The organism is Rickettsia endosymbiont of Orchestes rusci (assembly GCF_964030945.1).
Taxonomy (GTDB): domain Bacteria; phylum Pseudomonadota; class Alphaproteobacteria; order Rickettsiales; family Rickettsiaceae; genus Rickettsia.
On the sequence record NZ_CAXIQG010000001.1, the window covers coordinates 115344 to 230686 of the forward strand.

A 115343-nucleotide genomic window follows, 5' to 3' on the forward strand; every position below is an offset into this window, starting at 1 on the left:
TCATATACTATTTTACTAATAGATTTAGCATTTCTCCCTTCCACATAATTATCTCCTACAAATATCACACGGTGATATTTATCCTCATAATTAATCGCTTCTCTCCGAATTAAACTGATTGCCTTATTAATCTCTCCAAAAAACATCCTGCCCGCAGGATCTTGGCTCTGTTCAAGTCTTGCTTTTTCTAAATCCATTATCTCACTGCGTGATACATATAATATTTGCATTTTATCTTGGTAATTAGAGAGCATTTGCGATCCAAGATGTCCACAACAACACCCAATTAGAAATATTAACAATATTATCATAAGTCTTGTCACATTCACTTGATGCTTATTTACTGTAATATTATTTACAGCCTCCACCTGAAGTGATGTCTTAGACTCGTTATTTGATATCTGATTCTGATTCATATTAGAATTATCTCCTCTCTGCCGCTTTTTGGCTCTATACTTTTATGATCCACTTTAAATGCCGGTAGTTTCTTGCCCTTTCTTTTGATAAGCTCTCTAATTGCCGTATCCTTATCTATTCCATTATTCTTGCATTGATGCAAAAAGCCATAATCCTCACTCTCCGTCGAATACAAGCACTCGCTATACGGATCTACCACTAATCTTCCTACAACACGTAAGTTACTGCCCATGATCATAATCTCAGAATATTTATTTTCCGGATCTTTGGTAATAGTCTCGATTAATGCCGCACAGTTCTTAAATTTCTCAGAATGTCTCATCTGACCAATCCCAGCTGGTTCTTGACGCAGCACTGCCGTCCAGCTACTGTTATTTAAAATTGCTTGATGCTTCGGTCCGTTATCTAAATCTTTGTACTCTTGTACGCAGGTGATTAAACTCCCACCGTATTTTCTGACAGTTCTTGCAAATGCTTCTAAAAAACCTACGCTATGATCTATAATTCTCCATGCTTCATCAACAATTAATACAAATCTCTTATACTTCTATCCCCACATAAAAATTGCATTGTTATTTGCATTAATATTATGCCCAAAATGACTGACAAGAATACCTCATCACCTTTAACTTCTTCAAATTCAAATACAGTTAAAGGTGAATTGAATTTAGCATTCTTTCCTTGCCTAAAATACCTGCCATGAACTCCACTCGATGTATATGGATATAGAGATATTGCAAGATCTCTTCCCATACCATTTTCCATCTCTTCTAGAACCCCCGCATATTTATCTAAGTTTAGCGTATCCCCGTATTGCTTTATCCCTTCATTTAATCCCTTTTCAATTATAGCTTCTTTTGTGTTATCTCCGCTCACACCGCACATTGTAGCTATAGTAGTTTTTGCATAAATAATCGCATCCTTGGTTACAAAATGCTCTCCAATCTTTAAAACCTCAATAGTCTCATTCTCGGCGACCTCTTTTGCCTTATTATTTTCCAAGAATAATATTTCTAATCCTTCAGCAGTTAAACCGGTACGCTGCATAATCTCATCTTTGCTTTTACCTTCTCGCTTTAGCTTCTGAGCTTCTAAATAAACAGCTCCGCTACCTATAATCCCATGAAACGGATTAAGTGATAGATCATTTAATGCATTAAATCTTAAGAACTCACTATTATCCATAGCCTCAGCAATATTTTGGTAAGACGATCCTATATCTAGCACAAATACTTGTACATTTTGCGACACTAAACTAGTAGCGAGTTCCTGCAAAAAAATGACTTCCCACTGCCTGACGGTGCCATCACGCATACATTATAGTTACCGGCACCTCCTACCCTATAAAATGGATTCCAGTTAAACATCTCACCTTTGCGACCAAGTAGTAATACACCGCTTCTATTAATACCTTTCCATTCTCCATGAATAGGTAATTTAGCAACTACCTCACTTGCAGGAACGTTTTTTACTAATTGAAAGAATTTTAAAGACTTCCAAAAAACTGCTTGCTGCATTGGCAGTATTGATAATAAACCAACAAGATGCAATTTATCGTTTCTAGCTAGTTGAAAATCTAAACTATTATAATGGCTCAGCAGTTTCTCTTCTGCTATTTCCACTCCATTTTTTGTAGTTGTGATAAATATTTGCAAATTCTCAGTTAAAAATCTCTCACCATTCTTATTGCGATCAATTAATACTTTCCACCACTTCGCTTCATTCTGTAAACTAATGTCATCGGACTGTTGAAAAAGTGCTTTATACCTAATCCTTTCTATGTAATAACTTAAAATTTTACTAAATAAACGCATTTTAGCGTAAACTAAGAGTTTATATTTTGTAATATATTTAAATCATTGTAGACTTTTTCAACAGCCCGTATTAATATTATTATGTTAGTTACTTTAGTGATGAATGCAATCTATAATGGTACCCAAAAACTAGACAAGAAAATAGAGAAAAGTAGGTATAATATCTCCTAGGAAAAGGAGCAAAAAATGAAAAAACAAGTTAAAAAATATAGCGCAGAAGAAAAAGCAAAAATAGCAATTGAAGCAATATCTGGAGAAATGACTATAGCTCAAATTACCAGCAAATATGGTGTTCACGCTAATCAGATTTATAAATGGAAGAAAGAAGCTTTAGATTTTATGGTTTCTGGATTTAAATCGAAATCTAAACAACAAGATACCGGCCAAGAAGATTTAATTAAATCATTATTTGAGCAAATAGGCCAGTTAACAGTTGAAAGAGACTGGCTCAAAAAAAAATCTAGTATCTTTGGATTTAGAGGTTAGGAAAAAAATGATAAGTTATGCTTCAAAATTAACCATAGCAAGACAATGCGAACTTTTAGATTTAAACCGCTCAAGTTACTATTACCGAGCTAGGAATACCTTAGATGATAAGGAGTATAGAGTACTGAACAGAATTGATGAGATTTTTACAGAGCATCCCTATTATGGTACTAGAAGAATGTCTCATGTCCTAAAATCGGAAGGGTTAAATGTTAGTCGTAAGATGATAAGAAAATATTATAAAATACTTGGTATTGAAGCAGTATACCCAAAAATTAATTTAAGCCGTAGGAATCAGGCTCATAAAGTATACCCATATCTATTAAATAATATAGAGGTGGTTTGCTCCAATCAAGTTTACTGTGCAGATATTACTTACATAAGATTAAAGCAAGGTTTTGTATATTTGGTTGCTATAATGGATTGGTATAGTCGTTATATTTTGAGTTGGCGGGTGTCGATTAGTTTAGAAAATGATTTTTGTATTGAAGCTCTAAATGAAGCAATATCTATACATGGCAAGCCTGACATTTTTAATACGGATCAGGGAGTACAGTTTACATCAAAAGATTTTACTCAAATACTTGAGCAACAAGGCATAGCTATTAGTATGGACGGCAAAGGCAGAGCCTTAGATAATGTATTTATTGAACGTTTTTGGAGATCTTTGAAACAAGAGAAGATTTATCGTTTTGATCTTGAAACGGTACGTGAAGCAAAGATAGCTATCAGAGATTATATAGAATTTTATAATAAGCAAAGACCTCATCAATCGCTTGAATATAAGACACCTAAAATGATACATTTTGCAGAAAAACTAGAAAATTACCAAGAGGCTATATGACATAGAAAATGCAAACTTTACTTTGAAAAACCAATACATTAATAAAGGAGAATTACACCTCTAAAATTTAAAAAATTTGTCTAGACAAAGGGTACCACCTCAATCAGTTCTTACTCTGCTACTATGGAGGATAGTTATAATAGTGCCAGACAGTATGAACACAGTATTAAGCTTGGTAATCCTAATCAAATGGGCAATAAGATAATATTTGATAAAGACGTAAATATATCAAATTTAAGTAAAATGAATGATCAAGACTTAACAAATCAAGGTAGTGTTATGCTAAATAACTCTGCACAAGGGCAATTACTGCAACAAAGTGAGCTGAAGAAAATAAATGCAATGCAAGAATATGACCTTAATCCTGACAATCCCTTAATTAGTAATTCAGCTAAGATTGAGGCAGATCCATTAAAGCATACAGAAGGGACTGCACTTAATGTTAGTGAAAAAGTATTCAAAACCAAAATTAATAAGAGTTGCTGTGAAGGGGCAGAATTTGAAATAGATATTATCAGGAATCTTATACTAGATGCTGAATTAATAGATAAATGGGGCGATTGGCAAGATAAAGCAATAGCATTTTCAGGTTCTGAGATAAGTAACAGTTATCGTCACTGGCTTTATCCTGTCTTTTGGAAAAAGAAAAGACATTTCGGTAAGCGTAAAACAATATACAGCATGCATATGCATAATAATCAAGCAATAATGCTTGATGTAAGAGCAGCAATTGCCGGTAAGTTAAATGTTTCTCTTGATCATATTGATACATATATTGGCATTTCTTCTCAAGGAGAAGGAGCGTTAACTGAAGGCTGGGATAGAGATATAGTAAAATGGGATAGATATGTTTTTACTTATAAATATCGTGATAAAATCAAGGAATTTAGAGAAAAAGGTGAATATTTCCAAATAGTAAATAAATCTTTAGAAGCTTTGCTTGAAGAACATGAATGCCATGAAATAAATCGCATATGTCTTGAAGCTGGTGATAAATTATTTTTTAATCAATATAATGTTAATCGTCCATGCTGGAGTGAGCAAATTAAATATCAATGTAGTAGTGAGCCAAAATATGGGTGTGATCATTTAAAGAAGCAAGCTTGTGAACTTGCAAGGAGCAATTGCGTTAAGCAAGCTGCTAGTATTTGTTTGCAATGGCACAAAGATTACATATGTATAGCCCAGAAAAAAGAGTTTAGCTCCTCTATAGCAGGATCAAAAATGTTTTGTTTAGGAGGGAATTGTCATACTGCAACTATTGTGCCAAAGAATGATATTGCAAGTATTGGGCACCTTGCCATGCTAAATGAAATGAAAAAAGATATGCAGACAAATCCGATTTCAGTATTTAAAGGGCATGCCAGCAGTTGCCGCAAAGTAAATATTGGTAATTTTCTTAATTGTTGTTCTGGGTTTAAAGGCTGGGGCAAAGATTTAGGATTAAGTAGGTGTAATGCAGAAGAAAAAGCCTTAGCCTTAAAAAAAGCAAAAGGTCAGTGCTACTATGTTGGGACATATTGTGCTAAGAAAGATAAAATATTTAAGACATGTATTACTAAAAAATCTACTTATTGTTGTTTTAATTCAAAACTTGCAAGAGTATTTCAAGAACAAGGCAAAAAACAATTAGCTATTGGTTTTGGCACAGCACAATATGCTAATTGTAGGGGATTTACAGTAGAAGAGCTGCAAAGAATAGATTTTTCTAAGTTTGATTTAGAGGAGCTATTTAGTGATTTACTTGATCATGCTAAAAGTAAAATGAGTAAGAGTTTTCCACAGCAACTAAAAAACCAGATGCCTATAATGCAACAACAAAGGTCTAATAATAATTGTACTGATTCAAATTTATCTTATTAAAATAATGAAGTGGTTAGTAAACACAATAACTAAATCATCACTAGCTATTACATTACTAGTAATTAATTTATGGTTATTAATCAATGATTGGTCAAATCATGCATTTGCTGGTACTATGGAGTTAGATAGTAGTAATAAAAATGAAATGATCAGGTTTAATGTAAATAATCAATTTTGGCAACAACCTCAAGGGTTTTTATGGTATAATGAGGATCATGTTTACAAGCCAGAAATATTAAAATTTTCTCAAGATAAAAAAAAGCAAGAGCCAGAACTTGAGCCTTATGATGAAATGAAATAATAGAATGGACCTACCCTATATACAGAATGAGAAGCAGATGCTAATCTTCTAGGATAGGAAATGAATCCTAAACAACAATAAGGAGGCCCATATGGAAGTTACCACAATTGGTATAGATATTGCAAAAAAAAATTTTCAAATTCACGGTGTAGATAAAAATGGTAAGACAATATTAAAGAAAAAATTAATTAGAGAGCAGGTTCTAACTTTTATGTCTAACTTACCAAAATGTCTAGTAGGCATGGAAGCTTGCGGTGGTTCTAGCTATTGGGCGAGAGAATTAACAAAATTAGGTCATAATGTAAAACTAATGGCTCCACAATTTGTTAAGCCTTATGTTAAAACTAATAAAAATGATCAAGCCGATGCAGAAGCAATATGCGAGGCAGTAGCAAGACCTAATATGAGGTTTGTGCCTATCAAAACTGTAGAGCAACAAGATATTTTATTTATTCATAGGGTAAGGCAACGATTGGTAAAAAACCGTACAGCTCTTGCTAATGAGATCAGGGGATTATTACATGAATTTGGTTTTGTTATTCCGCAAGGAATCAATAAGATTATGACAAAATTAATTGAAATTTTAGATGAAGGGGATTTAAGTCAGTTAAGCTACCAAACGTTTAGAGAGTTAAAAGAAGAATTTCTAGAGAATGATAAGAAAATAAAAGAACTAGAACAAAGGTTAAAAATTATAGCTAGCCAGTATAGTAATCACCAACAACTAATGACGATACCAGGTATAGGGTTAATTACTGCCACAGCCTTAATAGCTTCAATAGGTAATGCTAGTTGTTTTGAAAATGGCAGGCAATTATCAGCATGGCTAGGATTAGTGCCAAGGCAACATTCTAGTGGTGGCAAAGATAAGTTACTAGGTATTAGTAAAAGAGGTGATATCTATTTACGCACTTTGTTAATTCAAGGAGCAAGAGCAGTACTGAATAGTAAGATAAGATTTACCACGAAAGAACAAAAATCTAAAAAAGATTATAGCAAGTTTACCGAGTGGATGTTTAATTTATCTGAACGGAATGGGCATAATAAAACAATTGTTGCAGTAGCTAATAAACTAGCAAGGGTGGTGTTTGCAGTACTTAGTTCAGGTAATGATTATACCGAGAGTAAAGTTTGTAGCTAAAGAATTGGTATAAATAATTGACAAGATGATATTATAGATAAATAGAAATTTAATAGATTCTAATCCGGAATATGCGAAAGAATGATAATATTGATGGTAAATAAGACGAACCTTAGCTTACAAAAAAACTGATTCTGTCAGGGGCTCGTTTAGAAGCCGATGAAATGATAAGTAATAAGTTTTGTAAGCCAGCGAATTCCATCAGGGCTATAGGGTAAATTTAAAGTGATTTATTAACTATAAGCCGGATACATGACTGCATTCAATTTTTTTGCTGTTATATATTATTTTTTTCTTGCATTATCGGGTAGGTCCATACATGACAGAGATTGATTTGCAGTCAGAACAACAATATCCGGGTAATTTTTAATGAATAATAAAATAATTAATCTGCTTTTGTTATTAATGTTAAGCTTTAGCGTTGCTAATTGTAAGTTGATGCCATATAGGAATGATTTTGATTGCCCGCTGCCCCAAGGACTAAAATGTAAATCATTATATGAAGTAAATAAAATGGCTGATTTTGATATGTTTAATCCAAATAATAATAATGATAAGCCTAATTTTAAATCGAGATGCTTTGCTAGATGCTCTGGAAGGTATAATAATGACATCAGGAATTGATAAAGATTTTGCTCGGGAAAGACTATCTAAACATTTTGTTTATGAATCATATGATGAGGAGAGTAGCTTTTTTTTTAATAGGGCTTCAGTAGGATTTGTCCTGCTTGGCTGGCCGCTGGTTGGAACAAGCTTGCAAGCTCAAGGAGAGATAGCTGAATTTTTAAAAAGTGATGAGAATTTACCGGCAGGCAGTAGTTTTCAAATATTGATGATTGGCTCTGATCATATAAGAGAATATCTAGATAACTGGCAATTACATAGAAAGGGCAGCATCTTTGCTGAGCTTAGCAGTAGAAGAGTAAAGTTTCTAGAGCAAAAAGCAAAGGAAGAGGGAAATATCAAAGATGTCGTTTTATTAATTTCAGTAACTATTCCGACGCTGACGATTGATATTAATGAGATGATACGAAGAAGAGAAGTATTGCAAGATACATTTAAATCAATTGGTCTTACTACTTATAATGTTGAGGCAACATTGCTATTAAAATTTGTCCGTTTAATATTTGGCTGGAGAGAAGAAGAGCATCCTGAACTTAATCCTTATGAAATATTATCTGAGCAGATTTTACCTGGTAATTTTTCTTTATATGAGAAGGAAGATTATGTAAGTCTTAATGATAATCAAATATTTATCGCTCTAGAGGCGGGAAAAAGACCTTCTGAGTGGCGTTTATCAGCCATGGATTTATTTTTAGGTAATGAGCTAAGACGAGATGAATATATTAGAGCAAATTTTTTAATTCATTTTGGTTTGCAGATTATACCAAATCAGTTAGTGGCTAAAACATCTGCTATTACCAAAAGAGAAGCTTTAGAGAGAAATATTAATGCTGGAATGGGTAAGTTTTTTCCTAACCTGCAGCTAGAGGCACAAGATTTAGCAGGAGCAGTAGCGTGCTTGCAAAACGGCGATAGAGTAGTAAATATCCATTTAAATGTCATTATGTGGGATAAGAAGAACAAAGCCAAAGGGTCAGCATCACAGTTTTGTTCACATATGCGAAGAAGTGGCTGGTATTTTGTCCCTTGTAAATATGATCATTTAGCAGTAGTGCTTGCTAGTTTGCCGATGCAGTTAGTTGAAGCAGCACCAAATTCTTTAGTGGGTAAGTTTAATAGATTCAATAATATATTTAACAAAAAGACTCGGGGAGTTGGCGTAGCATTATCAAATCTTGGTAGAGGCATAAGGACTATTGCCTCAGAAAGTAAGGTGTTACTGCCTATCATTGGTGAATGGAAAGGGGATTTAAGCTCTCCTGGAATGCTGCTTACCGGTAGAAGAGGACAGATAATGTATTGGTCTCCTTTTGGTTCAGCATTAATTGGTTCAAATTTATATAGCACAGCTGCAGCTCCAAATGAAAATTTTAATCTTTGTATAGCAGGAGTACCAGGATCTGGTAAATCAGTGTTTATGCAGGAGTTAATGCTATCAATTTTGGGTATAGGCGGCAAAGTATTTGTTCTTGATTATGGTAGATCATTTAAAAGAACTTGTTTGTTATTAGGTGGTAATTATATTGAATTTGATGTAAAAAATCCGATATCAATTAATCCATTCTCAGAAATTCCAGCAGGCGGCAGCGAAGACTCAATTGAAGCACAAGCAGATTTTCTAGCAAGTTTTCCATCAATTCTAGCAACCATGGCAGCTCCTCAGTATGGAACTAATGATTTGCAGCAACCAATGCTACAAAAGGCCTTAATAGCTGTCTGGCAAGCAAAAGGAGCAAGAGCTGAGATAACTGACATAGCAGATTGGCTGCTAAAAAGAGAAGAGTCTTACGCACAAGAACTTGGTAATATGTTATTTCCATTTACCCGTGATGGGCAATATGGCAAGTTTTTTAGTGGTAAGGCAAAATTATCCTTAAGCTCAGATATCGTGGTAATTGAAACTGATCATCTTCGTAGTAGCCCGGCACTACTTGCAGTAATTGTACAAATCATGATTGTTCATATTAACCAAGCAATGGTTAAAGGTGATAGGAAGCGTCCCTTTCTAATCATGATTGATGAAGCATGGAAATTACTATCTGGCAAGAGATCTGGAGAATTTATTGAAGAAGCAGGAAGAATAGCTAGAAAATACAACGGCTCAATAACGCTTGCTACTCAGCAATTAACTGATTACTTTAGGGAAGCAGGCTCAGCTGCTGAAAAAGTTTTTGAGAACTCATCACATAAAGTTATTCTCAAGCAAAATCCTGAGAGCTTTAAAGCAATGAGAGCAAACCCCAAACTTGCAGGTTTTGTTGATGAAGATTGGAAGTTAAATTTACTGCAATCAATTCATTCAAATCCACCGCATTATAGTGAAGCAGCAATTTATGGACCAAGTGTTCATGGAGTTGTGGCAAGATTAATGTTAGATCCATTTACTCTAATGCTGACCTCTACTAATGCTAGGGATTACCAAGCCATAGAGGATAGAATGATTGCGGGAATGAGCGTTACAGATGCCATCAATAATATACTGGAAGAGCAAGGCTTAGTTTAAAGTTTTATGGGAAAATATGAGAAGATATTTAGCTCTAAAAATTATTATTATAAGCTCCTTTGTTTTATTTGTGATTGTATTAAAGGTAAGTTATGTAAATGCACACAATAATAATTTAGACATAAGCATAGACAATAATTCTAAAATAGCAATTAGAGATTATGGAGTCAGGGGTCATGTATTTCCAATTATTGAAGAGTCTTTATTAGAGGTCATTATGGCGAGGCTCAAAATAGCAAAACAAAATGGCGTTTTAGAGAAAATGCAGGAAGAATTTAAAAATAAAGTACAGCAAAAAATCTCTAGACCAACTGCTATCTTAGCTTTAGCAAAAACAAGCATAAACCGAAATTGGCACTATGATCCGAGCTTTATACAAAAGACAGATATAAAAGATCAAGCGGGAAAGATCATAGTAAAAGCTGGAACAAGTGTGAATCCTTTAGAAAAAGTAAGTTGGGGGGAGCTATTGATATTTATTGATGGTGATGATGAGCAGCAGATTAAGTGGGTTAAATTACGAATAGGAAAATTAGTACTTACTAAAGGAAATCCTATTAAGCTGGCAAAAAAGTTAAATAAGCCGGTGTTTTTTGATCAAGGTGGAATGCTTACTACTCGTTTTAAGATAAAAGCTATTCCAGCTATAATAGAACAAGAAGGGATTTTATTAAAGATTAGTGAAATAAAGATTAATTGAAATGTTATAGTATTTGAGTAAAAATTAAGGTGTGAATAACAACTGATAAAATCCGGAGGTAATGTATGAAGAAGTGGCAATTACCAGAAGCAAAGAAAAATTTAGAAAAGATAATAGATCAGGTATTACAAGGTAGGGTGCAAGCAATAGTAAAATCTAGTGGAGAAGTAGTATATTTAATAGCAGGTGAGAAAAATAATATGATAGCAGAGCAAGCAAAGGTAGGTTGTCAAGCAAATACAGATTTAATAACTTCTGAAATATACAAGTAATAATGAAGTTAATAATGTTTATTATAATTATTTTGCTTGGTAATTATAGTTATGCATCAATTGGCTGCGTAGGCAGGTTTGTAAATCCAATCACTGATGTTTGCTGGAAATGTTTATTTCCAATTACTATCGGAGGAGTAAAAATTGTCTCAAGTTCTATGGCTGATACTAATAACCCAAGGCAAATTGTTTGTTTTTGTCCTAAGCCTTCGATTCCGATGCCGGTTCCTGGAATTCCAATTGGATTTTGGGAGCCAGTGAGATTGGTTGATGTGACTAAATCCCCGATGTGTATGGTAAGTCTTGGAGGCATTAATCTTGGGACTAGCATACAAAAAGGTGTTAAGGATGATATAGAGGGAAGTAGCTTTTATCATGTTCATTGGTATATATATCCAGTGATTTACTGGCTTGAGATATTACTTGATTTTGCCTGTTTAGAGATGTCACAAGTAGATATCGCATATTTAACTGAATTTGATCCATTATGGGGAGACGATAGCAAAGCTGCCATATTAAATCCTGAAAGTTTATTATTTGGAAGTATTGCAGCTGGGTCAGCTTGCATAGCTGATTGCATTAGCTCTAGTTCTGGTAATCTTGCTAACGATGCAATGTTTTGGTGCTGTGGCTGTCAAGGCTCTCTTTATCCCTTTACCGGTACAACTAGCTCTTATAATGGCGGAGTTGGAACTTCTGCATTAATAGTGGCTAAATTTATGGCTAAGTTACATAGGGAGTTGTTATTATGGGGATATATGGGGAGTAGCGGATTATGCGGTAAATATCCAATGCCAATAATCAAGAAGAGCCAATATAGACTGCAGATGACTTACCCTATACCAGAGGTGCATTCTTGTAAAAAGATTGGTGAGACTGAAACTACCTGGCAGGGTGCACGCGAATTCCCGGTTAAAGGTGAGGATTTTGGTTATTTAATCTGGAGAAAGAGATCATGCTGCCTCTTTTGATGTTATAAGTTTAGGAATATGTGTTTCAGCTTAAAAACAGTAAGTTTAATAATTTTATTACTGCTAAGTAGCAAGAGTATTGTGGCACAACAAGAAGGTTTAAAGCTGATACAGCCTAAAACTCAAATTTACATTTTTATCTCATTTTCAATGCCTGATTCAGCATTAAAGAGTTATTATGTTGAAGCAGAACGAGCAGGAGCAAAACTTGTAATGCGAGGTCTAAAAAATAATTCTTTTTTAGATACTAAAGCAAAAGCCGATGAAATTGGTATTAGTTTTGATATTGATCCCAATCTATTTGAGGAATATCAAATTACTTCTGTACCAGCAATAATAGTGAATAGTGAAGGCAAGGGAGTAAAAAGACTAACTGGTCACATGTCATTACATGATGCTTTAGAAATTATGAACAAAGAAAATTCATGAGGTTCACGTTTTTATCAATGATTATTGTATTGTTTAGTTTTAATGTGATTGCTAACATTCACGATAGTTATAATAGGGCTAAACAATATGAAAACAGTATCAGGCTTGGCAATCCTGATCAAATGGGCAATAAAGTAATATTTGATAAAGATGTAAATGTTTCAAATTTAAGTCAAATGAAAGATCAAGATTTAACGAAGCAAGGCACTCAAATGTTGAATAATGGTTTAGAGGGGCAATTACTGCAACAAAGTGAGATCAGGAAAATAGATGGACTACAAGAATATGAGCTTAATCCTAAAAACCCCTTAATTATTAATTCAGCTAAAATTGAGGCAGATCCTTTAAGACATACAGAAGGAGATAATTTTTCTAATAGTGAAACAATTATAAAAACAAAAATTGCAAAGAGTTGTATTGAAGGGGTAGATTTTACGGTTGATATAATGAGGGAGCTATATTTAGAAACAGAATTAATAGATAAATGGGAAGCATGGCAAGATAGAACTATTGATATATCTGGAGAGGAGATATGTAGGTTACATTACCATTTGCTATATCCGGTTCATTGGAAAAAGAAACGCAATGGTATGCATATGCGTAGCGATATTGGCACTCAAAATGAAGTAAGAAGTATTATTGCCCAAAAGCTAGGAGTAAATTTAGAACAAATTAGTGAAGAAATTGGTATTAATCCAAGGGGCAGCGGAAATTTAACTGAATGTAGAAGACATGAGGTAAAGTGGGATAAATATAATTTTAAATATAGATTTAGAGAAAAGGAAAAAGAATTTAAGGAAAAAGGAGAATATTGGCTTCTTTATCCAGAAGAATTAGAATCATTAATAGAGCATAATGAATGTCATGAGCTAGGTACGGTATGTTTAGAAAGAGGAGAGAAGATATTTTATGATCAATATCGGGTTAATCGTCCATGTTGGAGAGAGCACATTAAATATCAATGTAGTAGCGAGCCAAAATATGGCTGTCATCATTTAAAGAAGCAAGCTTGTGAACTTGCAAGCAGTAATTGCGTTAAACAATCTGCTAGTATCTGTGTGCAATGGAGTCGAAATTATAGTTGTTACATTGAGAAAAAAGAACTCAGCTCTTCTCTTGCCGGAGCTCAAATGTTTTGTTTAGGAGGGGATTGTCATACTGCAACTATTGTGCCAAATACTGATATGGGAAATGTTGGGTATCTTGCAATGTTAAATGAAATGAAAAAAGATATGCAGACAAATCCGATGATGGTTTTTAAAGGTACAAGCGATAGTTGTCGTAAAACAAATATCGGTAATTTTCTTAATTGTTGTTCCGGATTCAAAGGTTGGGGACGGGATCTAGGATTAAGGTGCAGTGCAGAAGAAAAAGCCTTAGCCTTAAAAAGGAAAAAAGGTCAGTGCTACTATGTTGGGACATATTGTGCTAAGAAAGATAAGGTATTTAAAACATGTATTACCAAGGAATCTACTTATTGTTGTTTTAATTCAAAACTTGCAAGAGTATTTCAGGAACAAGGAAAAAAACAATTATCTATTAGTTTTGGCACGGCACAACATGCTAATTGCAGGGGGTTTACAGTAGAAGAGCTGCAAAGAATAGATTTTTCTAAATTTGATTTAGAGGAGTTATTTAGTGATTTACTTGATCATGCTAAAAGTAAAATGCATAAGAATTTTCCGCAGCAACTAAAAAACCAGATGCCTATAATGCAACAACAAAGATTTAATAATAATCATACTGATTCAAATTTATCCTATTAAAATGATGAAGTGGCTGGTAAACATAGCAAATAAATCATTACTAGCCATTACATTACTAGTAATTAATTTATGGTTATTAATCAATGATTGGTCAAATCATGCATTTGCTGGTACTATGGAGTTAGATAGTAGTAATAAAAATGAAATGATCAGGTTAAATGTAAATAATCAGTTTTGGCAACAACCTCAAGGGTTTTTATGGTATAACGAGGATCATGCTTACAAGCCAGAAATATTAAAATTTTCTCAAGATAAAAAAAAGCAAGAGCCAGAACTTGAGCCTTATGGTCAAAGGATAGAAGCTTTAAAGAAGGAATTTAATAGAGCACAGCATAAAGCCTTAGATGATCCTACTCTTGAAAATGTCATTATTGCTCAAAGGTTACATAAACAAATCTTAGAAAAATCACATAAATTTGCCACCATGTGGCAACTAGCAACGATATTAGATTACAAGCTAGTAAACATGGATGAACCAGTAAATTCATTACATAAAAAATTATATGAAGTAAGGCAAGAAGAAGAAAACAGCAAAAAACTAAGATTTTTAGCTGAGAATTGGGGATTAATTATACAAGTAAATCAAGGATGTAATTACTGCCAGGCATTTACCCCTATTGTAAGAGAATTTGCAGATAAATATGGCTTTCAATTAATTTTTGTAAGTAATAGTGAAACTAGATTTCAAGGGATGCCAACCATTAAAGATACCGGTTTGTTACAAACACTAAATCCTGCAGAGCTTGTACCGGTATTATATTTAGTCGATAGCAGCGGCATACAAATATATCCAGTTGCAAGAGGAATTATTAGTGAAGATAAAATTGCTAAAAATATTTTATTGATAGTTCAGCACTATAATAGACTAAAGGTTAGTGATTATGATTGGTAACAATAAGTTTAGAAGAGTGATCTACATAAAACATGTGATGCATATTTTCATGATAGTTTTATTGTTACAAGCAACAACATCTTATGCTTGGGATTTACAGGATGTATTTGAAGGGATGAGTGTTAATGTAACGAAACCTGGTGCATATCAATCTCAAGCTGCCGGCTATTATGCGGCAGGAGGACTATCAATGCGGACAAATAAAACAGCTTTTAATCCGATCTCTATAACTCCGCCAACACTGACCATGAGCTGTAGTGGTATTGATTCTTACCTTGGCAGTTTTTCGATTATTTCAGGAGATGAGCTAGTACAGCTAATGAAAAATATTGGTACGCAAGCAAAAGCTTATGCATTTTCATTGGGCCTTAAGACCTTTGCTCCGCAAATAGAAAATGCCCTAAAAGATTTAAGAAATCTTGCTATGGAAATGAATCAATTTGCTAAGGGCGATTGTGAAATGACTAAAGCTATTTTCGCTTCCATTTTGCCTAAAGATTCAGCCATGAGAGAATCAGTTTGCAAGGATTTACAATCCAGCTCTGGCTTTGATTATTTTGCTGCCGGTAAAAAATGTCGTAGTGATTTAGAGCAGAAACAAGCTTTAGCGAACATCCAAAATAAAGATCCAGAGCTAATGCTAGATAATTATAATATTTTTATCAAGGCAGCAGAAAAAGCAGGGATTCCTGAAAATATGAGAAATGCCATTATGTCAATGATAGGAACTATTATAGTTCGAGATAATAATGTCTATTTTCTTGCGTCACTTGCTCAAGATGAAAAGAGCTGGATTGCTCATTTAAAAGGCGGAGAGTCTGCTTCAATTTATACTTGTAACAACAGTAATTGTTTAAATCCAGCAATAAGACGTAATATTAGTATTGCCCCAGATCAATCATATCAAGGCAAGGCTAAAACCAAGCTAGATGAATTAAAGAGTAAACTGGCAAGCAACAATGAGTTTAGTAATGCAGACATATCTTTCCTATCCTCAATAGGGGAAGCATTCCCAATTTATGACTATATTACTTTAGAAGCAATATCAGGAGTAACTATTTTAGATAGCTCTTCAGAGTTAGTTGCCAGCTACAGTTTATTGCAGCATTTAAAGGAGGTAATCTCAGAAGTACGTAAAGCAGTAACCATGCTAAAACCGAAACAAGTAGTAGATCATCATTTAACTGCTTACTTAAAAGCTTTAGATCGAGTGCAACTTTTTGCTCAAGAGAAATGGAGTAATATGCTAACAAGTAGTGATCAGATTGATAGAAGAGCAAGATTAATAGAACAACATTTAATAGCTAAAGAGAGGGCTTAAAAAATTAATTATAAATTAAAATTAGATGAGTAAGAAGATAAGCAGGTACAAAAATAAGCAAAGAAGATAAAAATATAAAAAGCATATGGCAGATTACGTAATACATACATTTGGTGGAGGAGATATATTATGGCAAATTTTTAATGGTATAGGAAGAGTCTTTGCCTCAAATAGTGAGTATTTTACACCAGTAGGTAAATTTGCTTTGACAATTGGTGGAATTTGGGCAGCAACTCGTGCTATTTTTAGAGGTAATATTGGTATTTTTGCCATGGAGTGGTTTTTTCCATCCTTATTTATTTTTATCTTTTTATTTGCTCCAAAAGCAAATGTATGGCTTAAGGATGAAATATCAATGCAGGCTCCTGTTAAGATCGACAATATCCCAATAGGTGTTGCTTTTTTTGCCTCTATATCATCAAAAATAAGTTATTCCTTATCAGAAATGCTAGAAAAACATTTACTACCACCTGATGAAGGGTTATCAAGCAGGAAGAATGGGATTATGTTTGGGGCAAAAGCTATTGGTAAAATCAAAGATATTCAAATAGAGGATCCAGTAACTTTAAGCAACACAAAAGAATTCTTAAGACAATGTTTTATGAAACCTTACATCATCGGCAATATTTTAGGTAAAAAAGCAGAAGCACAAAGAGCCAGTGATATAATTGCTTTTATCGAACAAAATATGCCTAATAATTTTGGCATTTACTATAAAGATCCAAGTAATTCTGCTATTTCTTTTAAAACCTGCAAGCAGGTAACTCCTTTAATTAAGGCAGCTATTAATAAAGAATTAAATGATGGCTTGTTGACTCAATTTGCAAATATCATAGGGATTAGCTCGGGTAAGCAGGAGATGTTAGCAAGAAGGCTAAAAGTGATGACTTCTGATACTTTAAAATATCTTAAAAAAGAACAAACAGATATTCATCAGTGGATGAGACAAGCAATGCTGCTTAATGCTAATCGTGAAGCTTATGATGACTTGCGAGAAAAATTCTCACTTGCTAGAATATATCCTCAGTTAGTTAGTATGAATGTGACCCGCGGGTTATTTCAGCAATCATTTTCTTACCTGGTTGCAGGAGAAATGGCAGCAAATATCATGCCCATCTTACAGTCAGTATTTTTTGCCTTGGTGATTTGTCTCATTTTCGTAGTATTTCCAATGTCGATGCTGCCGGGCGGTTATACTATCTTTAAGACCTGGATAACCTTGATTATTTGGGTAACTAGCTGGCCAGTATTTTTTATCGTGATTCATTGTTTAGGGATGATTAGCCTAGCCGGTAAAGGCGTGAGTCACTTTACCGGTTTAAATATCTTATCGCAGGGGAGTTTTTCAGAAATGGTGTTACATGAGTTTGCAACGTTTCAGATACTAGCAGCTTCAGTGCCGATGTTATCCTGGGCAGTATTAAAGGCTTGTGCTCATGCAACTACCACTTTGGCCAATCAATTTTCTCCGGTACCGGTTGCAAGTAATATTGGTGCTAACATTGCTGATAATAACCTCGCTATGGATAATTATAGCATCGGTAATAGAACAATTGCCCAGCAAAATCTTACCCCCACTTTGCAATTGGCAGGAGGAATTATTGATGATGGTGGAATGAGAGTCACCAGTACTGATAGTGGTCGGCAGGTACTTACTCAGGCAGTTGACTCGCTGATTAACAATTACCGCTCCTCTAAATTATTGCAAGATAGTTATCAAAGTCAGTTCATGAGTTCACAAAGTTATCTTGACTCATTAAATGATCGATATAGTGATTTAACTACTACAGGAAATTCTATAGCAACTGAAATAGGCAAGAGATTAAGCTATGAAGAGGCAAAATCTATCGGTATTACTGATAGCCAGTATCTAGCCTTGCAGCAGATGAATTCAGATAGCATCGCTGCTACTGATCATACAGGTAGTAGTAATAAGAAAGGTACTGGTACTAGTGCCGATATAGGTTTAAACGTTCCTAGTGTAGGAGGAGTAAAAGTTGGATCAAGTAATGACAAAGTACAAGATCAAGGTAAGTCAGTTAATCAACAACAATCATATAATGAAGCATTATCTAAAATTAAGAGTGCTACTAAAGATGGCAGATTAGGTCACACAAATAGTGATCTGCATTCACTTAGTAATAATCTAAATAATAATTTTTCTGAGCAACAATCTGTAGGGCAAGAAATAGCACAAACTAAACAAAATATGCAGCAGCTAAGCTATAATATGAATTATATAACACAAAACTCTGCTTCTATTGATCGTAATTTAAATGAACCGGTATTAAATAGCATCATTGCCAAAAATATTCCTGGCGTAAGTAGTAAAGAGCAAGCTGCTACCTGGGCTAATAATCATAGACAAGAAGCAGAGCAAATAGCTTTAGACATAGCTAAAATTAATAATACTATACCGCAAAACTTAAATTCTGAAAGTAATATCAATATCCCATCTAAAGAAAGCTTGCGATCAAGTTTTGATAAAAAAACTAAACAGTTAAATGATCAAGCGGCTATTAGTAGTATTGATGATAGAAAAAATGATATTTATGATAAAAATGTAGAACAAATGCTTATTCAAAATGCAGATAATAATGAAGCAGAAAAAGTAAAGCTTCTTGATCAGTTATCTGCTAAAGTAAAAGATAAGAGGGAACAAATTGAAGATGAATTTAATAAAACTCCTGAATCAACGATTGTCAGAACTGGTCAGCAAGTAGCAGATAATATTGGTATAAGTGATGAGGCAATTAAGAAAAGAAATATTAAATTACTAGGCTATAAAAATGAAAATAATTGATAAGCAATTTATGCAAAATATAAAAAAATTAGCGATTTTATCTATCTTGCCATTAATACTTTTTAACATTGTTTTAGCAGAAGGCTCAAATAACTATGTTAATGAAAAACTACAACCAATAGATCCACAAAGCAAGATTCAAGATCCAAATATTTTAGCAGAAGAGTATTTTAATATTGGAAAATCACTTTATAAATTAGGTGAATATCAGGAAGCTATCGAAAACTATGATTTAGCTATTAAATATAAGCCTTACTATGCTATAGCTTATAATGGCAAAGGAATAATTTTCAATAAGTTAGGAAAATATCAAGAGGCCATTAAAAATTACGATTTATCCATTAAATATAACCCTCACTGTGCAGAAGCATACAATAATAAAGGAAATGTTCTAAATACAATAGGACAGTATCAGGAAGCTATAACTTTATATGACATAGCTATTAAATATAATGCTAGTTTTGCAGAAGCATATAATAATAAGGGGAATTCTTTAAACAATTTAGGAAAGTATCAAGAAGCAATTGAAAATTTTGACCTTGCTTTAAAATATAATTCAAGATATCCAGAAGCTTATTATAATAAAGGTATATCTTTAATAAACTTAGGGCAGTATCAGGAAGCAATAGAAAACTGTAATCTAGCAATTAAATATAAACCAGATTATGCAAACGCCTATTATAATAAAGCCACATCTTTAATGCAGCTAGGAAAGTATCATGAAGCCATTAAAAGTTTTGATTCAGTTATCAAATATCAATGTGACAATGAAGACACATATAATTTAAAAGGATGTATATTCAGTATATTAGGTAAACAGCAAGAAGCTATAAAAAATTTTGACTTAGCTATTAAATACAAACCAAATTTTGCGGCAGCATATTGTAATAAAGGTGCATCTTTTAGAAAATTAGGACAATATGAAGAAGCAATTAAAAACTATAATTTAGCAATTAAGTATCAAGCTGATTATGCTGAAAGTTACTTAGAAAAAGGCATTACATTGATTAGCATGGGAAAACAAAAAGCAGCTAAAGATAATTTTAATTTAGCTCTTAAATACAAACCTAATCTTATAGAGGAATATGAAAAAATAATTAAAGGTTTAAGAAAACTAGGTAATAGTAGTATGGCCGATTATTTGGAAGAAAAATTACAAATGCTAAAGAATAATTTATAAATTTAAATTAGGTAAGATTATTAGAAGATAATTGTAGTAATCTTAACAACAGAGTGACCTATGAGCTACCAAAATCAAAATAATTTTACTCGTGGTTCACAAATCTTTGCTCATCAGCTACGAATGTTTAGTCAAGGAAGTATCAATGCTTTAACAGTTGGGTTGGTATTTACTGTATCTTGGCTAATATGGCGAGTATTTCAGAAATTATCTTTGATGAGTCTATATTATTTTGTCATAGAACGATACACACAATTAAAACTTGCTATAGGAGAACATTTTTATCCTATAGATCAAATAGGTATTAAATTCTATTATTTAGAGCAAAAAGCTTGGGTTTACCGTAATGCTGAAGAATTTGTTCATAAATTTTGGCATGTTACACCGCATTCACATAATATCAATCAATTTGGGCAATTTTTATTGCATTCAGCTTGGCAAGAAGGTATTATTACTTTTACTATTGGTCTGTTTACTGCTATCATCTTTTTTATGTATCGAGGTAAAAAAGCTGTTATCCAAGATAAGATTAGGGGAGCAGATTTTGTCGAAGCAAGTATTTTAGCAAAAATGCTTTATAAAAACAAACAAGCTGCTAATATTTGCTTTTCTGGATTACCATTGGTTAAAGATAGTGAGAGAAGACATATTCTTATTACCGGTACTACAGGTAGCGGTAAAACTAATATGTTAAATGAGCTATTACCTCAGATTAGAAAAGAGAGAGGTAGAGCAATTATTGTTGATTTAACAGGTAGCTTTACTGATAGATTTTTTGATCCAAAATGTGATAAGATACTTAATCCTTTGCAAGAGAATAGTTCAGCATGGCTACCATGGAATGATTGTCATGAAATTTGGGATTATAATGATATGGCAAGTAACTTTAGTAATTATAATCCAAAATTAGATGATTTTTTTGCTAAAAGTGCTGAGCTAGTATTAGCTGAAGGATTAAGATTATATCAGGATAGTAAAGACATCAAAAAGCTAATAAATACTATTCTTTATGCAAATAATAAGGAATTTGTTAGGATCTTTAAAAATAGTACAGTAGCCGGTATAATTAGCAGTAGTGCCCCTGAGACTTCTTCAGGTATTCAAGCAACTATTAGTAAAAATATTGAAGCTCTGCAACATTTAAAGCCTGATGGTAGTTTTAGTATTAGAAAGTGGTTTACTGCGGACAAAGGTTGGTTATTTATAACTAGTACTCCTAATCAACGAGTAATGCTACGACCACTTATTGCTGCATGGATTAGCATAGCGATAAAAGCATTAATGAATAGGAACATCAATAATACTCATAGTAATATGTGGTTTGTGATTGATGAGCTGCCAGCTTTACAAAAGATATCTTCACTCCCTATAGCTTTAGCTGAAAGCCGGAAATATGGTGGCTGCATTGTTGCAGGCATGCAGAATATTCATCAATTAGAGGAAATATATGGTCATGCAGGAGCAGCTTCAATGCTTGATTTATTTGGCAGTAAATTTATTTTTCGAGTGAGTGATCAGCAGACAGCACATAAATCAGCTTTAATGCTTGGTGAGCAAGAAATAATCGAGACTCAAGAGAATCTCTCTTATGGTGCTAACTCTATGCGTGATGGAGTAAATATGCACAGCTTAGAAAAAAGGAAGTTATTAGTAATGCCATCTGAAATTATGAACCTAGAAGATCTTACCTGCTATGTAAAACTTGTGGGTAATTTCCCTATTACTAAATTACAAATGAATTTACAAACTTGATTTAAATCCAAAGCCATTTTAATGGTATTTTTAAAAGATTTTAATTGTTTGATAGAGATATACCTTATAAAGAAAAATCCTATTATAATGCCCCTTTAAATCGCTAATTTAGTATTACGAGTTTTAGAGGTAAGCTGCGTATAAAAAACTTTTCTGTTATTTCAGAATTTTTATAAATGATTTTTCAAACAGCAGAGTAAATTTTACAAGAAATATGTTTACTCTAAAGAACTAATAAAAGCTTCATCAAGACCGGTTACACTAGAAATTAAAGCAATATTGCAACCTTGAGCTAACATTTTCTTTGCTACCTCTACTGCTTTATTATATTCCCCTTCAGCTTTTCCTTCAGCTTTTCCAATTTGGATACCTTGAGCTTCACCAACTTGTAAGCCTTCAAGAATACCTAATTCTTTTCCTTCTTGTTGCCAATGCTCTGCTAAACTTCTCATAAGCCTTGTTCCTATTTCTGGATTCAACTTTGTTGATAATAAATTCTCTAGTTTTATTTTATCATCTTGCTCTATCTTCGTCAATGTATAATATAATATCATTTCTAGATAATCATAACCTATCGTTATTTTGGTTAATTCCGGTAATATATCTGATATTTCTTGCCATCTTTTTAATAATTCCCTCTCATGTATATGCTTGAGAAAAAATTCTAATATCCCTGACCATATCCTTTGTTTAAACTCTTCATCAGGAATTTCATGGACATTCACTAACTGGTAATCACTAATCCATAATTCTCTTGCTAATTTGTTATTGGCAAATAAATCCCACAAATTCCTTGCAACATTATATTTCTCCTGACCATTGAAAAATATCATTGGGTATATTAATGGTAAAGTCTTAGCTTGAGGATTTTGTATTAAATATCGCTCACAAATATTAATCATATATTTAAATAGCCTAAAAGCCATAAAATGATCTGCTTTTGATTGATGCTCGACAAGTAAAAATAAATATCCGTCTTGTTTATCAAATTTGCATGAGAATAAAACATCAGAGATAGAATCTTTTAAAGAGCTTTCTACAAATGTGGTATTTTCCATTGCTAAACTAGGAAAATCTATTAAACTTTTAATATTTGGGGGCAAATGTGCATTAAAGAACTCATGGGCAACTAGAGGATTCTCCAGTGCCTTACGAAATATCTTATCATGCTTAGCTTTCTTCGTGCCTTTATCTGGATCACCCAGCAAGTTTCCTTGTTCACTCATATATTTACATTTTTTGAATTGGTAAAATATTATTACACTACACTCTAAACTCTTATTCCTTGACTAAGCTTGTGCTCAGATACTTGCTTTACCGCACTTCTTATTTCTTTAGCTATTTCTGAGCTGGGACTTATATACTGCATTACTTGTTTATCCCTTCCTATAGCATTTAAGTAATCTTCAGGCACTAAATGGCTTTTGCCTTGAAAATCATATATCACTATATCAGAAAATTTTTTATCACCAAGATTATAATTAGGATCAAATTTATTCTGCATAATTTGTAAATCTTTCTGTATCTTCTTCTCTATTGCTGCTATGCAAATCTTGTTACTATAGAGCATACAAGAATCTATACCTTTTTCTCTGTAGATTTGTAAAGCAGTATCGATATTTTCTGCTGTGCCAAACTTTGCTAGAGCTTTTATTTGCTGTTGCTGCAAATTATTTAGTCCGTTATTATCGTTATTTGCAAATTTTGAAAATAATAATTCTATAGACTGAAATTGTGATTTTCTATCATCACTTGCTTTTAAGGATGATTTAAGTCCTATTGCATTGCTAGCTACTGTTAATTTTGCTATTTCAGGCTCTAGAAGATTTCTAATAGATTCTGCTCCTTGAGATTTTAGCACATCATTAAAATCTCCTGTCTCGAGTGGTCGTATTATTGCTACCGCTGCTCCTTTACTAATTAATTCTTCCTGAGCCTTAATTATAGTATTAACTGATACTGCGTCTTTGCCATCATTATCAGCAGCAATTATTATTCTCTCACCTTTGATAGGTTCATAGTTCCTGATGTTACTTACACCTAAACTACAAAGAATTTTGCCTTTAATACCAGCTTCTACAATGCTTAAAGCCGTCTCTACCCCTTCTGCTATAACCGTTACATTACTTGCTGAATTGTTGCCATCTTTACTGTTTGGTATGTTCTGCTGTTCATTATTTTTACTAATCTCAACAAAAGAACCTCTGATTCTGCCAAAAGAACGTTTATTAACCTCAATATCAGCTTTATTATTTGTGTCTTTGTTTAAATAAATTGATTGTCCACCGGTAATATTACCATCTTTATTTCTAGCAAAAGCAATTAATGCAGGATAATATTCTTTGCTATGAGTGTCCCACATCATTTTGGTTCTAAGATCAAAGCTTAGTTGGTATCTTGTTAATACTTCTTTAATTCCACGATGTTCTGATAAATATCTTTTTGCTACATGACCTGGCATAACATATTTTAAAGAATCTGATTTTTCATATAATCCTATAGCTCTCTTAATTTTTACTATTTCATCATCTTGACCTGTTGGGGTTTTAATTTGTTGATTTTTGTTTGCTGCTAAATTTGCTGCTAGATCTTTACTATTTGTTGACACACCAACCATATTTTGTAAATATTTCTTAGCTTCTATAAAATCACAATTTTTTTCTCTTTGTACTAAGGTAAATAAATCTCCTCCCTCTCCTTTACTAAAATCATACCATCTGCCGGCTTTACTGCCATTTATCTTCATCGCTATCTTACCATCTTTCTCCCAGCGTAACACTTGACTATTTGATAAATGCTTGTTTGGACTGTCTAGCAAATTTCTACCTATTTCTTCCGCTTTAAATGATAATCGTTGCTTTAATTCTACTGCTTTTTGTTTATTAATAGTATTATAATCTATTTTATTCTTTGCCATAATATCCTCTTGTAACTTAACACTTATTGTTGTATCTTGTTTATTACAATTCGTAAGGTTATAAGAAGAGCTTTTCCGCTCTTCTTGGGCTTTATGGCTTGTGGCAAAATTTGTGCTAGTGCTTCTTAGGATTTCTGCTACTTTAGCAGGTGGTCTTGAGCTTATTCTTAAGTGGTAATAATTATCATTACTGTGTAATCTATCCTTAATATCTTCTACTACCCCTTTAAACCAATTACCTACTTTATCTATAATATTAGGACTCTTATTTTCTTGAATCGTTACCAACTCTTCTAAAGTTTTAAAATTAATGCTAGATAGCCTATTATCTATTTTGCTAAGTTGCGATATTAAACTGGTCCTATTCCTAGTAGCTTTCCTATTATAGTAAAGTTTTACCTCTTCTATATGTCTAGTCATGGCTACATAAGAATTTCTGCTATTTCCTGCTAGATTATGTAATACATAGACATCTTTAATTGAGGCTCCTTGTGCTTTATACACTGTAGAAGCATAGCCATGTTTAAAGCTTACATCTTGAGGATTAAATTCTATTTCTTTCCCGCTATCTGTTTTAGCTATCAATCTATCGTTACTTACTAAAGTTATCGTTGCAAATTCACCATTTTCTATTTGTAAATCTTTATTAGTACTTTTAAACAAAATACGATCTCCTGCCATATAATCTTCATACTTCTTAGGCGATGCATAGCGTCTATATTCTTTACCGGTAAGCAAGCCTTTAGCTTTTAGTAACTCCCTGATCCCTTGATTAATACTATCTACTTCAGCATTACGCATGGTAATTATTAAACGCTCATTTAGAGCAAATTTGCTGTTACTCCAATCATTAATTAATCTTGCCATTGATTCTTCTAGCATATGATCAATCTTTAAACATTTATGCTGCTCTAATAACTGCAGACCACCGGCAATATCTGATTTTGCAAAGCATGAAGCCATTTCTCTTGCCCATGCCTTGCTTTGTCTCCTAATGTTACTTAATTCATATGAGCCAAATTTACTAGCCAATACTGTAAACATTCCTCCTCGCTCAATTGAAGTTAGTTGTCTCTCATCTCCAGCCAGTATCAGATTACAATTGTTACTCCTTGCTACTTTCAGCAATTCTAAATAATCACTATTACCTACCATCCCTGCTTCATCTACCACTAGCGTAGTACTTCTTGGTAGCTCAGCTTTGCCATTATATAATTTAAATAAAAATCCTTTTACTGTATAACATTGCCGGTAACCTTTACTTTTAAGCTCTGATGCTGCTTTATGAGTAGGGCTAAGCCCTATAACATTTTGCCCATTATTGGTGGCAATTTTATAAGCTTCAGCAAGTACTTGTGACTTACCGGTGCCGGCTCTACCTTGCAAAATCCTAATCCCTTGACTATTAATTAAAATATGCTGCAGACTTTCTCTTTGTGCTTCATTAACACTTGCAAGATTATCGATAGCACTTTTAAGCTTAATAACGTTATTAAAATGAATCTGGCTATTTACCTTATCTGCTATTCTAACTATCCTTAATTCTTCATCCCGTATGTCTATAGTAGTATAGTATTTAGTATCCGTGCCATCTTCATTATATAGTTTTACCAGCCTATCTGAATTTAATACCTCCCTTATTAGTTTTTGCTTTTCTGCTTCTTCTGGAATCTCTTTTACTGCTTTTTCTATATCCAATTTAGTAAAAATAGCTTGATGACGAATAATACGATTTAATACTCCATCGCTATTCTTAACAATCTCAAGATGGGCTAGCTTACATATTTTATTTTGCTCTGCTATTTCATTGATAATACTTCGCATTCTAGTAGGGCCGACATGCTGCTGTGGCATAAAACTTATTGGATCTACTCGGATTTCTAAACCTAATTTAGCAAAATATTTATTGATTACTTCTTTAGCTCTCTCATGAATTATTTCCCCTTCTGGGATAATGAACGCTTTGCCCTGAACTTTGGCAAATTTAGGATTTAAATCTACTGCCTTAGCTCCTAATGTTTTTCCGTCTTTTGCAAATCTTCTGGTAGTAACAAGCACATGGGCATGCCAATTCTTTTCTCCATCATGTGGTTTATGAATATCAACCTGAACTCCAAGCCCATTCTTTACCCATCCCATCTCTTTGATGATTTCATGAGTAATGGCTATTCTATCATCTAAATCCAATTCCTTATCATCAGGCAGTGCTATAACTATATCTTTTAATAATTGACTATTTTTTCGCTTTTCTGTACGCTCCACTTCGTTCATTAAAACTCTTGGATTTTTGAATCTTTTATCTACATAATCTGGCAATAAAACAGCATGATAAACATTATCGCCTTTTTTGCTAAAATTATAAGTGATGTTAGTTCTCTCATCTTTAATAATCAGCCTGGCATTATAAGCAGCTTTCAAACAAGCATTTTTACCTTCACTCCTACTTACTATTTCTATTCTTGCAAACTGTATCGCCATGGTTTATTAATTCTAACAATGTTCAATCCATCATTGACATTACCATGCAATCTTAAAATCATCCACTGAAACCAGAACCACTTGAACCAGCAAGCAAAAATAAACCGTAAGGTTTATATATTGCGTGGTGCGACACGATGGCACTAAAATAAAGTCTGCAAATATATTGCGGCTAGGTTGCATTTAGACCTAATTACTATTATTGCGGTGCAAGGTTGGTAACGATCTTGTGCTAAGCGCAATAAGAAGCCTAACTAAATTACTAATCTGGATGGGAAATAGGGGCAAGGTAAAGTTAAAATTGGTTAAACGAAAGTGAATCTTTGTATGGAAAATATCGTAAATATAAAAGCAGATACTCCAGATAATATCTGTTATAGGGATGAAGCTGAAAAGCTTAACTGTAAGAAGGAAGACGCGACCTTCTTTAAAAATGCCAGTTCCCCGGTATACAGAAGGTAACCAACTTAACGCATCTTTAATTAGTGAAACGTGGTAAGCCTATTACTTGGCAACTGGTAGTAGGTAAGAGAGGTCTTAAAAAGCTAATGACACTAAGCTGAAAGGCTACAGGAATAAATAACTGGGTGTATAGGCACTATGTGCTAATCAGAAATGATGCTGACTTGAGACTGGTGATTTACCCTAAGTAAGTAAACAAGATTATGAATTATATTGGAAAAGTTAGATGCAAAACGCAAATGTAACAATTAAGACCGATAATAATAACTTTGAGAAAATTTATTGGCATGCAATAAATTGGCAAGAAGTTAATAAAAAGGTTAATAATCTTCGTAGACGTATCTATAGGGCATCTGCAAATGGTAACATGAAATTAGTACGTAGTTTACAGAAGTTGATGTTGAAATCAAGATCAAATAAATTACTTGCTATAAGACGTATTACCCAAATCAATCGAGGGCGAAGAAGCCCTGGTATTGATAAAATAGTTGTTAATACAGATAAAGAAAGAAATTTGTTAATGGAGAAGTTAGCAAATAATAATCTATCATCTGTTAAACCGATCAAGCGTGTGTATATTCCCAAACGAAAAGGCAAACTTAGACCTTTAGGTTTACCTATTATTTTGGATAGATGTATGCAAGCTGTTGTTAAATCAGCACTTGAACCATTTTGGGAAGCTAAGTTTGAAGGGAGTAGTTACGGCTTTAGACCTGGACGCAGCACCCACGATGCAATACAGAGAATTTCTGCTATTGTTTGCCCTGGCACAACCAGGGGATGGATACTGGATGCTGATATTAAAGGTGCATTTGATAATATTAATCATAATTTTCTTTTGAAAATTATAGGAAATTTTCCAGCACGAAATTGGATTAAAGCATGGCTTAAATCTGGCGTGATGGAAGAATATCAATTCACCAAAACAACAGTTGGAACTCCTCAAGGGGGAGTAATCAGTCCCTTACTTTTAAATACAGCTCTTCATGGAATGGAAGACATACTTAACATAACTTATGATAAATATGATCATCTCCATCCAAAATCTGAATATGCTTTAGTAAAATACGCTGATGATTTTATAGTTTGTGCAAAATCTGAAAGCTCTTGTATTAAAGCAAAGAAGATAATTAACGATTGGTTAAATATTAGAGGATTAGCATTATCAGAAGAAAAGACTAAGATACTTCATATTAAAGAAGGGTTTGATTTTCTGGGATTTAATATCCGGCAATATAATACCAAGAGTAGAAGAAGAGGTATAACACTACTAGTTAAACCATCCAAAGATACTATTAAATCATTTAAAAAGCGAATAATGATTGAATGGAAAAGAAGCTTCTCATGGGAAATTGACAGGATAATTGAAAACCTTAATCCTAGAATAATGGGATGGTGCAGTTATTTTAACAAAGTTATAGCCAAAAGAACTTTTATCCAACTAGATCGTTGGATGTGGATGCGACAAGCAAGATTTGCTTGTAGAAGACATCCTAATAAATACTGGTGGTGGCTTAAAGAGAAGTATTGGGGCAGAATCAAAGCTCGAAATGATAATTGGGTCTTTATGGATAAAAGTAAAGATCTATATCTATGGAAATTACAATGGACAGCAATCAAAAGGCATATTCTAGTTAAAGGCAAAGCATCTCCTGATAATCCAGAACTTAAGGAATACTGGCAAAAACGTCAAGCTAGTAAACCAAAGTACTTCTTTAAAACCAGACAGATTCTTTGGCGTAGACAAGAAGGTAAATGCTCTGTTTGTTTAGATTCAATAGATAATGGAGAAAAGGTGCAAGTCCATCATAAAAGACCTACAAGATGTGGCGGCACTGACCATATTAACAATTTGTGCTTATTGCATACAAACTGTCATAGGCAAGTACATAGCAAGCGAGGCCAACTAATTGCAGCTGTTAGTAAATTGCTTGAGCCGTATGCATAGCAATATGCTTGTACGGTTGTGTGTCCAGAGAAACTAGTATGTTCAGTAGGAGGTAACCCTACTAGATTAAAAGTTAGAGATCTATAGCTAGGATAGCAGCATGGCGAGAAATCAAGATGTTGGAACCTATCGACAAACTTACCTATAGGGTAAGAGCGAATTATCAGGCCGCAGCGAGAGCGAACACATAGGTGGCCCCGAAAGTGCGAAGCCCCGAAGGCCGAACTAGCAACCGTAGAGTGAAGGCAATATGTTCAATTGAAAACTAACTGATACAATTGGACACTTCGGCGGGGTGGGAGTGGCAGCATGATAATAAGGACATATTAAGTGACTGGAGAAGTCCTACTCATCCCAGGAAGAAAGCTCTTGGAGCAAGGTAAATTCTATAACTAGCAAAACTAGGAAATGAATTGAAGATGAGAGGATGGCGGATGGGTGTGTATTAGCAATGAAGCAGAGTAATGCCTGTGGAGCGAAGACACCCTACTGATAACATTATTCCAACAACAAGGGAGGTAAAGACGAATGATAAAAACGTCTATAGAATTACAAGACCTGAGAAGGAAAATATACATCAAAGCTAAAGCTGAAAAGCAATGGCGATTTTGGGGATTATATGTTCATGTATGTAAGATAGAAACACTAAGAGAAGCCTACAAGCTAGCTAAGCATAATAAGGGGGCGCCTGGAATAGATGGTGTTACCTTTGAAATGATAGAGTTAGCGGGGGTTGAACAATTTCTAGAAAACATACAAACAGAATTACAAGCCAGAACCTATTATCCTGAAAGGAAAAGGGTCAAGGTAATTCCTAAAGATAATGGTAATAAAGTGAGGAAGTTATCCATACCAACTATCAAAGATAGAGTGGTAGAAGGAGCACTAAAGCTCATTTTAGAACCAATATTTGAAGCTGACTTCCAACCTGGATCATATGGATATCGCCCTAAACGGACTGCAGCTGCGGCTATAGAAAAAGTTACAGTAGCAGCAATTAAGGAGAAGACAAGAGTAATAGATGTAGATTTACGCTCTTACTTTGACACGATTGCTCACCTTGAGCTATTTAACAAGATAGCAGAGCGTGTAAATGACAAAGATGTTATGAAGCTACTAAAATTGATAGTCAAAGCAGGTGGAAAAAGAGGTATATCTCAAGGCGGGCCACTATCACCGCATTTAAGCAATATTTACTTAAATGAAGTAGATAAAATGCTAGAAAGAGCAAAGGAAGTGAGTAAGCTAAGAGATGGCTATGACCATATAGAGTACGTTAGATGGGCTGATGATCTGATCATACTAATTGATGGCTATAGAAAATGGCAGTGGTTAGAGAGAGCGATCAATATAAGGCTAAGACAAGAATTGTTGAAAATAAAGGTTGAACTAAACGAAGAGAAGACAAAGACAGTTGATCTAAAGAATGGTGAAACATTTAGCTTTCTGGGATTTGATTTTAGACGAGCGAAAACTAAGCAAGGTAAAATTGGAATCCAGAAGACGCCTAGAATGAGAGCGCGAACTGCCCTGCTAGCAAAACTAAAAGAGATATTCCGCAAGTTTATATCGCAACCAGTTGATAGAGTAACATACCTTATCAACCCGATATTACGAGGTTGGATAAACTACTTTAGGATTGGTAACTCTAGCCGTTGTTTTGGATATGTAAGAGACTGGGTAGAGAAGAAAGTAAGACGCCATTTAATGAAATCACGAGGATTGAAAGGCTTCGGCTGGGAAAGGTGGAGTAGGAGAGATTTGTATGAGAAGATGGGATTATATAACGATTACCAAATTCGATATTACAGACCTTTGAAAGCAATAACAGCGGATAGGTCATAGGCAATGATAAGAAGTTATCAGGAAAGCGTAATACGGGAAATCTGTACGTTACGTTTGACGAGGCGGGTGATGGAAACGGGGATAACAAAAGCTACCGCGCCATTGCTCGACCCTACCTTTGGGAGGAAAGCACGCTAAGTGCCTACCTACCCGCTGTGCTTTGTTTTATCAAACAAAGACCAACCTCTATTTCTGCTAATTGTCAACGTAGTTTTATTAATGGCAACCATCTTTGCTCATTTCTGTTGATCTTAGTTTTACTGGTTTGGTTAGGTATGGGGATATTTGATTTTGAATGACTTGCTATTTCACCACTATGCCCGGACTTTGCAAGCTTAAAAGTTGTATCCAACATTGATCTATTCAAGAAAAAAATGCAGAATTTCTTAGCACTTATAATTATGAAGTTGAGTTCCATAATTTATTGATGATTCATGATGATTATAACAATCAAAAATAAAATTATCTCTATGGATAATGTCATAAAACGTAGATTACAATTAGAACAAAAAAAAGCTAAAATAGTTATGGTAGAGGCGAAAATGAAAATTCAAGAAAGAAAAGCTCGTACCCGTTATTTAATCGAAATGGGAGGATTAGTAGTTAAAGCCAAACTTGATGATTTACCAAGCAATAGCTTATTAGGAGGTTTAATTTCATTAAAAAATGAATTATCAAAATATCCTGATATTCAAATTCAATGGAGTAAAATTGGTGCAAATATTTTTAATCAAGAATCAAGAAATAGGACATAGTGATTTAATTTCAATAGTGGGACTAATGGTATGGACCTCCCGTATATACGAATCAACTTATGCTTTAAAAGCTGGCTAAACCTTAAACATCTTTTCAAGACATGCTATAGCTCTCAGGTGATATCTCTCCTGTTAAACTAGTATCATCATAATTAGTATAAGTTTTACATACGTAAACCCCGTATACTCGATTTATATTCATGATATCTACTGATTCGGAACATTTTTCCAGTATTTGTTTAGATTGATCTATGAAATGATAATTAATATAATCTATATTATTTTGAGTACATATATTAAAAAAACAATCCTCAAGTTGTAATATATCATATACTTCAATATGTGTAGTGATATGCTTCTGCAGCTTTATTATAAAATCTTTATCTATATATTGTTCATCAAGTTTACATATATAACTAAGGTTTGTAGTCAATTGTGGATCGTAGTAGGAATTTATTAATCGAATACTATGCTTCTGCAGCTTTATTATAAAATCTTTATCTATATATTGTTCATCAAGTTTACATATATAACTAAGGTTTGTAGTCAATTGTGGATCGTAGTAGGAATTTATTAATCGAATACTATGCTTCTGCAGCTTTATTATAAAATCTTTATCTATATATTGTTCATCAAGTTTACATATATAACTAAGGTTTGTAGTCAATTGTGGATCGTAGTGGTGGGAATTTATTAATCGAATACTATGCTTCTGCAGCTCTATTATAAAATCTTTATCTATATATTGTTCATCAAGTTTACATATATAACTAAAGTTTGTAGTCAATTGTGGATCGTAGTAGGAATTTATTAATCGAATACTATGCTTCTGCAGCTCTATTATAAAATCTTTATCTATATATTGTTCATCAAGTTTACATATATAACTAAGGTTTGTAGTCAATTGTGGATCGTAGTGGTGGGAATTTATTAATCGAATACTATGCTTCTGCAGCTCTATTATAAAATCTTTATCTATATATTGTTCATCAAGTTTACATATATAACTAAGGTTTGTAGTCAATTGTGGATCGTAGTGGTGGGAATTTATTAATCGAATACTATGCTTCTGCAGCTTTATTATAAAATCTCCGTTTATGTTTATAGATAAATTTGAATGATATAAATGGGCTTCAGCATAATTCATAAAAGTCAAAAACTGGATAATATTTTTAATATTAGATTGATCAATATAACTAGTAATAGTTTCTTGCAATTTGTCTATATAATCTAATAAATAACGATTATCAATCAAATATAATTGAGAGTAATAAATATCCTTAGAAATAAAATATTGTTCTAATTTAAACTCATCCATTAGTACTAATGTTTTATAATGCCATGGTTGGAAGGAGACTGCTAAAACTTCTACACTATTGTCAAAATAAAATTTCATAACAGTAACAAATTGTTGAGGATCACTAAATTGATTTATTATTTTTGATTGAGAAATATTGCATTTCCACGACTCTATAATGTCATCTTGTATACTAAATGGCTGTTTTAAAATATCGGTTAAGATAACAAGTTGTTGAATATCAAATTTATTCATTATATTAATAACTCTTTCTTCCCATGTTGTTAAAAAATTTTGTGTATTTTCATTACTGTATTCTGTATTAGATGTATTAGAAGAGTTATTATCCTGTAATATAGACAATGATTTAATTGCACTAATCAATTGCTTAGGATCAAATTGATCTATTATATCTATAGCTCTTTTTTGCCATTGTATTACAAAAGTTTGTATGTTTGTACTATTATCATCTCGATTGGAATATAAACAATTTTGTAGTTTGTCTAATGATTCAATAATTTCAGTAAGTTGTTGGGAATTAAACTGGTGTATAAAATCAATTGCTTTCATTTGCCACTCCTGAATAAGAGATGTAATACCTGTTTGTGCTATTTGCTCAATCATGTGAAGTATTCTGGTTATGTGAATAGCATTTAAGTTAGAATTCGATAATTTTTCAACAATATTAGATATTTGTGGTGCGAGAGCATTTAAAGTATTCAATAATCTTGGACTGAGACTGTCGGATGTTAAGAATGCTTGATTGCCCTGTTCAAGAGAATTAGATAGCATTGGTGTGGTAGAATTCTGTAAGCAATACGGAGGTTGAGGAATGTAGCTCATTATTACTTGATTGCCCTGTTCAAGAGAATTAGATAGCATTGGTGTGGTAGAATTCTGTAAGCAATACGGAGGTTGAGGAATGTAGCTCATTATTACTTGATTGCCCTGTTCAGAAGAATTAGATAGCATCGGTGTTGTAGAATTCTGTAAGCAATACGGAGGTTGAGGAATGTAGCTCATTATTACTTGATTGCCCTGTTCAGAAGAATTAGATAGCATCGGTGTTGTAGAATTCTGTAAGCAATACGGAGGTTGAGGAATGTAGCTCATTATTACTTGATTGCCCTGTTCAGAAGAATTAGATAGCATCGGTGTTGTAGAATTCTGTAAGCAATACGAAGGTTGAAGAATGTGGCTCATTATTACTTGATTGCCCTGTTCAGAAGAATTAGATAGCATCGGTGTTGTAGAATTCTGTAAGCAATACGGAGGTTGAAGAATGTAGTTTATTACTTGATTGTCCTGTTCAGAAGAATTAGATAGCATTGGTGTGGTAGAATTCTGTAAGCAATACGGAGATTGAGGAATATCACTCATTGTTACTTGATTGCCCTGTTCAGGATCACTAACTGGTATTGGGCTTAAGTATGTCTCATTAGCAATAATATCATTTATGTCTACGAGATCGGTTAGTTTTTCTAAAGTATCTAAAGTATTAGGAGTGAGTAATCGTAGACTACTATCAGAATTGAATGAGCAAGTATCAGTATTGATACTATGTGCACTTAAATTGGATGCAGGTATATCAGGTGTAGTATATCCATTATACTGTTCTTGAGTATCCGGTTCTTCAGCATATGAATAATGCGTCGACTCATACAGTATCACAGCCTTCTCTTTTGTTCCCCAAATATTGGTATTTGTTTGATAATTTCCAAGAAATTCATGATTAGGTTTAAAAGTTTGATGCTTGTTATTTTCATAATAAAGTGTAATTTCAGTATTTGCTAAAGATACTAAGATAGGTATTTCTTCAAAAAAGATGTAATAATCATTTTCTTTAATTGCTTTTATATAATTGATATAAACCTCAGGATTTGTTAAAAAAGAATCTGCAATAATTTGTACATTATACTTTTGGTTGTACTGTTCTTCAGTGAGATTTGGATCAAACTGTAATGTACAATCTTTTAAGTTTATAGTAACCTCATTAAGTAATTTCTTTGTATTATTCTGTAGTTCTTGAAGAGTAGATGACGGTTGATTTTGTTTTTGCCTAGTAGTGCATATTATATTATAAATCTTATCTTTAAAATTAGAATCTTGCAAAAATTTCTCTACAATATCATTTTTCAATGTTTGAATATCCTTTTCGGCTTTACTAATATTTTGTTTTGTTTTATTAGCTAACTCTTTAATTTCCTTTGATCTATTAGTTAACTCGTCTGGAGTATCTAAAAAAAACTGAAATATTTTATTTAACTGTTCCTTAAGAGCATGTGGCATATTTCGATCTTGTATAGATTTATATTGAGCAAGAAAATTATGCCAATCTTGTCTCATTTTACATGCATTTTTAGCTTCATAAGTATCTGAGCTATTTTTATTACCAAATACCGCATGGAAAAAACAGTTGCCATCAGCTTGTGTTACAAATTTTCTTATATTCATTTTCACTAATTTTTTTATGACTTCTATTACAGATGTTAAGGTTATATTTATATAAAGTATAGAATTAATTTAGATCAAAAGAAAAATCAAGGAATATTGTGCTAATTTTTAGCCACTGTCTATTATATAAATTTGATTTTTTGTAATTTGCAGTTATATTTAAGCAATGTATATGTAATTGCCTTGCAATGTGTGGTATTTTTAGGTAAGTAGCAATAGATAAGAAGATCTGTAAAGTCTCTAAAATTGTTTTCCATCCTTTCTCAGGATGTTTAGCTCCTACCGTTTGTATATTATGTAATCGGTCAAATAATTTAATTAATAGCAGCTCTTTTTTCTTTTGCTGATATAATATTTTAACTATTTCTGCTGCACTAATTTTTTTATCATTTTTAACTCGTGTTAAATCTTCAACTTGATTAGCAATCTTATGGCCAAATTCTTGTATAATCATTTCTTTAGTAAGTAACGTATCTTCAATACAATCATGCAATATGCTAGTTACTATAATATCTGTTCTAAATAAATAATCAGAAACCATGTATGCTACTTCTAAAGGATGTGAGTAATAGAATTCTCCTGTTTCTCTCTTTTGCCTGCCATGATACTTTTTAGCAAAATAAATTGCTTTTTTAATTTTATTAAGATCAACCATGTTCTTAGAAATCTTATTAATAAGCATGATCTTCGTTAATAGCCTTTTACTATATCGGCAATTTGATAGATCTGTAACTTTTATTTTGTCTAGCTCAAGATATATACTTTTAGGTTTTAACTTTCCTATAATAGGACCTATAGTTTTTTGATGATTTTCTTGATTTTTTGCCATCTATCTATCCCTAATATTATTTAAGTGTAGTAAGAATCATAGCATTAATCAAGAAAATCATACTTGTTAATTAATAGAGCACTTTCAAAACTTTACTTTTAGAGATAATTTGTGTGTGTATTATCATCAAAACCTTATAAGTATCAACATTATTTATCATAAATCAGATCATCAAGAAGAGGTAACTTAATTGGTATATTACAGACAATAGTAGTACTTTTACCTTTTTCACTGGTTACTTCAATCTCTCCATTTAACTCACCAATTAGACGCTTTACAAAACTTAATCCTGATCCAAGTCCATGATATTGCGTAGCAACATCAAATTTATCAATCTTTTCATGAAGATGTTGCCTGATTTCTTTAGACAAACCAACACCACTATCATGCACCATAAATTGGAATACCATTTCTCTATTTTGTTGTTCTGATTCTAATAATGCAGGACTAATAGCAAACATGTTCACTGTTACCACAACTTTACCTTCTTTAGTAAAGTTAATAGAATTATCTATTAACTGCTCTAATATTGCCCCTATTCGATAAGTATCACTAATTATAGCATTTGTTAAATCATACTGAAAATTACAAGATAAATTTAATCCCTTACGTTGAGCTATTGGCATCGCTTTATCAATAATCTTATTTACCAACTGTTTTGGATCAAACTTATTTAAAACTATAGGAGGTAGTCCAGAATTATTCTGTAGATAACTAATTATGTTGTTATAATAATCCAGTAATTCTTCAGCACAACTTACCACACTAGCTAAATAATCCTTTTTTTCAGGATTATCTTCTACTTCATAAAGAGCTGTTACTAATGAAAAAATCCCATTACATGGAATCTTTAATCCATGTACCATATTTTGAACCACATCTCTTTTAAATAACTCAGATTCTTTCAATTTATTATTTGCTTCTTGTAATTCTAATTTATATTTAATTATATCAGTATAATTTGTGATCGTCGAGTTAATGATATTCTCTTCTTGCTGATATGGTATTAATGTGACAGATATGGGAGATAATTGAAGATTCCAATTTGTTTTAGTAAGATTATGATTATCTTTTGGTTGATTTTGATTATTAATTGTCATAACATTTCCTTGCTGTTAAAGTTAAGAAAACAGCTCAGAGGTTAAATAGATAAAATTTTGTTGATTTGAATTTAACCTCTGAACTAGAACTGCACCATGCAGCTCTTAGCAAGGACAGATATCACCACAATTCTACGAAGTACAGAGGATTTAAGAGCTTTTTTGACAGATTTTTATACAATTGGGCAAACAGCTGCACAAATGAGACATGGCTAAATTACTATTGTTTGTTAGCTCAACTCTTTATCTATTACATCTAAATCCAAAGTAGTATTAATTATGCTACAAAAACTATCGAAAATTCCTTTGAATATGATATTTTGCTGGCATTTAAGCCTACTTTATACTATAATTATAGCATGAATATTTTAATAATAATTTCATGTCAGTAAATAACTCAAACAAAACACAACCATTTCTACAATGGGTTGGTGGTAAAAGAAAAATTGCCGATCAATTAATTAAGTTTCTTCCATCACTACTAAATAACTACTATGAACCATTCCTTGGTGGTGGGGCTTTATTTTTTCAAATTAGAGATAAATTTAAACAATGCTATTTATCTGATATTAATCTAGAGCTAGTAACTAGCTATAACGCAATAAAGAAGAATCCAGATAAGGTTAGTAAATTACTAGACTCCTATAAAGAAAAACACTCTAAAGAACATTATTATCAAGTTAGAAGTAATAATGACAGTAACGACCCAGCAAAGATTACCGCAAGATTTATCTATCTTAATAGATATTCATTTAAAGGCATTTACCGGATTAATATTGATGGCAAACCAGCTCAAACTTTCTCTGGTAGGAATTATAGTAAATCTGATCTTGCTTCTCGATTAAAACAGTGTAGTCAGCTTTTAGCTGACACATCTATTTGTGCTATGGATTTTTCGTTCATTGAACCACAAAAAGGTGATTTTGTTTATTTTGATCCTCCTTATCATAAATCAGGTGAGAAATTTTATACCAGATTACCCTTTGATGAAAATGAGCAAACGAGACTTAAAGATTTTGCTACAGAACTTAATGATAAAGGCATTAAAATGATGATTTCTAATAGTAATACTCCCTTTATTAGAAACTTATACAAAAATTTTAATATTAGTATTATTAAGGTCAAATATTCCATGCCCGAGCACAATAAAATATCTGATGAAGTAGTTATTACAAATTATCAATTACCACAATAGCTTAGTTATATTCAAACTTGATTAATTCAAAGCAATAATCTTGAGTCTTAAAAGCTTCTTCTAGATCTTGCATATGACGATTTCTAACATAGTAATCATTAAAAGCCGTTGTTGATTTAAGGATTACCTTTTTATTGACTATATCTTCCTCTACAACTACTAATTTAGTTAATACCCCAAAATCAATATATTGGTTATAACGTTCAATGAGAAATTTCCTCACTTTATACCATATTGAATCAGGATTTAATTGTTTGCTTAGCTGCAATAGATAATTTTGTTTTTTATCTTCAGTATTATTCTGCTTCGCTTCAAGCTCAGCAAATTGTATGATTTTCAACTTCTCAATACTACTGCCATAGATCATTTGTACTTGCTGTAGTATTTTATCTTGTACATTTTCTGAAAGCGTAATATTTTTAAGCAGTTTTATTTGATAGCTATTACCTACTACCCCAATAAATAAGCAGGAGCTTAGTAATTCATAAGCTGAATCAGGATCAAAAATACCAATGATTTTACGTTTTATCTGAGCTTGTTTGCTAGTATCAAGGCTACTTTCTATTTTATCTAGATATTGCTCCTTAACTTTATGCACATTGCTAGATTTAAACTGAAACTTCTCACAATTAGCTTGAGTAGTTTCTCTCAGTTCATGAGCTAAAGCTTTAGCCATGTAATTTAAAAACACTTTTTTATGACCAAAATGATGTTCTGGGTATTGTTCTGCTAATTTCAATAAGAGCTTGTTAATAAAAGTAAGATTAAATTCTCGATTTGATTTTACCTGTAATAAATCGGCTTCTTCTTGAGTTAAGGGATGGAAATCTGTTAATTTTTTTCTTTTGAACCAGCCTTGATTCTTCACAGATTTTACTGCTGAAGCATTATCAGCTGATGATACTATTTGCTGACATCTTGCCTTATCAACCTTATCAAGAACTGCTTGCAATGCCTTATTAACCTGTAATGGATCAATGATAAAATTACTTTCAGATGTTTTATCATTTTCACTCTCTTGCTGATTATTTGCTGATCTTGTTGTTACAAATTTTAACTCTTGTGCAAGATTTTGTTTTTGTGAATATTGTAATAATTGCTGATTTTGAACAGTTTCATTTTTTTTATTTTGAAAAATGATAGATTCGCTAGATCTAGATTTATTAGATATATTTTTATTATTATCTATATATATTGTCTCATCCAAACTTTTTTGGGGTTGAGGCAAAATTTCTTTGGGTTTCACCCCAAAGTTTTTTGGAGTTGATGCAAAATTTTTTTCATTTTCAGATGGTATTTTGCTAGAAGTAGGTTGGAAATTTCTAGCCAGCTTAATACAAGGAGTATTACGGCATTTAATGCCATATTTCACGATTGTTGCATTATAAACTTTAATAAAGCTACTTTTTTGTAATTCAAGTAAGCATTGTCGTACTCGTTCTTGACAGACTCCCAAGTGTTGTTCAAAGAAGTGATAAGTTTCCTGAAGTTCATCAATGCTATTATTATGATAGATTTGCATGCGGAAGACTATTAGAGATAGTAGCTGTCTTGCAGTTTTGCTTAAGATTTTACCATTATTAGAGGTCAGATTATTCCATTCAGGTGGAATAAAATTACCAACAAAATTGTAGAAGATAGTGGAATTTTTATCACCGTCATCATGGATTACACAATCAGGAGTGAAATGTGAGCAGCATATAGTGTGCATAAGACCTCAACTTAAACATCAGTTTATAAGAGGCACACAAGGCAATTATAGTACTATTTTTCAAAACGTGATGAGCATATAAGCAGCATACAGAGTAGGGAGGTCAAATTAGTAGATTATGAAAAGCTTGATTTTATGCTGGTGGGCGATGAGGGAGTTGAACCCCCGACCTTTACGATGTCAACGTAATGCTCTAACCAACTGAGCTAATCACCCTTGTAACTTTTACACTTTATATTTATTGTATAATAGTCTAGATTTCAAGTTTTATTTGCGCTATTTATAAGATTATTTATTACGTAGTTTATAATATTTTTAAAATGACTCTTAAATTATGCCCCTGGAATCAAAAGCTTCTGATATCACTCAAAATTTTGTAATTGCTCTTGACGGTCCGGCTGCTTCCGGTAAAGGTACGATCGGTCAAATGTTAGCGCGCAAATTTTCTCTTACATATTTTCAATCAAGTATTGTTTATAGAAATCTTGCTTTTAATTGTATTAATCAAAAAATAGATATTAATGATATTAAGGCAATTATTTCTTTATCGGAATCTTTAGAAATCACGGAAAATGTTGATTTAGAGGATGAATATATAGGAAATATTGCTTCTAAAGTTGCAGCAATAAGTGAGGTTAGAAATAACTTAAATAAATATTTGATAAATTTGATAAAATCTACTGCGCGGATCATTATGGAGGGGAGGGATATCGGTACCGTTATAGCCCCTGATGCCGATTTAAAAATTTTTATCACTGCGAATGCCGAGCTTCGGGCTCAAAGGCGATATAATCAGTTGCAAAAAAAGGGAAAAGCTTGTATGCTTACGGAAACTTTACAACAGATAAAGCTACGAGATAAAAGAGATAAAGAGCGAGAATCAGGACCGTTACTGCCGGCAATAGACGCTTTAGTAATTGATACTTCCGACCTTATGCCTGAAGAAATCGTAGAAAAAATAACACAATTTATTTTGCAGGGGTAGTGTTAGAAAGAGATAAAAAAATAAGGCTCATCATTGCAAGGAAGCAATGGCGTTGTTGCATGGATGGTTAAAATCGCTTAAAACTTGTCATACCGTGGCTTGACCACGGTATCCAGAAAAAATTAAAAAGCCTGACTGGATGCCGTGGTCAAGCCACGGCATGACATCGAGGTACTTTTAAAGAATACTCAAAATATAGCAATTTTCGAGCCATGCGACAAAGCCTTTGGTCGCTCGCAATGACGTTTGAGGTATTCACGCACCTCCTCGCAATCACGAATATATCTTTACTCTATAAACTAACGCCTATAATTTATTTTAAGCATGAGTAAAATAACTTGAAGTTTTAAAATTAATTATTTAAAACTCCAAAGTGCTAAGTTGTTTATACTTAATTTTATTAACCTATAAAAAAACATTATATTAGTTTAGCACTGACTAATATTAATCGAGAAAAATATGCCGAAATTTAAGAAAAGATTTGTCCCGCAGCTTGCAGAAATTAATAGCCAATTTGACGGTGATTTTGCCCAGATGCTTGAAAGCGTAAATACAAGCCATATTAAAGAAGGTACTGTAGTTAAAGGGCAGGTAGTAGGGATTGATGAAGGAGTTATTATTGTTGATGTCGGATTAAAAAATGAAGGAAGAGTTCCAAAAACGGAATTTGCTCTATCTATTAATCAGGTGATGCCGCAAATCGGTGATGTGGTCGATGTTTATATTGAAAAAATTGAAGGTCGTAACGGCAGAACTATATTAAGCCGTGAAAAAGCCGTTAGAGAAGAGTTATGGGGGCAATTGGAAGTTGCTTGCGCTAAAGGTGAATTTGTCGACGGTATAATTTTCGGTCGTGTTAAAGGCGGATTTACCGTAGATTTATCAGGGGTAATTGCATTCTTGCCGGGTAGTCAAGTAGATGTTAGACCCGTTAAAGATATTTCTTTATTAATGGATATTAAACAGCCGTTCCAGATTTTAAAAATGGACAAAAAGCTTGGTAATATTGTGGTTTCAAGAAGAGCTATTTTGGAAGAATCAAGATCGGAAGCTAGAGATGAAATGTTGTCTAAAATTAAAGAAGGTATGGTACTTGAGGGAGTTGTAAAAAATATAACCGATTACGGAGCATTTATTGATTTAGGAAGTGTTGACGGTTTATTACATTTAACCGATATTTCTTGGAGTAGAGTTAACCATCCTTCAGAAGTTCTAACGCTTGGTCAAAAAGTTAAAGTGATGGTTATTAAATTTAACGAAGAGACAAAAAGAATATCGCTAGGTATGAAGCAACTTGACCATAATCCATGGCATAATATTAAAGAAGAATTTCCTGTCGGTAAAAAAATGATCGGTAAAGTAACAAATATTGCTGATTACGGGGTATTTATTGAGCTAAAAGACGGCGTGGAAGGGTTAGTTCACTCAAGTGAAATTAGTTGGCTAAAATCTAATCAATATCCTAGAAAAATGCTTACCATCGGGCAGGAAGTAGAATTTATAGTTTTAGAAGTCGATACGGAAAAACATAGAGTTTCTTTAAGTATTAAACAATGTCGGGATAATCCTTTAATAAAATTTGCAGAAGCAAATCCGGTAGGAACCGTACTTACGGCACCGGTTAGAAATGTTACGGATTTCGGTATATTTGTAGCTCTCGGCGATAATCTCGACGGTATGATCCATGAAGGGGATATAAGCTGGGAAGGTAACGGTACGGAGTTATTAAAATCATTCAAAAAGAATGATGTAATAGAATGCAAAGTTTTAGCCGTCGATATTGAAAAAGAACGCATTAGCCTTGGTATAAAACAACTTAGTGAAAATCTTGCTCAAGAGCCTTCCGAAGGATATAAAAAGAACACCGTCGTTAAAGCCGTTATAACGGCAATTAAAGATGACGGTTTAGAAGTAATGATAGATAATAAGGCTCACGGCTTTATTAAAAAATCAGAGTTATCGGAAGAAAAAGGAGAGCAAAAACCTGAAATGTTTTCTTTAGAAGATACAATAGAGGCAAAAATTATCTCTGTTGATAAATCAAATAAAATTTTATTATCGATAAAAGCGCTGAAAATAGCAGAGCGTGAGAAAGCAATTAAAGAACACGGCTCTAGTGATAATACTATGAATATCGGTGATATAATTGCCGGTGCTTTAGTTAAGAAGTAAAAACGTAGATCGTCTAAGCTAAGGTGTAAGGATCGTTAAACCTCAGGAGAAAATTAAATGTCATCATACGTACCGATAGTGATTGAGCAAACCTCAAGAGGTGAGAGAGCTTACGATATATATTCAAGACTACTCAAAGAACGCATAATTTTTGTGTGCGGTACCGTCGAGGATTATATGGCAAATGTTGTAGTAGCACAATTGCTCTTTCTTGAGGCGGAAAATCCGGAAAAAGATATCTACATGTATATAAATTCGCCGGGCGGCGTGGTTACGGCCGGTCTTGCTATTTACGATACCATGCAATATATAAAACCAAAAATCGCCACACTCTGTATAGGGCAAGCTTGTTCTATGGGATCACTATTATTATGTGCCGGCGAGAAAGGAATGCGTTCTTCATTGCCGCATAGCCGCATAATGATCCACCAGCCTTCAGGAGGTTATCAAGGGCAGGCTACCGATATAGAAATTCATGCACAGGAAACTTTAAAAGTTAAAAGACTACTTAACGGCTTATATAGTAAACACACCGGTCATGATATAAAACACATTGAAAAAAATATGGAACGCGATAATTTCATGTCACCTGAAGAAGGAAAAAAATTCGGTTTGGTCGATAAAATAATTTCCACAAGGGATATTAAGTTAGTAAAAAGTTAATATAAAGAGGACCCGGCAAGGGCGTTGTTGCATGGCTCTAAAAAAGTGCCGTATGTCATTCCCGCGCAAGCGGGAATCCAGACTTTTCATTGTCATGCTGAACTTGTTTCAGCATCTCTTGAAAAATATCCTGAAATAAATTCAGGATGACTTATTAGTATTTTCCGGATTCCCGCTTGCGCGGGAATGACATAGAAAATTCGAGCCATGCAACAACGCCGCGACCGCAAGGAGCGAGGCAATCTAGAAAATAATAAATTTCATAACATTTTTTGCTATTTTTTCCTGGATTGCCACGTCGGCATAAATGTCTCCTCGCAATGACGATTCCGGTAGCCATGCAACAACGCCGCATTTTATAGGCGTTTTATATCCAATCAGAATACCGATTCCAAAACCGATAGTTATAAATAATAAGTAAATAATAATATTAGAACTATTTCCCGAAAGAAATAATTTATACTTTATTCCAACTAAAATAACAGGAATAATAAAAAGTTTTGGAAGAGAAATAACGCGGGTATGTGCTGCCTTCAATCCAACAAATAGCACATAGATAAAGATTCCCCAAACCCAAAAAGGAGTGCCGATTATTGCTTGAAATATAAATTTTAAATTATCCATAATTTTTTACCGTTAAATAACCGGGAATTAAATTTGCTATTTTCAAATGGATATTCATAATATATTTTATTTGTAATTAATATTTTAATGATAATGAATATACTTACAAAAAATATAATTAGTTTATATAAAGAGCAAGGAAAAATTTGGCTTAAAGGCTTGCCGCAAATTATAGCAGCAATAGCAAAAAAATGGCATTTATCTGAACTTAAACCCGTAGATAATTTATCGTTTAACTATGTTTTGTCAGGTTTTCAAAATGATAAGCCTATTATTTTAAAACTCGGATTTGATAAGGAAAGCCTTATGCAAGAAGCAGAGGCTCTTAAAATTTTTGAAGGCTACGGAGCCGTAAGGCTTTTAGAGCAGCAACATAATGCTTTACTTCTTGAACGCGCTATTTCCGGTATTTCTTTGAAAGCCTATTCTTTAAAGGAAAATAATGAAAAAATTATTATAGCTTGCGAAGCGGTAAAAAAGTTGCATCAAGCACCGCTGCCAAAAACTACTCACTTTCCCTGCATTCAGGATCAGCACATCAAATTTCGTGAGTCTCGCTTGTACTCACGTAGTTAATCTACGCGTAGCTTAGCTCGCTCTAAAATTTAACGTCTATACCTTAATAATCTTTGCTATACCTATAGTAGTAAAATTTATTTTAATTTCAACTGATTTATTTATTTTAGTTTCAACCTATTTGTTTTTGTTATGATTTAATAATACTTACTTTTCTTGAAAATTAAAAGAGACTAAAGTTATTAAAAGTAAAAAAATTCAACTAAATTGAGTTTTAAAATCTATTGTTAAAGTTAAAACTCTTACTTGATTTAAATCTAAGGATGAATTATAATTAATTTTATGATTAATTATATTTATAGGTTATAATGAAGGTAGCAAAAATTTCACAATGTTCTGTTGAAAAGATTTGTGAATTACCTCTATACGAAACAAAAGTCCAAGCAGGTTTTCCTTCGCCGGCGGATGGGTATATGAGTAATAGCCTTGATTTAAACAGTCATTTAATTAAACATCCGAAAGCAACTTTTTTTGTTCAGGTGACCGGTGATTCTATGCTGGATGCCGGTATTAAAGAAAATGATTTGTTAATAGTCGATAAATCAATAAAGCCGACTAATAATAAAATAGTCATTGCCGTTATTAATAATGAATTTACCGTTAAACGCTTGAAGATAATAAATAATGAAGCATATTTAGTGCCGGAAAATAAGGATTTTTTACCTACTAAAATAGAAGAAAATACTTATATCTGGGGCGTAGTAACGAGTGTGATCCAGCAATTTTAACGAGATATCTAAAAAAGAATTTTATTTTTGTGGATTTCAAATCGTGTATAACTTCAAAAAAAAGCAACAGCGTGAGTCAGTTGCTTTTTTTTCTGATATGAAGGGCAGAATTTTAAACGCTATATATCAAAATATTATTAAGCTATAGCTTCTTCAAAACTTCTATAAAATAATGAATTGTGTGGAATATAGGCGCGGATAGGGTGGGATTCGAACCCACGGTACGCGTGAACGTACGCCAGTTTTCAAGACTAGTGCCTTAAACCGCTCGGCCACCTATCCAAGGAAATTCATAGCAAATAACTTCCACTAATTCAAGTAAAATCGAAAAAACTTTATCAAAAAGAAATTTTTTGCATAATTTATGTCGTTTGTCGTTTCTGAAGCTTCTTATGTCATGCTAGTTTAAGCGGGAAGGCAACGCCCGCGTGGATTCGTATTTTCGTATTAAGGTTATTACAAGTAGGGTGTCATATCGTGGCTTGACCGGCGTTGTTGCATGGATGGTTAAAAACGCCCTCGGTGTCATTCTAGCTAAAGGCGGGAATCCAGATTTTTCTTTGTCATGCTGAACTTGTTTCGGCATCTATTGAAAAAGATCCTGAAATAAATTCAGGATGACTTAAAAAGTGTTTTTTCTGGATTCCCGCTTTTAGCTAGAATGACATCCTTTTTATGGCAATCTCCGATCCACGCGGGCATTGCCTCCTTGCAATGACGATTCTAGTAGTCATGTAACAACGCCGCTATGAGGGAAATCTATGAAATGTTAGAGATCATGCTGAACAAGTTTACTGTATCGTGTGTTTAAAATATCATTACTTTATTAATATTCATATAATAAGGATAGGAGGATACTTTAATATTATTGAAAAGCTTTCTCAAAGACTTCACACTGTTTAAACAAGTTAAATAAATAGCTTAAAATTGAAACTTAATAAAATATGAATTATAGTATTAAGAAAGTTACTTATTTTTAATTAAAAATTATTTATGAAAAAATATCTTAAAAAGTGTTTTCGGCACATTAGCTTCATAATATTAAATATATTGATTTTTACGGAAAATGCTACAGCAGCTACTACTAATACCACTTTTCAGGTTACTGCTACTATCCTTGACGCTTGCAGTGTTTCAGCAAATCCTCTTAACTTCGGTAGTTATGTATATACGGCCAATTCAGACCAAATAACAACTATTAACGTAACTTGTACTAACGGTACGACATATAAAATCGGCTTAGATGCCGGTCTTGCTCCGGGTGCTACCACCTCAACTCGCAAAATGAGAGGAACACCTACAACTAATATCCTTAACTACTTTCTTTATTCTGATTTTGGTAGGACTACTAACTGGGGTAATATAGTAGGTACTGATACTGTAGCGGGCACCGGAAACGGTACAACTCAAGGGGTAATAGTATATGGTAGGATTCCTTCAGGTCAGAATACTGCTTTTGTAGATTCTACTTATACCGATACGATAACCGTAACCTTAACATTTCCATAGAGCTTAGCTTATGAAGAAGTATTTAATTCATTATTTTATTCTTATCGGTCTAATAATATTTAACGGTGTAGCTCTCTCTTCTCCTGCAACAACTAATTTTTTAGTTACCGCTAATATTACGGATAACTGCAGTGTTTCAGCAAATCCTCTTAACTTCGGTAGTTATTTATATACGGCTAATTCAGACCAAATAACAACTATTAACGTAACTTGTACTAACGGTACGACATATAAAATCGGCTTAGATGCCGGTCTTGCTCCGGGTGCTACCACCTCAACTCGCAAAATGAGAGGAACACCTACAACTAATATCCTTAACTACTTTCTTTATTCTGATTTTGGTAGAAATAATAACTGGGGAGATATAATAGGCACTGATACGGTAGCAGGTACAGGAAACGGTAACACTCAAGGGATAATAGTATATGGTAGGATTCCTTTGGGTCAGAATACTGCCGTTGTTGATTCTACTTATACGGATACAATAACCGTAACGGTAACATTTCCATAATTTTAGAATAGAGATTACATTATGAAAAAACAATTTTATTCCTTATTAACTTTAATATTAATCTGCTTAACTTCCTCTGTTGTTCAAGCAGTTTTTACTATTGCCCCGGTAAAGCTGACTATAAATAAAGATAATAGGATAGCTAATCTTAACTTAAGGAATGATAATGATGTACCGAAGAGTTTTCAGTTAATAATTTATAAAGTAGAATATAAAAACGGTAAAGAAGTTTTAAAGGAAACAGAAGATTTGATAGCAACACCTGTAATGTTTAGAATTGGAGCCGGAAGAACTCAATTAGTACGTATTGCTTTAATTAATAAGATGAGCTATAGCAGGGACCAAGATGCTTATCGAATTGCGGTAAAGGAGCTACCGCATAGGCAGGCAGGTATACAATCTCAGGTTCAATTTGTAGTAGAGTTTAGAGTACCGGTAACTATAGGGTAGTATACTAGTTATGTCATTCTCGTAAAAACGGGGCTTTGTTGCATGGCTCGATAAACGTTGTTGGTGTCATTCCCGCGCAGGCGGGAATCCAGGCTTTTCTTTGTCATGCTGAACTTGTTCAGCATCTATTGCAAAAGATCCTGAAATAAATTCAGGATGACTTAAAAAGTATTTTTCTGGATTCCCGCCTGCGCGGGAATGACACCCTTTTTGCAACAACTTTCGATCCACGCAATAATGCCTCATGGGAATGAAAAAGAGATTGTGGGAATGAAAATAAATCAACAATTTCTTAGGATGGTTTTTCTTAGTAAGGTGTTATTAATTGCAAGCATTACCTTACTAATAGCTACTAGCTTTGCCGACGATAATATAGAAAATAGTATAGGATATAATATAGAAAGTGGAGCATTAATAGTAACGTTAAGAGTTAATTATATTGACTCTGAGAATTTTTCTATAGTAGTAAGAAATAACGCAAATCATATGTTAGTTCCTTTAGATGATCTGAAGGCCTTTAATATTAAAGATGAATATTTAGCCGGTGCTAGCATAGATTTAAACGAGATACATTATATTAATTTAAATTTACTTCAGGGAACAAATTATCGTTTGGATGAAGAAACTCTCGCTTTAGAAATCAAATTTCCTCCAAATCAAATGAAACTTCAACAGTTTAATGCTATAGAGGTGCCGGAGCAAGAAATTGCCGGTAAGCCGATAAACGGAGCATTTCTAAATTATGATTTAACATTAACCGATACCTCCGACGCTAAATATTTAGCCGGCTTTCAAGAGTTAAATTATTTTTGTGAATATGGAACATTAAGTAATATTTTTGTTATGCGAAGTGCGCCTATTAATTCCAGTTTTAAACCACAAAAGAATTTTAAACGGGATTACAATATTTTCACTCGGCTTGAAACAAATTGGACATTTGATAATGTCGAGAATGTCGCTAGATGGAGAATCGGCGATAGTCTAACAAAGGCAGCGGATTGGTCTAATAGCAGCAGGTTCATCGGTCTGCAATATGCTACTAACTTTTCGATAAGACCGAATTTAATTACTCATCCTTTACTGGAATTTGCCGGTAAATCAGAATTGCCTAGTACTCTTGACGTTTATGCAAATTCTAGTTCTATTTTTCACGGCGAATCTAAAGTAGGAGATTTTAATGTATTTAATCTGCCTGTTATCACCGGTAGAGGAGATTTAGTAGTTAAAACTCAAGATATTACCGGTAAGATTCAAACAGTTACTATTCCTTATTATGTAGCCCCTGTCTTATTGACTAAAGGATTATCCAATTTTTCTTTCGCCTCCGGTATTCAAAGACAAAATTTTGCAGTAGAAAGCAACGAATATCAATATTTTATTACGAATGCCGATTATATGTACGGGGTCTCCGATTATTGGACTACCGGTATGCATTTTGAATCCCTAAAGAGTTTTGGCACTATCGGTACTACTAATAATGTTCAAATCGGTAATTATGGGGTAATTACCGCTTCTCTGGCATCTAATATCCATAACATTAATAATGCTCAAAGAGTCCTGATAGGTTATAGTTATGAGTCTTCAAGCTGGGATTTTAATGCTAATATAAGTAAAAACGGTAATAATTATTATGATATTTATAATTATCCGCTGCTTACTTCTTCCGAGATAAGTTATCAAATGTCAGCAGGTTATAACGGTGAAACATTAGGTAGTATTTCCGTTAATTTTTTATCTTTTGCTTCAGATACTAGTGAAAGGAAAAGTAAGCGTTTGCAAATTATATCAACTAGTTATCAACGAGATATTACCCAAAACACTTTTTTTAATATTACTGCCGGAACGGATTTAAATAGAAAACACCAACATACTTTTGCTTATATGACTTTTGGCATGAATCTTGGCGGCTCAAAAAGCGCTAGTGTAAGTAATTCTTATCAAAATAAATATAATACTAAACAAATTAATTTTTCTGCTCCTATAAGTACACCGCTTGGCTTTGGATATACTGCAAATTTAATGCAAGGTAAGACTCTGGATTATAATTTGCAATTTAACAGAAACGGTCAAATCGGTGATACTGCCTTATATTTATATAAATATAATAAAAATTTAACTTCACAATTGGAAGTTAAGGGAAGTATTGTTACTTTAGACAAAGATTTTTACTTTACTAGACCGATTAATGATAGCCTAGCTCTGGTTAAAGTAGGAAAACTAAAAGATGTTGCTATTTATAATAATAACCTAATAACCGGTTATACTAATAAGGATGGAAAAGTGCTTATACCTAACGTCTTGCCTTACATATCATCGGAGATAAGGTTAGATGACGAAACTCTTCCTTTAGATACCGAATTTAATTCTCTAGCTTTAAAAGTAGCGCCAAAATGGAAAAGTGCGGTTGTAGTAGATTTTGGCGTTACTATAGTCAATAGTGTAGAAATGGTTTTAGTAGACGGAAATAAACAAGTTATACCTTTCGATAAAATTGTTACGATTGAAGGTATAGAAGAGGAATTATTTGTCGGATATAACGGTAAGTTATATATACATAATATTAAAGATTTAAAGTCATTAAAAGGTAAGGCCTGTCAGGATGATGATTGTTGCCGCTTTGAGGCATCAATTAATAATGATTTTACTGCCTCAGATTCAATATTAGATTTAGGAGAGGTGGTATGCGAATAGTAAAATTAATAATTTTTATTTGTATTAATTTAAGCTTAATTTCTAATAGCTTTGCAGTTTGTACCGCAACTATTCCAACAGTTGCCTTCGGTAATTTTGCTCCTTTTGCCAATACTCCTACACCGATTACTATTAATATGTCCGTAACATGCACAGGTCTAGTTGGGTTACTTCTTAATTATAGTGTGGGTTTTAGTACCGGCTCATCAGGGACTTTTACCCCTCGTCAAATGAAAAGTGGAATAAAGACGCTTAATTATAATTTATATAAGGATAATCCTAGAACGCAAATTCTTAATCTCACTAATATTGTGGTTACCGGTAGTTTCACCCTTATTATCGGTTCGGGAACTAATAACCACACAATATACGCAACGCTCCCGGCGCAGCCTCTTGCCCAAGCCGGTTCTTACACTGATACTATTACTGCTACCGTAACATACTGACTATATTTTTACATTGTAGTTGTTAAAAAATCTACTTTCCCTAGGTTATGCGGGAGCGCTTAGTGTCAAGAAAAAAATCTGTTATAATTTTAAATATTTATATTGAATAAAATGTTATTCTCGTGTCTACTAAGGATATATTATGATACCCAAAATCGGTACGAAAATGTACCTAATTAATGAGTTATGTGGATAGGTAAAACTCTTGAGATGTCATTACCGCGGGGCAATGCCTGCGTGGATACTAGAATCGTCATTGCGAGGAGGCACATCGTGCCGACGCGGCAATCTAGGAAAAAATTAGTACAAAATGCATTGTTGCATGGCTCTAAAAAAGTGCCGTATGTCATTCTAGTTAAAGGCGGGAATCCAGGCTTCTTGTGTCATCCTGAAATAAATTCAGGATATATTAAAAGAGATGCTGAAACAAGTTCAGCATGACTATAATTTTTCTGGATTCCCGCCTTTATAGTTAGAATGACATCTTCAGGTAATACTGGCGTTGTTGCAGGAAATATTTTGGCTGTTTTAAGTTTTTATAACATCATTTTAGCTATCCACGCTAAATATTAATTCTTACTCTATTACTAAATTTATCAATATATTAAGTACATATAATGAACGCACCTGCAAAAGCTAAATTTCAAATAAATATCGATCTTAATAACGATAATTTGCTTACCTCTTTCGGTAAAGCCGTTTTAAGAGATCGTTACCTTTTAAAGAATGAAAATTTTCAAGAATTATTTGCTAGAGTTTCAAGTTATTATGCGGCAAATAAAGAGCATGCACAGCGATTATATGGCTATATGAGTAAAATGTGGTTCATGCCGGCAACGCCGATTTTAAGTAACGGCGGAACGGATAGAGGTTTACCCATTTCGTGTTTCTTAAATGAAACTAATGATAGTTTAGACGATATAGTAGAATTATGGACGGAAAATGTTTGGCTCGCATCACGCGGCGGCGGAATCGGTAGTTATTGGGGAAATGTTCGTTCTATCAATGAAGTAATCAGCGGTAAAGGTAATTCTTCGGGAATCATACCGTTTATTAAAGTGATGGACTCCATGACTCTTGCCATTTCACAAGGCTCTATTAGACGTGGTTCATCTGCCGTATATTTACCGATTAACCATCCGGAAATTGAGGAGTTCATCGATATAAGACGTCCGACCGGCGGCGATATTAATCGTAAAGCTCTAAATATTCATCACGGTATAGCCGTAACCGATGAATTTATGAAAGCCGTTGAGCATGATAAGGATTTTGAGCTTATTAGTCCGGCAACTAAAAAAGTCGTCAGTAAAGTTAGAGCTAGAGATTTGTGGGTTAAGTTACTAACTACCAGAATAGAGACCGGTGAGCCGTATCTGTTATTTATTGATAGTGTTAATAGAGCTATACCGGAGCATCACAAAAAACTAGGGCTGCAAGTTAAAATGTCGAATCTTTGTAGTGAAATTACCTTGCCGACGGGAATCGATCATTTGGGCAAAGCCAGAACCGCCGTTTGCTGTCTGTCTTCATTAAATTTGGAATATTTTGAAGAGTGGCAACATGATAAAGAATTTATTCCGGCTATTATGCTTTTCCTCGATAATGTGCTAGAAGATTTTATCAATAAAGCACCTGATACTATGGCAAGAGCCAAATACTCAGCCACGCGTGAGCGTAGCGTCGGCCTTGGTGTAATGGGATTCCATTCATTCCTACAATTAAAGAATGTACCGATTGAGTCGGTAATGGCGAAAGTTTGGAATAAAAAAATATTTGAGCATATAGGGGGCGAAGCCGATAAAGCTTCAATAGCTTTGGGAGAGGAGAGGGGAGCTTGCCCTGATGCGGAAGAAGTGGGAAGTAAGGAGCGTTTTAGTAATAAAACGGCGATTGCGCCGACTGCTTCAATTTCGGTTATTGCCGGCAATGCCTCACCGGGAATTGAGCCGTTTGCCGCTAATAGTTTTATTCAGAAAACTTTAACCGGTTCTTTTAACGTACGTAATAAACATTTAGAAAAGCTTTTAATGGAGAAAGGTTTTAATAATGAGCAAGTTTGGTCTTCGATTGCCACGCATGAAGGATCAGTGCAGCATTTAACATTCTTATCGAACGAAGAAAAAGAAGTGTTTAAAACTGCTTATGAGATAGATCAAAATTGGCTGATAGAGTTAGCTGCCGACAGAACGCCGCACATTTCACAAGCTCAGTCCTTAAATATTTTTCTGCCCGGTAACGTCAGTAAAAATTATTTAAATAATATCCATTTTAAAGCCTGGAAAAAGGGTGTAAAAAGTTTGTATTATTGCCGCTCGACTTCAATCCAACGAGCAGATAAAGTTTCCCATAACGTGCTTAAAGTTGATTTTAAAGATATCGAGAAAGACAATGAGAAAATTGACGATGCCGGTAAAATTGCAGAGGCAAATAAATATGACGAATGTTTAGTTTGTCAGTAAAATATAGATTTTACCGATGTCAATGTTGCGTGGATCGATAAAACCATAGTTGTCATTCCTAGCTCAAGGCGGCGTTGTTGTATGGCTCGAATTTTCGATGTCATTCCCTGCTCTCTTATGTCATTCCCGCGCAGGCGGGAATCCAGAAAATTATAGTCCTCCTGAATTTATTTCAGGATATTTTTCAAGAGATGCTGAAACAAGTTCAGCATGACAAATAAAAGTCTGGATTCCCTCTTTCGAGGGAATGACATAGGAACCTGCTTTACTCATCCATGCAACAACGCCCCGCCTTGAGCTAGGAATGACATCGAAAATTCGAGCCATGCAATAACGCCGGCTTGACCACGGTATAACACCGAAAAGTTAAAAGAATAAATAAAAGGAAATATATGTCACTACTTGATGCAAGCCCGATTTATAAACCGTTTTCCTACCCGTGGGCATATGAAGCTTGGCATACCCAGCAAAAAATTCATTGGTTGCCTGAGGAAGTACCGCTGGCTGATGACGTTAAAGATTGGAAATATAATCTCACACCCGGTGAGAAACATTTATTAACACAAATATTTCGCTTTTTTACGCAAGCCGATATTGAAGTAAATAATTGTTATATGAAACATTACTCAAGAGTATTCCAGCCGACGGAAATATTAATGATGTTATCGGCTTTTTCTAACATGGAAACAATTCATATAGCGGCTTATTCTCACTTACTTGATACGGTGGGGATGCCGGAAGTCGAATATTCAGCTTTCCTTAAATATAAGGAAATGAAAGATAAATATGATTATATGCAGCGTTTCGGTGTTGGAACAAAAGAAGATATCGCCGCTACTTTAGCCGTCTTTGGAGCTTTTACCGAAGGGCTACAATTATTCGCATCTTTCGCAATTATGCTAAATTTCCCGCGTTTTAATAAAATGAAAGGTATGGGGCAAATTATTGCCTGGTCGGTAAGAGATGAAACGTTACATACTAATTCGATTATTATGTTGTTTAAAACTTTTGTTAGAGAAAATCCGGAAGTTTGGACTGAAGAGCTTCGTAGCCGTCTTTATGAAGCATGCGCTACCATCGTGCATTTTGAAGATGCTTTTATTGAGCTGGCTTTTGAGGTAGGCGGAATTGAAGGATTAACTGCCAGGGAAGTAAGGCAATATATCCGTTATATTGCCGATCGTAGGTTAATGCAGCTGGGTCTTAAAGAAATTTATTTAGTTGATCATAATCCTTTGCCTTGGCTTGATGAAATGCTAAACGGCGTTGAACATACCAACTTTTTTGAAAACAGACCGACGGAATATACCAAAGCGGCAACTACCGGCTCTTGGGAAGAGGTCTTTGCCGAAATGGATGATAAGTAATACTCCTCTGTTTTTGGTATTGTTGCATGGATACCGGAATGTCATTGCGAGGAGGCATTGGCTTTGTTGCATGGCTCGATCTTACCCCGTCATTGCGAGGAGGGACGTAGTCTCGACGCGGCAATCCAGGAAAAAATTAGTACAAAATGTTATGTAAATTATTATTTTCGGGATTACCGCGTTCCCTTTGTTCGCGGCTTTGTTGCATGGATGGTTAAAATCGCTTAAAACTTGTCATACCGTGGTCAAGCCCACTACTGTACGAACGTTGAAAAAAGGCTGTGTCATGCCGTGACTTGATCACGGCATCCAGGAGAATAAAGCCATATTAGACTTATTTTAGAATCTTTTTATGATATTATAAGCTGGATTCCGTGGTCGTAGCCACGGAATGACAGAATTTTTACCTCTTTATTTAAACGTTCGTACACTAGTGGGTCAAGCCACGGTATGACATCGTACTTATAATAACCATAATACGGTAAATTATGAGCCATGCAACAACGCCCCGCCTTTAGCTAGAATGACACCAAAAATTCGATCCATGCAACAAAGCTTTTGGTCGCTTGCAATGACGGGTTTTATGGATTCACGCACTCGCCCCTCGTTTTACATTTCAATTTTCCAAATCATTTGAGTATTAATAACTAAATACCGGTACTAAATATTATCCTTCAACCAAATGAAAAGTTTTTTGAGAAAGCCGATATTTTCGTTTAATTCAATATGAAAAGATTCCTGTTGTTGTTTTAAGGCATGAATTTTTAGCATACCGATAATTGTGGAATAAATAGCCGGATTATAATCTTCGGCAAAGCCGTCAATAATATCCGGTTTGCCGATTCTAGCTTGTCTCTCAAAAATTCTACCGGCAAGTTCCTTTACTCCTCTAAGCATTGACCCGCCGCCGGTGATAATAGTCCGAGAAACAACCATTTGCCCTTTTGTTGCTTTATCATATTCTGTTTTTACCATGGTTAATATTTCTTCTACCCTTGGACCGATTATTTCGGTAAGCTTATAAATAGTGATTGGCGTATTAAGATTATAAGGACTATCAATTTGTAAATCTTCTAAATTGATAATAGAATCTTTGTCAAATGAAGATAATATTGCATTACCGTAGAGAATTTTTAATTTTTCTGCCGTAATAAGATCCACTCCAAAAACTTTGGCGATGTCGGAACTAATATGAAAGCTCCCTAGATACACGTGACCCGTATATATTAATTTACCGGCAAAAAAAATACCGAAGGAAGTGGTTTTATCTCCCATATCTATAATAAGAGAGCCGAGTTTTTTCTCATCTTCTGAAAGACAAGCAATTCCTGAGGCATAAATAGCGAGTATGATGTTAGTAATTTCAACGTGACATTTAGCAAAACAATTAACGATATTTGAAAGCATATTGCTATTTGCGGCTATAACATGCAGTTCGCAAGCTAATTCTTTACCGTACATGCCTATAGGGTTTTCAACCGCATTATTATCAAGGGTGAATTCTATAGGAAAATAATGAATAATTTCTTGATCTTTAATTTTAAATTCTAATAATGCTTTTTGTAGTAATTTTTTAACGTCTTGGTCTGAAACAATTATATTTGTAAGTTTTATTTTATAATTCACGTAATATGATTTAGTGGCAGCTCCCGATAAAGAGACAATTACTTTTTTGATATTTTTACCGCAATCTTTTTCCAAAGCGTAAATTGCTCCAATAAGGCTGCTCTCTGCACTTTTTAAATCTAATATAATACCTGACTTAATGCCTCTAGAATGATGTAAATTTTGGCTAACTATCTTAGTTTCGCCTTTTTTACCGATATAAGCGGCAATACAGGCAATTTTACTACTGCCGAAATCCAACGCCACAAAATTCGATATTTTATCTTTCATGTCTTATAATTAATTATTTTATATCTTCCTAAACATCTAAATTTACTACGTTTAAAGCATTCGCTTGAATAAATTGGCGTCTCGGTTCAACTATATCCCCCATTAACGTTGAAAAAATTTCTTCGGCACTGTCAATTTCCGTTACTCTTACCTGTAATAAAGTTCTGGTAGTCGGGTCAAGTGTAGTTTCCCATAATTGTTCGGAATTCATTTCGCCAAGACCTTTAAAACGTTGGACGGTTATACCTTTCTTACCGTATTCCGTAATAATATTTAACAGTTGATAAGGAGTTAATATATTAAATTCTTGGTTTTTAGTTAAAAACTTTAACTGCTTTTTGAAGATATTAGAGAAAGCAAGAGCCATTTTAGATATTTGCCCAAATTCAAAAGACTCTAATTGTTCCCGCAGTAATATTTTACTTTCCTTCAAGCCTCGACTAAAACGGAAAAATTCTACACTATTTTCATGAAGTAATACTTCCCAAACAGTTTTATCAAGTGAGATTTGCGTAGCATTTAAGATATCCAAGGCTTTTTGAAGATCAGCTTCCCTTTCCTTATTAAATATTTCGTTATTTAGCAAATTATTAATGGCTAAACTTTCGGCAATCGGGCGATTAAATTTTTTACTAGCCTGATCAAGCAAACCGTTAAATTTAATCACCTTGGTAATAAATTCTTCTAAATCTAGACCGGTTAGTTGCTCTTGGTCGGATAAGATCAGTGAGGCATCATTAATGGTTGATTTTATTAGATAATCTTGGAGTGCTTGTTCGTTTTTTAAATAAAGTTCTTGGCTGCCTTTTTTTACTTTATAAAGCGGTGGCTGCGCTATATATAAATATCCTTTATTAATAAGTTCCGGCATATGACGATAAAAAAATGTCAGCAACAAGGTTCTAATATGGGAACCGTCGACATCCGCATCGGTCATAATAACAATTTTATGATATCTAAGTTTTTCAAGCGAAAAATCCTGTACGCCTATATTAGTGCCAAGAGCAGTAATTAAAGTACCGATTTGGTCGGAATTAAGCATCTTATCGAATCTTGCCCGCTCAACATTGAGAATTTTACCGCGCAAAGGCAAAATAGCCTGAGTTTTGCTATCTCTTCCCTGTTTTGCCGTACCGCCGGCAGAATCTCCTTCTACTAAAAATAACTCAGAAAGTGCCGGGTCTTTTTCATGACAATCGGCAAGCTTACCGGGTAAATTAGATATCTCTAAAGCGGATTTCCGTCTAGTTAATTCCCTAGCTTTTCTAGCGGCTTCCCTTGCTGTTGCCGCTTCCATGATTTTATTGATAATTAATTTGGCTTCGCTAGGATGCTCTTCAAACCATTCAAGAATTTTAGTGTGTACGGCATTTTCGACTACCGGACGCACCTCGGAACTTACTAGCTTATCTTTGGTTTGCGAAGAAAATTTAGGATCGGGTACTTTAACGGACAAAACGCAAGATAAACCTTCTCGAGCATCCTCACCTATAAACTCACTTTTCATTTTTTTATCAAGTCCGGTGCTTTTAAGATAAGCGCTAATAACACGGGTCAAACCCGATTTAAAAGCACTAAGGTGAGTACCGCCGTCGCGTTGTCTGATATTATTAGTAAAGCATAAAATATTTTCATGATAAGAATCATTCCAATGCATCGCAAACTCAAGGCTAATACCGGATTCAGGGTTATTAGTATTTATCGATATACATTGATGCACGGCATGCTTAGCACGGTCTATATATTTAACATATTCTTCTACTCCGCCCGTATAATAAAATTCTACGGCCTTTAATTCTTCAAATCTATTATCGGTTAATAAAATCTTTACTCCGGAATTTAAAAAAGCCAGCTCCCGCAAACGATGTTCAATAGTTGCAAAGTCAAATTCTATTTTACTAAAAGTTTCAACTGACGGGAAAAAAGTAATTTCCGTACCTTTTCTCTCAATAGCTTCACCAAGGCAAGCAAGCGGCGCTTCTGCCGCTCCGTTATTAAACTTAATGAAATATTCTTTATTAGCGCGCCATATACGAAGCTCCAACCATTCGGATAGCGCATTTACTACCGATACGCCGACGCCGTGCAATCCTCCGGAAACTTTATAGGAGTTTTGATCGAACTTACCGCCGGCATGTAATTGCGTCATGATTACTTCAGCTGCCGAAATTCCTTCTTCTTCATGGATGTCGATAGGTATCCCGCGACCGTTATCACGCACGGTTACCGAACCGTTTTTGTTTAAAGTTACCTGAACTAAATCACAATGTCCCGCTAGAGACTCATCAATAGCGTTGTCGACTACTTCATAAATCATATGATGAAGACCGGAACCGTCATCGGTATCACCGATATACATTCCGGGTCTTTTCTTTACCGCTTCAAGACCCTTTAAAACTTTAATAGAATCGGCACTATATGATTCCTCGATAATCAATTCTTCTATAATATTTTGTTCATTATTTGACATATATCTCACATACTGATAAAACGAATCTTACAAGTATACTCAAACTTGTAGGAAGAGTAAAGTTTTCTAATAAAGTTATTAAAAGGAAAGGAATCGTCATTGCGAGGAGTAGTTGCTGCGTGGATGGTTAAAGCATGCTCGATGTCATTCCTAGCTAAAGGCGGCGTTGTTGCATGGCTCAATATTTTTGCAAAGCAATTCGGTGTCATGCCACGGTATGACACCCACTACTGTACGAACGTTGAAAAAAGGCTGTGTCATGCCGTGACTTGATCACGGCATCCAGGAAAATAAAGCCATATTAGACTTATTTTAGAATCTTTTTATGATATTATAAGCTGGATTCCGTGGTCGTAGCCACGGAATGACAGAATTTTTACCTCTTTATTTAAACGTTCGTACAGTAGTGGGTATGACACCATACTTGTAATAACCATAATACGCAATCGGCAAGGCATAATTAAATAATTTAGAGACACTAATGAATAAGTTAGATTTTAAAAATATTTTAGAAGTAGTAAATGACTACGACGTATTCTTATTTGATCTTTGGGGAGTAGTAATTGAAGGACAATATACCTACCCAAATGTTGTAGATAACATTAATAAAATAATAGCGCAAAAAAAAGTATTTTTTGTTTCAAATGCACCTCGTAATACTTTTTCTTTATTTCAAATGGTTAAATCTTGGGGACTTAACGCTACTTCAAAAATGATTATTAGCTCAGGAGAAGTAGCCGTTGAAATGATTTTAGAAAGCTTTGATCGGTTTGGTATCGAAAAGCCGATAATATATCATTTAGGTTTTGAAGAAAATGATATAATAAACGGTATACAATGCCCGATTACTAACAATATTGAAGAAGCAAATATTTTGCTTTTAACTCTTTATCGAGATGAAAGTGAAAATTTAGACTTAGACGAATTTGACGATATCCTCAAAATGTCCGTTAAACGCGGTATGATTAATCTTTGCGCTAATCCTGATATCGGTATTAACCAGCGCGGTGTATATAGATATTGTTCCGGTTATTATGCACAAAAATTAAAGCAATTCGGTGGGGAAGTAGTTTATACGGGAAAACCTTACGGCGAAATCTATAATAAAGTATTAAAGCAGTTAGATAACGTACCGAAAAACCGTATCTTGATGATCGGAGATACTTTTTATACCGATATTTTAGGAGCTAATAAACTTGGCATCGATTCTGCTTTAGTCTTAACCGGTAATGCCGAAAAATTTCATAATAAGTATCATGATTTAGATGAAAAACTAGTACAGCTAAAAATTGCCGCTGCCGAGCAGGACGTAATGCCGAGTTTTGTTATTAAGCTAAATTAGATATTTACTAGCAATATTATTTATTGATGTTAGCGTGATAATTTGCTATATCATTAAAAAAGTTGTCATTGTGAGGAAGCAATGACTGCGTGGATGGTTCAATAAAAGCAGCAGTATGTCATTCCCGCTGCTCCCTATGTCATTCCCGCGCAGGCGGGAATCCGGAAAATTATAGTCATCCTGAATTTATTTCAGGATCTTTTTCAAGAGATGCTGAAACAAGTTCAGCATGACAAAAAAAGTCTGGATTCCCGCCTGCGCGGGAATGACATCGAAAATTTGAGCCATGCAACAAGGCGTTCCGCGGCTCGCAATGACGATTCCGGTATCCACGCAGGCATTGCCTCTTTAGCTCTGACATTTCGGTTAAGCGGTCGTGGCGAAATTGGTAGACGCGCAGCATTGAGGGTGCTGTTCTGTAAAAAGATTGGAAGTTCAAATCTTCTCGACCGCACCAATTATATTATTTTGTCATTCCGTGGCTTGACCCACTACTGTACGAACGTTTAAATAAAGAGGTAAAAATTCTGTCATTCCGTGGCTACGACCACGGAATCCAGCTTATAATATCATAAAAAGATTCTAAAATAAGTCTAATATGGCTTTATTTTCCTGGATGCCGTGATCAAGTCACGGCATGACACAGCCTTTTTTCAACGTTCGTACAGTAGTGGGCTTGACCACGGCATCCAGTCTTTTTATTAAGGCTTTTTCCGGATACCGTGGTCAAGCGGTGTTGTTGCATGGATAAGAAATTGCCATAAAAAGGGTGTCATTCCCGCGAAAGCGAGAATCCAGCTTTTTTTGTCATGCTGAACTTGTTTCAGCATCTCTTGAAAAATATCCTGAAATAAATTCAGGATGACTTAAAAAGTATTTTTCTGGATTCCCGCCTTTAGCTAGAATGATACCGAGAGCGTTTTTAACCATCCATGCAACAACGCCGGCTTGATTACGGAATGACATTTTTTGACCTTTGCCCATTAAGTTAACACCAAGCGTCTTTAGACCTTGTGAAGTTTTCTAAAATAACTTAATTTTGGCTCTTTTTTGCTGTAAATTATAAGATTTTTTTGAAATATGAATAACTATTCCTGCAAAAATCTTATTAATGTTCGCTAAAAAACATCTCAAAATATAAATTAATGAGAAAATTTCACAAGGTCTAGCTAGTAGGTAAAAAATTATGCCTAATATGTTCAAAAGCATATTACCTGATCATCATGATCATTTTGCTGAAATTTTTGATCAAATTAATGATCTTTTAGATGATAAGCAATTTGCTGCTGCGGCAAAAATGCTATCAGAATTGCATTATGCTGATTTGGCTGATTTTTTAGATAACGTCAACAACAGAACCTACAAAAAAATTCTTCCTTTTTTAAAAGATACTATAAAACCGGAAACATTAGTATGGTTAAATGCTAATAGTAAGCCTTTAGTAATAGAAGCACTCGGCATACAAAAAACTACGGAATTAATTAATAAGCTGGTTATAGAAGACGCTATTGAAGTAATAATAGATTTGGACGATGATACAAAACAGCTAATTTTAAACGGGCTTAGTAAAGAAAAAAGGCAACAAATTGCGGAAGGGTGTACTTATCCGGAAAATACCGTCGGTAGAGTAATCGAAAGAGACTTTATTAACCTTCAAGAAAATTGGACTGTCGGAGAATCGATAAATTTTATTAAACACAAAAAACAAGATTTCCACGCGGCTATCGTAACCGATAATAAATCTCGTCCCGTAGGTATTATATTACTCAGTACTTTACTTAAACACGAAAATGAAGAATTAATAAAGGATTTAATAAATAAAGACTTTAAGCTTGCAGATGCTTTTACGGATTTAAATGAGCTAAGCTTTATTTTTAGGCAATATGCGCTAACTATAGTACCGGTAGTAAATAAAAGCGGGAAATTAGTAGGTAGCGTATCGATAAATAATATAATTTATATTATTGAGGAACAAGCCGAAAAAGATATCTTATCGCTTAGCGGTGTTCATACTCAAGATACTTTCTTTAATTTATTTTATACGGTTAAACATCGTTTTCCTTGGTTATTCGTTAATTTGATTACTGCCTGCATGACCTCGCTTATTATCAATCACTTTAACGATACTATCTCAAAACTTGTAGCACTTGTAGTTATCATGCCGATCGTTGCCTCGATGGGAGGAAATGCCGGAACGCAGGCTATGACCGTCACGGTGAGAGCTTTAGCTAACAAAGATATTCATTATAATAATTTTAGTAAAGTAATATTAAAAGAAATTGCCGTTTGCGGTTTTAACGGTTTTGTTCTTGCTTTTATCGGCGCAGGGTTAAGTTTTGTGATGTTACTTGATACAAATCTTAGCATAATTTTTGCTATTGCCGTTATTTTAAATTTTCTTGTTGCCGGATTGTTCGGCTCGGCTATACCTATAGCATTACATTATTTTGACATAGATCCTGCTGCCGGCTCCGGTGTTTTTCTCACCACTATAACGGATGCGTTCGGCTTTTTAACTTTCTTAAGCCTAGCTTATGCTTTTTTGGTGTAACCTGCACCATTTTAATATAGACCTCTCTGGTTTTATTCCTGCGGTGTCATGTCGGTGGCGACAACACCAATAACGTTCGAGAATGACATTGACAAATTAGAATTATTTAATTATAAATACTTATTATTTAGAAATTTCATTTTTCGTTCGGTATAAAATTATATGAAGCGTACATTTCAACCAAGTAATTTAGTAAGAAAGAGAAGACACGGTTTTAGAGCAAGAATGGCTACTGTCGCAGGAAGAGAAATATTAAGAAAGCGCCGTGCCAAAGGTAGAAAAAAATTATCTGCCTAATAAATTGTTTATTACTTCATTAAAAAATCAAAAAGAATTTGAGCTTGTAAATAAGCGCGGTAAAAAGCTGCATGGGAAATATTTTATTTTAGTAATAGTAAAAAATTTCTCTGCCCTCCTTAATAACTGCCAAAACACTATTTTTTTAGGAATAAAAGTTAGTAAAAAACTAGATAAAAGAGCAGTAATTCGCAATAAAATCAAAAGACGTATAAAGCATTTAACAAGACTTATTATTAATAACCCTAAATTTAAAATAACTAATTTAGGTATGATAATAATCCCTCGAAAAGGCTTTGATAAAGTAGATTTTTCTATTTTAACCCATGAGTTAAACAAACTAATTTTTCAGAATCTTTAGATGATAGTTCTTAAGCCCAATCATTCAATTATTGAAGATTTGAAAATAAGCCTGAAATAATAATGATTGGCGTTGTTGCATGGATGGTTAAAATCGCTTAAAACTTGTCATACCGTGGTCAAGCAACTAGATGACACCGTACTTATAATAACCATAATACGGTAAATTATTAGCCATGCAACAATGCTTCCAGTCGCTCGCAATGACGATTCCGGTAGCCATGCAACAATGCTATAACGATTTAAAAAACGAATATTTATTTTTTAACCTCTCATTCTCAATTTTTTGTTTGTTTTTTTCTCTTTTTGCTTATTTAAAGTATCATTTTGATTAGTTTTTAGAGTTTTTGTTAAATCTATAACCTCTTTCTTATTATTTCTATTCCGCTTATTTAAAATATCTTTTGTGTCTTCAAAAAATTTAGGATTAGCTTCCATAGCTTTTGTTAAATTTGTATATTCTTGAGCCTTAGTAGGGTACTCATAAAATGGATTCAGTCCTTTAGTAAAATCTTTTATATAATTTTCCTCACTGTTATCTATATACCGCTCTTTTCTTGTCAAAAATGCTTTTAGCCCATCGTTATTTATTTCTTCTTCAAATTCTTTTTTGATTTCACGAAACTTTTCTTGTTTATCGGTATCTTTCATTCCCCGGTAATTTTTATCTGTTATTAGCTTTTTTAAAGCTAATGTTTGAATAGTTTGTTCTTTTGTAAATTCTTCCAATTGTTTTAAATTTTTATAATTCGGGGTATCTTGTTTTTTAAACTCTTCATTTATATTTAATTTAAATATTTTTTGAACGTCATTTCTTTCTTTTTCACTAAGCCCGTCGGTAATTAAAGATATACTAGTCATTACACCGTAGCCGGTAGCTTTTAAAATAGCGATTACGTTACCGCTAACTCCTTCAATAATACCGGCTGCAATATAAGCTGCTCCACCTATATTATCTGCTAGCACTCGGCCGGTGCTTGATAAATTTTTTGAATTTATATTATATTTATTTTTATTGGGATTTTTCTGTTCTATTTGTTGCGGTATATATAATTCATTTTTTAAAGCATTTTTTAAGCCGGCTTCTAAAGATAAGATATAATTTTGCGTAGTTTTAGCATTTCTATTCTGAACTAATAAGTTATTTTCCTTATGAAGTTTACGTAAAGAGTGTATCTTTAAAGTTTTGTTTACCGCTTGAATTCCTACCCCTATTGCCGCTATACTTGCTACTGCTATAATTAAGGGAGATATAGGCATAAAAATTCCGGTAAGCGCAATTGCAGCGCCTCCAAGAGACAGCACATAGTTAAAACTATTGCTGAATAAAATTTTACCTACTTTACTATTTTTAAAAAACTCCCATTTAGGCTTTATTTTAGCAAATATCTGACCGATTTTTGATTTTTTTTCCGGGATAGTGTTTTCAAAATTGCTAGTTTGTGATTTTTTTAAAGGTAAGTTTTTTCTGCTTGGTAAGGCTAAATCGTCTTTACTCCTTTTTTCAACAATTGTTGCTTTAAGCTTTGAGATTTTTTTTTGATTTTCAATTTCTAAATCATCGATTGTGTTTTTTTTCAAATTCTTTATTTTAGTCATTGAATTAATAACCTCTATAATCTAAATTATAACAAATTATAATAGGCTCCTAAAATTTTATAATCAAATAAATACAGTAAATTATTAGTAGATTTTAATTATTAAAATGTTACTCAACCTAAAATATACAAATAAATGTCCGGAAAAGAATTAAACAAAATCGTTGCGGCTGTCTTGTTGGCTAGTTTAATTGCAATGATGGTAGGATTTATTGCGAATATACTTTATAAACCAAATTTACAAGCCTCGCATCGAGGTTATAGCGTCGCGGTAGATGAATCGCCTTCATCTCAAATTAATGCAGAGGCTGCAGAGGCGGTAATAAATATACCGGAATTAATGAAAAATGCTAATGCCGACAACGGTAAAGAAATAGCAAAAAAATGCTTAGTATGCCACTCTTTAGATAAGGATGGACCAAATAAAATAGGTCCTCATCTTTGGGATGTTGCAGGGCGTCCGAAAGCTAGCATAGAAGATTATAAATATTCCGGTGCATTAACTAAAATCGGCGGCGTATGGGATGATGATAGTCTATTTTCTTTTTTGCATAAGCCGAGTAAATACGCGCCGGGGACGAAAATGTCTTTTATAGGGTTATCAAAACCGCAAGACGTAGCCGATGTTATATTATTCTTAAAAACATATGTCCATGATAAGTAACTATTTTGATGTCATTACTACATAGGCGTGGCGTTGCTGCATGGATCGAAAATTGCTATATTTTTGGTATTCTTTAAAAGTACCGTGATATCATGCCGTGGCTTGACCACGGCATCCAGTCAGGCTTTTTAATTTTTTCTGGATACCGTGGTCAAGCCCACTACTGTACGAACGTTTAAATAAAGAGGTAAAAATTCTGTCATTCCGTGGCTACGACCACTTCAGTCCAGCTTATAATATCATAAAAAGATTCTAAAATAAGTCTAATATGGCTTTATTTTCCTGGATGCCGTGATCAAGTCACGGCATGACACAGCCTTTTTTCAACGTTCGTACAGTAGTGGGTCAAGCCACGGTATGACACCGTACTTATAATAACCATAATACGGTAAATTATTAGCCACGCAACAACACCCATAGGTGTTGTTGTGTGGATAGTTAAAAGCATCTTCTAGGGTTACCGACTAACTTTATAATATAGGATAGATAAATTAAAATGTTCAATATCTCACTAACGGAATTATGGTTAATAATAGGAGTAATTTGTTTCATTATAGAATTTGGTGCTGCTCCTAATATCGGGTTTTTATTTTTTGGTTTCGGCGCATTATCAAATGCTATCGTAACATATAATTATCCTATTTTATTAAAAGAGCAATTAACAATTTTCGGCTTACTATCTTTGTTATGGTTTATTATATTATGGCGACCTCTTAAAAAATATATTTATAAAAATAGTAACCTAAAACAAAGTAATTATTCTGATATGATTAACAAAGAAGTAGAAGTTTATAGCCCTACAATCTCTTCCGGCCAAATGGGACAAGTAAAATGGTCGGGGGTTATTATGAATGCTTTATTAGAAGAAAGTGAGCGGGAAGAAGCTAAAGCAGGCGATAGGATTTTTATTGCGGAGGTACAAGGTAATATATTAATTTGCTCAAGAACTAGTAATTTAAAATGATTCGATGTATTTTTGCGTAGATAGCTGAGGCTCATCATTGCGCGGAGGCAAAGCGTTGTTGTATGACTACCGGAATCGTCATTGCGAGCATTTGTGAGCTTTGTTGCATGGCTCGAATTTTTGATGTCATTCTAGCTAAAAGCGGGAATCCAGAAAAGTATTTAAGCGAATTATATAGTAAATTTTTATATAATTTTGTTTATTTTAAGTATTTTTTTTAGATTCCCGCTTTTAGCTAGAATGACATACGGCACTTTTTTAGAGCCATGAAACAAAGCCCCGCCTGCGCGGGAATGACATACTGCTGCTTTTATCGAGCCAGGTTTTTATACTGATTTTATTAATTGATTGGATTCTATAAACAAATTTATGAAAGAAACTTTTAATGTTAGTAAGCTTAATAACGGCTTAACTATCCTTACCTATAATATGCCTTATGTAAATTCGGTAGCGATAAATTTAATTGCCAAAGTCGGCAGTCGCTTTGAAACTCATGCAGAAGAAGGTATCTCTCATTTTCTTGAGCATATGGCGTTTAAAGGTACAAAAACGAGAAACGCTAAACAAATTGCCGAAGAATTTGACGAGATAGGGGGGCATTTCAACGCCTATACCGGTCATGAGCAAACAATATATTACTCGAAAGTGTTACCGGAAAACTGCCGTAAAGCTCTAGAGATATTGGCGGATATAATCCAAAATTCTACTTTTGCCGAAGAAGAAATCGCTAAAGAATATCAAGTAATTTTACAAGAAATTGCGCATAGCCAAGATAATCCCGATGATCTAATATATGAGAAATTTTATAATAGCGTTTATAAGGATCAGCCGCTGGGGAAGCCTATTTTAGGAACTAGTAAAACTCTCGCTACTTTTAATAAAAAACATTTTTCTAACTTTATCGATAAACATTATACCGCGCAAAATCTTTACTTATCGGTAGCGGGCAATATCACCCACGAGGAAATAATAAAGACGGCAGAACAATTATTTTCTTCTTTAAAACAAGGAACGAGTAATAATTTTGAGCCGGCAAGATATGTCGGCGGTTATTGTCCCGTTATCAAAGATTTAGAACAGACTACTTTAATATTAGGCTTTGAAGGGGTAGGATATCTTAATATGCAACAACTTTATCAAGCCCAGCTACTCGCTTTAATATTTGGCGGCGGTATGTCGTCAAGATTATTTCAGCAAATTAGGGAAAAATTAGGTTTAGCCTATGGAGTAGGCAGTTATAATAGTTCTTATTGCGATAGCGGTGTATTTACTATTTATGCTTCCACCGCTCATGATAAATTAGAATTATTAAGTACGGAATTGATAAATGAAATAAAGAAAATTATGGAATCGGTGCAGGAATCTGAAATTATTAGGGCTAAAACGCAATTAAGAAGTAATATTTACATGGCTCAGGAAAAACCTGCTTACAAATCTGAGGAAATCGGTAAAAATTATGCTATTTTTAATAAATATATATCTATAGAGGAAACTATGGAGCTTATTATGAATATAACAGCCGCAGATATTCTAAAGATAGCTGGCAAAATATTTGTGACGATCCCGACGCTTGGAATCATCGGACCGGAAGTTAAAAATGTTGATTATTATAAAACGTTATGCTCTCATGGTTTTAAGAATTGAACGTCATTGCGAGCGACTATAGGCGTTTAACGATCCAAGCAACAATGCTGCGCAAGGATGACATCGATAGTGCTTTTAACTGTCTGCATAACAATATACAAAAAAATTTTTAATAAAATGAAAAAAATACTTTATCAAGGTTCTCGTAAATCCCTATACACTTCTGAAGAAGATTTTCTTATTATCATGGCTTTCACCGATAAGACTATTTTAGAAAACGGAGAAATTATTGATACTTCCGGTAAAGGAGTGCTTAATAATAATATTTCTTCTTTTATTATGGGTAAGCTCGATATGCTCGGAATTGAAAATCATTTTATAGAAAAACTAAATATGCGAGAGCAATTAATCCAATATGTGGAAGTTTTTCCGATGCAATTATCAATTTCTTCCGTTGCTTGCGGTAGATTTGTTAAGGAATTTAGTATGGAAGAAGGGTATGTATTTGATAAACCGATTATTGATTTTAAAGTTAGGAGTCGCGAGTTAAACTATCCTATCGTTAATGAATATCAAATATTAAATTTCGGTTGGTTAACCAAAGCTGAAATTTCCGCCGTAAAAAAGCAAGCTATCCGAATATTTGATTTTTTAAGCGGCTTATTTACCGGCATCGGTATTAGGCTTGTTGAATGTACGCTTGAATTCGGTAGAGTATTTAACGGCGAAGAAACTATAATAATGTTAACCGATGAGATTAGTCCGGATAATTGCCGATTGTGGCAAGCCAATAATAACGAGAAACTTGGTTTTGAACTACTTCACGAGGACCCAAACAAAGCTTTTGAATCATATCAGTTAATAGCCGATCTTTTGAAGGAAAGAAATTAATAGGAGGGATTTATTTTGATCAAGCATATTGTGTTATTTAAATTTGCTGCTAATGTTACTGATAAACAAATAGAGCAGGCATTACAAAAATTAGGAAATTTAAAAAATACTTATATTCCGCAGATTAAATCTTTTAGCTTTGGAAAAAATTCTAGTCCCGAAAATTTAAATAAAGGATTTAATTACGTTTTTATAATGGAGTTTCTTAATTCAAAAGATAGAGCCGAGTATTTAAAGCATCCTGATCATATTAAAATTGCTAACGAGGATATTATGCCTTTAACGGAAGATGGTATAAATTCAGTAATAGTGTTTGATTATGCTTCAGAAAAAGATAAAAGCTTTGGACCGGCTTTTAAAGAGGCTATTTTATCCGGTAAATCTAAATAAGCTGCTATAGCTAAGAATAATGTTAAATGATCTGTGATATTTAGTTCTGAGGTTAGTTCCTCATAGATTTGATAATTAAGCAATTCTGTAAATTTCTTAAATATCTTGACTATTTCTAAAGAAGGATGGGCGTTAAAAGCATTTTTTAGTATTTTGATTTTTTTATTGTTATTGATATTAGAATTTAAAGTTAAATAAAGCTCTAATATTTTCGGAGTTACGCAATTCAAGCTTAAGGCTAACTCTAAATAATCAATTGCGCCTTCAGTATGATTATTCTCTACCATCATTTTTGCTGCCGATAAGTAATATTCGGCGATTTCCGAATTCATCATCGCAAATTTGGATTTATTAAGCTTTGCAAGCTTGGCTACCACAAAAGTAAATTTCTCCCATAATGCAAGTTTTCCGTAGCAATTAATAAGAATCTCTAAAACTGCACTATCAAATTCATTTAAATTATAAGCTTTACTAGCGTAGCCTTCTGCTTCTTGGTAAAAACTTTTACGGTAAAATAATATAGCGAGGTTTTTAGCGGCAAAAAACGTAAATGGTTTAGATGTTTCTAATTCTTCAAAATAGGCAATTTTTTTACTTATTTCTTCCTCGGTTTTAGCTAAAATTAAAATATAAAGCTCTCTATTTTCTTTTTTTATAGGTAAAGAAATTTTTCTCGCGATAGCACCGGCTTTACTTTTATTATCGATAATATATTCCGATATTGATCTAACAAGAGAATATTGATTATTGTTAATTTTTCGTGTAGTAAAAATATCTTGTATTTTTGACGGTAAATCGATAATTAATATTAAAATTTTAATGACAATAAAACTTATGAGTAATAACAAAATCCCGAAAGTAAGAAGTGAAAAAAACGTAGTTTCTATATGATAATCGTATAAGGTCAAAACGACTTGTGAGTCAAGCGTTTCAATAACGGAAAATCCAAGATAGAGAAGCAGAAAGATAATACAAATTGCGAGGAGTCTGAACATATAAATACTCAAAAAGTCATGCTGAACAAGTTTGCCGCATCTATTAAAAGAGATCCTGAAATAAATTCAGGATGACGCAGTACAAATTTCTCCGAATAAAAAAAGTTAATAAAAAATTCTAACTTTTCCAAAATAGCAGCGTGTAATTGCTCTTTCTCTTTTTCAGCGGAAGATTTTTTTTCTATTTTTATAAATTTTTCTAACCATCGATAATTAACAGGGAAAATTTTTTCAGTGCTTGCAATTTTACCGAGCAAATAATTGTTATTATACCTATTTAAATCGGCTAAAATATTTTTTATCTCCGGTGGCAATGAGATTATTTCTATTGCTTGCAATTGTTTAGTATAATTTTGATCTTGTAAAAAATTAAATATTAATAGATTCACGTTTAATAAGTAATTACGATAATCATTTATATCAAAATTAATGCTAGCGGTAGGAACTACAGGAATAGGGGGAATAAATGAATTTACGTAATTTATTAAAGATTTAGCCGAAGAAGATTCGCTCGGTTGCTCATTTTTGCTAGTAGTCACATTGTCAATATTGTTTATAGGTAAAATATCTTCTTTATAAGGAGTAACTTCATTGCTAAATAACTTAAAAATTTCAGCTCTATTATAATAAAGCATAAAAGCAAGTAGCATAAATATTAATATTACCGCTATAGAAAAAATATTTTTATTTTTAAGATTGATTTCGGATTTTTGCATCATGCATTAATAAATTTATTATTGTATGTGAATTTTCATTATTACAATAAACCACATTTTTACTAAAAGGTCTAATTATATTTGCTACTTTCAAGCTAATAGCTATGACTAATGAGTTTTGCAACACTTCCGATAAATGATTTTGCAGTAATAATTTTTTGAATATTTTAGCGCTGTTTTGTGAGTAAAGCAAAATATAATCTATATTGCTTTTAAACAATTCTATTGGCGGTAGTTGCTCTAAATATTTTACGTTATAGATAATTTGCCTCTTTATTTGGGATGGTAAATCGCGAGTGATTTCGTTGGAAGATAAATATATTGTTTGATTATATAACCGGCTTGGAAAATGCTTAATCAAATCATCGACGTTTTTTGCGGCGTATTTTACTATAAAACCGCTACGCTCTAAAATTGCCTTTGAAGCTTCTCCTACTACCCAAATGTTATAGTTATTATTTTGCCATTCTCTAAGGATATTGGCAGCATATTTACTAGTTATAATTATATTAGAATAATTACCGAGAATTTCTGGAGAAAGGTTTAAATTTTTATACTCGATTAAAGGGCAGTGGATATAATGAAAGCCTAAATTATTGATATTATGCTTTGCTATTTCTTCAATAGTCTCTTTATTTCCTTCGATACTTCTAGTAAGTAAAACATATTTCATATCACATACTAATAATTGCAGAATTTGGTATAGCAAAGAGCTATTGTAGTATAGACATTAAATTTTAGAGCGAGCTTGCACAGCGTACACTTGTACGTGAGTACAAGCAAGACTCACAAAATTTGATGTATAGACTGCAATAGATCGAAGCTATATTATTCAAACGGTTGGCGTAGAGTAATAGCTGCCGATAGCGTTCCTTCATCCAAATAGTCTAATTCCCCGCCGATAGGTATACCGCTGGCTAGACGTGAAACCTTAGCAGGATGGGATTTTAAATATTCGGTAATAAAATAAGCGGTGGTTTGACCTTCTAGCGTGGAATTGGTGGCTATAATAATTTCCTCAATATTTTCTTCTCGGCATCTAGTAAGCAACTCCGGTAACCTTAATACTGAAGGGTTTTGCCTAGCTGCCGCCGATAAATTATGACCTAGCACATGATACCCGCCTTTAAAAATACCGCTACGTTCCATAGCCCATAATTCCGCCACCGTTTCCACGATAGCAATAACGGCTTTATCTCGCACCGGAGATGAACAAATACGGCAGATATTAGCGGTATCCATATTGCCGCAAATCTCGCATTTTACTATTTTATTTTCGACATTTATTAAATTAGTAATTAATCCTTTCAATCTTACGTCTTTATCTTGTAACAGATATAAAACAATGCGCCGAGCAGAGCGTCCGCCAAGACCGGGCAGCTTAGAAAAAAGATAGATTAATTGCTCTATTTCGTTGGTATCGTTCATATATTATACTCAAATATAATCTGAAAAGTTGAGATTGATGTCATTCCTAGCTGCGGCGGGTTTTGTTGCCTGGCTCGAATTTTTGATGTCATTCCCGCGCAGTCGGGAATCCAGGCTTTTTTGTCATGCTGAACTTGTTTCAGCATCTCATTAATAGATCCTGAAATAAATTCAGGATGACTATTAATTTTCTAGATTCCCGTGCAGGCGGGAATGACATTATAAGCAATATACTAAGTTTTAATAACTACCGTACCGGCAATTTTATCATGCAAAGCTTGCCTTTGCGAAGAAAAAAGAACAAGCCAAATGCCGATCGGAAAAGTCATATACCCTAAAAATCTTCTTATTAACTGCCATATTGTCGGCTTTGCAAGAGTTGCTGCATCAACTATTTTCATATGCATAATCATTTTACTAAGCGTTGCTCCTTTATAATACCAAAAACCGACAAAATAAGAACCGAGTATTGTTAAGTTAGTGATGAGCATGGAAATATTATATGAGAGATATTTGTTAAAATTACCGGCTTGAAGATAATCCGCAAATTCCGGTCTTACGGTCGCGATAAACATTTGGGCATAATTATATAGCTCGATATTATGTTTAATAAAATAGTCTTTATAGAAAAAAACCATTAAACTCGAAGAACAATAATGTAAAATAGGAAATGTTACGAGTGATAATAAAGCTAAATCTAAAGCCGAAGAAAAAATCCGTGGAATTAATTTAGGATAAATAATTTGTTTTTTCATTATTAATTATTTTTATTTATATGATAGAGATATTACTAAATATATGTACAAACTTCTAGTATTATCAGTTAATAATATGAATTAAGGTAGATATCATTGCGTGTGGATGGTTATTGTGAGGATAGTCAAACGTTCTCGATGTCATTCCCGCGTAGGCGGGGCGTTGTTGCACGGCTCGAAAATTAATAAAAAACTCGTCATTGCGAAGCCACGAAGTGGCTGCGGCAATCCAGGCTATCCCGAATGTAATGAGGGATTTAATTAGAATACTAAACAAGTTTAGTATAAAAATATGTTTATACTTGATTGCCACGTCGGCATAAATGCCTCCTCGCAATGACGATTCTGGTAGCCATGCAACAACGCCCGTAGGCGGGAATCCAGGCTTTTTTGTCATGCTGAACTTGGTTCAGCATCTCATTAATAGATCCTGAAATAAATTCAGGATGACTATTAATTTTCTGGATTCCCGCCTGCGCGGGAATGACATACTGTTGTTTTATCGAGCCATGCAACAATGCCTGTCCCTCCTCGCAATGACGGTTTTTGTTCTTTAAATTTTAAAATATTAACATGACACCATTTGAAACATATAGCTTATTATTTGTTGATAGTTTTGTTGCTAACCTTGCTATAGGATTTCAGCGCGAACTAATATTTCATTCGATGAAAATGTTTGGCATTTACAATCCTTTAATGATGCTGTTAGTAGCTGTTTGCGCCTGCCTTGCCGCTATTACCGTAAATTATATTTTCGGCAGAATATTACTAAATATTTTTTATTTTTCTAAAGATGAGAAAAATATCCTAAGACATAAAAAATTTGCACAATTTTGTTTAAAATATGATGTAATTTTGCTTTCTTTAATAATTTTTCCTTTTTGGGGAAGTTTTATTTCTTTATTTGCCGGTTTTTTTAGAATAAATTTTTTAAAGCTTTTAAGCGTTGGTTGTATAGTGAAAGCATGTTATTATGGAATCGTATTGTATACTTCGTTAATGTAAAAAGCTGTCATACCGTGGCTTGACCACGGTATCCAGTACTTATTTTTTTCTGGACCCCGTGGTCAAGACACGGGGTGACAATATCATTAACTATTAAATAAAATATCTAACCTTATGAAAAAACTAGATAAAACAAATTCACATAGACAACATAAAGTAGCAACTTTAATAAATGAAGCTTTAATTGAAATATTAAGGCGTGGACGAATGCTTGACGGGCGGCTTCTTGATTGTCCGGTAACGATCACAAAAGTTTTAGTAACGGGGGATTTGAAACTCGCAAATTGTTATTTTTTGCCTTTTAATACTAATTTGAAAGAAGCAGAGCTTATGGAAGCTTTGAATAATTCCAAAAATGTTATACGAAATTTTATAACTCAGAAAATTAACATGAAATTTTCTCCGGATATTCGGTTTCATTATGATCACGGGTTTGATAACGCCGCTGAAGTAGAACGTTTATTAAAACAAGCGAAAATTACGGAGAATATTTAATGGAGACTATTTAATAATGGTTAGGCATCCTGCTAAATATTTTTTGTACAAAAAAAAGAACGGCTTATCGTTATTTTTTAATTTTTTGGCCTTTAGTTTAGTTATTGCCGCTTTTATATTTATCTCTTGGGGCTTGAAGGAAATGACCCAGCCGCTAAATACTCTAACGCTTGATCCGGTTTCCCTTGAATATAGTAATTTAATAGGCTACTCTTTTAGGACCCTATTGCGGATGATGATTGCAATGGTCATCTCTTTAATTTTCACTCTGATATATGCAACGCTTGCCGCTAAAAACCCTAAGCTAGAGCAAATTTTAATTCCATTATTAGATATTTTGCAGTCGGTACCGATTCTCGGCTATATTTCATTTACCGTTACGGCTTTCTTAGCTCTTTTCCCTTCTAGTATTATGGGGGCGGAATGTGCAGCTATATTTGCTATTTTCACCTCGCAAGTCTGGAATATGATTTTTAGTTGTTATCAATCGTTTAAAACCGTGCCGGCAGAATTAAACGATGCGGCTAGTATTTTTAAAATGTCAGGGTGGCGCAAATTTTGGCAAATAGAAGTTCCTTTTGCTATTCCTTCTTTAGTGTGGAATATGGTGGTGTCAATGTCTAGTAGTTGGTTTTTTGTAGTAGCTTCCGAGGTAATTATGGTAGGTAATAACAAAATTACCTTGCCCGGTATCGGGTCATATATATATTTAGCAATCGGGCAACAAAATACGGCGGCAATTTTATACGCGGTGCTAGCAATGTCGCTAATAATTATATTATATGATCAGTTATTATTGCGTCCGTTAATAGTATGGTCGGATAGGTTTCGTTATGAAACCTCCACCGGAATTAAAGCAACTTATTCATGGGTATTAACTATATTTCAAAGAAGTATAATTGTTAAAAAAATTTTTTCACCTTTAATATATGTTGCAGAATTTCTTCTTTATTTCCCTTTATTTAACGGTGTAAATAACCTTGCAGTAAACACTCCCGAAATTACGGAAAATAATCGTAATAAATTATGGTTAAATTATCTATGGTATTTCATATTAATTGTTAGCGGAGCGGTTGCTCTTTTTTATATAGGTTCTTTTTTACGTAATATAGGTTGGCATGAAATTGTTAAAGTATTTATTTTAGCCTCGATTACTCTATTGCGGATTATAGTTTTGATAATTCTTGCTTCGCTATTTTGGGTGCCTATCGGTATATATATCGGACTTCGTCCTCGGTTAACGGCAATTATCCAGCCCTTTACTCAATTCTTTGCCGCCTTCCCGATAAATTTATTATTCCCGATAGTTTTTATTATAATCACTAAATATGATTTAAATCCTAATATTTGGCTTAGCCCTTTAATGATTATGGGTACGCAGTGGTATATATTATTTAACGTTATAGTCGGGGTATCGTCTTTGCCTAGTGAGCTTAAAGACGCGACAAAAATTTTAAACGTCAAAGGTTTAGAATGGTGGAAAGAAGTAATGTTACCGGCAATTACCCCTTATTTTATTGTAGGTAGCATTACCGCTTGCGGCGGAGCGTGGAATGCAAGTATTGTTGCTGAGGTTATTAATTTCGGTGATCAAAAAATAGTAGCTAAAGGTCTTGGCAGTTATATAGCAGAAATGACGGTAGCGGCGGATTTTAACAAAATAATTTTAGGGGTCGGAATGATGTCGCTATTTGTCGTGCTAATAAACCGGTTATTTTGGCAGCCCATTAATGAGTATTCTAATAAGAGATTCCAGCTATAGGCAACTGATCCCCTATATCTAGAAATTCGCTAAAATCTCCGGCAATTTTCGATGTCATTCCCCCGCGAAGGCAGGAATCCGGTCTTTCCTTTCAGGACGACTTAAAAGTATTTTTCTAGATTCCCGCTTTTGCGGGAATGATATAGAGTGCAGGCATGATACCGTACATCGAACTAATACCTACAATTTCCTCCTAATAACTTCCAAACCAAAGACCAAAAGGCTTGTCATCGTACCGACAAAGACGCCTTTAAAATAAAAATACTGCAGAGAAAAATGTTCCCACATAAAAAAAGCGAGTAAACCGCTTACCGATGATAAGACCATTATTTTTGTCGATATGACAATACCAAACAAAGCCATTACTAGCGGTACTAATATTACCGGTCCCCAAAAACCGGTAATAAATACTACCAAATCAATAACATTATTAAATTTTAAGGCTACCAGTATGGCAAAACTCCCTATTATGAGATTAGTAACCCTAGCAATCAATAACAACTTTTGTTGGTTTTTGACTTTAAAAATAGGGTTCAGTATATCTTTTACCAAAGCTACCGATGTCACGTTTAAATCGGAATCGGCAGTAGACATAACCGCCGCAAGCAAGCCGGTTATTACGACCCCTTGCACAAACGGCGGTATTATCCGGTTAATCAAGTATGGTAGTACCAAATTAGAAGGTTGGTTTGGATAAAGATTATAAGCAATTAATCCGTTTAAAGTAACGCATATTAAAAAAACTACGTATATAACAGATTTTGCGTATATTGCTTTAGTTGTTTGAGTAGGGTTTTTATTAATTAAAGCTCGTTGAATAAAGGTTGGGTATAGATTCATCACGCAAAAACTTAATGTGGCAGCAATTGTCATGGGTAGTAAGTTAGATCGGTCAAAATTTGCTTGGTTACTAGATAAGTTGCTAAAGAAAGTCATTGTACCGATTTTATTTAAGCCGATGATAGTTATAATCGGTATAGCAAGTATCATCGCAAAAAATTGTAATAAATTGGTGAATATAATTGATTGCAGCCCGCCGACGGTAGTATAAATTAGTACGATGCTATAGCTTAAAATTACGCCTTCAATATAGTTTATCTTTAAAATATACTGAAAAATATAGCCGCTGACGCTAATTTGCGCTGCCACAAAGCCGATAGATACGACAACTGAACTAAAGCCGCCGATAAGACGTCCGGCATAGCCGTAATATTTACTCATTATATCCCCGACACTTTCGGCTCCGTAATGGTCAGCAATACGCGGTACTACGTAAATAGCGATTAATATATCGATCGGCAACGTAAGTATTAGAGCATAGCCGTAATATGCATAACCGGAAAATGCTTTTTCCGTAATCCCGAAAGTAGTAGCACCGCCGACGGAGCTGGCAAATATTGTAGCTATTAAGAGTAATCTACTATTTTTAGCGCTCCCTCCAACATTTGCATAATTTTTAAAACTACTATGCCTAGCACGATAATATATACCGATCAGTAAAATCGATATTAGATATATAAAGACTATAATATTATCTATCGGAATGCCGGACATATAGTTAAATTTTAAATTTGAAAAATTTAACTATAAGCTATTAGGTTCTGTGAACAAGATTTAAATTAATATATTTTAGCTCTTTTTGACTGCAAATTATAAGATTTTTTTGAAATAGGAATAGCTATTTCGGCAAAAATCTTATCAATTTTCGTGCAAAAATACTTTAAAATATAAATAATTTAAATCTTGTTCACAGAACCTAATCTTTGATATGCGAGTAGTATATTCGGGTTGTTGTTACTTTGAGGGGTAAAAACGCTTTTAATGTCATTCTTGCGTGGATCAAATTTTCGGTGTCATTCCTGCGAAAGCAGGAATCCAGAAAAATTAAACTAAAGATGTAACGATAACTTACAATTATATAGAAAAAAGCCTTACAAGCTAAGGCTTTTTAGTCTGGATTCCTGCTTTCGCAGGAATGACATAAAAGGCAACGGGAATAACATACTGCTGCTTTACCCATCCACACAACATTTGCTTATTCTTCTATTATGCTTTCTGTTGCTTTATTTACTTTACCGGTTAATTGAATCTCATAATCTTCTTTAAGTTTTTCTACTATATCGGTAGATAGGTCAGTAACTTTAGGATGTACCTTATATAATTCAGGATTTTTTGTAATATTAAACTCTAATAAGGTTTTTAAAGTTAAAGTCGGGGTCTCATCTTCCTTTAAATATTCAGCGTTTGTATAGAGATTTAGAGTATCATTTAACTTTTTTAGTTCCTGACTATCAAACTCTGGTTTAGTTCTTAGAAATTCTTTGAAATTATATAATTCACTTAAATGTTTAGAAAAAAGCTTAAAGTTGCAATTAATATCTTTAGGCTTTATTGATATTTTCCAGTCAAAAAATTCTTTTATAGCTACAGAAGTAACTATTATGCTAAAATCATTATCTTTACATGCTTTCGCAAGCTGTAAGAAAGCCTTTAATTCCGGTGTATCATCGGGTACTAATTCTATTAGGCTTTTGTCTTTATGAATACCAGATGAGATAGCCTTTGGATTAAGATCAGCACCGTATTGTAGTAATAATTTGACTATTTCTTTATGCCCCTCATCAACAGCTCTTTGAAGAGGTGTGTAACCGGATGCATTTGTTAATTCTGTTAGAGCACCATTTTTAAGAAGAAGTTCTGCTATATTAATTTCTTCTTTTTGATTTCTCAAACTAAGTCCCGCATGATGTAAAAGAGTATATCCTAATATGTCTTGAATATTAGGATTAAGCCCTTTTTTTAATAAAAATTGAGTTATATCTTCAGAATTCAGGTAATAAGTAGAAGATAGAAGGTTACCACCATATTTATCTGTAATATTCGGGTCAATGCCTTGAGCAAAAGCCTGTTCAATAAGAGATTTAAGTTGAGCAGCATTTTTGTTATCCTGATCGTAGAATGCTTCAAACAATGTTTCCGGCGTAATATTAGTAGGTTCTTCTTGAATATTTTGATTATCTTCAAAGTTTAAGGGAATCATGGAAAGATTAGATATTTGTTCTGGGATATGAATTACGCCGTTTTCGTCCGCAATAAATAGAATGCTGTTTTGTCTAAACATAAAAACCCCCACGCTTATTATTAAAGCTAAATTAATATATTAAATAATATGAATTTTCAAGGTAAATATATGATAGAAATTTATTTAAAAAAATCCATAAAATCATCGGGTAAGTCATCAAAATCCTCTTTTATAACCACTTTATTTTTCCAATAGCCTGCTTTACGTTTTTTAATAATATTATTCTGCTTAATAATTTTTCGTATTAGCATGGATAAATAATCATAAGTTTTAATAACTAGCATTTCAATTTCCTTAAATTTTTTCAATTATATGTTACTCACTTGTTAAAATACAAGTTAATAATTTAACTCATACCTATTAAAACCTCTTGACTCTATAATATTCCTATAATATTCTGTAATTTTCCATTAAATCCCAAGTTAACCCAAATTATACCAATGAATGTATTTTTATCGAAGTGTGTAAATGGTGTTGATAAAAAGAGCAGGGTATCGGTGCCGGCAAATTACCGTGCGGTACTAGGAAAAGAATTATTTAACGGTGTAATTGCTTATCCGTCGATTAGGAATAATTGTATAGAGGCTTGCGGTATTTCACATATCGAGAAATTAAAGCAGATGATCGAGACGCTTGATCCTTATTCCGAAGAGCGTGATGCGTTTGAGACCATAATATTTGGGGAAGCTGTGCAGCTTTCGTTTGACGGAGAGGGAAGAGTTATTTTACCGCAATCTTTAATGCAGCATGCAGGTATTGAAGATCAAGCTTGTTTTGTCGGTAAAGGAGTGATTTTTGAAGTTTGGCAACCGCAAAATTTTGCAGAGTATTTAGCGCATGCTAGAGAAATTGCTCAAAATAGTCGATTGACTTTAAAGAATATTTAGTTATGTCTCAACCTCATAAGCCGGTAATGTTACAGGAAGTGCTAAAGAATCTGAAGCCAAAAGTCGGAGAATCTTATTTAGACTGTACTTTTGGAGCAGGAGGATATAGCGAAGCAATTTTAAATTCCTGCAATTGTTATGTTACGGCTTTGGATCGTGATCCGAGTGTTAAGTTGCGAGCTGCGGAAATTACCAAAAATTATCCGGGTAGGTTTGATTTTATTGAAACAAATTTTGCCGGTAGTTTTGCTAAATTAGGTGAGAAAAAATTTAACGGCGTGATATTAGATTTAGGTGTGTCTTCGATGCAGCTAGATATAGCGGCTAGAGGATTTTCATTTTCACATGACGGACCTTTAGATATGAGAATGAGCAACGAAGGATTTAGTGCTGAGGATTTTATTAATAGCGCGGAAGAGCAGGAAATAGCCGATATTATTTATAAATACGGTGATGAGACTTTCTCACGAAGGATTGCAAAAAGAATTGTTGAATATAGAAAAAACGAAAGAATCGATAGTACGGCAAAATTAGCTTTAATAGTCCATAATAGTATCGGTTTTAGAAAGGGTAAAATTGACTCGGCGACTAAAACTTTTCAAGCTATTCGTATTTATGTAAATAATGAACTTGGAGAGCTTGAAGGATTTTTAGCAAATGTGCGTAATATATTAGAGAAAAATGGGCGGTTAATAATCGTATCTTTTCATTCGTTGGAAGATAGAATCGTAAAAAGTTTTTTTCGAGAAAATTCCGAAAAAATAGTAGCTAAATCTAAATATGCAAAGGAATCTGCCGTAATCGTAAATCCGGAAAAATGGCTTAAAATTATTACTAATAAAGCGCTACATCCTTCAGATAAAGAAACTTCCGTAAATCCGCGTTCTAGGTCGGCAAAGCTTAGAGCTGCCGAAAAAGTGCAGGGGTAAAATAGATATGAGTATTAAAAAATTTCATTATTTAGTATTGACGGTAATAATTATTGCTATTTATATCTTGTTTAGTATTAAAAATAAAGTTTCAACACTTGATTATCAATTGAGTAGCGTATTAAAACAGATTAACGACGAAACCAATAATATCCACCTTTTGAAAGCAGAAAAAGCCTATCTTATTTCACCGTCAAGACTTAAAAAACTCTCCGGTGCTTATTTGCAATTGGACACTATTAAATCTTCTCAGATGATAAAAGACCCGTTAGCTCCGAATGATGTGCAATATGTGAAATTTAATCAAAATATTAATATTTCTAAAATTTCCGGGGGCGGTAATAAATGGCGTTATAAAAAAATTGTTAATAGTAAATATGTTCAAACCGTTTCAAGTAGAGTAAAGGAATGAGGTTTAGGTTTTTGAGGTGTATTACAAGTATGGTGTCATGCCGTGCGTGACCACGGCATCCAGAAACAAAAAGTCATGCTGAACTTGTTTCAGCATCTTTTTGAGTAGATCCTGAAATAAATTCAGGATGACGACAACGCTGGATACCGTGGTCAAGCCCACTAGTGTACGAACGTTTAAATAAAGAGGTAAAAATTCTGTCATTCCGTGGCTACGACCACTTCAGTCCAGCTTATAATATCATAAAAAGATTCTAAAATAAGTCTAATATGGCTTTATTTTCCTGGATGCCGTGATCAAGTCACGGCATGACACAGCCTTTTTTCAACGTTCGTACAGTAGTGGGTCAAGCCACGGTATGACACCACGGTACTTTTAAAGAATACCTTAAACGTCATTGCGAGCATTTGTGCGGAGCGCGGCAATCTAGAAAATAATAAGTTTCATAGCATTTTTTGCTATTTTTTCCTGGATTGCCACGTCGGGCCTACGTCCCTCCTCGCAATGACGGGGTTTTTTTATAAGGATTTCGAGCCATGCAACAACGCCCCGCCTGCGCGGGAATGACATCACTGTAATATGAAAAAAACTTTAGAAAAGCTAAAACCTGCTATCAAAAATCTTATCAATTGGAATGTTTGTAACAAAAACATCAAGGCAAGATTAATAATAGTTATGTGCGGTTTTGCTTTCCTTTTTTGTAGTTTATCCTATCGTTTAATAATAGTTGCCACAAACGGCTATGATAAAAATGCCGGGTATTCAAAAAAACATAATCAATTTAGAAAAGAAATAGTTGATCGTAACGATAATTTATTAGCGGTTAACGTACCTTCATCTTCATTATTTGCCAACCCTCAAATAATTATCAATCCTAAAACCTCAATAGACAGATTGGCAGAAATATTACCTGAAATTAATAAAACAAAATTATTAGCAGAACTTAAATCAAATAAAAGTTTTGTCTGGGTAAAAAGAAATTTATCCCCGATAGAACAAGAAAAAATTGCTAATTTAGGATTACCGGGTTTTGAATTTGAAGAAGAGCAAAAACGAATTTATACTTTTTCTAATTTATTATCTCATATTGTGGGTTATGTGGGTAGGGATCTTGTGGGTCTTAGCGGGCTTGAACTTGCTTACGATAAATTTTTGACCAACTCCGATCCAAATTTAAGCGAGCCGGGAAATCAAAAAGAACCTCTTAAATTATCTATCGATATAAGGCTGCAAAATATCTTAAGTGAAGAAATCGATAAAACATTCAAACAGTTTAACGCCATAGGAGCGGTAGGGATTATTGCTAATCCGAATAACGGAGAGATTTTAGCGTTAGTAAATAAACCGGATTTTGACCCTCATTACCCTAATTTAGCCAAGCCGGAAGAGTTGTTTAACACGGCGAGCCTCGGTATTTATGAAATGGGTTCGGTCTTTAAATCATTAACGATGGCGGTTGGCTTCGATACTAATTCGATAACTATGAATGATGCGTATGATATAAGCTACATGAAGGTCGGAGGATTTCAGATTAAGGATTATACACCGAGGCAGGGGTGGCATAGCGTACCTGAGATTTTTCTGCATTCCTCAAATATCGGCACAAGTCAAATTATGCTGGAAATCGGTAAAAAAGATTTTAAAGAATATTTAAAGAAATTAGGCTTGTTAGATCAGTTGCAGATAGAGTTACCGGAACGAGGCACTCCACTTTTTCCGTCTGAAAAAAGATGGAACGAATTAACAAGTGCTATTATGTCTTACGGTTATAGTATTTCAATTAGCCCCTTGCATTTTGTTAAAGCAATGTTACCGGTGGTAAATGGCGGTATGTTACATGATCTTACATTGTTAAAGAGAAAAGGAAATAATCCGGTAGGAACTAGGGTTTTTAGTGAAAACACCTCTAACCAAATGAGGAAATTATTTAGATCGGTAGTAAAAGACGGTAACGGCAAAAGAGCGGAAGTAAAAGGCTATCTTGTCGGCGGTAAGACCGGTACGGCGGAAAAGCTTTCACAAGGCCTTGGCGGCAAAAAGAAATATCTAAAAAATAGTAGAGCCTCCTCATTTTTAGGTGTACTGCCCGTATCTAACCCGCAATATGTTATTTTTATCAGGTTTGATGAACCGAAAGGGACAAAAGAAAGCTTTGGCTTTGCAACAGCCAGCTGGACTGCTACGCCCACCGCCGGTAGGGTAATTGAGCGAATGATATCGTTATACGGTATAGAGCCGGTAGAACAGCAGAATGAAGAGCTAACTCAGTAGCTATGGTTTTTCAATCACTAGTAAAAAATAAACTAACACAACTATTAAATAAATTTTTGACGAATAATAAAATTTATCTTTTACTAGACTCAGCGTTGTTGCATGGATCAAAAATTGTCACAAAAAGGATGTCATTCCCGCAAAAGCGGGAATCTAGGCTTTTCTTTGTCATGCTGAACAAGTTTGCCGCATCTAATTCAAGATATTCTGAAATAAATTCAGGATGACTATAATTTTTCTGGATTCCCGCCTGCGCGGGAATGACATCGAAAGCGTTTTTAACTATCCATGCAACAATGCTACTAGACTCTACGGAATCTATTTAATTTTATTAGAGATAAATATTTATGAAAGTTGAGGAAGATTTAGATAAAGATACAAATTATAAGTTTATTATTGAAGAACTTAACAAGTCCTATAACAGCTATATACAAAATAAAGAAGCAGTAATAGAACTCGGTGCATTAGGTATAAACGTCGCAACTGTAGGAGTAGTAACATTGTTTGGATGGATAGCAGTGCCGTTAGCGATTGGTTCCATTTTGCTTGTTGGCCGTACTAAGGAAGCATATAAAAAAGAATTATTACAAACACTTTCTGTAGGGGAACTTGGTAATGTTGCAGAAATCGAAAAATATTATAAACAACTTCCTAAGGATGTAAGAGAAAAATGGGCAAAGGATAATGCTTTTTCTAAATTAGCTGATCATCTTAAAATAGAGATTCCAGAAAATAGAATATATAATATTGATGAAGTTCCTAATTTCAATTATCAAGTATTAGACGATCCCGAATATCCATGGGTAGTTTTATCAGGAAATGATGAAATAACTATCATTTAATTTGTTGCGTGGATACCCCAAAGCGTCAATAATGTCATTCTCGCAAGGCATTGTTGCGTAGATAGGTAATAGCATATAAAATGATGTCATCTCGCGGCTTCGACCACGGGATCCAGAAAAAAATTTGATAAAAAGACTGGATACCGTGATCAAGTCACGGTATGACAACAGAACGCTTTGCAAAAATGAGCAAAAATTACTATTTTCTGATCCACGCAATAATGTCAGGCAGGAATGACATATTGCTGCTTTTTATTAAGCCATGCAACAAAGCTAGTTATGTCTCGGTAGGACGCTATTAATTAAGTTTTTTTCTTTCTATTTCAAAAAATTTACTAATTACTTCTAATAATTGTTCTTCAGAGACATTCTCGCTATCTTGTACTATATAAGGTTCTTCAGGATCATCTAACAAAATTTCACTTTCATAGAAATAACCATTTTTATTGTAAATACATACGTAAATTAGTTTATTATCTTTTTTTAATCCAATCGAAGATTCATCACACCAATAATTCACTACAGTAAAAATATCATTACCAAAAATATTATTTACTAATTTTATTAATTTTTTTACTTGTTTATTTTTTTCTATCATTTTAAAACTATTTCAAACAATTCTCGGCAAGGCGGGTAAATAAAGCTTCAATCATCGCCCAGCCTTTTTTTTGAATGGTTATTAAAGACAAGTCTGTAATATTCATTTTTCTTAGTAAATCTATGCCGATTTGTTCATGCGCCGGATCAAGTTCCTGGTGAGTATTAAAATGTTCTTCTTCTTTATTATCTAAAAAGATAGGTCCTAAATATTCATAAAATATAGTAGCGCAGGATTCTATTACTAAATGGATCAGTACGGTTCGCTCAGCATCGCTAAGCGTTAACATTTTCATAGTAAACCAACTAGCTAATGCTTCAAAAACAGGGTCTTCGACAGCTGCATAATTTTTACGGCTCCTTAAAAGCTGTAAATTGTGACCGAATTCTTCTTCTAAATGCTGCCATCCAAGGTTAGAATAGCTTTTGCCTTCAGAAAAGACTATTCTTGCCAGAATCATTTTTTGAAACTCATCTGACCATATTTGAAAGTAATTAAGAAAATTTTCTTTTTGTGCGTCGGTACTTAATTTATTTTCTTTAACGATTTGGAAAAGTTTATTTTGTCTAAATTTATTTTGATATATTTTGTTATCTAAAAGTAATTGCTCTAATAAGTTCATATAAGTTTAATAATTATTAATATTATATCAATAAAATACTAGCAATTATTAAGATTTATGTCATTAGTTATTTTTTATTATCTATTACCCACTTACTATTCAAATAATCATTATTATATTTGCTTAAATATTCGTCATATTTGCCTTTAAAATCTATTATAGATTTGTGAGAAATAGCTATAACTCTGGTGGCAATATGGCCGGCAAAATCTCGATCATGAGTAACGAGGATTAAAGTACCTGCATAGTTAACTAAAGCTTCTTTTAAAGTATTGCGAGCTTCGATATCTAAGTGGTTAGTCGGTTCATCAAGTACTAGGACATTACTTTTTTCTAGAATAATTTTCGCTAATAATAATCTTGCTCCTTCACCGCCGCTTAAACTTAGAATATTTTTATTCACTTCTTCTTGACGAAATAATACTTGCCCTAAAGTGCTGCGAATGGTCCGATCAGTCTCTGTTTCGGCTTGAGTTGTTAACCAGTTAAGAATGCTAATATTTTCATTTAATAATTCATGATGGTCTTGAGCAAAATAAGAAATTTGGGTTTCATATCCCCATTCATAACTACCGTAATCAGCCGGGATTTTTTCGAGTAAAATTTTTAAAAGCGTTGATTTTCCAACGCCGTTTGGACCGATAATTATAATTTTTTCGCCTCTAGAAACGGTAAAATTCACTTTACTTAATACTATTTTATCGGCAAAGCTTTTGGAAATATCATTAACTTTTAATACTAATTTTCCGGATGGTCTGTTTTGCTGAAAATTAAAGACAGGGCTGATACGTGAAGATTTTTGTAAATCAGGAAGCTGCATTTTTTCAAGTTGTTTTTCTCTTGAAGCACTTTGCCTAGCTCTTGTGCCTGCTCGGAATCTATCAATCCCTGCTTGCATTGTAGCAATTTTTTTCTCTAAAAAGGTATGTTCACTAAGTTTTTGCTCGGCGACTAATTGTTTTTCTCGAATGAAATTATCATAATTGCCGGTATAAGGCTTAATTTCACCGTAATCGATATCGAGAATATGACTAGCAATATTATTAAGAAAAGTGCGGTCATGAGAGATAAAAACTAAAGTACCTCTAAATAAAGTTTTTAAGTAATTCTCTAACCAGTAAATAGAAATTATATCAAGGTGATTGGTCGGTTCATCAAGTAATAATATATCAGGATTATTAAATAGCCCTTGAGCAAGTAATACTCGAAGCTTGTAGCCGCCCGATAATACCGAAAGCGGTTGATAGTGATATTCTTCTTTTATGCCGAGACCAACTAATAATTCTGCAGCAAAAATTTCTGCCGTATAGCCGTCATTATCATATATTATTTGCTCAAGTTCACCGAGTCTAAAGCCTGTTTTTTCATCACATTCCACTTTTTCAAGTAATTTATTTTTTTCTTGTAAGGCATTCCATAATTCTTCTTTGCCGGCAATTACGGTATCTATAATTAACGTATTTTCATAGCGAAATTGATCTTGTTTTAAACAGCCGACTTTGGAGTTTCTAGAAATACTAATTTCACCGAAAGCCGGTTCTTCTTCTTTTAGTAAAACCTTAAAAAAGGTAGTTTTTCCTGCACCGTTAGCTCCGACAAGCCCGTATCTATTGCCTTTTTTTATGTGAAGATTTACGTCGGTAAATAATATTTTCACACCATAGCTCATAGCTAGGTTATTTATAATAATCATGGGTATTTTTAAATATTGAATTTAGCGGGAGTATATTATTGTCATACCATGGCTTGACCGACGTTGTTGCATAGCTCGAATTTTCGATGTCATTCCCGCGAAAGCGGGAATCTAGAAGAATTATAGTCATCCTGAATTTATTTCAGGATCTATTACATGAGATGTTGAAACAAGTTCAGCATGACAGAGAAAAATCTAGATTCCCGCTTTCGCGGGAATGACATACGGCACTTTTTTAGAACCACGCAACAACGCCTCCAGTCGCTCGCAATGACGATTCCGGTAGCCATGCAACAAATCTGGCTTGACCACGGGGTGACAGAAAAGACCTAAAAAAACTGGATGCCGTGGTCAAGTCCACTATTGTACGAACGTTGAAAAAAGGCTGTGTCATGCCGTGACTTGATCACGGCATCCAGGAAAATAAAGCCATATTAGACTTATTTTAGAATCTTTTTATGATATTATAAGCTGGACTGAAGTGGTCGTAGCCACGGAATGACAGAATTTTTACCTCTTTATTTAAACGTTCGTACAGTAGTGGGTCAAGTCACGGTATGACAATAACGAAATTTTTGAAAAAGTACAAAAGTATAAAACGACAAAAATACAGCCTAATCCTTAATCTTATTACTGCCCATTATATTATAACCGCAATCGACATAATGTATTTCACCGGTAACGCCTGAAGATAGCTCGCTTAATAAATATACCGCCGCTCCTGCTACATCCTGCCCTGAAGTGTTTCGGCGTAACGGTGAATTTGCTTCATGAGAGGTAAGCATAGAATTAAAGTCGCTAATACCGCTAGCTGCAAGTGTTTTAATCGGTCCTGCCGAAATAGCGTTTACTCTGATGTTATTCCTACCCATGTCGCTTGCCAGATATTTAACGCTTGCTTCTAATGCAGCTTTAGCGACTCCCATAACATTATAATTAGGGATTACTTTTGCAGCACCGTAATAAGTTAACGTTATAATACTTCCCTTGTCAGTCATTAAAGGCTCTGCATGTTTTGCAAATGTTGTAAGGGAGTAACAGGATATATTCATTGAATTTAGGAAATTGGCTAAGCTCGTGTCGATATAACGCCCTTTTAACTCATTTCTATCGGCAAAGGCCATAGAATGAACGAGAAAGTCAAATGTTCCCCATTTTTCTTTAATAATTTCAAATAACTTATTAATTGAATTTTCATCCGTAACATTACACATTGTTACAAAATCGCAATCTACTTCTTCAGCTAAAGGCATTATGCGTTTTTCAAGGATTTCCGATTGATAAGTAAAACCAAGCCTTGCCCCATGTTTTTTGGCTAATTGAGCAATTGCCCAAGATAGGGACATGTTATTTGCAATGCCGGTAATTAACCCTTTTTTTCCTTCTAATAATCTCGCTAAGTTAGTTGACATTTATTACCTCTATTTAAATAATTAAAACCTTGCTGGAATGATAGCATGATGTATTATTTTGTAAATAATTATATATACCGAATTTCTAAGGTAGTTTAAAAGTTGCGGTTGATGTCATTCCCGCGCAGGCGGGAATCCAGGAAATATTTTTAAGTCATCCTGAATTTATTTCAGGATATACTAAAAAAGATGCGCAAAACTTGTTCAGCATGACAATAAAAAGTCTGGATTCCCGCCTGTGCGGGAATGACATACGGCACTTTTTTAGAGCCATGCAACAACGCCGATCAAGTCACGGGGTGACAGTTTTCAATTCTCGAAATTATGCAAATATACATTACTTCAAAATTAAATAATATGCTCAACTCTAGAATAACCTCTTTATTACTCGGCATGCTTAGCGGGCTTGTTTTTGCACCGACATTTTTTTTGCCGCTACTCTTTACTTTATCGTATCTATGCTATCAGGTTAAGAGCTGCAAAAATTGGCAGCAAGCGGCAATAGTTAGTTTTATATTCGGTTTCGGGCATTTTTTGGTTGGTATGTATTGGATTAGCCTTGGGATTACTGTTTATATTGAAGAATTTTGGTGGGCTATTCCGTTTGCGTTAATAGGGTTACCGCTTATCTTAGCTTGTTTTATTTCGGCTAGCTGTATATGTAGTTTTTTTGTGAGAGATAATGAATATTATCAATTTATATTTTGTTTATATTGGATATTATTCGAGTGGGTTAGGTCATGGATATTTACCGGTCTTCCTTGGAATCTTATAGGCTATGCTTTTTCATTTTCGGATATATTAATTCAAGCCGTTAGTATAATAGGGATATACGGGCTTAGCTTTATCGTGATTTATATTTCCACTAGTTTTTATCCGTTATTCACTAAGCAGTACAAGCAATTAAAAATATTACTAATTAATTCGATTATTATAATAGCAATCATCACTATTTACGGCAAAGTTAGATTAGATAATAATCCTACTCATTTTTCCGATATCAAAGTACGCTTAATACAACCGAGTATTGCGCAAACCGCTAAATGGGATGCAGGCGAGTTTTGGCAGAATTTAATGCTACATATTAAATTGTCCGAAGATTCTTCCGCCGACTTAATTATTTGGTCGGAAGCAGCATTAGTAGTTCCCTTTAATCAACCGGAAGTAAAGTCTGAATTATTGAAAATGTTAAGACCGTCTAAAGCAATTTTAATTACCGGCGGAGTAGATAGTAACGAGGAGCCGGGCGATGATTTTGAGCTTTATACTAGTATGTATGCAGTCGCAAAAAACGGTAGTAAATTATTTGAATATCATAAATCTCACTTAGTCCCGTTCGGGGAATATATGCCTTTAAAAAATATATTGCCCTTTAAAAAACTAACACACGGATTTGTTGATTATACCGAAGGAAAAAGAGAACTTGTTTACCTTGAAAAGCTTAATCTTAAAATCAAACCGCTTATTTGTTATGAATCGATTTTTCCGGATTTTGTTCGTACTTCAAATAAAATTGCCGATTTGATAATTAATATTACTAACGATGCTTGGTACGGTGAATCGAGCGGCCCTTATCAGCATTTTCAAATTAGTCGCAGCAGAGCCGTGGAAAACGGTTTGCCTATGATTAGGGTAGCAAATAACGGTATTTCCTCTATAATTGACCCTTTAGGGCGCATAATAAAGAAATTAGACTTAAATAAAATCGGTTATATAGACGGATTAATTCCTCAGAAAATTAATTATCCTACTATATATTCACGATTTGGCAATAAATGCATTTTAATAGTTATTATTGCTATGTTATCAACTCATTATCTAATAAACAGAATAATACATAGACAAAAATAAAAAATTTTTTAATAAGTTACTTGATTAAGAAAAAACTATCATTATAATACATCTAAAGTTGAATAAACATTTCAATAATTAAATTAATTATAAAGATGAACAAATCAAGAAAACATGTTGAGAAGATTGTTAGCGAGCGCCTAAAACAACGACGCATTGCTTTGGGAGTAAGCCAAAAAGATTTAGGTAAAGCTATTGATATAAGTACTCAGCAAATACAAAAATACGAAGAAGGATTAAGTAAAATACCGGTAAGTAGGCTATATGTTTTTGCAAAAATTTTAAATATTCCGTTAAAATATTTTATAGATAGTTCAGAAAAAACTGAAAAAGAAATAGAATATTTATTTAAAGAATCAAAAAACAAAGCAAATGAGGTTGCCGAAGAGGATGAAAAATATAAAGGACGTAATGACTCTTAAGGTTGTTTAATAATATTTTTTAATAAAACGGTAATTTTTTGTTGACTTAAAATTATATAATTTCTAATGTTTTTTTAAGAGCGTTGTTGCCTGGCTCGAATTTTTGTAAAGTGTTTCGGTGTCATGCCGTGGCTTGACCACGGCATCCAGTCTTTTTATTAAGGTTTTTCTGGATACCGTGGTCAAGCCACGGTATGACACCGTACTTATAATAACCATAATACGGTAAATTATTAGCCATGCAACAAAGCTGCGACTGGAAGGAGCGCGGCAATCTAGAAAATAATAAGTTTCATAGCATTTTTTGCCATTTTTTCCTGGATTGCCGCTCTAGACTTCGTCCCGCCTCGCAATGACGTTTAACGTTCTACACAACAATACTCTTCGCGCCACTAGAGTAATACTACTTGCATTTGAGCAGATAGATATTTTTTAAATAATATTAAGCAAGCAATGAATATAAGCCCTGATTACTTAATTGAAAGAAGACAGAAGAAATCACAATTGTTAATTTGGAAATTAATTGCGATTTTATTGATCATAGTTTTAGTTGCTATTCTCGGTAAAAATTTTATATCGAAAGATAACTTGCCTATTAATCAGGAATATATAGCTTCAATACTAATAGACGGTATAATTCTTGAAGATGCAAAGCGTGATAAAAAACTCAAAAAAATAATTAATGATACGCAAATTAAAGCGTTGATAGTTAACGTTAATTCACCGGGTGGAACGGTAGTAGGGTCAGAGAAAATTTATAATATCTTACGTAAAATATCCGAGAAAAAACCGGTGGTGATAGTCATGGGAACGATGGCGGCAAGCGGCGGCTATTTAATATCTCTCGGTGGTGATTATATAGTGAGTCATAACGGCACGATTACCGGCTCAATCGGTGTGATACTACAAACTGCCGAAGTCACGGATTTGGCTGAAAAATTAGGAATTAAGTTTACTAGCTTTAAATCGGGTGAACTAAAAGCCGTTCCGAATCCCACCGAAAAAGTTACGGAAGCCGTGCGTATTGCTATAATGGAAAATATTTATGATACCTATGATTATTTCATTGAGCTTGTCGTATTACGTCGAAAAATTCCGCTTGTAGAGGTGAAAAAAATAGCAGACGGTAGAATATATTCAGGGCGCCAAGCTTTAAAGCTCAATTTAGTAGATAGTGTCGGCTCCGAAGATACGGCATTAAAATGGTTATATGATGTTAGAAAGATTAGTCCGGAGTTAGAGATAAAAGAGTTTAAACTAAAACCGAAACCTAAATTATTTGAAATGATTTTTGAGGATTTTGATAATATTGTCCCAAGTTTCTTTAAAAATAATTTTCACGGAGCAAAAGCAATTTTTAATGCAGGCAATTTTCAATAATGGCTACTAAATCTTCCTCTAAATCTCATTCTAAGGCTCATCTTATTGATAAAATACATAATGAATTAAATTATCTTTCTAAAGAAGATATTGTAGATTCGGTAAAGCTAGTTTTAGATTATTTACAGCGATCGCTTAAAGAGGAAAAGCGAATTGAAATAAGAGGTTTCGGCAGTTTTTCTATCCGGCAACGTAAATTCCCACAAAGTGATAAGTTTTATAAAACTATTTATTATAGAATGCCTAAAAATTTATTTAAGAATGATTAGAGCGTGACGCCTCTATAATAAAGCGTTGTTGCATGGATAATTAAAGCACGCTCTGTCATTCCTGCTTTAGGTGCTCTAGTGTACGAACGTTTAAATAAAGAGGTAAAAATTCTGTCATTCCGTGGCTACGACCACGGAATCCAGCTTATAATATCATAAAAAGACTCTAAAATAAGTCTAATATGGCTTTATTTTCCTGGATGCCGTGATCAAGTCACGGCATGACACAGCCTTTTTTCAACGTTCGTACAGTAGTGCTTTAGGTGCGGAATCCAGACTTTTTATAGAATAGGTGATATGGTTGTAAATAGAATAGTAAAAAAAATAATAAGATGAAATTTTGTTGTCAAAATTTTCCTAGTAAAAAAGATGGTAGGTTTATATCCCTTTATGATACTAGGACCGAAGAAACAATTATTGAATATTACCCACCTCATCGGGAATATATGACCGTGCATGGAAAAGACATAGGTTGTTATATACAGCATAATCCATTAAGATATGGACAGATTATAACAAACAGCATCAAAAAAATGTTCGAAGTCTTTTGCAGTTTTTCTAATTTGATTTTTTAATTTAAACCAATAATGCTCAATTGGATTTAAATCAGGAGAGTAAGTAGGTAAAAATAAAATACTACAACCTACAGATTCTATTAGCTCTTTGACCTTGGAATTCTTATGGAAATTAATATTATCCATAACAACCACTTGACCTTGTTTTAATTCTTTGATCAAAAAATCTTCAACATAACTCTTAAAAATTAGTGTATCACAAGTCCCTTCAAAAACTATTGGAGCTATTATTTTACCATTGCAAAGCCCTGCTATCATACTTACTCTTGTTTTATGTTGGTAAATTTTCTTATCGTAATATCTTTTACCTTTTAGGCTATAACCGTACTCCAAGCATGCATTATCTTCTATTCCGGATTCATCCATAAACACTAAATCTTCTTTTGAAATAGTTTTGATTCTAGCTATAAAATCATTCCTTGCTCCATCGTCCCTTTTGGGGTGCGTAAAAGTTTTTTTTATAACTATATCCTAGTGCTTTTATACCTCGCCAAATTGTCGTTGCTGACCATTTATTTGATATTTTTGCTAATTCTTTTAGGCTTTTATCGGCATTATTATCTATAAATTCCTTAAACTCCGGCATATTTGTTAGCTTTTTATTATGACCTTTTTGATAGCCTACTCTCGGCTGAATATCTCCTTCTTTCTTTTGAATAGCTTGCCATTTGTATAATGTTTGCCTAGATATATTTAATAACTCCTTAACTTTACTTACTGACTTAACTTTATCTATTAACTCTAATGCTTTTGTTCTTAGTTCGTATGGATATGCTCGGACCATCTCTTTCCTTTTTCGCACATAGATTTACTTATTTTATGCTACTTGTCAATACCTTAATGGATTATGCTATACAATATTGCCCATGGTGTGATACTAATTTACCAAAAGAACTTTCAGATGAATGGTATGATATTTTAGAGAATGAATATAATATTACTGATCCAATTGGAGAAGAGAGAAGTAAAGTACCAGCTGAATTTTGGACAGGCGAATGGTGGAAGAAGCGTGGGTTGTAAGGACTATAGCAGATATGAATTAAAGATTTTAAAAATAAATAAATCGGTAAGGAATCTCTAAGGTCGCTTGGAAGAGGCTAGCGTTAAAGCAGCTAAAACGACTCCTTGTCATGCTGAACAAGTTTGCCGCATCTAATATAAAAAGATCCTGAAATAAATTCAGGATGACTATTATTTTCTAGATTGCCGCGCTCCGCGCAAATGCGGTTTTGTTGCATGGCTCGAAATCCTTATAAAAAAACACCGTCATTGCGAAGCCACGAAGTGGCTGCGGCAATCCAGGCTATCCCGAATGTAATGAGGGATTTAATTAGAATACTAAACAAGTTTAGTATAAAAATATGTTTATACTTGATTGCCGCGTCGGCATAAATGCCTCCTAGCAATGACGTAGAGTTTTTGATCCACGCAACAACGCCTCCAGTCGCTCGCAATGACGATTCCGGTAGCCATGCAATAACGCTCCGCCTTTAGCTAGAATGACATCGAAAATTCGAGCCATGCAGCAAAGCCATTACCTTATGGGGAATGAATTATAACAGTTTAGCGGACAGTAAGAATTAAGAAAAAAAACCGATTAATAAAATTGGCTATCCCAATAATAAAGTTAACCGGGCGAAAGCTAGACTTTGTGCTGCGTTCTCTAGTCCGATATGTTTGTGAATTTGTCCGAAAATGTCGAATGGTGCATTCGATTGGATTTGAACCAACGACCTTTGCCTTCGGAGGGCAATGCTCTATCCAGCTGAGCTACGAATGCTTATATGTTAGGTAAGTACTAGCAGCATGTAAATTTAAGTTAAAGTATGGAATTAAAATAAATACTGTTTTAATAAATCAAAGCCATACGAATTAATCACTATGCTTTTAATATAATTTAAATCTATTTTTTCATTTTTTATCGGAATAGCTAATTCAAGATTTTTTAATTTATTCAGACTTAATTTCCTAGAGTAATTATATCGCCATTGATGATTTTTAAGTAATACGGCTATATATAATAATAAATATGGATTATATTCATCTTTTAATGTTAATACAGCATTATCTCCGCTTGTAATAAAATCATCAATTTGAAAAAATACCTCTCCTACGCTTCCATTCATTGCAATAGACAGGCATTTACTTTTAAAATTTGGCTCTTCATCTGTAAATTGAGACACACCATTATTTAATGAGGTTGTAGTTACATACGGGACATTACCTTGTAAATTTAAAATATTCTGAGGTAATGATGTTTTTTTCTCAACATAACATAACATATGAACCTTTATAAGTTGAATATTTTTATTTTCTTGGATTTTATCTTTTAATTTTACCTCGGGAACTAAATTTTTTAATGTATCTTTAATTTTAAACTTAAGCGGTTCATATTTTACAAATTTTAAATTTTGAATCCTCCGACCAATTAACATTCTTGAAAAGCTAAATTTCCATTTAATCATATTGATTTGAGATGCATAAAAATAAATTTCTTCCTCTTTCATAGGTATTTTTGGTACTAAAACAACTAAACCACTACCACCGTTACCTCTAGGTAAAAAAGGTGGTTTTTGAATTGTTGCTTCACAAAAAGATGATATACAAATACATGCTCTATCAAAAATTTTATCTTTTTCTAATGGTGTAACAAATCCAACAATCGAATTCTCATAATCGCCATTTGTAATAAATGGGATATTTCCTTCTTCGTAATGTTCAAATCCTTTGGATTTAGCATTCTCTATATGAAATAAATTGTCTATGTTGAGCATGTTACCTATTTATTTTTAATAATATAGCAAGCACAACTTTTGATTAAATCTTCAATTCCATTTTGGATTTCTTCTAAAGTTGGAATTTTACCATCAATATAGTTTTCTGGTACTAATTCTATATTTTTATCGTTTTTATCTAATAAACATATTTTTTTAACTTCTGGAATATCTTTAAAATTAAGATTTTGATTAATCATAAATGCTTTTAACTCTAATGTCATATCAGGAACTTTAGAGTTTTTAATTCTTTTCCCCTTTTTCATTTTGTAACCGTCATAAGTTATTCTAACAAAAAATACTTTTTGGCTATCAAAATTATGAGGAATACCTTTTTTTACAAAAACACCAATTGTTCCTACACTTGCCGATGGATTAAATAAATCTTGAGGAAAAGTTACAACTGATAAAAGAGTATTATTTTTTAATAATTCTTTTCTCCAATTCTTAAGAGAAGCTTCAATCATCACTGAAATTGGAATAATAACAAATAACATTCCTCCATCTTGCATTTGAGATAAAGCATAATCAATAAAATGACTTTCTTTTTCATCTCCCTTTTTTAATGCGAAAGGAGGATTCATTAAGACTTTTGTAATTAAAGGATTGTCATTTTGATTACCATTCCTTTTTTCATATTTACCACTTGTATATAGGCCTGTATTTATTTTTAATATATTCTTTTGAAAACAATTACCTTCACTGATATTGTTTCTGCCGTCACCTCTAAAAATCATATTAACAAGTGCAAGAGCTACAACCTCATCATCCTGTTCTATGCCAAATATATTATAATTCTTGAATGTATCTATTTGACTTACATTAGAATTACTTTTAACATAATCAAAAGCAGCTACCAGAAAACCACCGGTTCCACAAGCAGGGTCAAAAATATAATCACTATATTTAATATCTAAAACTTCCGTGGCAAATTGAGCAATATGTCTAGGAGTTAATACAATTCCTATTTCTTTAGCACCGTTTCCATATTTTAAAAACTTTTCATAAAATTTGCCTAAAATATCATTGCCGGATGCCATTGCATTTTTAATATCTAATGTTTGCAGCTCTTTTAACACCTCAATGATAGCTCTTCTATACTTAATATGATTTTCTTTACTAGGTGGCACCTCTAACTTAATGAAATCAAAAAAATGTTGTTTATTAACTTCGTTTAACTTTTGTTCTATTAAATTATTTATATTTTTTACAAGTGTTGTTGTATTATCTGTCCTTAAATTAATTTCTTCATTTAAGGATAAAGATAAAATTAAACCGGCAATAAACCTAGCTCTTTTATTTTTATTAACTCCGGCATTATGCAATATTTTGTTTATATTTTCAGCTGAGCTTAAATATTTTTCTTCCGGAAAATCTGGAAATTCTAGCCAATTAGGGGTTTTATTTATTAATAGATAATTAACTTGCTCCTTTGATAATAAAGTGTTTTTATCTTTTCCATTAAATAAAACCGTATCCCATTTATTATTATGTAGATATTGATTTATTACCGTATATCCGTCAGTATCATTACCCGCAATACCGGTTGCAATAATACATCTGATTTTAGTACTTTTATTGATTTTTTGAGCATATTGATTTTTAGCCTCATCTAACGCCTTATCAATATCTTTTTTATCTCTTTTACTTTCGATAACCCATAAATCACACTCATTAAGCTTGATAATAGCTTCAGGCATGTCTCTTATTAAAACATTTTTAATCTCTAAATTAGAGAGTGATTCATTTTGTTTATATACTTCTCCATTCGGAACTCTAGCAGGATTTTTAACAATCCAACCTAGCTTTTCTAATTCATTTTTTATATAAGAATAAGCGTCCACTTCGCTATTTTTAGGGATGTTTGAATGCATAATATAAATATTACTCTCAAATTTAATTAGTTTTATTCTTTTTAGTGATAACCTTTAAATTTACTTATGCAGTATTATAACATAATTGCTTATATGCTGCCAAGAGATACTTATCTTAATTATTTATTCATGAAAATATAGGAGAAATTTTACCACAAAACTCCTTGTACAAACGTATTTTTAGTGTATAATGCTCATCTTTTTTAGAAATATATTTTTTTCTTAAGGTTAAACTGCTAATTATGAAATATTTGATAGTTCAAAGTAACCTTAATGCTATTAATTATAACCAATCGGTAATAAAAGATTAAATAAATTTCATTTTTATGAAGAGGATAATCATTTATAAAATTACTCTAAATTAAGCTGCTGCTTCATTGCTTTTACGGTATTCTTTAGTAAAAAAGCAATAGTCATAGGACCGATTCCACCGGGGACGGGAGTGATATATTTTACTTTATTTACGACATGTTCAAAATCAACATCGCCGACAATCTTATTATTAGATAATCTAGTAATTCCTACATCAATTACCAATGCACTTGAATTAAAATATTTCGCCGTTAATTGCAAAGGTGAGCCTATAGCAGATATTACTATGTCGGCTTTAGAAGTTATAGAACTTAAATTTTGTGTTTTAGAGTGGCAAATAGTGAGGCTGCAATTTTCTTTTAACAGTAAAGCGGCGAGTGGCTTACCGACGATATTTGAGCGTCCTATAATCACCGCATTTTTGCCCGGTAAATGTTTCTCATATTTTTTAATTACTTCAAGGCAACCAAGAGCGGTGCAAGGAACGAATCCCTTATTTAATCCGCTATGTAAATAACCGACATTTAAAGGATGGAAGCCGTCCACATCTTTATGAGGCGCAACCCCCGATAAAATACTTTCTTTGTCTATATTAGTCGGCAGCGGTAATTGCACGATAATCCCCGAAATTTTAGGGTCATCGTTTAATTGATTAATTTGTTCTATTAGCTCACTTGTCGGTATTGTTTCCGGCAATTTTAATTGTAGGGTATCCACCCCTATTTTAGTCGAGCTTCTTACTTTGTTTTGTACGTATATATTACTTGCGGCGTTATCGCCTACCATTATAATAGCGAGCTTTGGAGAAATACCTAGATTGTTTTTAATTGCCTCAATTTCTAATTTTAATTCGGCTAATATTTTGTTGGCTAAATACTTCCCGTCAATTATGTTATTCACTATTTTCTTACTCATTTATAGGTTTTATTGCTTTATTAGAAATATAGCTATGTAATCAAGTTTTTGAGGTCATACCTAGCTAGAGCATTGTTACGTGGATAGGTAAAGCGTTCTCGATGTCATTCCCGCGCGGGCGGGAATCCAGAAAAATACTTTTTAAGTCATCCTGAATTTATTTCAGGATCTTTTTCAAGAGATGCTGAAACAAGTTCAGCATGACAAAGAAATGCCCGGATTCCCGCCTACGCGGGAATGACATCGAAAATTCGAGCCATGCAACAACGCCCCGCCTGCGCGGGAATGACATCGGTTTTTAGGTATTTCCCCTTCTACTTTTTTTACTCTTTCGCCGAAAATTTAGTAGTAGAATACTCAAAATGCAAAGCTTTGCCGTCAAATACTTTGCTATAAGCATGGTGAAGACTGCTTGCAGCTTCGGCAAAACCGGTAAGAATTAATTTCAGCTTTCCGAGGTAACTTGCTATATCGCCGATCGCATAAATGCCGGCAATATTAGTTTGGAAATAAGGAGGTTCTACTTCAATATGATGAAGTCTAACATTTAGCCCCCACTTAGCAATAGGTCCGAGTTCCTGTTTAAGGCCAAAAAACGGTAATAAAATATTAGCGGTTAATAAACGAGTATTACCATGCAAATCTTTTACGCAGACCTTTTCAAGTATGCCGTTATTTCCTTGTAAAGCATCTAGTTGATAGCCGATAACTAACTCAATTTTACCGCTATCTGCTATATTTTTTAGTTGTCGCAAACTTTCACTTGCTGCCCTGAATTTATCACGCCTATGTACTAAATATATTTTCCTAGTGATCTCGGAAAGCGAAATAGCCCAGTCAACGGCCGAATCGCCGCCACCGGCTATTACTATTTCTTTATCCTTAAAGCTATTGCGGTTATTTACAAAATAAAATACCGATTTATTTTCAAATTCTTCAATATTTGCTAAAGGTGGTTTATTCGCTCCGAAGGAACCGGCACCGGCGGCAATGATAATAATCTTACCTTTGATAGTAACATTTTTTGAAGTTTTAACCTCAAAAATTCCGTCTTGCTGTTTTAACTCTATAGCTTGCTGGTTAAGGTGATATGTAGGCTTAAAGGGTGCAGCTTGTAACTCTAGTTGTTTTATTAGTTCTTCCCCCATAATTTTAGGGTGAGCAGGTATATCATATATAGGTTTTTCAGGGTAAAGAGTAATACATTGCCCTCCTATTATTTCTTGAGAGTCGATAATATGACATTTCATACCTAATATGCCGGCTTGAAAAATAGTAAATAATCCAACCGGTCCCGTGCCGATTATTATAACATCCGTGCTGTGCATAGTTTTATAGATTTAAATTTGACAGGATTTTATTGTAGAATGAACAAATAATCAACCTTCTTAAAAAATAACTAAGCTTTAATTATAAATTTATTGAAGTTTGCAATATTATAATCGATTATGGTAATGTAAAGATTTGATGTCATTCCCACATGGATACCATAAACGTCATTGCGAGGAGGCATTTATGCCGACGTGGCAATCCAGGAAAAAAAACAGCAAAAAATGCTATGAAAATTATTATTTTCTGGATTGCCACGCCGCTTGCAGCGGCTCGCAATGACGTTGCAGGTATCCACGCAACAATGCCTTCAGTCGCTCGCAATGACGTTTAGGGCATCAACACTATAAAATACACAATGGTTGTCATGCTTAATATTTGTTTAATTATTCTTTTCCTATTTATTTGCTTAATGACTTACCTTTTCATTAAGGCAATAGATGCTTTTACTCAGCTGTTAATATTAAATAGCTTTACAAGCATTATGACGTTATTAATTTGTTTTTGCGGATCGTATCTAAGAAATAGCTCTTATTTAGATATCGCACTTATTTATCTTTTCTTAAGCTTTATAGCAAGTAATGCTTATTTAAAATATTTTTTACATCAATCTAAACAGACTTAAACATGGTCAAAGATATAGCACACGTTATAATACTGGGAAGCGGCTTAAGTGGCATGCTTACGGCACTATCGATGGCAAAAGTCGGTATTAAAACTACTATTATTGAAAGTAAATCTATTACGGCAGCTAATTTCTATAGCGACATAAGAAGTACAGCAATAACTCCCTACTCTCAAAATTTTTTAAATAATCTTGAAATATGGTCAGAGCTGGAAAATTTAGCGGCTGAAATGCAAGATGTGTATGTAGTTGATAATAAAGCACCGGAGATATTGCATTTGAGAAATAAGCTACGATGTCATTCCCGCGAAGGCGGGAATCTGGAAAAGGCTTCCAGTCATCCTGAATTTATTTCAGGATATACTAACAATAAGATGCTGAAACAAGTTCAGCATGACGAACTAGATTCCCGCTTTCGCGGGAATGACATCAACGAGCTAGCAGCTCCTCTTGGATATGTAGTAAAAAATAGTGAGTTTAAAAAAGCTTTAGTGACAAAAATAAAAGAGAGTTCTTTTATTAATCTAATCGATGAATGTGAATATAAAAAAGTAGAAAGCAACCCCGATCACTGTGTTATAACACTAGATAATAATAAGAAAATCACTTGTAATTTACTAATAGTCTGTGACGGATATCACTCGAAAGTTCGCTCATATTATTTTAGTGAGGAAGTAGAAGCATCTTATCAAACGGCACTTACCTTTAATATTAAACATGAAGTAAAGCATGATAATTGCGCCATGGAGCATTTTCTGCCGCTCGGTCCTTTTGCTCTTTTGCCGTTAAGAGATCAAAATAGCTCTTCGGTAATATGGTCTACAGAGCTTACGCAAGCGTCTTTGCTGCAAAATTTATCTGCTGAAGAATTTACATATTTAGTGCAAAGAAATTGCGGTAAGTCTTTAGGCAAAATTACTATTGATAGTGAAATTTCAGCTTTTCCTTTAAAGGCTCGTTTAGCAAATAGGTATTTCCACAACCGGATAGTGCTGATTGCCGATAGCGCTCATATTATCCATCCGCTCGCCGGTCAAGGTCTTAATCAGGGTATAAAAGATATAGAAGCCTTAACAAAACTGATAAATATTACGGGAATAAAAGAAGAAACCTTGCGGCAATATCAGAAATTAAGGCAAGACGATAATTTTATTATGTATAAAATTACTGATGAGCTAAATAATATTTTTTCAAATTATTCAAAAAATTTAAGATGTTTAAGACAAATAGGGTTTAAGGCGATAAATAACTTTAGACCTATTAAAAATTTAATTACTAGTTATGCGATGGGAGAGCGGTGAGCAGTTTTACATGGCTTAAGAATCGTCATTGCGAGCAGCTGTAGGCTGCGTGGCAATCTCATCAAATATCCTGAGATTGCTTCGTCAATTACTATGTAATTTTCCTCGCAATGACGATTTGGTGTCCACGCAGAAATAACATAGAACGTAATTTTATGAGATATGTATGAGTAAAGAAAATTTAAGCACTAAATCATCAATTAATACACCGGAAGGAATAACGAGGCCCAATCCTGAACCGCAAAAAGAACGGCAATCGCAAAATAATAAACCAATAGAAAAAAGAACGCTGAAAGAGGACAAAGCACTTTTCGGTGCTAGAGCCGGTCGTGCTGCACTTGCTGCGGGCGGGGTAGCAGTTGAAATAGTAAAGGGGATCAGTAAAGTTGCCGTTACCCATGATCCTACTCATATAGCAGATGCAGCAATTAATGTAGGAGCAAAAGTGGCAAAAGCTTATGATCCGATTGATAAGCTTCAGCAAGGTGCAAAAATTAAAGAAAAAGGTCCACGAAGCCCTAGTTTAGCTGATAAGGCATTAAATAAAATCAGAACGATGCCCGGTGCTGAAACTGCAGCAAATGTACTAGAAAAAACATATAAAACGTTAGGTAGTAAAGCGGTAAAACGTACGGCTAGAATTGGCGGTGTCATGGTATCGTTAGCTCTTAACCCCACTCCTGTCGGGCTTGGTCTTGCGGCACTTTCTTTATCAGCCGTTGCTTATAATGTCGGAAAAGAAACTCTAGAAGTAAGAGCGGATAAACACTTAGATAGGAAGAAAGAAACCTTAGAAAATATTAAAGCTAATTATGTAAAGCAAGTAGATTTAGTAGTTAGTACTCAAAAAGATAAAGCAAAAGATAGCCCTGCACTTAAAAATTTTCTAGATACTAAGTTACCTAAAATTTATCAAGAAAAAGCTGAACCTGAAAAATTAAATACAACGAGAACTAAAGAGATTTTAAAAGCAGTACGAGATAATGTTTTAGAAGTAACAGCTTTAGTTGCACAAGCAAGCTCTGCAGGTGGTATCATAGCCGGTTTGGCGGCAGGTGTTATTGGTGGAGGAGTTAATATAATAGGTGAAGCTGATAACAAATTAGTACGTATGGAGCAACACAACGCCAAAAAAAATCAAATAAATAATTTAAAAGCATCGATAGGAAATTATGAAAATACGAAAGACTTACTTGAAAAAGAAAGGCAAGCAAAAATAGATACCAAAGCATTAGAAGAGTTTTTAACTACAACCCCTAAAATTGATCAATTAAGTGAGGGACAGTTAAGAGAGCATTTTAATGTAACAAGAGCAAAAGTAGCAGAAAGGCAGGAATTTTTACCTCCGCCTGAAAAAACTAATTATGAAAAAGTTAAATCGGCAGTAAAAGCCGGAGCGGGCTATTTTGTTGAATCGCAATTTGGTGATTTAAAAGAATTATATAGCTCGGATAAAGAAAAATCAAAAAATACTGAGGTGAGTCCCCCTATAGTAAAAGCTGAATCAGCTAAATCGGTTGAAGTAACTAAAGAAAAAGTAAAAGAACAAGCGCATCATATGCAAGAGAGCTTAACACACGGCAACGTTACGGCATATAAACCGAATATCTCTTCACCTATTGTTACTCCTATTAATGCTTCTCATAAAAAACAAAATGAATCATCACGAGGTTAATTTGACGGTAGAGCTAAATTCAGAAAGCTTTAGACAAGATGAATTTGAGGACAAGCCTGCGCAGCGTACTAAAGTACGTGAGTACAGGCGAATGTCGAAAAATTCGCTTGTATCAAGCTTTCTGAATGACGCTGTAACAAAATTTTATAATTATTTAATAAATTATATTTTACCGCCGAGATGCTTATCATGTTCAGAAATACTAAATAGTAAAGGAGAATTTTGCGCTAGCTGCTGGGGTAAGCTTGATTTTATTGCTAAACCGTATTGCCAATTATGCGGTCGTAAACTTGCAATAGCGATTTTAGATAATTTTTGCTGTACTCGTTGTTATAACAACAAACCGAATTATGATTTAGCGCGCAGCTTGCTTAAATTTAATGAATATAGTAAAAAAATAATCCATCAATTTAAATATCAAGATAAAACCGTATTTGCCAAGACTTTCGCAAAGCTGTTATACAATAGATACGGCAAAGAAATTGCCGATATCGATTTAATCGTACCGGTGCCGATGAATAGGTTTAAGAGGTTACTGCGAATGTATAATCCCGCTCATATTTTAGCTCAGGAAATTGCCAAAATAACCGATAAGAATATAAAAGCCGACATATTAATCAAAGCAAAATGGACGAAATCACAAACATTTTTATCTAAAAAGCAAAGGATGAATAACATCAAAAAGAGTATTAAATTTAATAAAAAACACAAAATTACCAAACAAAAAATTTTATTAGTCGATGATGTAATAACTACCGGTACCACTATTGATGAATGCGCTAAAATTTTACGCCGAGCGGGTGCTAGTTCGATATCGGTTATGACAATTGCGATGACATGATATACTCAGATAGAACTTCAAAAATTGCCTTACTCTTTTGCTTTCAAGAATTGCTCTTTCATTTTATCGAGGATTCCTGTACTCACGTACTAAGCTGTACGCTGCACTCCGAGGGCTTTAGACTCCTTGCTCTTTTTGAAGTTGATCTTCGTCTATCAATTTTTCATTTCACAGCAGTATATACCGGCTTTGTTGCATGGTTCGATAAAAGTAGTAGTATGTCATTCTAGCTAAAGGCGGGAATCTAGAAAATTATAGTCATCCTGAATTTATTTTAGGATCTATTAATGAGATGCTGAAACAAGTTCAGCATGACAAGACTGGATTCCCGCCTTTAGCTAGAATGACATCGAAAATTTGAGCTACGCAACAAGACCTCCTTGCAATGACGGGGTAAGATCGAGCCATGCAACAAGACCGTTGCCGGAATAACATCAAATTAATTATGCTTATTTACTTTTCTTGATCCGCATTAGTTAGTATGTTATGTTTTAACCTATAAAAATTTATTATAAATCATATGCCGCAAATTTATTTTAACGGTCCTGTCGGACGAATTGAAGGAGTTTATACAAAATCTGCTTTACAATATGCTCCCCTTGCGTTAGTTCTGCATCCTCACCCGTTATATGAGGGAACTATGAATAATAAAATAGTTTACAACTCATATAGAATTTTAGCCGATAACGGTTTTACGGTACTGCGAATTAATTTCAGAGGAGTAGGGCGTTCTCAAGGTAAATTTGACAATGGTGTAGGTGAGGTAATAGATGCGGCAACCGCCCTTGATTGGCTTCAGCAAAATAACCCTAATAGCGGTATTAATTTAATATTAGGGTTTTCATTCGGTGCATGGATAGCTATGCAGTTGGTAATGCGTCGTCCTGAAATCAATAATTTTATTGCTATCTCGCCGCCGGTAAATAAATATGATTTTTCTTTTCTATCGCCGTGTCCTATCCCCGGCTTTATCTTACAAGGCGATAATGATAGTATCGTATCGGTTGAGGAAGTGCGTAAATTAGCAAATAAATTATCTAAGCAACAATCACATATAAAAGTTGATTATAAAATAGTTACCGGAGCAGATCATTTTTTCCGTTATAAAACTGAAGAATTTACGCAAGCGATAAATAAGTATTTAAAATCAATAGATACTAATACTCACTATCAAAATGCGAATAATAACAAAAATATCAATAAAAGCTCTAATAAATTGTTTTTGTATTAATTTAAGAAGGTCTATTGTTAGGCGTTGTTGCACGGCTCTTTTTGCAAAGTGTTTCGGTGTCATCTAGTTGCTTGACCACGGCATCCCAAAACAAAAAGTCATGCTGAATTTATTTCAGCATCTCTATAATACATCCTGAAATAAATTCAGGATGACGACAAGACTGGATACCGTGGTCAAGCCCACTAGTGTACGAACGTTTAAATAAAGAGGTAAAAATTCTGTCATTCCGTGGCTACGACCACGGAATCCAGCTTATAATATCGTAAAAAGATTCTAAAATAAGTCTAATATGGCTTTATTTTCCTGGATGCCGTGATCAAGTCATGGCATGACACAGCCTTTTTTCAACGTTCGTACAGTAGTGGGTCAAGCCACGGTATGACACCGTACTTGTAATAACCATAATACAGTAAATTATGAGCCATGCAACAACGCCCTATTGTTACGTGGATGACCATATTTTAATAAAAACTAACATTTTATTAAAAATAACTTAACAAAAATTAAATATTCTGTGTATATTCTAGCTTTTAAATAGGAAAAGCTAGAATGAAAAAATATTTTACCCCCTCTATATTGAAATTTATCTATGTAATATTAATTTTTATATATAGTAGCTCATCATACGGAAATGAAAAAATTGAAGCCATACAAGATTATAAACCGATATTCTTACCGGTTTCTACACAAAATAAAAAAATAAAAATCGCTATCCGTTCTTATACGCATTTTTCAGAATCATTTTTTGTTTTAGTAGACCCTTATTCATTCAAGACTGAAATATCCTTAGCTAATAAAGTAACCTTTTCCGGTAATAAAAAAAAGCAGCGTAATATTATAAAAACTTTAAATAAAACTCCTTATTTAAAAGCCTTGAATAAATATAGTTATCCTCCTTATATCCGGCAAAATTACGGTGCTACGGAATCAATGTATAAAAGAAAGGGTTGTTTTCTAACTATTGATATGTGTCCCTCTTCTAAAAGCTTTGAAGAAGATTTTTTTAAAAAATTAGTGGAGCTATCGGATCAATTACATAAGCCGCTACCTATCGCCGTATGCATATCGGGGTTATGGATAGTTAAACACGCGGATGAATTTTTATGGTTAAAAAAACAACAGGATAGCGGTAAATTACAAATAACTTGGGTTAATCATTCCCTTACTCACCCTTATTTTAAGGATGCTCCGTTTGAAAATAATTTCCTGCTTTCTAATAAAAATGATTTTGAAAAGGAAGTTTTTGAAACGGAAAAAATATTATTACAATATAATATTGCGCCGTCGCCTTTTTTCCGCTTTCCCGGTTTAATTTCCGATAAGACATTAGTTATGAAATTAAAAAAATTCGGTCTTATTCCGCTTGGAAGTAAAAGTTGGCTCGCCAAAGGTGAAATTGTAAAAGAAGGCTCTTTTATATTAGTACACGGCAATAGCAACGAGAAAAAAGGTATAGATTTAATTATGCCGATGCTACCAGATTTAAAATTATTGCCTATTCAAAAAGCATTTTTACCGTAAGTTTCCTCATTGCGAGGAGGCAATGCCCGCGTGGATGGTTAAAAGCGCTTAAAACTTGTCATACCGTGGTCAAGCCCACTAGTGTACGAACGTTTAAATAAAGAGGTAAAAATTCTGTCATTCCGTGGCTACGACCACGGAATCCAGCTTATAATATCATAAAAAGATTCTAAAATAAGTCTAATATGGCTTTATTTTCCTGGATGCCGTGATCAAGTCACGGCATGACACAGCCTTTTTTCAACGTTCGTACAGTAGTGGGTCAAGCCGGCTTTGTTGCATGCCTCGAATTTTCGGTGTCATTCCCGCGAAAGCGGGAATCCAGAAAAGTATTTAAGCGAATTATATAGTAAATTTTTATATAATTTTGTTTATTTTAAGTATTTTTCTAGATTCCCGCCTTTAGCTAGAATGACATACTGCTGCTTTATCGAGCCATGCAACAAAGCCCACAGCGGCTCGCCATGACGTTTAACGTTCCACGCGGGCATTGCCGACCATGGTATGACACCATACTCAAAAAAAACTACTCCACCACAATATTGCCGATTACTCCTCTATAGTAAATATTCGGATTATACATAGATTCGCTATAGACGGCAGGAGTTGCAAATATTCCTTTATTGATAGCTTTTATTTTATATTGATATTTTATTTCGTAATTTGGAATAGTGCCGAATAGAATTACTCTATCTTCGCGACGCTCGATATTGATAGGTTGCCATATAAGCGTTTTGTTGTCATCTCGTAATATATTTATAGTATTATTTGCCGGTAATAATTCAAAACCGGCAGGCAGTAAGTCTAACACCACAATATTATTAAGTATATCCTTATTACCTGACCTTAATGTTAGAGAAACAGTAACATTATCGCCTAATTTTACTTTATTAACTTCTTTATTATTTTCATCCAAATATTTTCTTGTTATCTCAATTCCTTTATTGATCTCTTTATTATCGTTTAACGACTTATCAAAACCTGAAGTTAAGAGCTGATAAAAGAATCCCTTCGTCGATGAAATTAATTCTAAATTTTGAGTATCGCTTGCCGCAAAGTCTACAGTCATTATTTTATTGCCTTGCATTGAAAGCTCTTGCTGTTCTTTATCATGACTATAGGCTTTAACCTTAATACTACTTTCTTCTACATTATTTATATTATCGGCATAAGCAATGCTTGCCATAATTGCGTAACTTGCCGCTAAACTATTATAATTATCATTCGATAAGTTAGCAATTTCCTGAACGATTAATTTGTCGATAGTCTTCAATCTTTCCGGAAAATGCCGTGATATTATATATAGATACTGACTATATTTTATCAAAGCATTATAATATTGATAGTTTGAAAGCGAGGACGGGTTAATAGGTTTATTTAAAGTAAAACTGTCAAGGAGACTATTAGCTTCCTCATTCATTTGTAACATTTTATAGCTAGCTGCTAAATACACCGAAGTGAGATCATCCCGCCAAATATCTTTCTGAGAAGTTTCTAAGTAATTTAAAACATTAGCAATATAATTAGTAGTGATCTCATTATTTTTGGTAAGTATATAAATAGCATAGGCTTTTTCTCGTGCGGCATTTAAAGAATTAATTGACCTATTTGCCGTATTTTTAAGGTAATTTATGCCGGACGTAAAAGTATCGCTCGGTACGGGCAAGTATTTTGCCGAGCTTTCCGTTAAAAAATGCATAGCGTAAACGGAAATAAAATCGTCAGAGATACTAGCGCTTGAAGTACTAGCTGCATTACCCCACATATTAAATCCACCGTCATAATTTTGTCTTTCGCTGAGAGTTTGAAACGCCTTATATAATGATTCATCAATTTTTTTCCGCTCAAGCTCAAGAGTTTTTATTAATTCTTGTTCGTTATATAATATGACATTAGCAAAATTTTTGCTTATTAATTGCTCGGTAGAAGCAAACGGATAATTATCAAGATAACTTTTAAAGCCCCTAGTAATAGCTAGCGGTGATTTAGCAACCGATAGCTGAAGTTTGGCAAATTCTGTATATAAGTCTCTAGAGGTTTTTAGGGTAATTTTATCAAGCGGCGCATATCCCGTATCGATAGTAGTAATGTTCGGTAGAGGAGGGCGGACGCTAGCGGTAGAAGTCATTACCGATTTCGTATTATTCAAAGAGGCGGTTACTTTAAAATTTGCCGAACCGAGGCGTGAAGTAGCTTTTAATTTAACGTTAATACTAGTTTCTTTATTTTCACTTATTTTTATCTCACGAGGATAGTCTAGTATTTGAAGCCCTTCGCTTGTTTCAATATTTATCGAAACTTTAGCATTTCCTGAACCCTTCACGTTATTTGCGATTGTTACGGGAGTTATAAATTCGTCAGTCGGTGCAACGAATAAAGGTAAATTCGGGCTAATCACGAAATCTGATTGAACGTAAAGCTTAGCATCGGTGCTACCTACCGAATCAAGAGTTGTCGAAACGGCCATAACTCTTAAAGTGCCGTTAAAATAATCGGGAATATCGAACGTAACTTCTTTTTTATCTAACGTTGAGTCGATAATTCCTGACCAAAAGGCAACGGGAGGCTGATCTGATCTTTTAAACGGATTTAAGTTTTTGTTTAAATCTATAAAATTACCGCCTCCGGGGGCTGCCGTAAAGCTTTTCATCATAATAGAATTTTCCGGTAATATTAAATCCATAATATGCGAAGTTTTGACCTCTAACGCTTTATCTTTAATAAAATAATTAAGCGGGTCGGGCGTTTTATAATTGCTAAAAGATAAGATACCTTCATCAACGGCAAATATTATAATTTTGCCGGGTTTAGAGGTGCGATATTCTACTGTCAATTTCTCACCTGATTTTATTTTGTCAGGTACGGTTAATTCAATTTTTTGCTCATGCTTATAGATATTGGCAGTAAAGGGCAAACTTGCATAGCTGAAAGGAGAAACAAAAATTTCTTTAGAGTCTAGCTCTCTTATAAATTGTACATTAATAAATCCTTTGCCTGCAAAATCTTCGGGAATTTTAATTTCTTGAATACTGCTAGTTTTACCTGCTTTAAACCGGGTGAAATTATGGACTTTATCGGTTTCGATAGTAATTAAGCCGTAGCCCGTATAAGGAGCTATAATATTTAAAAGAATTTTTTCACCGGATTTATAGTCACTTTTATTTAGTTTTAAAGTAAGGTTAGCGTTCTCGGTTAAATTTGCGGTAACATTCCCTTCGCCGAGTATTGAAAATTCCACCTGAGAAAAAATAGTATTATTTTTATCCGTTAAATAAATAACATAGTCCCCCGGCTCTTTAGTAGGCAGGTTATAAATATAGCCGGACTTTTTTGTTATATTAATCTCGGTTGAGGATAAAGGAGCTTCGACCGGTGTCGATTGATAAGAATAACTACCGTCACCGCTTGCAACTAAGCTATTTACATAATTAATTTTCTTCAAGATAAGCTGCAATTTTGTAGCATCTATTTTGTTACCATAGCTATCTATTGCTATAAATTCGAGCTTAGCCTTCGATTGTTGTTTGATATGTTTTAAATCATTATCGGTTTTAAAGCCGATAATATAAGGTAAGGGGGAGACGATAATTGACTTATTAGCGTTAACGCTTCTTCCTGAATCAGGTTCAAATCCTTCGGCTGAAAAAGTGAGGTTGTAAGTAGCTCCATTATATTTTGCCAGATTTAAATCAAATATTCCGACGCCCTTATCATCGGTTGTAACATCACCAAGCCGATCATTAAAGCTTTCTTTGTTTTCTTTGCCGCTATAAAATATATAATCCTTAAAAGCAGCTACCGAAAATTTGGCAGGTTTAACATTAATATAAGAAGTAATTTTTCTATTTAAAGCCGGTGTGCCGTATAGATTACTTAAGCTAACCGTAGCTTTTAGATTTTTCGGTGCAATCCATAATTTATTTTTAACATCATCAAAATCTATGTTTATTTTCATTCTATCGGGTAGGAAATCCTCTACTCTTACGGATAAATTATTAAGGTAATTAGTTGCGTCTTTATCTTTAACTAAATATAAATCTATGTTATATGAACCGGTAAAAGAGTCTTCGCTAGTTTGGAATAAATACTGTGTAAATCCCTCTTCATTTAACACTATTTTCTTTTTATCTATTATTTTTCCGCGCGGATTGGTAACTTGCAACTCTAGCGGTAAGCCGTTAAACTTGCTTTGCCAGTTACTTTGTTTCACTAATATCCCTATATTGCCGCGTTCTCCTGGTTTATAAATTCCGCGATCGGAAAATAAATAAGCTTTCAGCCCTTCAGGTGAGCTTTGCGCTCCCGATACATCAAAGCGTGAATAATTAACTTCCCGATCAATTCGCCCATACGGCATAAAAGAAAAATCATCACCGCCCGTTAGCACGTAAGCAATAGGTTTCTTTTCTCTAGTGAAATCCCGAATGCCGGCACGAATGGCGGGCAAAGTCGTATGACCGTCACCGTCCGTTATACCGCTTGCTATTATCTCACCGTTAAGACCTATAATATCCGCCTTAACGCCTTGTGCCGGCTTACCTGTGCTGATAGAGGAAACAAATATATGCTGCAAACCGTCTTTATCGGTTTTAACTATAAATCCAAGATCGGTTACCAAAATTAATCTTTTATCTTCTGCTACCTTGTTACCTCTTTCATCTTTATAAGAAACTTTTGTTAGGAATAAACCTTTGCTATAAGAATCTGAAGAGCCAAGTTTTAAATATTTACCGAAATCTAGCGTAGAATAACTAGGTAAGTCGGTATTTTTAGAGTCTATAGCTATATCTTCTTCAAATACTTCAGAAATATTATATTCGTTGAAAGAATATTCATTGATAAATGTCGGATTTTGGAAGCTATTATATCTACTAGTTTGACTGATTAAGTGGTTAATATCAGCTTGGTTAATTTTATCGATTTCTACGTGTAATTTATCTATACCGACGGAGTAAACTGAAAGTTTCTTCTCACCTGAAAGCGATAATATTGAGCCGTTAGACATTAATTTAACTTCTTTAAGCTCGTTAGGTACTTGCAGTATTTGGCTGTAATCATTTCCTAAAACTAAATTTCCTTTAGCTTCCATGCCTTGCTTTATTTTAAGTAACAAATACCTAGAGGGAATAGTATTAATTTTAAAGCTGTGTATTAGACCTGTTGCATAACTTGCTTCTAAAGGTAATTTGTACGTCAAGCCGGTACTCGCATCCTCACGTACGTTAGAGTACGCTGCGGTGCTGCGTTCCGTGTTTCCTTCAAATTCCTCTTTATTAGCTACGT

119 protein-coding genes, 4 tRNA genes and 2 pseudogenes (2 of these 125 cut by a window edge) are annotated in these 115343 nt (G+C 33.8%); 72 read left to right on the forward strand and 53 right to left on the reverse strand.

Annotated features, from left to right (window positions below; genetic code table 11):
• The 4 genes in view from AAHM91_RS00565 to AAHM91_RS00580 are tightly spaced (each overlapping or abutting the next) and all read right to left on the reverse strand, a layout consistent with a single transcriptional unit that may run on beyond the window.
• Window positions 1-416, reverse strand: the 5' portion of a protein-coding gene (locus AAHM91_RS00565) for a hypothetical protein (protein ID WP_341788952.1). It extends 43 nt beyond the left edge of the window; only the first 416 of its 459 coding nucleotides appear in the window; its start codon is at window positions 414-416; its stop codon lies beyond the left edge, outside the window.
• Window positions 413-943, reverse strand: a complete 531-nt coding sequence (locus AAHM91_RS00570; protein ID WP_341789203.1) for a TraG/VirB4 family ATPase — start codon at window positions 941-943, stop codon at window positions 413-415. The genes AAHM91_RS00565 and AAHM91_RS00570 overlap by 4 nt, the downstream gene beginning before the upstream one ends.
• Complete coding sequence (locus tag AAHM91_RS00575; RefSeq protein ID WP_342269522.1) at window positions 943-1731, reverse strand: TraC family protein; 789 nt, start codon at window positions 1729-1731, stop codon at window positions 943-945. Before AAHM91_RS00575 ends, AAHM91_RS00570 begins: the two co-directional genes overlap by 1 nt.
• Window positions 1668-2231, reverse strand: coding sequence for a DUF5934 domain-containing protein (locus tag AAHM91_RS00580; RefSeq protein WP_342269523.1), 564 nt, complete (start codon window positions 2229-2231; stop codon window positions 1668-1670). Before AAHM91_RS00580 ends, AAHM91_RS00575 begins: the two co-directional genes overlap by 64 nt.
• 186 nt (window positions 2232-2417) lie before the next feature.
• On the opposite strand from AAHM91_RS00580, the gene AAHM91_RS00585 reads away from it, so the two are divergent.
• From AAHM91_RS00585 to AAHM91_RS00665, 17 genes and pseudogenes are all read left to right on the forward strand, one after another.
• On the forward strand, window positions 2418-2717 hold the full coding sequence (locus AAHM91_RS00585) for a transposase (protein ID WP_045812944.1): 300 nt from the start codon (window positions 2418-2420) through the stop codon (window positions 2715-2717).
• 7 nt (window positions 2718-2724) lie between these two features.
• Window positions 2725-3561, forward strand: a complete 837-nt coding sequence (locus AAHM91_RS00590) for an IS3 family transposase (protein ID WP_342269489.1) — start codon at window positions 2725-2727, stop codon at window positions 3559-3561.
• Between the two features lie 123 nt (window positions 3562-3684).
• Window positions 3685-5424, forward strand: a complete 1740-nt coding sequence (traN, locus tag AAHM91_RS00595; protein WP_342269524.1) for a conjugal transfer protein TraN — start codon at window positions 3685-3687, stop codon at window positions 5422-5424.
• 1 nt (window position 5425) lies between these two features.
• Window positions 5426-5716: pseudogene (locus AAHM91_RS00600) on the forward strand (conjugal transfer protein TraF); the annotation flags it as partial.
• 100 nt (window positions 5717-5816) lie between these two features.
• Window positions 5817-6866: an IS110 family RNA-guided transposase gene (locus AAHM91_RS00605; protein WP_342269513.1), complete on the forward strand. Its 1050-nt coding sequence runs from the start codon at window positions 5817-5819 to the stop codon at window positions 6864-6866.
• A gap of 369 nt (window positions 6867-7235) precedes the next feature.
• A complete protein-coding gene (locus AAHM91_RS00610; protein WP_342269526.1) occupies window positions 7236-7490 on the forward strand; it encodes a conjugal transfer protein TraV in 255 nt (84 codons plus the stop codon).
• Window positions 7474-9993 carry a TraC family protein gene (locus AAHM91_RS00615; RefSeq protein WP_342269527.1) on the forward strand — a complete coding sequence of 840 codons (2520 nt, stop codon included), beginning with the start codon at window positions 7474-7476 and terminating at the stop codon, window positions 9991-9993. The genes AAHM91_RS00610 and AAHM91_RS00615 overlap by 17 nt, the downstream gene beginning before the upstream one ends.
• A gap of 16 nt (window positions 9994-10009) precedes the next feature.
• Window positions 10010-10693 carry a type-F conjugative transfer system protein TraW gene (gene traW / locus AAHM91_RS00620; protein WP_342269528.1) on the forward strand — a complete coding sequence of 228 codons (684 nt, stop codon included), beginning with the start codon at window positions 10010-10012 and terminating at the stop codon, window positions 10691-10693.
• Between the two features lie 65 nt (window positions 10694-10758).
• The gene (locus AAHM91_RS00625; RefSeq protein WP_342269529.1) at window positions 10759-10965 is read left to right on the forward strand and encodes a type II toxin-antitoxin system prevent-host-death family antitoxin; all 207 of its coding nucleotides are present in this window, start codon (window positions 10759-10761) and stop codon (window positions 10963-10965) included.
• A gap of 2 nt (window positions 10966-10967) precedes the next feature.
• Window positions 10968-11936, forward strand: coding sequence for a conjugal transfer pilus assembly protein TraU (gene traU / locus AAHM91_RS00630; RefSeq protein WP_342269530.1), 969 nt, complete (start codon window positions 10968-10970; stop codon window positions 11934-11936).
• 18 nt (window positions 11937-11954) lie between these two features.
• Window positions 11955-12365, forward strand: coding sequence for a type-F conjugative transfer system pilin assembly protein TrbC (gene trbC / locus AAHM91_RS00635; RefSeq protein ID WP_342269531.1), 411 nt, complete (start codon window positions 11955-11957; stop codon window positions 12363-12365).
• 17 nt (window positions 12366-12382) lie between these two features.
• Complete coding sequence (traN, locus tag AAHM91_RS00640) at window positions 12383-14131, forward strand: conjugal transfer protein TraN (protein WP_342269532.1); 1749 nt, start codon at window positions 12383-12385, stop codon at window positions 14129-14131.
• Window position 14132: 1 nt separating this feature from the next.
• Entirely contained in the window at window positions 14133-15023 is an 891-nt protein-coding gene (locus AAHM91_RS00645; RefSeq protein ID WP_342269533.1) for a conjugal transfer protein TraF, read from the forward strand.
• On the forward strand, window positions 15013-16344 hold the full coding sequence (locus AAHM91_RS00650) for a conjugal transfer protein TraH (protein WP_342269534.1): 1332 nt from the start codon (window positions 15013-15015) through the stop codon (window positions 16342-16344). The genes AAHM91_RS00645 and AAHM91_RS00650 overlap by 11 nt, the downstream gene beginning before the upstream one ends.
• An 85-nt stretch (window positions 16345-16429) precedes the next feature.
• Window positions 16430-19147, forward strand: a complete 2718-nt coding sequence (locus AAHM91_RS00655; protein WP_342269535.1) for a conjugal transfer protein TraG N-terminal domain-containing protein — start codon at window positions 16430-16432, stop codon at window positions 19145-19147.
• Window positions 19134-20327, forward strand: a complete 1194-nt coding sequence (locus AAHM91_RS00660; protein WP_458693705.1) for a tetratricopeptide repeat protein — start codon at window positions 19134-19136, stop codon at window positions 20325-20327. Before AAHM91_RS00655 ends, AAHM91_RS00660 begins: the two co-directional genes overlap by 14 nt.
• A gap of 60 nt (window positions 20328-20387) precedes the next feature.
• A complete protein-coding gene (locus AAHM91_RS00665; protein WP_342269536.1) occupies window positions 20388-22079 on the forward strand; it encodes a type IV secretion system DNA-binding domain-containing protein in 1692 nt (563 codons plus the stop codon).
• A gap of 218 nt (window positions 22080-22297) precedes the next feature.
• Here AAHM91_RS00665 and AAHM91_RS00670 read toward each other — a convergent pair whose 3' ends face one another.
• Both AAHM91_RS00670 and AAHM91_RS00675 read right to left on the reverse strand, forming a co-directional pair.
• Entirely contained in the window at window positions 22298-23305 is a 1008-nt protein-coding gene (locus AAHM91_RS00670) for an Rpn family recombination-promoting nuclease/putative transposase (protein WP_342269537.1), read from the reverse strand.
• A gap of 44 nt (window positions 23306-23349) precedes the next feature.
• Window positions 23350-27474 carry an AAA family ATPase gene (locus AAHM91_RS00675; RefSeq protein ID WP_342269538.1) on the reverse strand — a complete coding sequence of 1375 codons (4125 nt, stop codon included), beginning with the start codon at window positions 27472-27474 and terminating at the stop codon, window positions 23350-23352.
• Between the two features lie 688 nt (window positions 27475-28162).
• On the opposite strand from AAHM91_RS00675, the gene ltrA (AAHM91_RS00680) reads away from it, so the two are divergent.
• The 3 genes from ltrA (AAHM91_RS00680) to AAHM91_RS00690 all read left to right on the forward strand — a co-directional run bounded on the left by ltrA (AAHM91_RS00680) (window position 28163) and on the right by AAHM91_RS00690 (window position 32484).
• Complete coding sequence (gene ltrA, locus AAHM91_RS00680; RefSeq protein ID WP_342269504.1) at window positions 28163-29884, forward strand: group II intron reverse transcriptase/maturase; 1722 nt, start codon at window positions 28163-28165, stop codon at window positions 29882-29884.
• Between the two features lie 528 nt (window positions 29885-30412).
• Window positions 30413-31729 carry a group II intron reverse transcriptase/maturase gene (gene ltrA, locus AAHM91_RS00685; protein ID WP_342269505.1) on the forward strand — a complete coding sequence of 439 codons (1317 nt, stop codon included), beginning with the start codon at window positions 30413-30415 and terminating at the stop codon, window positions 31727-31729.
• A gap of 470 nt (window positions 31730-32199) precedes the next feature.
• The gene (locus AAHM91_RS00690) at window positions 32200-32484 is read left to right on the forward strand and encodes a conjugal transfer protein TraD (protein WP_342269623.1); all 285 of its coding nucleotides are present in this window, start codon (window positions 32200-32202) and stop codon (window positions 32482-32484) included.
• Between the two features lie 94 nt (window positions 32485-32578).
• On the opposite strand, the gene AAHM91_RS00695 is transcribed toward AAHM91_RS00690, so the two are convergent.
• The 3 genes from AAHM91_RS00695 to AAHM91_RS00705 form a co-directional block, all read right to left on the reverse strand.
• Window positions 32579-36070: a hypothetical protein gene (locus AAHM91_RS00695; RefSeq protein WP_342269539.1), complete on the reverse strand. Its 3492-nt coding sequence runs from the start codon at window positions 36068-36070 to the stop codon at window positions 32579-32581.
• Window positions 36071-36299: 229 nt separating this feature from the next.
• Window positions 36300-37064 carry an HD domain-containing protein gene (locus tag AAHM91_RS00700; protein ID WP_342269540.1) on the reverse strand — a complete coding sequence of 255 codons (765 nt, stop codon included), beginning with the start codon at window positions 37062-37064 and terminating at the stop codon, window positions 36300-36302.
• Between the two features lie 149 nt (window positions 37065-37213).
• Window positions 37214-38164 (reverse strand): sensor histidine kinase, encoded by a 951-nt coding sequence (locus tag AAHM91_RS00705; RefSeq protein ID WP_342269541.1) that lies wholly within the window; start codon window positions 38162-38164, stop codon window positions 37214-37216.
• 382 nt (window positions 38165-38546) lie between these two features.
• Here AAHM91_RS00705 and AAHM91_RS00710 point away from each other — a divergent pair, with 382 nt between their 5' ends.
• Window positions 38547-39359 (forward strand): DNA adenine methylase, encoded by an 813-nt coding sequence (locus AAHM91_RS00710; RefSeq protein WP_342269542.1) that lies wholly within the window; start codon window positions 38547-38549, stop codon window positions 39357-39359.
• 1 nt (window position 39360) lies between these two features.
• On the opposite strand, the gene AAHM91_RS00715 is transcribed toward AAHM91_RS00710, so the two are convergent.
• Window positions 39361-41070, reverse strand: coding sequence for a hypothetical protein (locus AAHM91_RS00715; RefSeq protein ID WP_342269543.1), 1710 nt, complete (start codon window positions 41068-41070; stop codon window positions 39361-39363).
• Between the two features lie 139 nt (window positions 41071-41209).
• A tRNA-Val gene (locus tag AAHM91_RS00720) sits at window positions 41210-41286 on the reverse strand.
• Window positions 41287-41404: 118 nt separating this feature from the next.
• Between AAHM91_RS00720 and cmk the strand changes: the two genes are divergently transcribed.
• From cmk to clpP, 3 genes are all read left to right on the forward strand, one after another.
• Window positions 41405-42055, forward strand: a complete 651-nt coding sequence (cmk, locus tag AAHM91_RS00725; protein ID WP_410526149.1) for a (d)CMP kinase — start codon at window positions 41405-41407, stop codon at window positions 42053-42055.
• A 459-nt stretch (window positions 42056-42514) separates the two neighbouring features.
• Window positions 42515-44227 (forward strand): 30S ribosomal protein S1, encoded by a 1713-nt coding sequence (locus tag AAHM91_RS00730; RefSeq protein WP_342269544.1) that lies wholly within the window; start codon window positions 42515-42517, stop codon window positions 44225-44227.
• Window positions 44228-44284: 57 nt separating this feature from the next.
• Window positions 44285-44890, forward strand: a complete 606-nt coding sequence (gene clpP / locus AAHM91_RS00735; protein WP_253307434.1) for an ATP-dependent Clp endopeptidase proteolytic subunit ClpP — start codon at window positions 44285-44287, stop codon at window positions 44888-44890.
• Between the two features lie 243 nt (window positions 44891-45133).
• Here the strand turns inward: clpP and AAHM91_RS00740 are convergent, their stop codons facing one another.
• Window positions 45134-45514, reverse strand: coding sequence for a hypothetical protein (locus AAHM91_RS00740; protein WP_342269545.1), 381 nt, complete (start codon window positions 45512-45514; stop codon window positions 45134-45136).
• Window positions 45515-45607: 93 nt separating this feature from the next.
• Here AAHM91_RS00740 and AAHM91_RS00745 point away from each other — a divergent pair, with 93 nt between their 5' ends.
• A complete protein-coding gene (locus tag AAHM91_RS00745) occupies window positions 45608-46090 on the forward strand; it encodes an aminoglycoside phosphotransferase family protein (RefSeq protein WP_342269546.1) in 483 nt (160 codons plus the stop codon).
• Between the two features lie 308 nt (window positions 46091-46398).
• Window positions 46399-46818 (forward strand): LexA family protein, encoded by a 420-nt coding sequence (locus AAHM91_RS00750; RefSeq protein ID WP_253307437.1) that lies wholly within the window; start codon window positions 46399-46401, stop codon window positions 46816-46818.
• A gap of 195 nt (window positions 46819-47013) precedes the next feature.
• Here AAHM91_RS00750 and AAHM91_RS00755 read toward each other — a convergent pair.
• Both AAHM91_RS00755 and AAHM91_RS00760 read right to left on the reverse strand, forming a co-directional pair.
• A tRNA-Ser gene (locus AAHM91_RS00755) sits at window positions 47014-47100 on the reverse strand.
• A gap of 118 nt (window positions 47101-47218) precedes the next feature.
• Window positions 47219-47404: a hypothetical protein gene (locus AAHM91_RS00760; protein ID WP_342269547.1), complete on the reverse strand. Its 186-nt coding sequence runs from the start codon at window positions 47402-47404 to the stop codon at window positions 47219-47221.
• A 464-nt stretch (window positions 47405-47868) separates the two neighbouring features.
• Between AAHM91_RS00760 and AAHM91_RS00765 the strand changes: the two genes are divergently transcribed.
• Genes AAHM91_RS00765 through AAHM91_RS00775 form a run of 3 tightly spaced genes read left to right on the forward strand, consistent with a single transcriptional unit; the run spans window position 47869 to window position 49288 of the window.
• Window positions 47869-48327 (forward strand): Csu type fimbrial protein, encoded by a 459-nt coding sequence (locus AAHM91_RS00765; protein ID WP_342269548.1) that lies wholly within the window; start codon window positions 47869-47871, stop codon window positions 48325-48327.
• Window positions 48328-48337: 10 nt separating this feature from the next.
• Window positions 48338-48838: a Csu type fimbrial protein gene (locus AAHM91_RS00770; protein WP_342269549.1), complete on the forward strand. Its 501-nt coding sequence runs from the start codon at window positions 48338-48340 to the stop codon at window positions 48836-48838.
• A 21-nt stretch (window positions 48839-48859) separates the two neighbouring features.
• Window positions 48860-49288 (forward strand): fimbrial biogenesis chaperone, encoded by a 429-nt coding sequence (locus tag AAHM91_RS00775; protein WP_253307440.1) that lies wholly within the window; start codon window positions 48860-48862, stop codon window positions 49286-49288.
• Window positions 49289-49354: 66 nt separating this feature from the next.
• Here the strand turns inward: AAHM91_RS00775 and AAHM91_RS00780 are convergent, their stop codons facing one another.
• A complete protein-coding gene (locus tag AAHM91_RS00780) occupies window positions 49355-49519 on the reverse strand; it encodes a hypothetical protein (RefSeq protein WP_342269550.1) in 165 nt (54 codons plus the stop codon).
• 39 nt (window positions 49520-49558) lie between these two features.
• Here AAHM91_RS00780 and AAHM91_RS00785 point away from each other — a divergent pair, with 39 nt between their 5' ends.
• The 4 genes from AAHM91_RS00785 to AAHM91_RS00800 all read left to right on the forward strand — a co-directional run bounded on the left by AAHM91_RS00785 (window position 49559) and on the right by AAHM91_RS00800 (window position 54884).
• Complete coding sequence (locus tag AAHM91_RS00785; RefSeq protein ID WP_342269551.1) at window positions 49559-51979, forward strand: fimbria/pilus outer membrane usher protein; 2421 nt, start codon at window positions 49559-49561, stop codon at window positions 51977-51979.
• Window positions 51970-52425 carry a spore coat protein U domain-containing protein gene (locus AAHM91_RS00790; protein ID WP_253307443.1) on the forward strand — a complete coding sequence of 152 codons (456 nt, stop codon included), beginning with the start codon at window positions 51970-51972 and terminating at the stop codon, window positions 52423-52425. The genes AAHM91_RS00785 and AAHM91_RS00790 overlap by 10 nt, the downstream gene beginning before the upstream one ends.
• A gap of 210 nt (window positions 52426-52635) precedes the next feature.
• The gene (locus tag AAHM91_RS00795; protein ID WP_342269552.1) at window positions 52636-52866 is read left to right on the forward strand and encodes a hypothetical protein; all 231 of its coding nucleotides are present in this window, start codon (window positions 52636-52638) and stop codon (window positions 52864-52866) included.
• Window positions 52867-53042: 176 nt separating this feature from the next.
• A complete protein-coding gene (locus tag AAHM91_RS00800) occupies window positions 53043-54884 on the forward strand; it encodes a ribonucleoside-diphosphate reductase subunit alpha (protein WP_253307445.1) in 1842 nt (613 codons plus the stop codon).
• Between the two features lie 150 nt (window positions 54885-55034).
• On the opposite strand, the gene AAHM91_RS00805 is transcribed toward AAHM91_RS00800, so the two are convergent.
• Window positions 55035-55211, reverse strand: a complete 177-nt coding sequence (locus AAHM91_RS00805; RefSeq protein WP_342269553.1) for a hypothetical protein — start codon at window positions 55209-55211, stop codon at window positions 55035-55037.
• Window positions 55212-55276: 65 nt separating this feature from the next.
• Between AAHM91_RS00805 and AAHM91_RS00810 the strand changes: the two genes are divergently transcribed.
• Together AAHM91_RS00810 and AAHM91_RS00815 are read left to right on the forward strand one after the other, a co-directional pair.
• Window positions 55277-56251, forward strand: a complete 975-nt coding sequence (locus tag AAHM91_RS00810; protein ID WP_253307446.1) for a ribonucleotide-diphosphate reductase subunit beta — start codon at window positions 55277-55279, stop codon at window positions 56249-56251.
• Window positions 56241-56408, forward strand: coding sequence for a hypothetical protein (locus tag AAHM91_RS00815; protein ID WP_342269554.1), 168 nt, complete (start codon window positions 56241-56243; stop codon window positions 56406-56408). The genes AAHM91_RS00810 and AAHM91_RS00815 overlap by 11 nt, the downstream gene beginning before the upstream one ends.
• 193 nt (window positions 56409-56601) lie before the next feature.
• On the opposite strand, the gene AAHM91_RS00820 is transcribed toward AAHM91_RS00815, so the two are convergent.
• The 5 genes from AAHM91_RS00820 to AAHM91_RS00840 all read right to left on the reverse strand — a co-directional run bounded on the left by AAHM91_RS00820 (window position 56602) and on the right by AAHM91_RS00840 (window position 61096).
• The gene (locus AAHM91_RS00820) at window positions 56602-56748 is read right to left on the reverse strand and encodes a hypothetical protein (RefSeq protein ID WP_342269555.1); all 147 of its coding nucleotides are present in this window, start codon (window positions 56746-56748) and stop codon (window positions 56602-56604) included.
• 163 nt (window positions 56749-56911) lie between these two features.
• The gene (ftsA, locus tag AAHM91_RS00825; RefSeq protein WP_342269556.1) at window positions 56912-58147 is read right to left on the reverse strand and encodes a cell division protein FtsA; all 1236 of its coding nucleotides are present in this window, start codon (window positions 58145-58147) and stop codon (window positions 56912-56914) included.
• Window positions 58148-58175: 28 nt separating this feature from the next.
• Complete coding sequence (gene gyrB, locus AAHM91_RS00830) at window positions 58176-60617, reverse strand: DNA topoisomerase (ATP-hydrolyzing) subunit B (protein WP_253307448.1); 2442 nt, start codon at window positions 60615-60617, stop codon at window positions 58176-58178.
• A 5-nt stretch (window positions 60618-60622) separates the two neighbouring features.
• Entirely contained in the window at window positions 60623-60826 is a 204-nt protein-coding gene (locus tag AAHM91_RS00835) for a hypothetical protein (protein WP_342269557.1), read from the reverse strand.
• Between the two features lie 114 nt (window positions 60827-60940).
• Window positions 60941-61096 carry a hypothetical protein gene (locus tag AAHM91_RS00840; RefSeq protein ID WP_342269558.1) on the reverse strand — a complete coding sequence of 52 codons (156 nt, stop codon included), beginning with the start codon at window positions 61094-61096 and terminating at the stop codon, window positions 60941-60943.
• Between the two features lie 2 nt (window positions 61097-61098).
• Between AAHM91_RS00840 and AAHM91_RS00845 the strand changes: the two genes are divergently transcribed.
• Window positions 61099-61959 (forward strand): TIGR01459 family HAD-type hydrolase, encoded by an 861-nt coding sequence (locus tag AAHM91_RS00845; protein WP_253307450.1) that lies wholly within the window; start codon window positions 61099-61101, stop codon window positions 61957-61959.
• Window positions 61960-62048: 89 nt separating this feature from the next.
• A complete protein-coding gene (locus AAHM91_RS00850; protein ID WP_342269559.1) occupies window positions 62049-62192 on the forward strand; it encodes a hypothetical protein in 144 nt (47 codons plus the stop codon).
• Here AAHM91_RS00850 and AAHM91_RS00855 read toward each other — a convergent pair.
• Entirely contained in the window at window positions 62135-62362 is a 228-nt protein-coding gene (locus AAHM91_RS00855) for a hypothetical protein (RefSeq protein ID WP_342269560.1), read from the reverse strand. The genes AAHM91_RS00850 and AAHM91_RS00855 overlap by 58 nt on opposite strands.
• On the opposite strand from AAHM91_RS00855, the gene AAHM91_RS00860 reads away from it, so the two are divergent.
• Window positions 62330-62416 (forward strand) — tRNA-Leu (locus tag AAHM91_RS00860). The two genes, AAHM91_RS00855 and AAHM91_RS00860, sit on opposite strands and share 33 nt — an antisense overlap.
• A gap of 350 nt (window positions 62417-62766) precedes the next feature.
• On the opposite strand, the gene AAHM91_RS00865 is transcribed toward AAHM91_RS00860, so the two are convergent.
• Complete coding sequence (locus AAHM91_RS00865) at window positions 62767-62925, reverse strand: hypothetical protein (protein ID WP_341792864.1); 159 nt, start codon at window positions 62923-62925, stop codon at window positions 62767-62769.
• Between the two features lie 220 nt (window positions 62926-63145).
• On the opposite strand from AAHM91_RS00865, the gene mgtE reads away from it, so the two are divergent.
• From mgtE to rnpA, 3 genes are all read left to right on the forward strand, one after another.
• Window positions 63146-64510 carry a magnesium transporter gene (gene mgtE / locus AAHM91_RS00870; RefSeq protein ID WP_342269561.1) on the forward strand — a complete coding sequence of 455 codons (1365 nt, stop codon included), beginning with the start codon at window positions 63146-63148 and terminating at the stop codon, window positions 64508-64510.
• A 162-nt stretch (window positions 64511-64672) separates the two neighbouring features.
• Window positions 64673-64807 (forward strand): 50S ribosomal protein L34, encoded by a 135-nt coding sequence (gene rpmH / locus AAHM91_RS00875; protein ID WP_253307453.1) that lies wholly within the window; start codon window positions 64673-64675, stop codon window positions 64805-64807.
• 4 nt (window positions 64808-64811) lie between these two features.
• A complete protein-coding gene (gene rnpA / locus AAHM91_RS00880; protein WP_253310021.1) occupies window positions 64812-65168 on the forward strand; it encodes a ribonuclease P protein component in 357 nt (118 codons plus the stop codon).
• 263 nt (window positions 65169-65431) lie between these two features.
• Here the strand turns inward: rnpA and AAHM91_RS00885 are convergent, their stop codons facing one another.
• A complete protein-coding gene (locus AAHM91_RS00885; RefSeq protein WP_342269562.1) occupies window positions 65432-66766 on the reverse strand; it encodes a hypothetical protein in 1335 nt (444 codons plus the stop codon).
• A 135-nt stretch (window positions 66767-66901) separates the two neighbouring features.
• Here AAHM91_RS00885 and AAHM91_RS00890 point away from each other — a divergent pair, with 135 nt between their 5' ends.
• A complete protein-coding gene (locus AAHM91_RS00890) occupies window positions 66902-67429 on the forward strand; it encodes a c-type cytochrome (protein ID WP_341792861.1) in 528 nt (175 codons plus the stop codon).
• A 295-nt stretch (window positions 67430-67724) separates the two neighbouring features.
• Here the strand turns inward: AAHM91_RS00890 and AAHM91_RS00895 are convergent, their stop codons facing one another.
• Window positions 67725-67877: a hypothetical protein gene (locus tag AAHM91_RS00895; RefSeq protein ID WP_342269563.1), complete on the reverse strand. Its 153-nt coding sequence runs from the start codon at window positions 67875-67877 to the stop codon at window positions 67725-67727.
• A 48-nt stretch (window positions 67878-67925) separates the two neighbouring features.
• Here AAHM91_RS00895 and AAHM91_RS00900 point away from each other — a divergent pair, with 48 nt between their 5' ends.
• From AAHM91_RS00900 to AAHM91_RS00920, 5 genes are all read left to right on the forward strand, one after another.
• Entirely contained in the window at window positions 67926-68393 is a 468-nt protein-coding gene (locus AAHM91_RS00900; RefSeq protein WP_253307456.1) for an NfeD family protein, read from the forward strand.
• 62 nt (window positions 68394-68455) lie between these two features.
• Complete coding sequence (locus AAHM91_RS00905; protein ID WP_342269564.1) at window positions 68456-68614, forward strand: hypothetical protein; 159 nt, start codon at window positions 68456-68458, stop codon at window positions 68612-68614.
• Window positions 68615-68762: 148 nt separating this feature from the next.
• Window positions 68763-70037, forward strand: coding sequence for a M16 family metallopeptidase (locus tag AAHM91_RS00910; protein WP_253307457.1), 1275 nt, complete (start codon window positions 68763-68765; stop codon window positions 70035-70037).
• A 117-nt stretch (window positions 70038-70154) separates the two neighbouring features.
• Window positions 70155-70868, forward strand: coding sequence for a phosphoribosylaminoimidazolesuccinocarboxamide synthase (locus AAHM91_RS00915; protein ID WP_253307458.1), 714 nt, complete (start codon window positions 70155-70157; stop codon window positions 70866-70868).
• Window positions 70869-70883: 15 nt separating this feature from the next.
• Window positions 70884-71258 (forward strand): Dabb family protein, encoded by a 375-nt coding sequence (locus AAHM91_RS00920; protein WP_253307459.1) that lies wholly within the window; start codon window positions 70884-70886, stop codon window positions 71256-71258.
• On the opposite strand, the gene AAHM91_RS00925 is transcribed toward AAHM91_RS00920, so the two are convergent.
• The 6 genes from AAHM91_RS00925 to AAHM91_RS00950 form a co-directional block, all read right to left on the reverse strand.
• The gene (locus tag AAHM91_RS00925) at window positions 71186-72253 is read right to left on the reverse strand and encodes a tetratricopeptide repeat protein (protein WP_253307460.1); all 1068 of its coding nucleotides are present in this window, start codon (window positions 72251-72253) and stop codon (window positions 71186-71188) included. The two genes, AAHM91_RS00920 and AAHM91_RS00925, sit on opposite strands and share 73 nt — an antisense overlap.
• Before the next feature lie 8 nt (window positions 72254-72261).
• Window positions 72262-72972 (reverse strand): hypothetical protein, encoded by a 711-nt coding sequence (locus AAHM91_RS00930; RefSeq protein WP_342269565.1) that lies wholly within the window; start codon window positions 72970-72972, stop codon window positions 72262-72264.
• On the reverse strand, window positions 72944-73642 hold the full coding sequence (locus AAHM91_RS00935; RefSeq protein WP_342269566.1) for a uroporphyrinogen-III synthase: 699 nt from the start codon (window positions 73640-73642) through the stop codon (window positions 72944-72946). Before AAHM91_RS00935 ends, AAHM91_RS00930 begins: the two co-directional genes overlap by 29 nt.
• A gap of 155 nt (window positions 73643-73797) precedes the next feature.
• Entirely contained in the window at window positions 73798-74397 is a 600-nt protein-coding gene (gene recR / locus AAHM91_RS00940) for a recombination mediator RecR (protein WP_342269567.1), read from the reverse strand.
• Entirely contained in the window at window positions 74394-74543 is a 150-nt protein-coding gene (locus AAHM91_RS00945; RefSeq protein ID WP_342269568.1) for a hypothetical protein, read from the reverse strand. The genes recR and AAHM91_RS00945 overlap by 4 nt, the downstream gene beginning before the upstream one ends.
• 87 nt (window positions 74544-74630) lie before the next feature.
• Entirely contained in the window at window positions 74631-75152 is a 522-nt protein-coding gene (locus AAHM91_RS00950) for an RDD family protein (protein WP_341792856.1), read from the reverse strand.
• A gap of 115 nt (window positions 75153-75267) precedes the next feature.
• On the opposite strand from AAHM91_RS00950, the gene AAHM91_RS00955 reads away from it, so the two are divergent.
• Window positions 75268-75417 (forward strand): hypothetical protein, encoded by a 150-nt coding sequence (locus tag AAHM91_RS00955; RefSeq protein ID WP_342269569.1) that lies wholly within the window; start codon window positions 75268-75270, stop codon window positions 75415-75417.
• A gap of 31 nt (window positions 75418-75448) precedes the next feature.
• On the opposite strand, the gene AAHM91_RS00960 is transcribed toward AAHM91_RS00955, so the two are convergent.
• Window positions 75449-75667 carry a hypothetical protein gene (locus tag AAHM91_RS00960; RefSeq protein WP_341792854.1) on the reverse strand — a complete coding sequence of 73 codons (219 nt, stop codon included), beginning with the start codon at window positions 75665-75667 and terminating at the stop codon, window positions 75449-75451.
• 58 nt (window positions 75668-75725) lie between these two features.
• On the opposite strand from AAHM91_RS00960, the gene AAHM91_RS00965 reads away from it, so the two are divergent.
• From AAHM91_RS00965 to AAHM91_RS00975, 3 genes are all read left to right on the forward strand, one after another.
• Complete coding sequence (locus AAHM91_RS00965) at window positions 75726-76157, forward strand: DedA family protein (protein WP_253307465.1); 432 nt, start codon at window positions 75726-75728, stop codon at window positions 76155-76157.
• Window positions 76158-76271: 114 nt separating this feature from the next.
• On the forward strand, window positions 76272-76652 hold the full coding sequence (gene rbfA / locus AAHM91_RS00970; protein ID WP_342269570.1) for a 30S ribosome-binding factor RbfA: 381 nt from the start codon (window positions 76272-76274) through the stop codon (window positions 76650-76652).
• 43 nt (window positions 76653-76695) lie between these two features.
• Window positions 76696-78414: an ABC transporter permease gene (locus AAHM91_RS00975; protein ID WP_342269571.1), complete on the forward strand. Its 1719-nt coding sequence runs from the start codon at window positions 76696-76698 to the stop codon at window positions 78412-78414.
• A 180-nt stretch (window positions 78415-78594) separates the two neighbouring features.
• On the opposite strand, the gene AAHM91_RS00980 is transcribed toward AAHM91_RS00975, so the two are convergent.
• The 3 genes from AAHM91_RS00980 to AAHM91_RS00990 all read right to left on the reverse strand — a co-directional run bounded on the left by AAHM91_RS00980 (window position 78595) and on the right by AAHM91_RS00990 (window position 81804).
• Entirely contained in the window at window positions 78595-79968 is a 1374-nt protein-coding gene (locus tag AAHM91_RS00980) for a sodium:solute symporter family protein (protein ID WP_253307468.1), read from the reverse strand.
• Between the two features lie 481 nt (window positions 79969-80449).
• Complete coding sequence (locus tag AAHM91_RS00985; RefSeq protein ID WP_342269572.1) at window positions 80450-81535, reverse strand: ankyrin repeat domain-containing protein; 1086 nt, start codon at window positions 81533-81535, stop codon at window positions 80450-80452.
• Between the two features lie 80 nt (window positions 81536-81615).
• Window positions 81616-81804, reverse strand: coding sequence for a hypothetical protein (locus tag AAHM91_RS00990; protein ID WP_341792848.1), 189 nt, complete (start codon window positions 81802-81804; stop codon window positions 81616-81618).
• 132 nt (window positions 81805-81936) lie between these two features.
• Between AAHM91_RS00990 and mraZ the strand changes: the two genes are divergently transcribed.
• The 3 genes from mraZ to ftsL are packed head-to-tail and all read left to right on the forward strand — an operon-like array spanning window position 81937 to window position 83724.
• On the forward strand, window positions 81937-82383 hold the full coding sequence (gene mraZ, locus AAHM91_RS00995; protein ID WP_342269573.1) for a division/cell wall cluster transcriptional repressor MraZ: 447 nt from the start codon (window positions 81937-81939) through the stop codon (window positions 82381-82383).
• Window positions 82384-82385: 2 nt separating this feature from the next.
• A complete protein-coding gene (gene rsmH, locus AAHM91_RS01000; protein ID WP_342269574.1) occupies window positions 82386-83312 on the forward strand; it encodes a 16S rRNA (cytosine(1402)-N(4))-methyltransferase RsmH in 927 nt (308 codons plus the stop codon).
• Window positions 83313-83319: 7 nt separating this feature from the next.
• Window positions 83320-83724 (forward strand): cell division protein FtsL, encoded by a 405-nt coding sequence (gene ftsL / locus AAHM91_RS01005; protein WP_253307473.1) that lies wholly within the window; start codon window positions 83320-83322, stop codon window positions 83722-83724.
• Window positions 83725-83745: 21 nt separating this feature from the next.
• Here the strand turns inward: ftsL and AAHM91_RS01010 are convergent, their stop codons facing one another.
• The 3 genes from AAHM91_RS01010 to AAHM91_RS01020 all read right to left on the reverse strand — a co-directional run bounded on the left by AAHM91_RS01010 (window position 83746) and on the right by AAHM91_RS01020 (window position 84294).
• The gene (locus tag AAHM91_RS01010; RefSeq protein WP_342269575.1) at window positions 83746-83928 is read right to left on the reverse strand and encodes a hypothetical protein; all 183 of its coding nucleotides are present in this window, start codon (window positions 83926-83928) and stop codon (window positions 83746-83748) included.
• Window positions 83929-84020: 92 nt separating this feature from the next.
• Complete coding sequence (locus AAHM91_RS01015) at window positions 84021-84149, reverse strand: hypothetical protein (RefSeq protein WP_342269576.1); 129 nt, start codon at window positions 84147-84149, stop codon at window positions 84021-84023.
• 1 nt (window position 84150) lies between these two features.
• A complete protein-coding gene (locus tag AAHM91_RS01020; RefSeq protein WP_342269577.1) occupies window positions 84151-84294 on the reverse strand; it encodes a hypothetical protein in 144 nt (47 codons plus the stop codon).
• A gap of 9 nt (window positions 84295-84303) precedes the next feature.
• Here AAHM91_RS01020 and AAHM91_RS01025 point away from each other — a divergent pair, with 9 nt between their 5' ends.
• From AAHM91_RS01025 to AAHM91_RS01035, 3 genes are all read left to right on the forward strand, one after another.
• Window positions 84304-85995 (forward strand): peptidoglycan D,D-transpeptidase FtsI family protein, encoded by a 1692-nt coding sequence (locus AAHM91_RS01025; RefSeq protein WP_342269578.1) that lies wholly within the window; start codon window positions 84304-84306, stop codon window positions 85993-85995.
• Between the two features lie 223 nt (window positions 85996-86218).
• On the forward strand, window positions 86219-86353 hold the full coding sequence (locus tag AAHM91_RS01030; RefSeq protein WP_342269579.1) for a hypothetical protein: 135 nt from the start codon (window positions 86219-86221) through the stop codon (window positions 86351-86353).
• Complete coding sequence (locus AAHM91_RS01035; protein WP_342269580.1) at window positions 86343-86837, forward strand: hypothetical protein; 495 nt, start codon at window positions 86343-86345, stop codon at window positions 86835-86837. The genes AAHM91_RS01030 and AAHM91_RS01035 overlap by 11 nt, the downstream gene beginning before the upstream one ends.
• 298 nt (window positions 86838-87135) lie before the next feature.
• Here AAHM91_RS01035 and AAHM91_RS01040 read toward each other — a convergent pair whose 3' ends face one another.
• The 4 genes from AAHM91_RS01040 to AAHM91_RS01055 form a co-directional block, all read right to left on the reverse strand.
• Window positions 87136-87435, reverse strand: coding sequence for a hypothetical protein (locus tag AAHM91_RS01040; protein WP_342269581.1), 300 nt, complete (start codon window positions 87433-87435; stop codon window positions 87136-87138).
• A gap of 7 nt (window positions 87436-87442) precedes the next feature.
• Window positions 87443-88057 (reverse strand): heme oxygenase-like domain-containing protein, encoded by a 615-nt coding sequence (locus tag AAHM91_RS01045; protein WP_342269582.1) that lies wholly within the window; start codon window positions 88055-88057, stop codon window positions 87443-87445.
• 67 nt (window positions 88058-88124) lie between these two features.
• Complete coding sequence (locus AAHM91_RS01050; RefSeq protein WP_342269583.1) at window positions 88125-89750, reverse strand: ABC-F family ATP-binding cassette domain-containing protein; 1626 nt, start codon at window positions 89748-89750, stop codon at window positions 88125-88127.
• The gene (locus AAHM91_RS01055) at window positions 89734-89880 is read right to left on the reverse strand and encodes a hypothetical protein (RefSeq protein WP_342269584.1); all 147 of its coding nucleotides are present in this window, start codon (window positions 89878-89880) and stop codon (window positions 89734-89736) included. The genes AAHM91_RS01050 and AAHM91_RS01055 overlap by 17 nt, the downstream gene beginning before the upstream one ends.
• Before the next feature lie 50 nt (window positions 89881-89930).
• On the opposite strand from AAHM91_RS01055, the gene AAHM91_RS01060 reads away from it, so the two are divergent.
• Window positions 89931-90083: a hypothetical protein gene (locus tag AAHM91_RS01060; protein ID WP_342269585.1), complete on the forward strand. Its 153-nt coding sequence runs from the start codon at window positions 89931-89933 to the stop codon at window positions 90081-90083.
• Window positions 90084-90364: 281 nt separating this feature from the next.
• Here AAHM91_RS01060 and fabI read toward each other — a convergent pair whose 3' ends face one another.
• A complete protein-coding gene (gene fabI, locus AAHM91_RS01065; RefSeq protein ID WP_253307479.1) occupies window positions 90365-91162 on the reverse strand; it encodes an enoyl-ACP reductase FabI in 798 nt (265 codons plus the stop codon).
• A gap of 357 nt (window positions 91163-91519) precedes the next feature.
• Here fabI and lnt point away from each other — a divergent pair, with 357 nt between their 5' ends.
• Window positions 91520-93013, forward strand: coding sequence for an apolipoprotein N-acyltransferase (gene lnt, locus AAHM91_RS01070; protein ID WP_342269586.1), 1494 nt, complete (start codon window positions 91520-91522; stop codon window positions 93011-93013).
• A 95-nt stretch (window positions 93014-93108) separates the two neighbouring features.
• Window positions 93109-93435, forward strand: coding sequence for a helix-turn-helix domain-containing protein (locus tag AAHM91_RS01075; RefSeq protein WP_253307481.1), 327 nt, complete (start codon window positions 93109-93111; stop codon window positions 93433-93435).
• 63 nt (window positions 93436-93498) lie between these two features.
• Here AAHM91_RS01075 and AAHM91_RS01080 read toward each other — a convergent pair whose 3' ends face one another.
• Window positions 93499-93654: a palindromic element RPE4 domain-containing protein gene (locus AAHM91_RS01080; protein ID WP_342269587.1), complete on the reverse strand. Its 156-nt coding sequence runs from the start codon at window positions 93652-93654 to the stop codon at window positions 93499-93501.
• Window positions 93655-93888: 234 nt separating this feature from the next.
• Between AAHM91_RS01080 and sppA the strand changes: the two genes are divergently transcribed.
• Both sppA and AAHM91_RS01090 read left to right on the forward strand, forming a co-directional pair.
• On the forward strand, window positions 93889-94815 hold the full coding sequence (gene sppA, locus AAHM91_RS01085; protein WP_253307482.1) for a signal peptide peptidase SppA: 927 nt from the start codon (window positions 93889-93891) through the stop codon (window positions 94813-94815).
• On the forward strand, window positions 94815-95084 hold the full coding sequence (locus AAHM91_RS01090) for an HU family DNA-binding protein (protein WP_253307483.1): 270 nt from the start codon (window positions 94815-94817) through the stop codon (window positions 95082-95084). The genes sppA and AAHM91_RS01090 overlap by 1 nt, the downstream gene beginning before the upstream one ends.
• Before the next feature lie 494 nt (window positions 95085-95578).
• On the opposite strand, the gene AAHM91_RS01095 is transcribed toward AAHM91_RS01090, so the two are convergent.
• Window positions 95579-96443, reverse strand: a protein-coding gene (locus AAHM91_RS01095; RefSeq protein WP_342269478.1) for an IS630 family transposase whose coding sequence is annotated in 2 segments (ribosomal slippage) — window positions 95579-96118 and window positions 96120-96443 — 864 coding nt in all. Because the reading frame shifts where the segments join, the coding sequence is not laid out codon by codon here.
• Between AAHM91_RS01095 and AAHM91_RS01100 the strand changes: the two genes are divergently transcribed.
• Window positions 96431-96679 (forward strand): DUF6980 family protein, encoded by a 249-nt coding sequence (locus tag AAHM91_RS01100; RefSeq protein WP_410526150.1) that lies wholly within the window; start codon window positions 96431-96433, stop codon window positions 96677-96679. The genes AAHM91_RS01095 and AAHM91_RS01100 overlap by 13 nt on opposite strands.
• Window positions 96680-96771: 92 nt before the next feature.
• Here AAHM91_RS01100 and AAHM91_RS01105 read toward each other — a convergent pair whose 3' ends face one another.
• Window positions 96772-96897, reverse strand: a complete 126-nt coding sequence (locus AAHM91_RS01105) for a hypothetical protein (RefSeq protein WP_341792829.1) — start codon at window positions 96895-96897, stop codon at window positions 96772-96774.
• On the opposite strand from AAHM91_RS01105, the gene AAHM91_RS01110 reads away from it, so the two are divergent.
• Window positions 96896-97051: a hypothetical protein gene (locus tag AAHM91_RS01110; protein WP_341792828.1), complete on the forward strand. Its 156-nt coding sequence runs from the start codon at window positions 96896-96898 to the stop codon at window positions 97049-97051. The two genes, AAHM91_RS01105 and AAHM91_RS01110, sit on opposite strands and share 2 nt — an antisense overlap.
• A 7-nt stretch (window positions 97052-97058) precedes the next feature.
• Here AAHM91_RS01110 and AAHM91_RS01115 read toward each other — a convergent pair whose 3' ends face one another.
• From AAHM91_RS01115 to AAHM91_RS01140, 6 genes are all read right to left on the reverse strand, one after another.
• Window positions 97059-97181, reverse strand: coding sequence for a hypothetical protein (locus AAHM91_RS01115; RefSeq protein ID WP_342269589.1), 123 nt, complete (start codon window positions 97179-97181; stop codon window positions 97059-97061).
• 181 nt (window positions 97182-97362) lie between these two features.
• Window positions 97363-97439: transfer RNA gene (locus AAHM91_RS01120), tRNA-Arg, on the reverse strand.
• Window positions 97440-97491: 52 nt separating this feature from the next.
• Complete coding sequence (locus AAHM91_RS01125) at window positions 97492-98433, reverse strand: restriction endonuclease subunit S (RefSeq protein ID WP_341792826.1); 942 nt, start codon at window positions 98431-98433, stop codon at window positions 97492-97494.
• 5 nt (window positions 98434-98438) lie between these two features.
• The gene (locus AAHM91_RS01130; protein WP_342269590.1) at window positions 98439-100307 is read right to left on the reverse strand and encodes an HsdM family class I SAM-dependent methyltransferase; all 1869 of its coding nucleotides are present in this window, start codon (window positions 100305-100307) and stop codon (window positions 98439-98441) included.
• Window positions 100308-100658: 351 nt separating this feature from the next.
• Complete coding sequence (locus AAHM91_RS01135; protein WP_342269625.1) at window positions 100659-101519, reverse strand: tetrahydrofolate dehydrogenase/cyclohydrolase catalytic domain-containing protein; 861 nt, start codon at window positions 101517-101519, stop codon at window positions 100659-100661.
• A gap of 338 nt (window positions 101520-101857) precedes the next feature.
• Entirely contained in the window at window positions 101858-102862 is a 1005-nt protein-coding gene (locus AAHM91_RS01140) for an NAD(P)/FAD-dependent oxidoreductase (protein WP_342269591.1), read from the reverse strand.
• Between the two features lie 152 nt (window positions 102863-103014).
• On the opposite strand from AAHM91_RS01140, the gene AAHM91_RS01145 reads away from it, so the two are divergent.
• The 8 genes and pseudogenes from AAHM91_RS01145 to AAHM91_RS01180 all read left to right on the forward strand — a co-directional run bounded on the left by AAHM91_RS01145 (window position 103015) and on the right by AAHM91_RS01180 (window position 110397).
• Window positions 103015-103197: a hypothetical protein gene (locus AAHM91_RS01145; RefSeq protein ID WP_342269592.1), complete on the forward strand. Its 183-nt coding sequence runs from the start codon at window positions 103015-103017 to the stop codon at window positions 103195-103197.
• Window positions 103198-103230: 33 nt separating this feature from the next.
• The gene (locus AAHM91_RS01150; RefSeq protein ID WP_342269593.1) at window positions 103231-103488 is read left to right on the forward strand and encodes a monovalent cation/H+ antiporter complex subunit F; all 258 of its coding nucleotides are present in this window, start codon (window positions 103231-103233) and stop codon (window positions 103486-103488) included.
• Between the two features lie 2 nt (window positions 103489-103490).
• Window positions 103491-104789 (forward strand): FAD-dependent monooxygenase, encoded by a 1299-nt coding sequence (locus tag AAHM91_RS01155; protein WP_342269594.1) that lies wholly within the window; start codon window positions 103491-103493, stop codon window positions 104787-104789.
• Between the two features lie 556 nt (window positions 104790-105345).
• Window positions 105346-105576, forward strand: a pseudogene (locus tag AAHM91_RS01160) (hypothetical protein); the annotation flags it as partial.
• A gap of 889 nt (window positions 105577-106465) precedes the next feature.
• The gene (locus tag AAHM91_RS01165; protein WP_342269595.1) at window positions 106466-107305 is read left to right on the forward strand and encodes a palindromic element RPE3 domain-containing protein; all 840 of its coding nucleotides are present in this window, start codon (window positions 106466-106468) and stop codon (window positions 107303-107305) included.
• A gap of 520 nt (window positions 107306-107825) precedes the next feature.
• Window positions 107826-108536 carry an alpha/beta hydrolase gene (locus AAHM91_RS01170; RefSeq protein ID WP_342269596.1) on the forward strand — a complete coding sequence of 237 codons (711 nt, stop codon included), beginning with the start codon at window positions 107826-107828 and terminating at the stop codon, window positions 108534-108536.
• 552 nt (window positions 108537-109088) lie between these two features.
• Entirely contained in the window at window positions 109089-110060 is a 972-nt protein-coding gene (locus AAHM91_RS01175; RefSeq protein ID WP_342269597.1) for a polysaccharide deacetylase family protein, read from the forward strand.
• Window positions 110061-110268: 208 nt separating this feature from the next.
• Entirely contained in the window at window positions 110269-110397 is a 129-nt protein-coding gene (locus tag AAHM91_RS01180; RefSeq protein ID WP_342269598.1) for a hypothetical protein, read from the forward strand.
• Window positions 110398-110586: 189 nt separating this feature from the next.
• Here the strand turns inward: AAHM91_RS01180 and AAHM91_RS01185 are convergent, their stop codons facing one another.
• Window positions 110587-115343: the 3' portion of a palindromic element RPE1 domain-containing protein gene (locus AAHM91_RS01185; protein ID WP_342269599.1), read on the reverse strand. Its footprint extends 1063 nt past the window's final position; only the last 4757 of its 5820 coding nucleotides appear in the window; its start codon lies beyond the right edge, outside the window; its stop codon occupies window positions 110587-110589.

Bases quoted from the DNA above. Each gene is read 5' to 3' on its own strand.
- AAHM91_RS01055 (WP_342269584.1), bottom strand. From the start codon at position 89,880: ATGACTATAATTCTTCTAGATTCCCGCTTTCGCGGGAATGACATCGAA.
- traN (WP_342269532.1), top strand. From the start codon at position 12,383: ATGATTATTGTATTGTTTAGTTTTAATGTGATTGCTAACATTCACGAT.
- AAHM91_RS00585 (WP_045812944.1), top strand. From the start codon at position 2,418: ATGAAAAAACAAGTTAAAAAATATAGCGCAGAAGAAAAAGCAAAAATA.
- AAHM91_RS00815 (WP_342269554.1), top strand. From the start codon at position 56,241: ATGATAAGTAATACTCCTCTGTTTTTGGTATTGTTGCATGGATACCGG.
- AAHM91_RS00695 (WP_342269539.1), bottom strand. From the start codon at position 36,070: ATGCCACATGCTCTTAAGGAACAGTTAAATAAAATATTTCAGTTTTTT.
- AAHM91_RS00785 (WP_342269551.1), top strand. From the start codon at position 49,559: ATGAAAATAAATCAACAATTTCTTAGGATGGTTTTTCTTAGTAAGGTG.
- AAHM91_RS00775 (WP_253307440.1), top strand. From the start codon at position 48,860: ATGAAAAAACAATTTTATTCCTTATTAACTTTAATATTAATCTGCTTA.
- AAHM91_RS01035 (WP_342269580.1), top strand. From the start codon at position 86,343: ATGAAAGTTGAGGAAGATTTAGATAAAGATACAAATTATAAGTTTATT.
- recR (WP_342269567.1), bottom strand. From the start codon at position 74,397: ATGAACGATACCAACGAAATAGAGCAATTAATCTATCTTTTTTCTAAG.
- AAHM91_RS01025 (WP_342269578.1), top strand. From the start codon at position 84,304: ATGAAAAAAACTTTAGAAAAGCTAAAACCTGCTATCAAAAATCTTATC.
- AAHM91_RS01040 (WP_342269581.1), bottom strand. From the start codon at position 87,435: ATGATAGAAAAAAATAAACAAGTAAAAAAATTAATAAAATTAGTAAAT.
- AAHM91_RS00935 (WP_342269566.1), bottom strand. From the start codon at position 73,642: ATGAAATATGTTTTACTTACTAGAAGTATCGAAGGAAATAAAGAGACT.
- AAHM91_RS00835 (WP_342269557.1), bottom strand. From the start codon at position 60,826: ATGACACCGAATTGCTTTGCAAAAATATTGAGCCATGCAACAACGCCG.
- AAHM91_RS01010 (WP_342269575.1), bottom strand. From the start codon at position 83,928: ATGACAGAATTTTTACCTCTTTATTTAAACGTTCGTACACTAGTGGGC.
- AAHM91_RS00745 (WP_342269546.1), top strand. From the start codon at position 45,608: ATGAATATACTTACAAAAAATATAATTAGTTTATATAAAGAGCAAGGA.
- AAHM91_RS00810 (WP_253307446.1), top strand. From the start codon at position 55,277: ATGTCACTACTTGATGCAAGCCCGATTTATAAACCGTTTTCCTACCCG.
- AAHM91_RS01140 (WP_342269591.1), bottom strand. From the start codon at position 102,862: ATGCACAGCACGGATGTTATAATAATCGGCACGGGACCGGTTGGATTA.
- AAHM91_RS00885 (WP_342269562.1), bottom strand. From the start codon at position 66,766: ATGACTAAAATAAAGAATTTGAAAAAAAACACAATCGATGATTTAGAA.
- AAHM91_RS00580 (WP_342269523.1), bottom strand. From the start codon at position 2,231: ATGCGTTTATTTAGTAAAATTTTAAGTTATTACATAGAAAGGATTAGG.
- AAHM91_RS00965 (WP_253307465.1), top strand. From the start codon at position 75,726: ATGACACCATTTGAAACATATAGCTTATTATTTGTTGATAGTTTTGTT.
- AAHM91_RS00715 (WP_342269543.1), bottom strand. From the start codon at position 41,070: ATGCACACTATATGCTGCTCACATTTCACTCCTGATTGTGTAATCCAT.
- AAHM91_RS00730 (WP_342269544.1), top strand. From the start codon at position 42,515: ATGCCGAAATTTAAGAAAAGATTTGTCCCGCAGCTTGCAGAAATTAAT.
- AAHM91_RS00945 (WP_342269568.1), bottom strand. From the start codon at position 74,543: ATGCTGAAACAAGTTCAGCATGACAAAAAAGCCTGGATTCCCGACTGC.
- AAHM91_RS01170 (WP_342269596.1), top strand. From the start codon at position 107,826: ATGCCGCAAATTTATTTTAACGGTCCTGTCGGACGAATTGAAGGAGTT.
- AAHM91_RS00660 (WP_458693705.1), top strand. From the start codon at position 19,134: ATGAAAATAATTGATAAGCAATTTATGCAAAATATAAAAAAATTAGCG.
- ftsL (WP_253307473.1), top strand. From the start codon at position 83,320: ATGAGTATTAAAAAATTTCATTATTTAGTATTGACGGTAATAATTATT.
- rsmH (WP_342269574.1), top strand. From the start codon at position 82,386: ATGTCTCAACCTCATAAGCCGGTAATGTTACAGGAAGTGCTAAAGAAT.
- AAHM91_RS00625 (WP_342269529.1), top strand. From the start codon at position 10,759: ATGAAGAAGTGGCAATTACCAGAAGCAAAGAAAAATTTAGAAAAGATA.
- AAHM91_RS00800 (WP_253307445.1), top strand. From the start codon at position 53,043: ATGAACGCACCTGCAAAAGCTAAATTTCAAATAAATATCGATCTTAAT.
- AAHM91_RS00855 (WP_342269560.1), bottom strand. From the start codon at position 62,362: ATGCTGCGCGTCTACCAATTTCGCCACGACCGCTTAACCGAAATGTCA.
- AAHM91_RS00760 (WP_342269547.1), bottom strand. From the start codon at position 47,404: ATGCCGAAACAAGTTCAGCATGACAAAGAAAAATCTGGATTCCCGCCT.
- fabI (WP_253307479.1), bottom strand. From the start codon at position 91,162: ATGTCAACTAACTTAGCGAGATTATTAGAAGGAAAAAAAGGGTTAATT.
- ltrA (WP_342269505.1), top strand. From the start codon at position 30,413: ATGATAAAAACGTCTATAGAATTACAAGACCTGAGAAGGAAAATATAC.
- AAHM91_RS01075 (WP_253307481.1), top strand. From the start codon at position 93,109: ATGAACAAATCAAGAAAACATGTTGAGAAGATTGTTAGCGAGCGCCTA.
- AAHM91_RS00675 (WP_342269538.1), bottom strand. From the start codon at position 27,474: ATGGCGATACAGTTTGCAAGAATAGAAATAGTAAGTAGGAGTGAAGGT.
- AAHM91_RS01080 (WP_342269587.1), bottom strand. From the start codon at position 93,654: ATGGTTATTATAAGTACGGTGTCATACCGTGGCTTGACCACGGTATCC.
- AAHM91_RS00820 (WP_342269555.1), bottom strand. From the start codon at position 56,748: ATGGCTCATAATTTACCGTATTATGGTTATTATAAGTACGATGTCATA.
- AAHM91_RS00950 (WP_341792856.1), bottom strand. From the start codon at position 75,152: ATGAAAAAACAAATTATTTATCCTAAATTAATTCCACGGATTTTTTCT.
- AAHM91_RS01130 (WP_342269590.1), bottom strand. From the start codon at position 100,307: ATGCATTCAAACATCCCTAAAAATAGCGAAGTGGACGCTTATTCTTAT.
- mraZ (WP_342269573.1), top strand. From the start codon at position 81,937: ATGAATGTATTTTTATCGAAGTGTGTAAATGGTGTTGATAAAAAGAGC.
- AAHM91_RS00805 (WP_342269553.1), bottom strand. From the start codon at position 55,211: ATGGCTCGAATTTTCGATGTCATTCCTAGCTCAAGGCGGGGCGTTGTT.
- AAHM91_RS01045 (WP_342269582.1), bottom strand. From the start codon at position 88,057: ATGAACTTATTAGAGCAATTACTTTTAGATAACAAAATATATCAAAAT.
- AAHM91_RS00665 (WP_342269536.1), top strand. From the start codon at position 20,388: ATGAGCTACCAAAATCAAAATAATTTTACTCGTGGTTCACAAATCTTT.
- AAHM91_RS00915 (WP_253307458.1), top strand. From the start codon at position 70,155: ATGAAAAAAATACTTTATCAAGGTTCTCGTAAATCCCTATACACTTCT.
- AAHM91_RS01100 (WP_410526150.1), top strand. From the start codon at position 96,431: ATGCTCGGACCATCTCTTTCCTTTTTCGCACATAGATTTACTTATTTT.
- ltrA (WP_342269504.1), top strand. From the start codon at position 28,163: ATGCAAAACGCAAATGTAACAATTAAGACCGATAATAATAACTTTGAG.
- AAHM91_RS01105 (WP_341792829.1), bottom strand. From the start codon at position 96,897: ATGCAACAAAACCGCATTTGCGCGGAGCGCGGCAATCTAGAAAATAAT.
- mgtE (WP_342269561.1), top strand. From the start codon at position 63,146: ATGCCTAATATGTTCAAAAGCATATTACCTGATCATCATGATCATTTT.
- AAHM91_RS01050 (WP_342269583.1), bottom strand. From the start codon at position 89,750: ATGATTATTATAAATAACCTAGCTATGAGCTATGGTGTGAAAATATTA.
- AAHM91_RS00900 (WP_253307456.1), top strand. From the start codon at position 67,926: ATGTTCAATATCTCACTAACGGAATTATGGTTAATAATAGGAGTAATT.
- AAHM91_RS00865 (WP_341792864.1), bottom strand. From the start codon at position 62,925: ATGTCATTCCGTAATCAAGCCGGCGTTGTTGCATGGATGGTTAAAAAC.
- AAHM91_RS00605 (WP_342269513.1), top strand. From the start codon at position 5,817: ATGGAAGTTACCACAATTGGTATAGATATTGCAAAAAAAAATTTTCAA.
- trbC (WP_342269531.1), top strand. From the start codon at position 11,955: ATGTGTTTCAGCTTAAAAACAGTAAGTTTAATAATTTTATTACTGCTA.
- AAHM91_RS01030 (WP_342269579.1), top strand. From the start codon at position 86,219: ATGACTATAATTTTTCTGGATTCCCGCCTGCGCGGGAATGACATCGAA.
- rbfA (WP_342269570.1), top strand. From the start codon at position 76,272: ATGAAAAAACTAGATAAAACAAATTCACATAGACAACATAAAGTAGCA.
- AAHM91_RS00690 (WP_342269623.1), top strand. From the start codon at position 32,200: ATGGATAATGTCATAAAACGTAGATTACAATTAGAACAAAAAAAAGCT.
- cmk (WP_410526149.1), top strand. From the start codon at position 41,405: ATGCCCCTGGAATCAAAAGCTTCTGATATCACTCAAAATTTTGTAATT.
- AAHM91_RS00845 (WP_253307450.1), top strand. From the start codon at position 61,099: ATGAATAAGTTAGATTTTAAAAATATTTTAGAAGTAGTAAATGACTAC.
- AAHM91_RS00890 (WP_341792861.1), top strand. From the start codon at position 66,902: ATGTCCGGAAAAGAATTAAACAAAATCGTTGCGGCTGTCTTGTTGGCT.
- gyrB (WP_253307448.1), bottom strand. From the start codon at position 60,617: ATGTCAAATAATGAACAAAATATTATAGAAGAATTGATTATCGAGGAA.
- lnt (WP_342269586.1), top strand. From the start codon at position 91,520: ATGCTCAACTCTAGAATAACCTCTTTATTACTCGGCATGCTTAGCGGG.
- AAHM91_RS00790 (WP_253307443.1), top strand. From the start codon at position 51,970: ATGCGAATAGTAAAATTAATAATTTTTATTTGTATTAATTTAAGCTTA.
- AAHM91_RS00670 (WP_342269537.1), bottom strand. From the start codon at position 23,305: ATGAGTGAACAAGGAAACTTGCTGGGTGATCCAGATAAAGGCACGAAG.
- AAHM91_RS00645 (WP_342269533.1), top strand. From the start codon at position 14,133: ATGATGAAGTGGCTGGTAAACATAGCAAATAAATCATTACTAGCCATT.
- AAHM91_RS00615 (WP_342269527.1), top strand. From the start codon at position 7,474: ATGACATCAGGAATTGATAAAGATTTTGCTCGGGAAAGACTATCTAAA.
- AAHM91_RS00985 (WP_342269572.1), bottom strand. From the start codon at position 81,535: ATGTTTAGACAAAACAGCATTCTATTTATTGCGGACGAAAACGGCGTA.
- traW (WP_342269528.1), top strand. From the start codon at position 10,010: ATGAGAAGATATTTAGCTCTAAAAATTATTATTATAAGCTCCTTTGTT.
- AAHM91_RS00930 (WP_342269565.1), bottom strand. From the start codon at position 72,972: ATGATGCAAAAATCCGAAATCAATCTTAAAAATAAAAATATTTTTTCT.
- AAHM91_RS01150 (WP_342269593.1), top strand. From the start codon at position 103,231: ATGCTTAATATTTGTTTAATTATTCTTTTCCTATTTATTTGCTTAATG.
- AAHM91_RS00895 (WP_342269563.1), bottom strand. From the start codon at position 67,877: ATGCTTTTAACTATCCACACAACAACACCTATGGGTGTTGTTGCGTGG.
- AAHM91_RS00700 (WP_342269540.1), bottom strand. From the start codon at position 37,064: ATGGCAAAAAATCAAGAAAATCATCAAAAAACTATAGGTCCTATTATA.
- AAHM91_RS01020 (WP_342269577.1), bottom strand. From the start codon at position 84,294: ATGTCATTCCCGCGCAGGCGGGGCGTTGTTGCATGGCTCGAAATCCTT.
- AAHM91_RS00795 (WP_342269552.1), top strand. From the start codon at position 52,636: ATGTCATTACCGCGGGGCAATGCCTGCGTGGATACTAGAATCGTCATT.
- AAHM91_RS01060 (WP_342269585.1), top strand. From the start codon at position 89,931: ATGACAGAGAAAAATCTAGATTCCCGCTTTCGCGGGAATGACATACGG.
- AAHM91_RS00750 (WP_253307437.1), top strand. From the start codon at position 46,399: ATGAAGGTAGCAAAAATTTCACAATGTTCTGTTGAAAAGATTTGTGAA.
- AAHM91_RS00770 (WP_342269549.1), top strand. From the start codon at position 48,338: ATGAAGAAGTATTTAATTCATTATTTTATTCTTATCGGTCTAATAATA.
- rpmH (WP_253307453.1), top strand. From the start codon at position 64,673: ATGAAGCGTACATTTCAACCAAGTAATTTAGTAAGAAAGAGAAGACAC.
- clpP (WP_253307434.1), top strand. From the start codon at position 44,285: ATGTCATCATACGTACCGATAGTGATTGAGCAAACCTCAAGAGGTGAG.
- AAHM91_RS00655 (WP_342269535.1), top strand. From the start codon at position 16,430: ATGGCAGATTACGTAATACATACATTTGGTGGAGGAGATATATTATGG.
- AAHM91_RS00610 (WP_342269526.1), top strand. From the start codon at position 7,236: ATGAATAATAAAATAATTAATCTGCTTTTGTTATTAATGTTAAGCTTT.
- AAHM91_RS00905 (WP_342269564.1), top strand. From the start codon at position 68,456: ATGACTACCGGAATCGTCATTGCGAGCATTTGTGAGCTTTGTTGCATG.
- AAHM91_RS00705 (WP_342269541.1), bottom strand. From the start codon at position 38,164: ATGACAATTAATAATCAAAATCAACCAAAAGATAATCATAATCTTACT.
- AAHM91_RS01125 (WP_341792826.1), bottom strand. From the start codon at position 98,433: ATGCTCAACATAGACAATTTATTTCATATAGAGAATGCTAAATCCAAA.
- AAHM91_RS00980 (WP_253307468.1), bottom strand. From the start codon at position 79,968: ATGTCCGGCATTCCGATAGATAATATTATAGTCTTTATATATCTAATA.
- AAHM91_RS00575 (WP_342269522.1), bottom strand. From the start codon at position 1,731: ATGCGTGATGGCACCGTCAGGCAGTGGGAAGTCATTTTTTTGCAGGAA.
- AAHM91_RS00590 (WP_342269489.1), top strand. From the start codon at position 2,725: ATGATAAGTTATGCTTCAAAATTAACCATAGCAAGACAATGCGAACTT.
- traN (WP_342269524.1), top strand. From the start codon at position 3,685: ATGGAGGATAGTTATAATAGTGCCAGACAGTATGAACACAGTATTAAG.
- AAHM91_RS00710 (WP_342269542.1), top strand. From the start codon at position 38,547: ATGTCAGTAAATAACTCAAACAAAACACAACCATTTCTACAATGGGTT.
- AAHM91_RS00650 (WP_342269534.1), top strand. From the start codon at position 15,013: ATGATTGGTAACAATAAGTTTAGAAGAGTGATCTACATAAAACATGTG.
- AAHM91_RS01175 (WP_342269597.1), top strand. From the start codon at position 109,089: ATGAAAAAATATTTTACCCCCTCTATATTGAAATTTATCTATGTAATA.
- AAHM91_RS01110 (WP_341792828.1), top strand. From the start codon at position 96,896: ATGGCTCGAAATCCTTATAAAAAAACACCGTCATTGCGAAGCCACGAA.
- AAHM91_RS01155 (WP_342269594.1), top strand. From the start codon at position 103,491: ATGGTCAAAGATATAGCACACGTTATAATACTGGGAAGCGGCTTAAGT.
- AAHM91_RS01145 (WP_342269592.1), top strand. From the start codon at position 103,015: ATGGATACCATAAACGTCATTGCGAGGAGGCATTTATGCCGACGTGGC.
- AAHM91_RS01115 (WP_342269589.1), bottom strand. From the start codon at position 97,181: ATGGCTCGAATTTTCGATGTCATTCTAGCTAAAGGCGGAGCGTTATTG.
- traU (WP_342269530.1), top strand. From the start codon at position 10,968: ATGAAGTTAATAATGTTTATTATAATTATTTTGCTTGGTAATTATAGT.
- AAHM91_RS01090 (WP_253307483.1), top strand. From the start codon at position 94,815: ATGGCTACTAAATCTTCCTCTAAATCTCATTCTAAGGCTCATCTTATT.
- AAHM91_RS00910 (WP_253307457.1), top strand. From the start codon at position 68,763: ATGAAAGAAACTTTTAATGTTAGTAAGCTTAATAACGGCTTAACTATC.
- ftsA (WP_342269556.1), bottom strand. From the start codon at position 58,147: ATGAAAGATAAAATATCGAATTTTGTGGCGTTGGATTTCGGCAGTAGT.
- sppA (WP_253307482.1), top strand. From the start codon at position 93,889: ATGAATATAAGCCCTGATTACTTAATTGAAAGAAGACAGAAGAAATCA.
- AAHM91_RS00925 (WP_253307460.1), bottom strand. From the start codon at position 72,253: ATGTTCAGACTCCTCGCAATTTGTATTATCTTTCTGCTTCTCTATCTT.
- AAHM91_RS00740 (WP_342269545.1), bottom strand. From the start codon at position 45,514: ATGGATAATTTAAAATTTATATTTCAAGCAATAATCGGCACTCCTTTT.